General features: G+C 66.4%; 106 protein-coding genes (2 of these 106 only partly in view). 35 read left to right on the top strand and 71 right to left on the bottom strand.

Features of this window, described 5'->3' with window-relative positions; genetic code table 11:
• The 7 genes from ATF69_RS05305 to htpG all read left to right on the top strand — a co-directional run.
• A protein-coding gene (locus ATF69_RS05305) for a DUF4394 domain-containing protein (RefSeq protein ID WP_146870120.1) crosses the window boundary here: on the top strand, window positions 1-31 show its 3' portion. It extends 863 nt beyond the left edge of the window; the window shows 31 of its 894 coding nt (coding positions 864-894); the start codon falls outside the window, past its left edge; its stop codon occupies window positions 29-31.
• A gap of 59 nt (window positions 32-90) precedes the next feature.
• The gene (locus ATF69_RS05300) at window positions 91-699 is read left to right on the top strand and encodes a methylamine utilization protein (RefSeq protein ID WP_056060061.1); all 609 of its coding nucleotides are present in this window, start codon (window positions 91-93) and stop codon (window positions 697-699) included.
• Complete coding sequence (locus ATF69_RS05295; protein ID WP_146870119.1) at window positions 696-3,032, top strand: putative bifunctional diguanylate cyclase/phosphodiesterase; 2,337 nt, start codon at window positions 696-698, stop codon at window positions 3,030-3,032. Before ATF69_RS05300 ends, ATF69_RS05295 begins: the two co-directional genes overlap by 4 nt.
• A gap of 322 nt (window positions 3,033-3,354) precedes the next feature.
• Window positions 3,355-4,215 carry a pseudouridine synthase gene (locus ATF69_RS05290; protein ID WP_233194301.1) on the top strand — a complete coding sequence of 287 codons (861 nt, stop codon included), beginning with the start codon at window positions 3,355-3,357 and terminating at the stop codon, window positions 4,213-4,215.
• Between the two features lie 41 nt (window positions 4,216-4,256).
• Window positions 4,257-5,558 carry an esterase/lipase family protein gene (locus tag ATF69_RS05285; protein WP_244303659.1) on the top strand — a complete coding sequence of 434 codons (1,302 nt, stop codon included), beginning with the start codon at window positions 4,257-4,259 and terminating at the stop codon, window positions 5,556-5,558.
• A gap of 96 nt (window positions 5,559-5,654) precedes the next feature.
• Entirely contained in the window at window positions 5,655-6,590 is a 936-nt protein-coding gene (locus ATF69_RS05280; RefSeq protein ID WP_099731391.1) for an exopolyphosphatase, read from the top strand.
• Window positions 6,591-6,748: 158 nt separating this feature from the next.
• Window positions 6,749-8,722: a molecular chaperone HtpG gene (gene htpG / locus ATF69_RS05275; RefSeq protein WP_146870118.1), complete on the top strand. Its 1,974-nt coding sequence runs from the start codon at window positions 6,749-6,751 to the stop codon at window positions 8,720-8,722.
• A gap of 175 nt (window positions 8,723-8,897) precedes the next feature.
• Here htpG and ATF69_RS05270 read toward each other — a convergent pair whose 3' ends face one another.
• The 11 genes from ATF69_RS05270 to ATF69_RS05220 all read right to left on the bottom strand — a co-directional run bounded on the left by ATF69_RS05270 (window position 8,898) and on the right by ATF69_RS05220 (window position 18,330).
• A complete protein-coding gene (locus ATF69_RS05270; protein ID WP_121941839.1) occupies window positions 8,898-9,206 on the bottom strand; it encodes a hypothetical protein in 309 nt (102 codons plus the stop codon).
• Between the two features lie 61 nt (window positions 9,207-9,267).
• Complete coding sequence (locus tag ATF69_RS05265) at window positions 9,268-10,035, bottom strand: response regulator transcription factor (protein ID WP_146870117.1); 768 nt, start codon at window positions 10,033-10,035, stop codon at window positions 9,268-9,270.
• A 166-nt stretch (window positions 10,036-10,201) separates the two neighbouring features.
• A complete protein-coding gene (locus ATF69_RS05260; protein WP_146870116.1) occupies window positions 10,202-11,260 on the bottom strand; it encodes a serine/threonine protein kinase in 1,059 nt (352 codons plus the stop codon).
• 44 nt (window positions 11,261-11,304) lie between these two features.
• Window positions 11,305-12,399, bottom strand: coding sequence for a DUF2855 family protein (locus ATF69_RS05255; protein ID WP_146870115.1), 1,095 nt, complete (start codon window positions 12,397-12,399; stop codon window positions 11,305-11,307).
• Window positions 12,400-12,496: 97 nt separating this feature from the next.
• Complete coding sequence (locus tag ATF69_RS05250) at window positions 12,497-13,936, bottom strand: serine/threonine protein kinase (protein ID WP_146870114.1); 1,440 nt, start codon at window positions 13,934-13,936, stop codon at window positions 12,497-12,499.
• A gap of 1 nt (window position 13,937) precedes the next feature.
• A complete protein-coding gene (locus tag ATF69_RS05245; RefSeq protein ID WP_146870113.1) occupies window positions 13,938-14,696 on the bottom strand; it encodes a metallophosphoesterase family protein in 759 nt (252 codons plus the stop codon).
• A 134-nt stretch (window positions 14,697-14,830) separates the two neighbouring features.
• Window positions 14,831-15,217 carry a DUF1304 domain-containing protein gene (locus ATF69_RS05240; RefSeq protein ID WP_146870112.1) on the bottom strand — a complete coding sequence of 129 codons (387 nt, stop codon included), beginning with the start codon at window positions 15,215-15,217 and terminating at the stop codon, window positions 14,831-14,833.
• Between the two features lie 4 nt (window positions 15,218-15,221).
• The gene (locus ATF69_RS05235) at window positions 15,222-15,638 is read right to left on the bottom strand and encodes an organic hydroperoxide resistance protein (RefSeq protein ID WP_146870111.1); all 417 of its coding nucleotides are present in this window, start codon (window positions 15,636-15,638) and stop codon (window positions 15,222-15,224) included.
• 72 nt (window positions 15,639-15,710) lie between these two features.
• The gene (locus ATF69_RS05230; RefSeq protein WP_146870110.1) at window positions 15,711-16,175 is read right to left on the bottom strand and encodes a MarR family winged helix-turn-helix transcriptional regulator; all 465 of its coding nucleotides are present in this window, start codon (window positions 16,173-16,175) and stop codon (window positions 15,711-15,713) included.
• Between the two features lie 271 nt (window positions 16,176-16,446).
• Complete coding sequence (locus ATF69_RS05225) at window positions 16,447-17,265, bottom strand: crotonase/enoyl-CoA hydratase family protein (RefSeq protein WP_146870109.1); 819 nt, start codon at window positions 17,263-17,265, stop codon at window positions 16,447-16,449.
• Window positions 17,266-17,481: 216 nt separating this feature from the next.
• Window positions 17,482-18,330: a 3-hydroxybutyryl-CoA dehydrogenase gene (locus ATF69_RS05220; RefSeq protein WP_146870108.1), complete on the bottom strand. Its 849-nt coding sequence runs from the start codon at window positions 18,328-18,330 to the stop codon at window positions 17,482-17,484.
• 128 nt (window positions 18,331-18,458) lie between these two features.
• Here ATF69_RS05220 and ATF69_RS05215 point away from each other — a divergent pair, with 128 nt between their 5' ends.
• Window positions 18,459-20,048: a GMC family oxidoreductase gene (locus tag ATF69_RS05215; protein ID WP_146870107.1), complete on the top strand. Its 1,590-nt coding sequence runs from the start codon at window positions 18,459-18,461 to the stop codon at window positions 20,046-20,048.
• Between the two features lie 188 nt (window positions 20,049-20,236).
• The gene (locus tag ATF69_RS05210; RefSeq protein WP_146870106.1) at window positions 20,237-20,974 is read left to right on the top strand and encodes a hemerythrin domain-containing protein; all 738 of its coding nucleotides are present in this window, start codon (window positions 20,237-20,239) and stop codon (window positions 20,972-20,974) included.
• A gap of 165 nt (window positions 20,975-21,139) precedes the next feature.
• Here ATF69_RS05210 and ATF69_RS05205 read toward each other — a convergent pair whose 3' ends face one another.
• The 3 genes from ATF69_RS05205 to ATF69_RS05195 are packed head-to-tail and all read right to left on the bottom strand — an operon-like array spanning window position 21,140 to window position 23,852.
• Window positions 21,140-22,492, bottom strand: a complete 1,353-nt coding sequence (locus ATF69_RS05205) for a GAF domain-containing protein (protein WP_167514330.1) — start codon at window positions 22,490-22,492, stop codon at window positions 21,140-21,142.
• Window positions 22,489-23,004, bottom strand: coding sequence for a hypothetical protein (locus tag ATF69_RS05200; RefSeq protein ID WP_146870104.1), 516 nt, complete (start codon window positions 23,002-23,004; stop codon window positions 22,489-22,491). The genes ATF69_RS05205 and ATF69_RS05200 overlap by 4 nt, the downstream gene beginning before the upstream one ends.
• Window positions 23,001-23,852: an ABC transporter permease gene (locus ATF69_RS05195; protein ID WP_094289109.1), complete on the bottom strand. Its 852-nt coding sequence runs from the start codon at window positions 23,850-23,852 to the stop codon at window positions 23,001-23,003. Before ATF69_RS05195 ends, ATF69_RS05200 begins: the two co-directional genes overlap by 4 nt.
• 90 nt (window positions 23,853-23,942) lie before the next feature.
• Here ATF69_RS05195 and ATF69_RS05190 point away from each other — a divergent pair, with 90 nt between their 5' ends.
• The 6 genes from ATF69_RS05190 (at window position 23,943) to cynS (ending at window position 29,688) form a co-directional block, all read left to right on the top strand.
• Window positions 23,943-25,151: a sensor histidine kinase gene (locus ATF69_RS05190; RefSeq protein ID WP_146870103.1), complete on the top strand. Its 1,209-nt coding sequence runs from the start codon at window positions 23,943-23,945 to the stop codon at window positions 25,149-25,151.
• Window positions 25,148-25,843, top strand: coding sequence for a response regulator (locus tag ATF69_RS05185; RefSeq protein WP_121507696.1), 696 nt, complete (start codon window positions 25,148-25,150; stop codon window positions 25,841-25,843). Before ATF69_RS05190 ends, ATF69_RS05185 begins: the two co-directional genes overlap by 4 nt.
• Before the next feature lie 146 nt (window positions 25,844-25,989).
• Window positions 25,990-27,396, top strand: a complete 1,407-nt coding sequence (locus tag ATF69_RS05180) for a CmpA/NrtA family ABC transporter substrate-binding protein (RefSeq protein WP_146870102.1) — start codon at window positions 25,990-25,992, stop codon at window positions 27,394-27,396.
• A gap of 1 nt (window position 27,397) precedes the next feature.
• Window positions 27,398-28,267 (top strand): nitrate ABC transporter permease, encoded by an 870-nt coding sequence (ntrB, locus tag ATF69_RS05175; RefSeq protein ID WP_099731375.1) that lies wholly within the window; start codon window positions 27,398-27,400, stop codon window positions 28,265-28,267.
• Entirely contained in the window at window positions 28,257-29,132 is an 876-nt protein-coding gene (locus tag ATF69_RS05170; protein ID WP_146870101.1) for an ABC transporter ATP-binding protein, read from the top strand. Before ntrB ends, ATF69_RS05170 begins: the two co-directional genes overlap by 11 nt.
• A 112-nt stretch (window positions 29,133-29,244) precedes the next feature.
• Window positions 29,245-29,688: a cyanase gene (cynS, locus tag ATF69_RS05165; protein ID WP_008905293.1), complete on the top strand. Its 444-nt coding sequence runs from the start codon at window positions 29,245-29,247 to the stop codon at window positions 29,686-29,688.
• A gap of 171 nt (window positions 29,689-29,859) precedes the next feature.
• On the opposite strand, the gene ATF69_RS05160 is transcribed toward cynS, so the two are convergent.
• The 8 genes from ATF69_RS05160 to ATF69_RS05125 all read right to left on the bottom strand — a co-directional run bounded on the left by ATF69_RS05160 (window position 29,860) and on the right by ATF69_RS05125 (window position 37,990).
• Window positions 29,860-30,630 (bottom strand): anti-sigma factor, encoded by a 771-nt coding sequence (locus ATF69_RS05160; RefSeq protein WP_146870100.1) that lies wholly within the window; start codon window positions 30,628-30,630, stop codon window positions 29,860-29,862.
• The gene (locus ATF69_RS05155) at window positions 30,627-31,193 is read right to left on the bottom strand and encodes a sigma-70 family RNA polymerase sigma factor (protein ID WP_146870099.1); all 567 of its coding nucleotides are present in this window, start codon (window positions 31,191-31,193) and stop codon (window positions 30,627-30,629) included. Before ATF69_RS05155 ends, ATF69_RS05160 begins: the two co-directional genes overlap by 4 nt.
• 107 nt (window positions 31,194-31,300) lie before the next feature.
• Entirely contained in the window at window positions 31,301-31,879 is a 579-nt protein-coding gene (locus ATF69_RS05150) for a DUF3455 domain-containing protein (protein WP_108498300.1), read from the bottom strand.
• Window positions 31,880-32,032: 153 nt separating this feature from the next.
• The gene (locus ATF69_RS05145) at window positions 32,033-33,358 is read right to left on the bottom strand and encodes an FAD-dependent oxidoreductase (protein ID WP_146870098.1); all 1,326 of its coding nucleotides are present in this window, start codon (window positions 33,356-33,358) and stop codon (window positions 32,033-32,035) included.
• Complete coding sequence (locus ATF69_RS05140; protein ID WP_244303658.1) at window positions 33,355-34,440, bottom strand: acyl-CoA dehydrogenase family protein; 1,086 nt, start codon at window positions 34,438-34,440, stop codon at window positions 33,355-33,357. Before ATF69_RS05140 ends, ATF69_RS05145 begins: the two co-directional genes overlap by 4 nt.
• A gap of 116 nt (window positions 34,441-34,556) precedes the next feature.
• The gene (locus tag ATF69_RS05135; protein ID WP_008905298.1) at window positions 34,557-35,126 is read right to left on the bottom strand and encodes an OsmC family protein; all 570 of its coding nucleotides are present in this window, start codon (window positions 35,124-35,126) and stop codon (window positions 34,557-34,559) included.
• A gap of 86 nt (window positions 35,127-35,212) precedes the next feature.
• The gene (locus ATF69_RS05130; RefSeq protein WP_146870096.1) at window positions 35,213-36,124 is read right to left on the bottom strand and encodes a sulfurtransferase; all 912 of its coding nucleotides are present in this window, start codon (window positions 36,122-36,124) and stop codon (window positions 35,213-35,215) included.
• A 234-nt stretch (window positions 36,125-36,358) separates the two neighbouring features.
• Window positions 36,359-37,990: a sigma-54 interaction domain-containing protein gene (locus ATF69_RS05125; RefSeq protein ID WP_244303657.1), complete on the bottom strand. Its 1,632-nt coding sequence runs from the start codon at window positions 37,988-37,990 to the stop codon at window positions 36,359-36,361.
• Window positions 37,991-38,098: 108 nt separating this feature from the next.
• Between ATF69_RS05125 and purT the strand changes: the two genes are divergently transcribed.
• Together purT and ATF69_RS05115 are read left to right on the top strand one after the other, a co-directional pair.
• A complete protein-coding gene (gene purT, locus ATF69_RS05120; RefSeq protein ID WP_146870094.1) occupies window positions 38,099-39,301 on the top strand; it encodes a formate-dependent phosphoribosylglycinamide formyltransferase in 1,203 nt (400 codons plus the stop codon).
• 64 nt (window positions 39,302-39,365) lie between these two features.
• Complete coding sequence (locus tag ATF69_RS05115; RefSeq protein WP_146870093.1) at window positions 39,366-41,777, top strand: putative bifunctional diguanylate cyclase/phosphodiesterase; 2,412 nt, start codon at window positions 39,366-39,368, stop codon at window positions 41,775-41,777.
• On the opposite strand, the gene ATF69_RS05110 is transcribed toward ATF69_RS05115, so the two are convergent.
• From ATF69_RS05110 to ATF69_RS05095, 4 genes are all read right to left on the bottom strand, one after another.
• Window positions 41,752-42,687 (bottom strand): ATP-binding cassette domain-containing protein, encoded by a 936-nt coding sequence (locus tag ATF69_RS05110; RefSeq protein WP_146870092.1) that lies wholly within the window; start codon window positions 42,685-42,687, stop codon window positions 41,752-41,754. The two genes, ATF69_RS05115 and ATF69_RS05110, sit on opposite strands and share 26 nt — an antisense overlap.
• Before the next feature lie 116 nt (window positions 42,688-42,803).
• Entirely contained in the window at window positions 42,804-43,940 is a 1,137-nt protein-coding gene (locus tag ATF69_RS05105) for a GGDEF domain-containing protein (RefSeq protein WP_146870091.1), read from the bottom strand.
• 24 nt (window positions 43,941-43,964) lie between these two features.
• Window positions 43,965-45,446 carry an AMP nucleosidase gene (locus tag ATF69_RS05100; RefSeq protein ID WP_056745571.1) on the bottom strand — a complete coding sequence of 494 codons (1,482 nt, stop codon included), beginning with the start codon at window positions 45,444-45,446 and terminating at the stop codon, window positions 43,965-43,967.
• Between the two features lie 45 nt (window positions 45,447-45,491).
• On the bottom strand, window positions 45,492-47,567 hold the full coding sequence (locus tag ATF69_RS05095) for a putative bifunctional diguanylate cyclase/phosphodiesterase (protein WP_146870090.1): 2,076 nt from the start codon (window positions 47,565-47,567) through the stop codon (window positions 45,492-45,494).
• Between the two features lie 93 nt (window positions 47,568-47,660).
• Here ATF69_RS05095 and dbpA point away from each other — a divergent pair, with 93 nt between their 5' ends.
• Window positions 47,661-49,079: an ATP-dependent RNA helicase DbpA gene (gene dbpA / locus ATF69_RS05090; protein WP_099731364.1), complete on the top strand. Its 1,419-nt coding sequence runs from the start codon at window positions 47,661-47,663 to the stop codon at window positions 49,077-49,079.
• A gap of 78 nt (window positions 49,080-49,157) precedes the next feature.
• Here dbpA and ATF69_RS05085 read toward each other — a convergent pair whose 3' ends face one another.
• The 4 genes from ATF69_RS05085 to ATF69_RS05070 all read right to left on the bottom strand — a co-directional run bounded on the left by ATF69_RS05085 (window position 49,158) and on the right by ATF69_RS05070 (window position 52,694).
• Window positions 49,158-49,850: an ankyrin repeat domain-containing protein gene (locus ATF69_RS05085; RefSeq protein WP_146870089.1), complete on the bottom strand. Its 693-nt coding sequence runs from the start codon at window positions 49,848-49,850 to the stop codon at window positions 49,158-49,160.
• 43 nt (window positions 49,851-49,893) lie between these two features.
• Complete coding sequence (locus tag ATF69_RS05080) at window positions 49,894-50,388, bottom strand: GlcG/HbpS family heme-binding protein (protein WP_056745563.1); 495 nt, start codon at window positions 50,386-50,388, stop codon at window positions 49,894-49,896.
• A gap of 139 nt (window positions 50,389-50,527) precedes the next feature.
• Entirely contained in the window at window positions 50,528-51,160 is a 633-nt protein-coding gene (locus ATF69_RS05075; protein ID WP_056059589.1) for a response regulator transcription factor, read from the bottom strand.
• Window positions 51,150-52,694 (bottom strand): sensor histidine kinase, encoded by a 1,545-nt coding sequence (locus ATF69_RS05070; protein WP_146870088.1) that lies wholly within the window; start codon window positions 52,692-52,694, stop codon window positions 51,150-51,152. The genes ATF69_RS05075 and ATF69_RS05070 overlap by 11 nt, the downstream gene beginning before the upstream one ends.
• Window positions 52,695-53,105: 411 nt before the next feature.
• Here ATF69_RS05070 and ATF69_RS05065 point away from each other — a divergent pair, with 411 nt between their 5' ends.
• The 3 genes from ATF69_RS05065 (at window position 53,106) to ATF69_RS05055 (ending at window position 55,954) form a co-directional block, all read left to right on the top strand.
• The gene (locus ATF69_RS05065) at window positions 53,106-54,056 is read left to right on the top strand and encodes a cation diffusion facilitator family transporter (protein WP_146870087.1); all 951 of its coding nucleotides are present in this window, start codon (window positions 53,106-53,108) and stop codon (window positions 54,054-54,056) included.
• Window positions 54,053-54,520 (top strand): D-aminoacyl-tRNA deacylase, encoded by a 468-nt coding sequence (gene dtd / locus ATF69_RS05060; protein ID WP_146870086.1) that lies wholly within the window; start codon window positions 54,053-54,055, stop codon window positions 54,518-54,520. Before ATF69_RS05065 ends, dtd begins: the two co-directional genes overlap by 4 nt.
• A 174-nt stretch (window positions 54,521-54,694) precedes the next feature.
• Window positions 54,695-55,954, top strand: coding sequence for an MFS transporter (locus ATF69_RS05055; protein WP_146870085.1), 1,260 nt, complete (start codon window positions 54,695-54,697; stop codon window positions 55,952-55,954).
• Window positions 55,955-55,965: 11 nt separating this feature from the next.
• On the opposite strand, the gene ATF69_RS05050 is transcribed toward ATF69_RS05055, so the two are convergent.
• From ATF69_RS05050 to ATF69_RS05030, 5 genes are all read right to left on the bottom strand, one after another.
• Window positions 55,966-57,735, bottom strand: a complete 1,770-nt coding sequence (locus tag ATF69_RS05050; RefSeq protein WP_146870084.1) for an FG-GAP repeat protein — start codon at window positions 57,733-57,735, stop codon at window positions 55,966-55,968.
• Window positions 57,736-57,880: 145 nt separating this feature from the next.
• A complete protein-coding gene (locus ATF69_RS05045; RefSeq protein ID WP_146870083.1) occupies window positions 57,881-58,621 on the bottom strand; it encodes a sulfite exporter TauE/SafE family protein in 741 nt (246 codons plus the stop codon).
• Between the two features lie 123 nt (window positions 58,622-58,744).
• Entirely contained in the window at window positions 58,745-60,556 is a 1,812-nt protein-coding gene (locus ATF69_RS05040) for a hypothetical protein (RefSeq protein WP_146870082.1), read from the bottom strand.
• A gap of 188 nt (window positions 60,557-60,744) precedes the next feature.
• Entirely contained in the window at window positions 60,745-61,206 is a 462-nt protein-coding gene (ybeY, locus tag ATF69_RS05035; protein ID WP_146870081.1) for an rRNA maturation RNase YbeY, read from the bottom strand.
• A 62-nt stretch (window positions 61,207-61,268) separates the two neighbouring features.
• Complete coding sequence (locus ATF69_RS05030; protein ID WP_146870080.1) at window positions 61,269-62,225, bottom strand: PhoH family protein; 957 nt, start codon at window positions 62,223-62,225, stop codon at window positions 61,269-61,271.
• Between the two features lie 80 nt (window positions 62,226-62,305).
• Between ATF69_RS05030 and ruvA the strand changes: the two genes are divergently transcribed.
• The 3 genes from ruvA (at window position 62,306) to ruvB (ending at window position 65,944) form a co-directional block, all read left to right on the top strand.
• Complete coding sequence (gene ruvA / locus ATF69_RS05025) at window positions 62,306-62,881, top strand: Holliday junction branch migration protein RuvA (RefSeq protein ID WP_146870079.1); 576 nt, start codon at window positions 62,306-62,308, stop codon at window positions 62,879-62,881.
• 80 nt (window positions 62,882-62,961) lie between these two features.
• Entirely contained in the window at window positions 62,962-64,869 is a 1,908-nt protein-coding gene (locus ATF69_RS05020; protein WP_244303656.1) for a trypsin-like peptidase domain-containing protein, read from the top strand.
• A gap of 13 nt (window positions 64,870-64,882) precedes the next feature.
• The gene (gene ruvB, locus ATF69_RS05015; RefSeq protein WP_056059575.1) at window positions 64,883-65,944 is read left to right on the top strand and encodes a Holliday junction branch migration DNA helicase RuvB; all 1,062 of its coding nucleotides are present in this window, start codon (window positions 64,883-64,885) and stop codon (window positions 65,942-65,944) included.
• Here the strand turns inward: ruvB and ATF69_RS05010 are convergent.
• The 7 genes from ATF69_RS05010 to ATF69_RS04980 all read right to left on the bottom strand — a co-directional run bounded on the left by ATF69_RS05010 (window position 65,901) and on the right by ATF69_RS04980 (window position 72,424).
• Window positions 65,901-67,703, bottom strand: coding sequence for a lysoplasmalogenase family protein (locus ATF69_RS05010; protein WP_146870077.1), 1,803 nt, complete (start codon window positions 67,701-67,703; stop codon window positions 65,901-65,903). The two genes, ruvB and ATF69_RS05010, sit on opposite strands and share 44 nt — an antisense overlap.
• A 79-nt stretch (window positions 67,704-67,782) precedes the next feature.
• Entirely contained in the window at window positions 67,783-68,949 is a 1,167-nt protein-coding gene (locus ATF69_RS05005) for a DSD1 family PLP-dependent enzyme (protein ID WP_146870076.1), read from the bottom strand.
• Window positions 68,933-69,574 (bottom strand): histidine phosphatase family protein, encoded by a 642-nt coding sequence (locus ATF69_RS05000; protein ID WP_056059569.1) that lies wholly within the window; start codon window positions 69,572-69,574, stop codon window positions 68,933-68,935. Before ATF69_RS05000 ends, ATF69_RS05005 begins: the two co-directional genes overlap by 17 nt.
• A 23-nt stretch (window positions 69,575-69,597) precedes the next feature.
• On the bottom strand, window positions 69,598-70,200 hold the full coding sequence (locus ATF69_RS04995; protein ID WP_146870075.1) for a DUF4136 domain-containing protein: 603 nt from the start codon (window positions 70,198-70,200) through the stop codon (window positions 69,598-69,600).
• A gap of 55 nt (window positions 70,201-70,255) precedes the next feature.
• Window positions 70,256-71,236, bottom strand: a complete 981-nt coding sequence (ttcA, locus tag ATF69_RS04990) for a tRNA 2-thiocytidine(32) synthetase TtcA (RefSeq protein ID WP_208758692.1) — start codon at window positions 71,234-71,236, stop codon at window positions 70,256-70,258.
• Window positions 71,237-71,240: 4 nt separating this feature from the next.
• On the bottom strand, window positions 71,241-71,612 hold the full coding sequence (locus ATF69_RS04985; protein ID WP_055396414.1) for a dihydroneopterin aldolase: 372 nt from the start codon (window positions 71,610-71,612) through the stop codon (window positions 71,241-71,243).
• A 26-nt stretch (window positions 71,613-71,638) separates the two neighbouring features.
• Window positions 71,639-72,424, bottom strand: coding sequence for an SDR family oxidoreductase (locus ATF69_RS04980; RefSeq protein ID WP_146870074.1), 786 nt, complete (start codon window positions 72,422-72,424; stop codon window positions 71,639-71,641).
• Between the two features lie 15 nt (window positions 72,425-72,439).
• On the opposite strand from ATF69_RS04980, the gene ATF69_RS04975 reads away from it, so the two are divergent.
• Window positions 72,440-73,558 carry a class I SAM-dependent methyltransferase gene (locus ATF69_RS04975; protein ID WP_146870719.1) on the top strand — a complete coding sequence of 373 codons (1,119 nt, stop codon included), beginning with the start codon at window positions 72,440-72,442 and terminating at the stop codon, window positions 73,556-73,558.
• A 98-nt stretch (window positions 73,559-73,656) separates the two neighbouring features.
• Here ATF69_RS04975 and eutC read toward each other — a convergent pair whose 3' ends face one another.
• The 6 genes from eutC to ATF69_RS04945 are packed head-to-tail and all read right to left on the bottom strand — an operon-like array spanning window position 73,657 to window position 80,444.
• Complete coding sequence (gene eutC / locus ATF69_RS04970) at window positions 73,657-74,490, bottom strand: ethanolamine ammonia-lyase subunit EutC (protein WP_146870073.1); 834 nt, start codon at window positions 74,488-74,490, stop codon at window positions 73,657-73,659.
• Window positions 74,472-75,881: an ethanolamine ammonia-lyase subunit EutB gene (locus ATF69_RS04965; RefSeq protein ID WP_146870072.1), complete on the bottom strand. Its 1,410-nt coding sequence runs from the start codon at window positions 75,879-75,881 to the stop codon at window positions 74,472-74,474. Before ATF69_RS04965 ends, eutC begins: the two co-directional genes overlap by 19 nt.
• Before the next feature lie 26 nt (window positions 75,882-75,907).
• A complete protein-coding gene (locus ATF69_RS04960; protein WP_146870071.1) occupies window positions 75,908-76,684 on the bottom strand; it encodes a DeoR/GlpR family DNA-binding transcription regulator in 777 nt (258 codons plus the stop codon).
• Window positions 76,685-76,694: 10 nt separating this feature from the next.
• Window positions 76,695-78,362, bottom strand: a complete 1,668-nt coding sequence (locus tag ATF69_RS04955; protein WP_146870070.1) for an ABC transporter permease subunit — start codon at window positions 78,360-78,362, stop codon at window positions 76,695-76,697.
• Complete coding sequence (locus tag ATF69_RS04950; protein ID WP_146870069.1) at window positions 78,359-79,366, bottom strand: ABC transporter ATP-binding protein; 1,008 nt, start codon at window positions 79,364-79,366, stop codon at window positions 78,359-78,361. The genes ATF69_RS04955 and ATF69_RS04950 overlap by 4 nt, the downstream gene beginning before the upstream one ends.
• A 52-nt stretch (window positions 79,367-79,418) precedes the next feature.
• Complete coding sequence (locus ATF69_RS04945) at window positions 79,419-80,444, bottom strand: ABC transporter substrate-binding protein (RefSeq protein WP_146870068.1); 1,026 nt, start codon at window positions 80,442-80,444, stop codon at window positions 79,419-79,421.
• Window positions 80,445-80,661: 217 nt separating this feature from the next.
• Between ATF69_RS04945 and hisN the strand changes: the two genes are divergently transcribed.
• Window positions 80,662-81,459 (top strand): histidinol-phosphatase, encoded by a 798-nt coding sequence (hisN, locus tag ATF69_RS04940; RefSeq protein ID WP_146870067.1) that lies wholly within the window; start codon window positions 80,662-80,664, stop codon window positions 81,457-81,459.
• Between the two features lie 32 nt (window positions 81,460-81,491).
• The gene (locus ATF69_RS04935) at window positions 81,492-81,686 is read left to right on the top strand and encodes a DUF2905 domain-containing protein (RefSeq protein ID WP_056745516.1); all 195 of its coding nucleotides are present in this window, start codon (window positions 81,492-81,494) and stop codon (window positions 81,684-81,686) included.
• 35 nt (window positions 81,687-81,721) lie between these two features.
• Here the strand turns inward: ATF69_RS04935 and otsA are convergent, their stop codons facing one another.
• Genes otsA through otsB form a run of 3 tightly spaced genes read right to left on the bottom strand, consistent with a single transcriptional unit; the run spans window position 81,722 to window position 85,686 of the window.
• Entirely contained in the window at window positions 81,722-83,098 is a 1,377-nt protein-coding gene (gene otsA, locus ATF69_RS04930; protein WP_146870066.1) for an alpha,alpha-trehalose-phosphate synthase (UDP-forming), read from the bottom strand.
• A 48-nt stretch (window positions 83,099-83,146) separates the two neighbouring features.
• Window positions 83,147-84,952, bottom strand: coding sequence for a glycoside hydrolase family 15 protein (locus tag ATF69_RS04925; protein ID WP_146870065.1), 1,806 nt, complete (start codon window positions 84,950-84,952; stop codon window positions 83,147-83,149).
• On the bottom strand, window positions 84,949-85,686 hold the full coding sequence (gene otsB, locus ATF69_RS04920; protein WP_146870064.1) for a trehalose-phosphatase: 738 nt from the start codon (window positions 85,684-85,686) through the stop codon (window positions 84,949-84,951). Before otsB ends, ATF69_RS04925 begins: the two co-directional genes overlap by 4 nt.
• Before the next feature lie 144 nt (window positions 85,687-85,830).
• On the opposite strand from otsB, the gene trxC reads away from it, so the two are divergent.
• Entirely contained in the window at window positions 85,831-86,268 is a 438-nt protein-coding gene (gene trxC / locus ATF69_RS04915) for a thioredoxin TrxC (protein ID WP_099731342.1), read from the top strand.
• Window positions 86,269-86,289: 21 nt separating this feature from the next.
• Here trxC and ATF69_RS04910 read toward each other — a convergent pair whose 3' ends face one another.
• Genes ATF69_RS04910 through ATF69_RS04895 form a run of 4 tightly spaced genes read right to left on the bottom strand, consistent with a single transcriptional unit; the run spans window position 86,290 to window position 88,670 of the window.
• Window positions 86,290-86,763: a DoxX family protein gene (locus ATF69_RS04910; RefSeq protein WP_146870063.1), complete on the bottom strand. Its 474-nt coding sequence runs from the start codon at window positions 86,761-86,763 to the stop codon at window positions 86,290-86,292.
• A 10-nt stretch (window positions 86,764-86,773) separates the two neighbouring features.
• On the bottom strand, window positions 86,774-87,535 hold the full coding sequence (locus ATF69_RS04905) for an HvfC/BufC N-terminal domain-containing protein (protein WP_146870062.1): 762 nt from the start codon (window positions 87,533-87,535) through the stop codon (window positions 86,774-86,776).
• Entirely contained in the window at window positions 87,526-88,374 is an 849-nt protein-coding gene (bufB, locus tag ATF69_RS04900; RefSeq protein WP_146870061.1) for an MNIO family bufferin maturase, read from the bottom strand. The genes ATF69_RS04905 and bufB overlap by 10 nt, the downstream gene beginning before the upstream one ends.
• Window positions 88,375-88,376: 2 nt before the next feature.
• Window positions 88,377-88,670: a BufA1 family periplasmic bufferin-type metallophore gene (locus ATF69_RS04895; RefSeq protein ID WP_056059544.1), complete on the bottom strand. Its 294-nt coding sequence runs from the start codon at window positions 88,668-88,670 to the stop codon at window positions 88,377-88,379.
• A 212-nt stretch (window positions 88,671-88,882) separates the two neighbouring features.
• Between ATF69_RS04895 and ATF69_RS04890 the strand changes: the two genes are divergently transcribed.
• Both ATF69_RS04890 and ATF69_RS04885 read left to right on the top strand, forming a co-directional pair.
• Complete coding sequence (locus ATF69_RS04890; protein WP_056059542.1) at window positions 88,883-89,428, top strand: sigma-70 family RNA polymerase sigma factor; 546 nt, start codon at window positions 88,883-88,885, stop codon at window positions 89,426-89,428.
• A complete protein-coding gene (locus ATF69_RS04885) occupies window positions 89,425-90,066 on the top strand; it encodes a DUF1109 domain-containing protein (protein WP_056745502.1) in 642 nt (213 codons plus the stop codon). Before ATF69_RS04890 ends, ATF69_RS04885 begins: the two co-directional genes overlap by 4 nt.
• 21 nt (window positions 90,067-90,087) lie before the next feature.
• Here the strand turns inward: ATF69_RS04885 and ATF69_RS04880 are convergent, their stop codons facing one another.
• Both ATF69_RS04880 and ATF69_RS04875 read right to left on the bottom strand, forming a co-directional pair.
• The gene (locus tag ATF69_RS04880) at window positions 90,088-90,546 is read right to left on the bottom strand and encodes a GNAT family N-acetyltransferase (protein ID WP_146870060.1); all 459 of its coding nucleotides are present in this window, start codon (window positions 90,544-90,546) and stop codon (window positions 90,088-90,090) included.
• 108 nt (window positions 90,547-90,654) lie between these two features.
• On the bottom strand, window positions 90,655-91,914 hold the full coding sequence (locus ATF69_RS04875) for a multifunctional CCA addition/repair protein (RefSeq protein ID WP_146870059.1): 1,260 nt from the start codon (window positions 91,912-91,914) through the stop codon (window positions 90,655-90,657).
• Window positions 91,915-91,953: 39 nt separating this feature from the next.
• Between ATF69_RS04875 and ATF69_RS04870 the strand changes: the two genes are divergently transcribed.
• On the top strand, window positions 91,954-92,409 hold the full coding sequence (locus tag ATF69_RS04870; RefSeq protein ID WP_146870058.1) for a hypothetical protein: 456 nt from the start codon (window positions 91,954-91,956) through the stop codon (window positions 92,407-92,409).
• 8 nt (window positions 92,410-92,417) lie between these two features.
• Window positions 92,418-92,879: a hypothetical protein gene (locus ATF69_RS04865; protein ID WP_146870057.1), complete on the top strand. Its 462-nt coding sequence runs from the start codon at window positions 92,418-92,420 to the stop codon at window positions 92,877-92,879.
• Window positions 92,880-92,921: 42 nt separating this feature from the next.
• Here ATF69_RS04865 and ATF69_RS04860 read toward each other — a convergent pair whose 3' ends face one another.
• From ATF69_RS04860 to ATF69_RS04850, 3 genes are all read right to left on the bottom strand, one after another.
• Complete coding sequence (locus ATF69_RS04860; RefSeq protein WP_108499396.1) at window positions 92,922-93,230, bottom strand: NIPSNAP family protein; 309 nt, start codon at window positions 93,228-93,230, stop codon at window positions 92,922-92,924.
• A gap of 8 nt (window positions 93,231-93,238) precedes the next feature.
• Entirely contained in the window at window positions 93,239-93,931 is a 693-nt protein-coding gene (locus ATF69_RS04855; protein ID WP_146870056.1) for a glutathione S-transferase family protein, read from the bottom strand.
• Window positions 93,932-94,101: 170 nt separating this feature from the next.
• Entirely contained in the window at window positions 94,102-94,674 is a 573-nt protein-coding gene (locus tag ATF69_RS04850) for a 5-formyltetrahydrofolate cyclo-ligase (protein WP_060985741.1), read from the bottom strand.
• A gap of 14 nt (window positions 94,675-94,688) precedes the next feature.
• Here ATF69_RS04850 and ATF69_RS04845 point away from each other — a divergent pair, with 14 nt between their 5' ends.
• A complete protein-coding gene (locus ATF69_RS04845) occupies window positions 94,689-96,674 on the top strand; it encodes a lytic transglycosylase domain-containing protein (RefSeq protein WP_146870055.1) in 1,986 nt (661 codons plus the stop codon).
• Between the two features lie 117 nt (window positions 96,675-96,791).
• Window positions 96,792-97,379: a DUF4124 domain-containing protein gene (locus ATF69_RS04840; RefSeq protein ID WP_146870054.1), complete on the top strand. Its 588-nt coding sequence runs from the start codon at window positions 96,792-96,794 to the stop codon at window positions 97,377-97,379.
• A gap of 96 nt (window positions 97,380-97,475) precedes the next feature.
• On the opposite strand, the gene ATF69_RS04835 is transcribed toward ATF69_RS04840, so the two are convergent.
• The 10 genes from ATF69_RS04835 to ATF69_RS04790 form a co-directional block, all read right to left on the bottom strand.
• Window positions 97,476-98,408 (bottom strand): MBL fold metallo-hydrolase, encoded by a 933-nt coding sequence (locus tag ATF69_RS04835; RefSeq protein ID WP_146870053.1) that lies wholly within the window; start codon window positions 98,406-98,408, stop codon window positions 97,476-97,478.
• A 159-nt stretch (window positions 98,409-98,567) separates the two neighbouring features.
• A complete protein-coding gene (locus ATF69_RS04830; RefSeq protein WP_146870052.1) occupies window positions 98,568-100,733 on the bottom strand; it encodes an NHL repeat-containing protein in 2,166 nt (721 codons plus the stop codon).
• A gap of 221 nt (window positions 100,734-100,954) precedes the next feature.
• On the bottom strand, window positions 100,955-101,344 hold the full coding sequence (gene rbsD / locus ATF69_RS04825; RefSeq protein WP_146870051.1) for a D-ribose pyranase: 390 nt from the start codon (window positions 101,342-101,344) through the stop codon (window positions 100,955-100,957).
• Window positions 101,341-102,285 carry a ribokinase gene (rbsK, locus tag ATF69_RS04820; RefSeq protein WP_146870050.1) on the bottom strand — a complete coding sequence of 315 codons (945 nt, stop codon included), beginning with the start codon at window positions 102,283-102,285 and terminating at the stop codon, window positions 101,341-101,343. Before rbsK ends, rbsD begins: the two co-directional genes overlap by 4 nt.
• A complete protein-coding gene (locus ATF69_RS04815) occupies window positions 102,282-103,304 on the bottom strand; it encodes a LacI family DNA-binding transcriptional regulator (protein ID WP_146870049.1) in 1,023 nt (340 codons plus the stop codon). The genes rbsK and ATF69_RS04815 overlap by 4 nt, the downstream gene beginning before the upstream one ends.
• Before the next feature lie 35 nt (window positions 103,305-103,339).
• Window positions 103,340-104,224, bottom strand: a complete 885-nt coding sequence (locus tag ATF69_RS04810) for an ABC transporter permease (protein ID WP_425291761.1) — start codon at window positions 104,222-104,224, stop codon at window positions 103,340-103,342.
• 103 nt (window positions 104,225-104,327) lie between these two features.
• Complete coding sequence (locus ATF69_RS04805) at window positions 104,328-105,989, bottom strand: sugar ABC transporter ATP-binding protein (protein WP_146870047.1); 1,662 nt, start codon at window positions 105,987-105,989, stop codon at window positions 104,328-104,330.
• Window positions 105,990-106,076: 87 nt separating this feature from the next.
• A complete protein-coding gene (locus ATF69_RS04800) occupies window positions 106,077-107,030 on the bottom strand; it encodes a sugar ABC transporter substrate-binding protein (protein WP_146870046.1) in 954 nt (317 codons plus the stop codon).
• A 469-nt stretch (window positions 107,031-107,499) separates the two neighbouring features.
• A complete protein-coding gene (locus tag ATF69_RS04795) occupies window positions 107,500-109,182 on the bottom strand; it encodes an AMP-binding protein (protein WP_146870045.1) in 1,683 nt (560 codons plus the stop codon).
• A gap of 74 nt (window positions 109,183-109,256) precedes the next feature.
• Window positions 109,257-110,000 (bottom strand): FFLEELY motif protein, encoded by a 744-nt coding sequence (locus ATF69_RS04790; RefSeq protein WP_099731322.1) that lies wholly within the window; start codon window positions 109,998-110,000, stop codon window positions 109,257-109,259.
• Between the two features lie 98 nt (window positions 110,001-110,098).
• On the opposite strand from ATF69_RS04790, the gene ATF69_RS04785 reads away from it, so the two are divergent.
• Window positions 110,099-110,995, top strand: a complete 897-nt coding sequence (locus tag ATF69_RS04785) for an esterase/lipase family protein (RefSeq protein WP_146870044.1) — start codon at window positions 110,099-110,101, stop codon at window positions 110,993-110,995.
• Window positions 110,996-111,885: 890 nt separating this feature from the next.
• Here the strand turns inward: ATF69_RS04785 and phhA are convergent.
• A protein-coding gene (phhA, locus tag ATF69_RS04780) for a phenylalanine 4-monooxygenase (RefSeq protein WP_056059511.1) crosses the window boundary here: on the bottom strand, window positions 111,886-112,598 show its 3' portion. Its footprint extends 127 nt past the window's final position; only the last 713 of its 840 coding nucleotides appear in the window; its start codon lies beyond the right edge, outside the window; it ends in the stop codon at window positions 111,886-111,888.

Genomic DNA, 112,598 nt, shown 5'->3' with positions numbered 1-112,598 from the left:
GCCCCTGGTGGGCCTGGCGATCGAACCATGAGGCCGGACGGCCTGCCGACGCTGCGGCCGCGCGCGGTGCGCCAAGCCTTGCGTCACGCCATGCGTACCTCGTCAGCGGCACTCGCTGCGCTGGCGTTGGTGGCCGGCGGCGCGCAGGCAGGCACCGTGCAGGTGGATGTGTCCGACGCTGCGGGCAAGCCTGTGGCCGATGCGGTGGTGTTCCTGGACTCGGCCGAGGCGCGCAAGCAGGTCAAACCGCTGACCGGTGTGGAGATGGCGCAGGAGAAACGGCAGTTTGTGCCCGGCCTGCTGGTGGTGCCGGTGGGCACCGAGGTGCTGTTCCCCAACCGCGACTCGGTGCGGCACCATGTGTACTCCTTCTCGCCGGCCAAGAAGTTCGAACTCAAGCTCTACAGCGGCACGCCATCCAACCCGGTGCTGTTTGACAAGGCCGGTGTGGTGGCCCTGGGCTGCAACATCCATGACCAGATGGTGGGCTGGGTGCTGGTGGTGGACACGCCGTACTACGCCCGTACCCCCGCCGCCACGGGCAAGGCGCAGCTCGACAATGTGCCGCCCGGCACCTACACGCTGCGCACCTGGCACACCCGCCTGCCGGTGGGTGCCCCAGCCCTGGAGCAGGCGCTGACCGTGCCCGCTACAGGCTCCGCCACGGCGTCTGTGCGCATGACGGGGTTGCAACCTTGAAGCGGCTGCGCCTGGCCCGGCGCAGCCTGATCCTGCGGTTGGTGGGGTTGTCGCTGCTGCTGCTGCTCATCGTGCAGGCGGCAGGGTTTGCCGTGGTGCGGGCCTCCATCGACCGCAATGCCCGCGCCCAGATCGCGCGGGCCCTGGACCTGGACGAAAACATCTGGCGCCGCCTGCTCGACCAGAATGCCGAGCAGCTGCGCCAGGGATCGGCCCTGCTCGCGGCTGACTATGGCTTTCGCTCGGCGGTCAACTCGGGGGACGAGGAAACCATTCAGTCGGTGCTGGAGAACCATGGCAGCCGCATCGGCGCAGCCGTGACTGCGCTGCTCGGAACGGACCTGGAGCTGCGCGCGGTCAGCCTGTCCGACAGCATGGAGCAATTCCCGGCCACGCTGCGGCAGGTGGTGCCGCGCCTGGCGCAGCAGCCCCAGGGCAGCCAGATCGCGGTGATGGATGGCGTGCCCTACCAGTTCGTGATGGTGCCCATGCGTGCGCCGGTGGTCATTGGCTGGGTGTTGATGGGTTTTCGCATTGACCAGTCGCGTGCCGACGAAATGCGGCAGCTCTTATCGGTGCATGTGGCCCTGATGATCAAGTCCCCGGAGGGGGCGATGACCCTGTCGGTCAGCACCTTGCCCGCAGATGCGCGGGCCTTGCTGCTGAGCACCGGTGGCGCGGCAGGCGAGCTGCAGACAGCCGAGGGCACCTTGCTCGCGCGCTCCAGCAAGCTCGACAGCGTGGGGGGGGAGGTGCACTCGCTGCTGCTGCGTTCGGTGGACGAGGTGGTGGCGCCTTATCGCCAGCTGCAGGTGTTGCTGGCCATCATCACCGTGGCGGGTGTGCTGCTGTTTGCGGCAGGCACGGGCCTGGTGGCGCAACGGCTCACCACGCCCCTGCGCTCGCTGCTGGCGGCCACGCAGCGGCTCTCACGCGGTGAATACGATGTTCCGCTGGAGCACACCGACCGCACGGACGAGATCGGCAACCTGGCGCGTTCGTTCGATCACATGCGCGTGGACATCGGCGCGCAGCAAACCGAAATCCGCCGCCTCGCCTACTGGGACCGCCTGACGGGCCTGCCCAACCGGGAGCGCTTTCGTGACGCCGTGGTGCAGGCCATCGCCGCAAGTGCCGATCCTGCGCAGCCGCTGGCCGTGCTCACGCTGGACCTGGACCGCTTCAAGCATGTCAACGACGTGCTGGGCTACGCCTTTGGCGACCGCCTGCTGCAGGCCGTGGCCGAGCGTCTGAGCCAGCAGGTGCGTTCGCCCGATGACATGGTGGCGCGCCTGGGGGGCAATGAGTTCGCCATCCTGCTGCAGCGCGCCGATGCCGCTGCGGCACACGAGATTGCCCAGCGCATCAACCAGTCGTTCGAGCAACCGCTGGCCTTTGAGGACCAGACGGTGGACCTGAGCGCAGGCATTGGTTTTGCCTGCTGGCCGGGCAATGCGGGTGACGCCGACACGCTGCTCAGCCGCTCTGAAATCGCCATGTATGCCGCTAAGCGCAAGCTCAGCGGAGCCCTGCAGTACGACGCAGCCTTTGATTCGTCCAGTGCGCAGACCCTGTCGCTGCTGACCGAGCTGCGCCACGCCGTGGAGCACCATGAGTTGCGCCTGTACCTGCAGCCCAAGGTGCCCTTGCACGGGCAGCCGGGCCTGGCGGCCGAGGCGCTGGTGCGCTGGCAGCACCCGCAGCGCGGGCTGGTGCCGCCCATGCAGTTCATCCCGTTTGCCGAGCAGACCGGGTTTGTGCGCCACCTCACGCTGTGGATGTTTGAAGAAGTCGCGCGCCTGCTGGCCGACCCGCGCACGCAGGGCCTGCCGCTCAGGGTGTCGGTCAACCTCTCCACCCGCGACCTTCTTGACCCCGAGCTGAGCCACCGGCTCGCTGACATCCTGGGGCGCCACGGAGTGGCGGCCAGTGCCTTTTGCCTGGAGATCACCGAAAGCGCGATCATGGACGATCCGCAGCGCGCCGAGGCCATGCTCAACCGCTTGTCGGAGCAGGGTTTCAAGCTGTCCATCGACGATTTCGGCACGGGCTATTCGTCGCTGGCCTACCTCAAGCGCCTGCCGGTCGATGAGCTCAAGATCGACAAGTCGTTTGTGATGGGCATGGAGACGGGCGAAGACGACGCGATGATCGTGCGCTCGACCATCGACCTGGCGCACAACCTCGGGCTCACCGTGGTGGCCGAAGGCGTGGAGACCGCCGCCATCCTGGAGCGCCTGCGCCTCCTGGCCTGCGACGAGGCGCAGGGGTATCACATTGCGCGGCCCCTGCCGGTGGATGATTTCCTGGCCTGGCAGGCCCGCCAGGGGTAGCTGGCGCCAGGCCGTTGCATCTCAGTTTGGGGGCGAAGAACCTGTTCAAAGCAGTTCACAGGCGAAAATACACGCAATGTCTTCCTCCTCCTCTCCCCCGCCTGCGGGCTCCGCTGCTGCCCCAGCCTCTGACGCTGGCGGCTCCACGCCTGCTTCTTCCTCTGCGCCTGCCGCGCGTCCCGTGCTGCGCCGCCCGACCCTGGCGGCCAAGCCTGCGCCTGCACGGCCTGCGCCGCCACCCAGGGCCCCCCGTCCCTCCCGCGCTCCAGCGCAGCCCAGCTACCGCGTCGCGTCAGGCGCCTTTGTGGCGCCCGTGCGCCAGGTGCCTGCGCCGGCCACCAGCACCGTGGGGGGCTTGCCCACCTCGCGCCTGAACAAGCGCATGGCCGAGCTGGGTCTGTGCTCGCGCCGCGAGGCCGACGACTGGGTAGAGCAGGGCTGGGTCAAGGTCAACGGCGTGGTGGCGACCATGGGCCAGCAGGTCACGGCGGCCGACCGCATCGAGGTGGACAAGATTGCCCAGGGTTTCCAGGAGCAGCGCGTCACCATCCTGCTGAACAAGCCCATTGGCTATGTGAGCGGCCAGGCCGAGGACGGTCACACGCCCGCCGTGGCGCTGATCAACCCCCGCACCCACTGGCGCGATGACCCCAGCCGCAACCGCTTCTCCCCGCCGCAGCTGCGGGGCCTGGCACCTTGCGGGCGGCTCGATATCGACTCGGTGGGCCTCTTGGTGCTGACCCAGGACGGCCGCGTGGCCCGGCAGATCATTGGCGAGGACTCCGAGATGGAAAAGGAGTACCTGGTGCGCGTGGTCTACCAGGCCCCCGGTCAGGCGGTGCCACGCCACCCCGGCGAGCGCTCCGCGCCGCTGCAGGAAATCGACGAGCGTGACCCGGTCAGCACCAATGTGCAGGCGGTGTTTCCCCGAGAGTTGCTGGAACGCCTGCGCCATGGCCTGAGCCTGGACGGCGAACCGCTCAAGCCCGCCAAGGTCGATTGGCAAAACCCCGAGCAGCTGCGGTTTGTGCTCACCGAGGGCAAAAAACGCCAGATCCGCCGCATGTGCGAATTGGTGGGGCTCAAGGTGGTGGGTCTCAAGCGCATCCGCATCGGCCGCGTGACCTTGGGCAACCTGCCTGTGGGGCAGTGGCGTTATCTTTCGCCCAACGAGCGGTTCTGAGAGCCCCGGGCTCCCTGACATTTTTTAAACGGAGCCCTTTCATGCCCCCACCGTCCACACCCCGGCTGCGCAAGCCTGCTGCTTCTGCCCCTCCGGTCGACGGCGCCACTGCGGCGAAGGCCAACCCGCTGCGCCAGTTGCGGGCGTCCGACCTGCGCGGTGTCGCGCGCCTGGCCGCGCAGGCTACCACCGGCATCAGCCGGGTGGCCGAGGGGGTGCACCAGTCGGTGCTGGGCACGCTGGGGCTGCCGGGCGGTGACCAGCCGGGTCGTACGCGGGGGCTGACCGGGTTGGTGTACCAAAGCATCCGGGGGGTAACGCAGCTGGTGGAAGCGGGCCTGCAAGCCGGGCTGGCGCGGCTGGAACCGTTTTTTGCTCCGGCCATGTCATCCGACGCAGTGCATTGGGAGCGCGAGGCGGTCATCGCCGCGCTCAATGGCGTGATGGGCGACCGCCTGCAACGCGACGGCAACCCGCTGTGCACGCAGATGGGCTGGTACCAGCACGGTCTGCCCCTGGACTTGCGCGCGCTGGCTGCACCGGGCGCCGCCACAGGCAAGCTCCTGGTGCTGGTGCATGGCCTGTGCATGAACGACCTGCAGTGGCTGCGCCATGGCCACGACCATGGCGCCCATCTGGCCGAGGCCTTGGGCTACACCCCTGTCTACCTGCGCTACAACACCGGCCAGCACACATCCACCAACGGGGCCGAGTTATCGGCCCTGCTTGCATCCCTGGTGGCTTCGTGGCCCGTGCCGGTGACGGAGCTGTCCATCCTGGCCCACAGCATGGGTGGGCTGGTGGCGCGCAGCGCCTGTCACCATGCCGCGCAGGCCCCGGCAGGTTCCGGCGGCTGGCTGCCCCGGCTGCGCCACCTGGTTTTTCTGGGCACCCCGCACCACGGCGCGCCCCTGGAGCGCGCGGGCCACTGGGTGGATGTGCTGCTGGGCAGCACCGCGTACTCACGCCCCTTTGCCCGCCTGGCCCAGTTGCGCAGTGCGGGCATCACCGACCTGCGCTATGGCCATGTGCTCGATACGGACTGGCAGGGGCGCGATCGCTTTCGCAAAAGCCCCGACCAGCGCACCCCGGTGCCGCTGCCTTCCGCCGTGGCGTGCCACGCGGTGGCGGCCACCCTGGCTGCGCGGCGCAGCCCGGTGGGCGAGCGGTTGGTGGGGGACGGGTTGGTGCCCTTGCACAGTGCGCTGGGCATCCACGATGATCCCCAAAGGACGCTGGGCTTTGCCAAGGCCCGGCAGGCGGTGTTCTATCGCCTGGGCCACCTGGACCTGCTGGCAGATGCGGGCGTGGCCCGGCAGCTGCAGGAATGGATGCAGGTATGAGTACCTGGGCGGCCTGCTTTTTGACGCAGGCGGCGCTTGCCAGGGGCCGGGGCGCGGCTACCATGTCGCGGTGCGCTACGTAACAAGGAGAATTTAGTGAGTGATGCGAAATACCGCCTGGTGACCCGCAGTGACTTTGACGGCCTGGTCTGCGCGGTGCTGCTCAATGAGCTGAACCTGATCGACGAGATCACTTTTGTTCACCCCAAGGACATGCAGGACGGCAAGGTGCCTATCACCAGCCGCGATATCACCACCAACCTGCCCTACGTGCCGGGTGCGCACCTGGTGTTCGACCACCACGAGTCCGAAACCATCCGCAACTCGGGTCGCCGCGACGAGAACCACATCATCGAGGCCCACGCCCCCTCGGCAGCGCGCGTGGTCTACAACCACTATGGCGGCAAGGCCGCGTTCCCGCGCATCACCGACGAGATGATGGCCGCCGTGGACCAGGCCGACTCGGCGCAGTATTCACGCGACGACATCCTCAACCCCCAGGGCTGGGTGTTGCTGAACTACCTCATGGACTCGCGCACGGGCCTGGGGCGTTTTCGGGAGTTCCGCATCAGCAACTATGCGCTGATGATGGACCTGATCCAGTATTGCCGCGACCACACCATCGACGAGATCCTGGCGCTGCCCGATGTGCAAGAGCGCGTCAATCTGTACCGCGAGCACGCCCCCAAGGCCCAGGCCCAGCTGCAAAGCTGTGCCATTCGCATCGGCAATCTGGTGGTGCTGGACCTGCGCGACGAGGAAACCATCTGGGCCACCAACCGGTTCATGATCTATGCGTTGTTTCCACAGTGCAACATCTCCATCCACGTGATGTGGGGCCTGCAGAAGCAGAACACGGTGTTTGCCACCGGCAAGTCCATTCTGGACCGCAGCAGCAAGACCCACGTGGGTAACCTGATGCTGGAGTTTGGCGGCGGCGGCCACGCGGCGGCGGGCACCTGCCAGGTGGCCAACGACAAGGCCGACACCATGCTCAAGACGCTGATCGAGCGCATCACCACCGACGGCTGAGCACAGAGGCCCGGCCGGGCGGTCAACGATCGCCATGCCTGGCCCTTGAAAAACGGGCGCACGCCCCTACATCACGCCTGCTGGTTCGGCAGGCGTGATTTTTTGTGCCGATCCTATTCGTATTCGTTCAGACCGATTTCCATAGAGAGAACCCCTCCATGAGCAAGCAAACCCTGTCGTTCCAGGCCGAAGTGGCCCAGCTGCTGCACCTGGTTACCCATTCGCTGTATTCCAACCAGGAAATCTTCCTGCGCGAGTTGATCTCCAACGCGTCGGACGCCTGCGACAAGCTGCGTTTTGAGGCGCTGGACAAGCCCGACCTGTACGAAGACGCGCCCAACCTTGAAGTGCGCGTGACGTTCGACAAGGCCGCCAAGACGCTCACCATCACCGACAACGGCATAGGCATGAGCCAGCAGGAGGCCATCGACCACCTGGGCACCATCGCCAAGAGCGGCACCAAGGACTTCATGGGCAAGCTCAGCGGCGACCAGAAGGCGGACGCCCAGCTCATCGGCCAGTTCGGCGTGGGCTTCTACTCCGGCTTCATCGTGGCCGACAAGATCACGGTGGAATCCCGCCGTGCGGGCCTGAAGGCCGAAGAAGGCGTGCGCTGGATCAGTGGCGGCACGGGCGACTTCGAGGTGGAAACCATCACCCGCGCCCCGCGCGGCACCAGCATCATCCTGCACCTGCGCGACGACGCCGAGGAATACCTCAACGCCTGGAAGCTCAAGCAGGTCATCGCCAAATACTCCGACCATATCAGCCTGCCCATCCTGATGGAAAAGGAAGAGTGGAAAGACGGCGAGCTGATCAACCCCAATGACGAAAACGGCGGCCGCCAGCCCGGCGGCATGGTCAAAACCGGCGAGTGGGAAACCATCAACAAGGCCAGCGCCCTGTGGACGCGCCCCAAGAAGGACATCACCGAAGAGCAGTACGCCGAATTCTACAAAACCATCAGCCACGACCACGAGGCCCCGCTGACCTGGGCGCACAACCGCGTCGAGGGCAATACCGAGTACACGCAGCTGCTGTACATCCCTGCCAAGGCGCCGTTTGACCTGTGGAACCGCGACAAGAAGGCGGGCGTGAAGCTGTACGTGAAGCGTGTGTTCATCATGGACGACGCCGAGGCGTTGATGCCCACCTACCTGCGCTTCGTCAAGGGCGTGATCGACTCGGCCGACTTGCCGCTGAATGTGAGTCGTGAACTGCTGCAGGAAAGCCGTGATGTGCGTGCCATCCGCGAAGGCTCGACCAAGCGCGTGCTCTCGATGCTGGAAGACCTGGCCAAGCACGACAAGCACGACACCGCAGCGGGCGCCGACGGCGTGACCGACGTGGTGGATGCCGACGACAAGGCCAAGGAAGGCAAGTACACGCAGTTCTACAGCGAGTTTGGCGCCGTGCTGAAAGAAGGCCTGGGCGAAGATTTTGGCAACCGCGAGCGCTTGGCCAAGCTGCTGCGTTTTGCATCCACCACCAGCGACGCCGTGACGGTCGGTTTTGCCGATTACAAGGCCCGCATGAAGGAAGGCCAGGAGGCGATCTACTACATCACTGCCGACACCCTGGCTGCTGCCAAGAACAGTCCACAGCTCGAAGTTTTCAAGAAAAAGGGCATCGAGGTCCTGCTGATGACCGACCGCGTGGACGAGTGGGCACTGAACTACCTGCACGAGTTTGACGGCACCCCGCTGCAAAGCGTGGCCAAGGGCGCTGTGGACCTGGGCAAGTTGCAGGACGAGGCCGAGAAGAAGGCCGCTGAAGAGGCTGCCGAGGCGTTCAAGCCCGTGCTCGCCAAGCTCAAGGAAGCCCTGAAGGACAAGGCCGAAGACGTGCGCGTGACCACCCGCCTCGTCGACTCGCCCGCCTGCCTGGTGGTGCAGGACGACGGCATGAGCACCCAGCTGGCGCGCATGCTCAAGCAGGCCGGCCAGCAGGCGCCCGAGACCAAGCCTGTGCTGGAGGTGAATGCCGAGCACGCGCTGGTCAAGAAGCTCGACGGCAGCGTGCACTTTCATGACCTGGCGCACATCCTGTTCGATCAGGCCCTGCTGGCCGAAGGCGGCTTGCCAGAAGACCCAGCGGCCTATGTGAAGCGTGTGAACGCCTTGCTGGTCTGACCCTGGACGTTTTGCCGGTAAAGCGGCAGCGGGCGCTAGTTCCATATGCGCTGGCTGCTATCAAATTTGAATCCCGGTGGTGCCAGGCATCACCGGGATTTTTTCTTACCGACGGACGGTGGCAGACGCTGCGGCTGGGCTTTTTGCCCCTGGTGGCGAGGGTGCGTATGGCTCGTCAGTCCTGGGACTCGGCCAGTTCCAGGATGCGTGCATGCGCCTGGTTGCGCTCCGCCGGGTCGGCGTCGATCAGCATCTTGAGTGCACCGTCGGGCAGCAGCAGGCCTTTGCGGCGATCGGCCTTGACCGGCATGTTGCGCCAGCCCGATAGCACCAGCCAGTCCCACAACTCAGTGGACACAGGGTGGGTGACCAGCATCTTCACCGTTCCCCGCACGATGAACACCCCCACAACAGGCAGCGAGCCCACAGGCGCTGGCCGACGCGGTTGGCGGATCGATAGGGCGTTGCGGATCCAGTCTTTCATGGGGGCACTGCGTACGGGGTGGGATGCCTGGCAGCATAGCCCAGCGTCGCCCGCAATGCCATCAGCTTGTTGCCAGTTGCGGCTGGAGGTCGCTGCGCTCTGGCAATGGCTCGGTAGCGGGTGCTGTAGTTTCACTTTTCTGCGGTAGCGACACCGCATCCAGCCGGTACCCCACCCCATACACCGCCGTGATCGTGTAGCCGTTGGCCTCCGTCAACTGCAGCTTGCTGCGCAGCCGCGACATGTGGGTGTCCAGGGAGCGCGAAGGGGTGTCGGTGGCGTCGCTCCATACCGCTTCGCGCAGGTGTGAGCGCGACAGCAGGCGGCCCGCGTTGCGGAACAGGAACAGCGCGAGTTCGTATTCGCGGTGTTTGAGCCCGATGGCTTGGCCCTGGATGTGCAGGGTGCGTTGTTCCGCGTCAAAGCGGTACACGCCAAACTCCAGCCGGGCGCCCATGGACTGGGGAAAGGCGCGGCGCAGCAGGGCGGTGGCGCGGGCCACCAGTTCCCCCATGCGCAGGGGCTTGCTCATGAAGTCGTCGGCACCCCGCGACAGGGCCTCGACCACGTCGCGTTCATCGCTGCGGCGGGTGATGAACAGGATGGGCGGCTGCATGCCGTGGGTGTTGCGCACGGTCTGTACCACGTCGGTGCCCTCCATGTCGGGCAGGTGCCAGTCCACGATCAGCAGGTCGAAGGTGTCGTTGCGCAGCGCCTGCAGCAGGCTGGTGCCGTCGGCAAAGGTGTGGCACACGTGCTGGTGGCATTCCAGGGTGCCCTTGATCTGCTCCAGCAGGAGCGGGTCGTCGTCAAGGACTGCGATGCGCATGGGGATGGGCTCTGGGGGTTGGCACCCCGTTGGAATCAACAAAACACCCCCAATTGGGGAGCGCTTTGATGTTGCCCCACATCTGCCCGCCGTGCGCGCGGGTTGACAATCGTTTGCAATGGCCGAGCCTGCGCTGGTGGGGCCTGTCCCCGCCCGATCCGCCTTGTCAGGCCACCAGCGGTTCTTCCTCCATCGCCTCGATCTGCTCGATCAGCATGTCCACCTGCCCGCGCCAGTAGTCGCTGGTGCCAAACCAGGGAAAGTTCACCGGGAAGATCGGGTCTTGCCAGCGACGCGCGAGCCAGGCGCTGTAGTGGATCAGGCGCAAGGTGCGCAGCGGCTCGATGAGTGCCAGCTCGCGGCGGTCGAAGCTGCGGAACTGCTCGTAGCCGTCGATCAGGGCGCCGAGCTGGTGGGTGCGCTGGCGCCGGTCTCCCGACAGCAGCATCCACAGATCCTGCACGGCCGGACCCATGCGCGCGTCGTCCAGGTCCACAAAGTGCGGACCGCCGCGGCCCCATTCATCCAGCGGGGTCCAGAGGATGTTGCCGGGGTGGCAGTCGCCGTGCAGGCGGATCATGGTGGCATTGTTCAAGCCAAATTGGCCTGTAGCGCCAGTGGAATATGCGCTGGCAGCTATCAAATCAAGAGCTTTGTCGCACTGGGCCTTCCAGGCGGCTTGCATGTCGAGCGGGATGATCTCGTTCATCAGCAGCCAGTCGCGCGATGCCGTGCCGAAGGTGGCCAGGTCCAGCGTGGGCCGGTGTGCAAAGGGCTGGGCGGCGCCCACGGTGTGGATGCGGGCCAGAAAGCGGCCGATCCATTCCAGCACTTCAAAGTCGTCCAGCTCGGGCTGGCGCCCGCCGCGCCAGGGGCTGACGGAGAACGCAAAGCCATCGTGCTGGTGCAGGGTGGCGCCGTTCAGCACCAGCGGGCCCACGGCGGGCACCTCGGCGGCCATCAGCTCGGCGGCAAAGGCGTGTTCTTCGAGGATCTGCGCTCCGCTCCAGCGGCCTGGGCGGTAGAACTTGGCCACCACGCGCTCGCCGTCTTCCAGCGTGACCTGGTACACCCGGTTCTCGTACGACGACAGGGCCATGAGGCGGCCATCGCCGTACAGGCCCACGCCAGCCAGTGCGTCCAGCACCTGGTCGGGGGTGAGGCGGGCGTAGGGGTGCTGGTCGTTGGCGGGGTTGGTAGCGGTATCGGGGGGCAATGGGGTCATGCCCCATTGTCGCCGCCATGCCCTTGGCCGCCGGGTTGAGTGCTTTAAGCGGGCAGCATCGTCGCGATATGCCCCGCGCGCGGGTCGCCGCTGCCCGCCAGGACGCTCGCAAACAGGGTTTGCGTGGCCTGGGGGCCCGCATGGCGCTGCACCACCAGCCAGGGCTGCGGCCCCGACGACACGGCGGCGCTGAACTGGTTCCAGGCCGCTACCAGGCGGTCGTTCAGGCCCTGGGCGCCCCAGTCGGCGTGGCGCTTCTTGACCTGGGCGGGCGCAAAGAACATCACCGGGCGCGGGCCGGGCAGCTGGCCGGCTCCGCCCAGGTCCTGCACGTGGCTGGCGCCCACCGAGCAGCTGTAGGCCAGGCCCGTGAAGTGGGCGTGGATGCGCTGGCGCAGGCCCACGCTGCCCGCAAAGTCGATGTAGACACTGGGCGTCGCGCCGTCGATCTGGTCCAGTGTGTCGTAGGTGACCACGCGGCTGTAGCAGCCCAGGCTTTCGCAAAACGCCACATTGCCCGGCGAGGTGAGGCCAATGACCTCGATGCCCTCCCGCTGTGCAAGCTGGAAGGCGGTGCCGTAGGCCGTTTTGCTCGACGCGCTGGACAGCAGCATGCGCTTGGCGCCAAAGAACTGCTGGTCGGCCAGAAAATCGTCGATGAGCCACGAGGTGATGAACAGCGGCCGCAGCAGTGCCTGCACGTCCTCGTTGTCGGCGCGGTACAGCCCGTCGGTGCTGGTGCGCAGGTAGTGGTTGTAGACCGCATGCAGGCCCGCGCGGTGCGGGGCGCCGTCGCTGAAGCCCGTGGGGTTGACACGCTGGGGCGACAGCACGGCCTGGCTGGCCGTGGGCCAGTAGCCATACAGCCGCTCGCCCACCGCCACGGCCGGGTGCAGCGACTGCACCACGGTGCCGAAGCCCCACACGGGCACGATGCCCCAGCCGGCCTCGCCGGTGGGGAAGAACTGCCAGTAGTTCAGCATGTCGCCCAGCGCGGCATAGGTGATGTTGTTGGCCGTGAGGGCAAAGGACTCGACCCGCACGCGGACCTGGCCCTCGGCCAGCGGGGTGTCGTCGGTGGTCAACAGGCGGGTGGTGGCCAGCTGGTCCTGGCGCACGAGAAGGGTGGTGGTGCTCATGCCGCGACGCTAAACCAAAGCGTGCCCGCGCTCAAGCGGCGCGCGCCGCCTGGGCGACAGGTGTGCGGCGTGGCGGTGCGCCGGAATGCTGACGGGCTCAGTCCGCCGTGGGCTGGGCCAGTTGCTCGAAAGGCAGCGCCTGCTTGACCAGGATGACGGTGCAGGGCGCATCGCGCGCCACGCGCATGGGCACCGTGGCAAAAAAGCGCTGGGTTTGCAGCCCGTGGGTGGCGGCGCCCAGGATCATCATGCTCACGTGGTTGCTGGCCGCATAGCGCACCAGCGCCTGGGCCACGTCGCCCGCTTCGAGCACGTGGTAGCTCACGGCATGCCCGGTCAGGTCCAGACCCTGGGCCCACTGGCGCAGGCGTGCCATGTGCTGGCGGTGCAGCGTGGTTTCGCTGCGGTTGCTGTCGCTGGTGCTGCTGGCGCCGGGCGAGATCACCGTCACGCAGGCCAGCCGCGCGCCGGGGCGGATGCCCAGCGAGCGGGCCACGGCCTGGCGCAGCGAGTACAGCGTGGCATCGCTCACATCGGCATGGGGCACGGCGACCATCAGGATGGGCGTGTCCTCGATCTGCTGCGAGGGCAGGGGGCTGGGCGTGTAGTGCATGCCCGCAGCACGCAACCAGCGCCGCACGTGCGTGCGCAGTGGAGTGCGCTCGGTGCGTTCGCCGCGTTCGGTAACCAGCACCTGTTCGGGGTTCGACAGGTCGAAGGCCAGGTGCGCGGCCGACGGGTAGCGGCTCCCTGCCTCAGGCTCCAGGCAGCGCAGGATGACCTCCTGCAGCCAGGGCGGGATGTCGGCGCGGTGTTTGCGCGGCGGGGCAGGCGTCATCCACAGGCGCTGTCGCATGCCGCCGTTGGTGGTGGGCGCGCCAAAGGGCAGCTCGCCCGTGGCCAGCTCGTACAGCATCACGCCGATGGCAAAGATGTCGCTGCGCGGGTCGCCACGCACACCCACCACCTGCTCGGGGGCGATCCACGCGGGCGAGCCCACGGCCTGGCGCATTTCCTCGGCCAGCAGGTCGGGGTAGTGCGCGTGGCACGACAGGCCAAAGTCCAGCAGCACGGCCGTGCCATCTTCCTTGATGAGCACGTTGGCAGGTTTGAGGTCGAGGTGGCACACGTTCTGCTGGTGCAGGCTGTGCGCCGCGCGCGCGGTGGCCGCGCCCAGGCGTGCGATGGTTGCTGTGTCGCAGCGGCCAGGCCCTTCGTCCAGCCAGTGCTGCAGCGTCTGGCCGGGGATGTATTCCATGACCAGGTAGGGCAGACGCACCAGGTCGCCCGCCGCCACAAAACGCGGCACATGCGGGCCGCTGAGCACGGGCAGGATCTGCAGCTCGACCTCGAAGCTCACGATGTTCTCGGCCCCGTCGCCCGCCGTCATGCGCGGGATCTTCATCGCCATGGCAAAGCCGGGGCTGCGGTCGGCCTGCGCGTATTCCACGGCGTAGATGTGGGCCATGCCGCCCGCGTGGATGCAGTCCACCACGCGGAAGCCGTCGATCTCGGTGCCGGGTTCCAGCAGTTTCATGTCACTGGCCTTTTTCGAGCCGATCGGCGTAGAAGCCGGGCAGGCCCGCCGCGCGGATGGCGGCGGCGGCGGCCAGGTGGTCGTAGGGCACGCGGTAGAACGTGATCTGCTTGGCGATGTCGTCGAACAGCGCGTACATGGCGCGTGCATCGCCGTCGCGCGGCTGGCCCACCGAGCCCACAATGCCCAGCCACTGGCGGTGTGTCGGCACGGGCACGGGCACGCCGGGCTCGGGCGCAAAGCGCATCAGCTTGGCGGTGGGCGTGAGGAAGTACAGCACCTGCTCGTGCACATGGCCGCTGAACACGTAGCGGATGGCGGGGTCGAGGGCCTGGGCCGCAGTCATGCTGCGCTCGGCGGCGTTGGAGTCCTCCACATACCGCCACTGCGCGGGCATGTCGGCACTGGCGTGCACCAGCAAGGCGCTGCTGCCCAGCCGCGCCGTGAGCGGCAGCGACTGCAAAAAGGCGATGTGGCTGTTGCCGAGCTGGTCGTGCGTCCATTGCGCTCCCAGCTCGCTGCGGTTGCGTGGGTTGGCAGGCGGGGCCAGGGCCATGGCGTCATGGTTGCCCAGCACACACAGGGCACCTTGCTGGGCCAGGTCGCGCACCTGCTCCACCACGGCCACGGGCTCGCCGCCGTACCCCACCAGGTCGCCCAGCAGCGCAAATTGTTCGGCGCCCTGTGCGCGGGCGTGTTGCAGGCAGGCGTCCAGGGCCTGGCGGTTGGCGTGGATGTCGGACAGCAGGGCGATTTTCATGTTGTTGTCTCCAACCCCATCATCGCGCGCATGGCTGAATGGCAGCTTGCAGGCGGCAGCACCTGCGTGGATTCAAAGAAAAAATAGCTGCCAGCGCTTGTTGATCAAGCGCTGGCAGCTATGGTTTTGGTAGCTCAGAGGCTGCGCTGGGCGGTGGGTTTTTTGTCCAGCGCCAGCACCAGGCCCAGCGCAATGATCGCGGGCAGCGCCTGGCTGAAGAAGATCTTGGGCGCTGCGGTGGCGGCGCCAAATACCCCGGCCACGATCACGCAGGCCAGGAAGAAGATCTTGAACACCCGGTTGCCGGTGAACAGCCCCCAGAACAGGCCTGCCGCCAGAAAACCGTTGTACAGCCCCTGGTTGGCCGCCAGCGTGGTGGTGGCGTCGGCCAGCTCCTGGGTCAGGCTGAAGGTTTTCATGCCCAGGGGCTTGTTCCAGAAGAACATTTCGAGCACGAGGATGTACACATGCTCGATGGCCACCAGGGCCACCGCGATGCGGGCAATCAGCAGGCGGCCCATGGTCTTAGACGATCGTGATGGTCACGTCGATGTTGCCGCGCGTGGCGTTGGAGTAGGGGCAGACCTGGTGGGCTGCGTCCACCAGCTTCTGGGCGGTTTCCTTTTCCAGGCCGGGCAGGCTGATGGTCAGGCGGGCGGCGATGCCGTAGGCGTTCGGGATGGGGCCCAGGTCCACTTCGGCGTCGATGGACACGTCCTGGGGCACAGGAATGCCGATCTTGCCGCCGACGGCCTTCATCGCGCCGATGAAGCAGGCTGCGTAGCCGGAGGCAAACAGCTGCTCGGGGTTGGTGCCGGTGCCGGACGTGCCGGGCGAGGACAGCTTGACTTCCAGGCGGCCGTCATCGGTCTTGGCGGCGCCATCGCGGCCACCGGTCACGTGCGACTTGGCGGTGTACAGGACTTTTTCGAGCTTGGTCATGGTGTCTTCCTTGCGGTTGTTGCCCACTGGCGGGCGGTGGAGGGAATCGGTTCTTGCGTTGTCTGCAGGCCGTCAGCGTTGCTCGCTGAGCCGGTCTCGCAGCTGCTTGAGTTCGGTGGTCAAGGTGGTCAGCTCGGCAATCGAGCACTGGCTGCTTTGCAGCACACAGGGCGGGATGGCCTCGGCCTGGTCGCGCAGTGCGCGGCCTTGCGACGTGAGGGTGATGCGCACGCGGCGCTCGTCCTGCACATCGCGCAACCGGGCAATGTGGCCCTGCGCCTCCAGGCGCTTGAGCAACGGCGTGAGCGTGCCGGAGTCGAGGAACAGGCGCTCGCCCAGCTCGGAGACGGTCACGCCATCCTGCTCCCACAGCACCAGCATCACGAGGTACTGGGGGTAGGTCAGGCCGATCTGGTCGAGCAGCGGTTTGTACAGCTTGGTCATCGCCAGCGAGGCGGAATACAGCGCAAAGCAGACCTGGTTGTCCAGCCGCAGGATGGCGGGGCTGGGAGTGTGGGGTGTGCTGTGGCTGGGCATGGAGTGAATTGTGGGTGCAAATTCAATTGTGTGCAATTGAATTGTGAAAAACTTTGTTAATGGATGGGATTGTGTGGGTGGGGGAGCGGCGCCGCGCCATCGGTGCTACTCGCGCGTACCGCTTGCGCAGGTGGGGGAGCTGTGCCCCCTTCACCCTCGGGAAATTGCTATCAATAGCAGAGCTGCTAGCGCATGATTCATATGCGCTAGCAGTCGATTGGGCTTGCAATTTGGCATGTAGTGGCTCGGACGACGACGAACCACCAGGCCCTCAGCGCCCGCTGAACTGCCCGGGCCGGCGCTCGACAAAAGCGCGCACGCCTTCGGCCGCATCCTCGCTGTTGGCCAGTTCCTTCTGCACCGGGATGAAGTCCGCCACCGCAGCCGCCTGGCCTTGCTCGATGGCTTTGAGCACATTCAGGCGAGTGGCGACCACCGCGCGCGGCGCCTGTGCGGCAATGCGCTGGGCAATCGCCAAGGCTTCGTCCAGCTCCTGGCCAGCCGGCACCACTTTCTGCACAAAGTTCAGGCGGTACGCCTCGGCGCTGCCAAACTCGTCGGCCGTCAGCAGGTGCAGCAGCGCATTGCCCGTGCCCGCGCGCTCGGCCATGCGCAGCGTGGCGCCGCCTGTGGCCATGATGCCGCGCTGCACCTCCATCTGCGAGAAGCGGCAGTTGTCGGCCGCCACCACGATGTCGGCGCCCAGCATCAGCTCGATGCCCACTGTGAAGCAGATGCCCTTGACCGCCACCACCATGGGCTTGGTGCGGCGCCGGTAGCCGGGCAGGCCGTAGTCATGGGGCTCCACCAGGCCTTCGGGGATGGCTTTTTCGCCGCGCTGCATGTAGGCGCTCACGGCGGGCAGGTCCAGTCCGGCCGTGAAGTGGTCGCCCATGGCATGCAGCACACCGACGCGCAACTCGGGGTCATCGTCGAGGCGGGTGTAAGCCTCGGCCAGCTGGCGGAACATGGGCGGCGTCCAGCCGTTGCGCTTGGCCGGGCGGTTGATGCCGATCAGCAGCACGTGGCCGAGCACCAGGGTGTCGATGTTGCCCTCGGGCGGGGGCGTGGTGGGGGGGATGTTTGTCATGGGCGCGGGTCTCCTGGCCCATGATTGAAAACGCTTCAAGCGTTGTGCGCCGTCTCAATCGAGACAGCGCAGCCGATTAACGCAAGCGGCCTCCAAACCGGCGCGGTGCCTTACCAGTGCACCCGCGCAAGGGCCGCCACGACATGTGAATGTCGTCTTCACTCCGTGCGCCGGGTGCGTCCCCCTCAGGGTGAAGGCGCGAAGCGCCTCAGGGGGTTAATAGGAATACACGCCCTGGCCCGTCTTGCGGCCCAGGCGGCCCGCCGCCACCATTTCCTTGAGCAGCGGGCAGGGGCGGTACTTGCTGTCGCCGAACTCGGTGAGGTACACGTCCATCACGGCCAGGCACACATCCAGGCCGATCATGTCCGCCAGCGCCAGCGGGCCGATGGGCTGGTTGCAGCCCAGTTTCATGCCCGCGTCGATGTCCTCGGGTGTGGCCAGGCCTTCCGCCAGCACGAAGAAGGCCTCGTTGATCATGGGCACCAGGATGCGGTTGACCACAAAACCGGGCGCGTTCTTCACGGTGATAGGGCTCTTGCCCAGGGCTTCGGCCAGCGCCTTCACGGCGTCGTGCGTGGCGTCGCTGGTCTGCAGGCCACGGATGATCTCCACCAGCGCCATCATGGGTACGGGGTTGAAGAAGTGCATGCCAATGAAGCGGTCGGCGCGGCTGGTGGCGGCGGCCAGCTTGGTGATGGAGATCGAGGACGTGTTCGATGCAATCAGCACCTCGGGGCCCACCAGTGCATCGACCTGCTTCAAGATCTTGAGCTTGAGCTCGTAGTTCTCGGTGGCGGCTTCGATCACCAGCTGCGCGGCCTTGAGGTCGTCGTAGCTGGTGGAGGTCTTGATGCGCGCCAAGGCTGCGTCCTTGTCGGCGGCGCTGATCTTCTCCTTCTTGATCAAGCGGTCCAGGCTGCCAGCCACGGTGGCCAGGCCTTTTTGCACTGCAGCATCCGAGATATCGACCATCACCACGTTGATGCCCGACACCGCACAGGCCTGTGCAATGCCGTTGCCCATGGTGCCTGCGCCGATGATGCCTACGGTCTGAATCGTCATATAGAGAGCCCTCTTCAAAGTGAAACGGATGGACGGAATGGTAAGGCGAATCGCACGACCGTTCGGTTATCGTGCGTCAAACCTGAACCAACAAGCCGCTGCGCAGCATGGCGGAGGAGACACAAAACATGTTTGACTACATCGTGATCGGTGGCGGATCGGCGGGCTCCGTGCTGGCCGGCCGTCTGACTGAGAACCCCTCCGTACGCGTCTGCCTGCTGGAGGCAGGGCCTGCCGACAAAAGCGTGCTCATCCACTGCCCGGCTGGGCTGGCCGTGATGGCCAAGTTCGAACTGAACGGCTGGGGCTTCAACACCACGCCGCAGGCCGCGCTGAATAACCGGCGCGGCTACCAGCCACGCGGCAAGGTGCTGGGGGGCTCCAGCTCCATCAACGCCATGGTCTACATCCGGGGCCAGCACGCCGACTATGACCACTGGGCCGCGCAGGGCAACCCGGGCTGGGGCTGGGAGGATGTGAAGCCTTACTTCGTGCGTGCCGAGAACAACGAACGCGGCGCCAACGCTTGGCATGGCCGGGGCGGCCCCTTCAACGTGGCAGACCTGCGTGCACCCAACCGGTTCAGCCAATATTTCACCGACGCAGGTGTGCAGGCCGGGCACCCGCACAACACCGACTTCAACGGCGCCACGCAGGAAGGTGTGGGCCTGTACCAGGTCACGCACAAGAACGGCGAGCGCCACAGCGCAGCCAAGGGCTACCTCACGCCGCACCTGGCGCGACTCAACCTGCAGGTCATCACCGGGGCGCATGCCACGCGCATCCTGTTCGACGGCACGCGCGCGGTGGGTGTCGAATACCGCCAGGGCGGCGCGATCAAGCAGGTGCGAGCGGGCCGCGAGGTGCTGCTGAGTGCGGGCGCGCTGCTGTCGCCGCAGTTGCTGATGCTGTCGGGCGTGGGGCCTGCCGCGCATTTGCAGCAACACGGCATCCCGGTGCTGCACGACCTGCCGGGCGTGGGCCAGCATCTGCACGACCACCCCGACGTGGTGCAGGTGCTGGACGCACCCGAGCTCAAGGACCTGTTCGGCCTGTCACTGTCGGGCATGGCGCAGACGCTGCGCGGCATAGCCGAATGGCGCAAGCACCGCACGGGCATGTTGACCACGAACTTTGCCGAGGCGGGGGGCTTCATCAAAAGCGACCCGTCCGAGCCCGCGCCCGACCTGCAGCTGCACTTTGTGATCGGCAAGCTGGTGGACCACGGGCGCAAGACCGTGTTCGGCCATGGTTACTCGGCCCACGTGTGCCTGCTGCAGCCCAAAAGCCGGGGCGCGGTCACGCTGGCCAGCCGCGACCCCATGGCCTTGCCTTTGGTGGACCCGAACTTCCTGGCCGATCCCGATGACATGGCGCGCATGGTGCGTGGCTTCAAACGCACGCGGGAGATCCTCATGCAACCGGCGCTCGCGAAGTTCGGCGCCAAGGAGCTGGCGGCCTCGGCCAGTGCGCGCAGCGATGCGGAGATCGAGCAGTTCATCCGCCAGTACGCCGACACCATCTACCACCCCGTGGGCACCTGCCGCATGGGGCCCGGGCCGCTGGATGTGGTGGATGCCGAACTGCGTGTGCATGGCCTCGCGGGCCTGCGTGTGGTGGACGCGTCCATCATGCCGCGCATAGTGAGCGGCAACACCAATGCGCCCACGGTGATGATTGCTGAAAAAGCGGTGGACCTGCTGCGCGCCGCGCCGTGAACGATTTCACGTTTGGCGCCCGGAACGCGATTTTTAAGGTTTTCAAAGGGTCTGTTTAAGGAGTTTTTAACAGGCAAAAGCGCGGCGAATTTCTAGACTTCTTTGCATGGAAACGGGTGCATGGTGCACCCGGCCCGGCGCCAAAAAAAAGGCGCTGAAAGAGCCCACCGGGGCCATGAAAGAACGTGATGAAGATTGATGCCCGCGAAATTGCCGCACTGACACAAGCCCAGCCCGCCGCCCCCCGCATGGATATGTACGCCAGCATCCACAAGGCGCTGCGCGCCTTCATGGCCGACACGCTGCTGGGCCTGGGCCGCATGGATGTCGAGGACGACCTGGAGTTTGCCCACACCTGCGACCGCGTGATGCAGTTGCTGGACCTGTGCCGCGCCCACCTGCACCACGAGAACCAGTTCGTGCACGCCGCCATGGAGGCGCGCCAGCCCGGATCCAGCCAGAGCATTGCCGGTGAACATGTGGAGCACGAAGAGGCCATCACGGCCCTGGCAGACGGGGTGAACCACCTGATGGCCTGTGCCAAGCCCGCACGCCCCGCAGCCACCCAGGCCCTGTACCGCCAGCTGGCGCTGTTTGTGGCGCACAACTTCGAGCACATGCACGAGGAAGAGACTGCGCACAACCGCGTGCTCTGGCAGTGCTACACCGATGCAGAACTGGCAGGCGTGCACGATGCGCTGGTGGCCTCGATCCCGCCGCAGGAAATGATGGTGGTGGCCCGCTGGATGGTGCCCTACATGTCACCGGCCGAGCGCACGGCCATGCTGTCGGACATGAAACAACATGCGCCTGCCCCTGTGCTGGCAGCGGTGCTGGCGCAAGTGCAGCCGCACCTCACGCAGCCTGAGTGGACCAAGCTGATGCGCGGCCTGGGCCTGCCGGTGGTGCCGGGTCTGGTGCACTGAGAAGGTGTAAACGAACCCGCCATGCCCGCTCATCCCGCCAAAACACACCCGTTCGTCGTTACAAATGCTCGCCATAGCCCGAGCTATGGCTGCGCTTTGTGTCTCGATCGGGCTCGTTTTGGCGGCCTGCTCGGGCTCGCCGGACTCATTCACACCTTCTGAGGCTCAAGCGTCTTCCAGCACCACCGGGCGCAGCACGCACAGCCGAAAGCGCCCGCGCCCCGTCTTTTCGATGTGTATGTGCGGGCAGTTCTCCTGCAGGCGGCGCTGCAGCAATAGCAGGCGGGCCTCCAGGTTGTCGGCCACATCGGGCAGGCGCAGGGCGGGGTCCAGTCGCAGTTCGCGGTTGGTGAGGTCCACACGCCCGGTGTGCTGGTGGTCGCGCAGCAGCTTCCAGACAATGGCGCCCGCCACGCCCTTGATCAAATAGTCGTCGTTGATGAACACACTGTCGTTGGCCGCAAAGTGGCGCACCCGCAGCGCGCTGCCGCTCACCGGCGGTGCCGCTGTCGGAGTAGGCAGCGGCTCGGGCGCATCGGGCGCGGCCTGCAGCAGGTCGATGGCGGCGGCCAGCTGGCCCGCAATGGCCACCAGCAGGTCCTCATCCTCGAAACCAAAGCGCATGTCCTCGGGGCTCTCGGCAAACAGCACACCCAGCAGGCGCCCGGCCGACAGCAGTGGCACCGCCACCTGGCTGTGCGGCTCTGGCAGGCCGGGGTAGGGGATGTCCAGGCCGCGCAACGGGGGCGCATCGGGTGTGGCATGCGCGTCCATGCTTTCGCGGATGGCATGGCTGTACAGGGCAGCGTGCGTCATGTGGCTGATGCGCACCGGCGTGCGCTCGCGCGCGGCCATGCCGATCACTCCCTGGCCCAGCCGGATTTCTGAACCCACACCCGATGTGGCATAGCCGCAGCTGGCCACCGTGTAAAGCTGCTGGGCGCTGGCATCCAGCATCAGCACCATGGCGTGCTGGATGCCCAGCTTGTCCTGCAGGCCCTGCAGCGCGCCTTGCAGCAATTCATCCAGCCCCGAGCAGCGCGCGATGCTTTCGCTGCACAGGCGCAGCGTGTGCAGCAAGCCAGAACGTGGCGCCGGTGCCGGCAGGCCTTCGCCCGCCACCGATTCGATGCGCTCCACAGCATAGATGTCGGCCCCCTTGAGTTCAAACACCTCGGCCATGCCCGCATGCGACGCAATGCCCGCCAGCTGCGCGCGCATGCTCTCGAACACCGGGCCACTGTCCTCGGTGCGTTCGTACAGCAGGTGCAGGCGGTAGAAATGGGCGGTGAGCGGGTCCAGCACCAGCACGGACGCACGCGGGTTGCGCAGGATGTTCTGGCGGGTCTTGTTGAAGAACTGGAACGACAGCGCCACATGCGCCGCATCCACATAGACCACCTGCGAGATGTAGGCCACGTTGGGTGTGCCGTCAGGGTCGCAGGTCGCCATGATGGCGGGAATCGCCCCCTCCAGGCAGGGGCGGATGCTGTGCAGGGACGGCGCTGCGGAGCTCATGGCTGCAGTACGGGTGGTGTGGGTGGTGCGGGCGGCGCACACAACTCCGCGCCCGCGCGCGGGCCTGGGGTCTGGTCGAACGCGCTGGTGGGGGTGAAGGTCACTGCGACCACATCCTGCAGCGGTGCTGCCAGCATGGCGCCCACATACTGCGGCCCATAACCCACCCGGCCCACCTCCTGCACCATGGACTGCAGGTAGGCCTGCAACACCGGCAGGTCGCCATCAGTGGCCGGGCGCTGCGTGGCCCGGCGGGCTTTGAGCTGCAGCGTCTGGTGGGTGGACGGCACGCTGAACACCACGGCAATCTCGCCGGTGTGCGCGATGTCCTGCAGCAATTGTTCGGACTGGCTGCGCCGCAGGTACACCGTGACCTCCTGCCCATCGCCGCTGATGTGGCTGCCCACGGCGCGCATGATGCTAGGGCGCAGGGCCGCGTCGCGTGACGCCACGATGGCCGACACGCCTTTGGCCACCATGGCGATATGGCTGGGGCCGAGTAGCGCGGTCATGCCTTGAAGCGTTTGCGGGTCAGGGCCAGAGCCACCCAGAAGGCCACCACGGTGGTCACCACCAGCACCAGGCCATGGCGCAGGGGGTGGGCGGGCCACTGGTCCATGAACAGCGGGCGTACCAGCTCGACCGCGTTGGTCAGCGGCAGCCAGTCGGAGATGGTGCGCACGATGGGAGGCAGCTGCTCGCGCGGGAAGAACACGCCCGAGAGAAACATCATGGGCGTGAGCACCAGCGTGAAGTAGTAGGTAAAAAAGTCATACCCCTTGGCCAGCGCATTGAAGATGAGCGCGATGCTGGAGAACATCACCCCCACGAACAGCAGCACCGGCCAGGCCACCAACAGCTTGGGGCTGTGGCTGATGGAGAGGGCCAGCATGACGCCCAGGATGGCGGTGACGGTGAATAGCGCCTTGAACGCCGCCCACAGCATTTCGGCCAGCACCACGTCGTCCAGGCTGACCGGCGCGTTCATGATGCCGTCCCAGGTCTTTTGCACATGCATGCGCGAGAAGGCCGAGTACAGCGCCTCGAAGCTGGCCGCGTTCATGGCGCTCATGCAGATGGAGCCGCTGGCCAGGAACAGGATGTAGGGCACCTTGGTGTCGCCCGCCGCGCCGCCCACGTTCACCTGCCCCACCAGGGCCCCCATGCCGTAGCCAAAGGCCACCAGCCACATCAGCGGTTCGGCAATGTTGCCCACCAGGCTGGGGATGGCCAGCTTGCGCCAGACCAGCAGGTTGCGCATGAACACGGGCCACCAGCGCACGGACAGGCTGGGCGGGCGCCATACCGACGGCGGGGGCGGGGCCACAGTGGCCACAGAGGGCGGGTGAGCGGTTTGCATCCGCTTATTGTGCGATGTTGGCGGGCGGGCGCACAGTCCCCGATGTGTTCATCTTCGCCACCTGGGCACGGCCATTGCTTGGGTACCCCTATGTCCACCCACGTCCTGAACCTGCCCGCCGGTGCCAGTGCCCTCTGGCAGAACCGCCTGGGGCTGCTGCTGGAGTCCACGGGCGAGGGGGTGTTTGGCATTGATCTGGCGGGCAACTGCGTGTTCATCAACCGGGTGGGCGCGCAGATGCTGGGCTTTGCGGCCGATGAGGTGATAGGGCGCAACATGCACGCGCTCACCCACCACAGCCACCCCGACGGCAGCCCGTATGCGGACGGCGACTGCCCCATCTTCAATGCGTTCCGCCAGGGTCTGCCCTGTCGTGTGGACACCGAGGTGTTCTGGCGCCGCGATGGCTCGGCGTTTGCCGTGGAGTATTCCAGTCACCCCATTTTGGAAGGCGATCAGGTGCAGGGAGCTGTGATCGCTTTTGTGGACATCACCAGCCGCAAACGCGCCGCCGACGAGCTGCAGCGCGCGCACGATGAGCTGGCCCGCGCCAATGACGAGTTGGAGCGCCGAGTGGCCGCGCGCACACAAGAGCTGTCGCAGGCGCTGGCGCAGTTGCGCGAGCTGTCGGCCTACTCGGAGCAGGTGCGCGAAGACGAACGCACCCGCATCGCCCGCGAAGTGCACGACGAGCTGGGCAGCCTGCTGGTGGCGCTGAAGATGGATGTGAACTGGCTGCACAAGCGCCTGGGCGAGCAGGGCGAGCGCACGCCCGAGGCCGCGGGCGACATGCGCACCCAGATGCGCTGCAAGTGCCAGAACATGAGCCGCCTGATCGAAAACGCCGTGGACAACGTGGGCCGCATCATCACCGACCTGCGCCCCAGCATCCTGGACCACCAGGGGCTATGGGCGGCGCTGGAGTGGCAGGCACAGGAGTTCGTGCAGTCGGCCGAACTGGAGCTGGCGTGGCAGATGGAGGTGCCTGCCACCTTGCACTTGCCCGAGCCTGCAGCCATCGCTGTGTTCCGCATCTTCCAGGAGATTCTGAGCAATGTGGGCCGCCACGCGCAGGCCAGCGCCATCGACATTGCCATCGACGTGCAGGACGAGATGCTGCAACTGCGCGTGCGCGACAACGGCGTGGGCGCTACCCGCCAGGCCTTGGAGGCGCCCACCGCCTATGGCGTGATGGGCATGCGCGAGCGGGCACGGCAGCTTGGGGGCCGGTTGAGCATCACCAGCGAGCCGGGGCAGGGCTCGTGCCTGCAATTGCTGATTCCTCTGGAGCTGTCATGAATTCCGTGGTTCGAGTGTTGATCGGTGATGACCACCGCATCGTGCGGGAGGGGCTCAAGCAGGTGCTGGGCGACCCGGCCAATGGCGTGCCCGAGATCACTGTGGTCGCCGAGGCCACCCAGGGCAGCGAGGTGCTGGAGCTGGTCGCCGCCCTGCAAGGGCCCACGGGAACACCGGGGCTGGACCTGGTGCTGCTGGACATCGCGATGCCGGGCATGGACGGCCTCGAAGTGCTGCAGGCGCTGCGCAAGGCCTGGCCTGCATTGCCGGTGCTGATGCTCAGCACCTACCCCGAGCGGCAATACGCGGTGCGCTGCATCCAGATGGGCGCGGCGGGCTACCTGCACAAAAGCGCCGATCCCGACGACATGGTGGCCGCCGTGCGCAAGGTGGCCGCTGGCGGGCGCTACCTGACGGAGGCGACCGCGCAAGCCCTGGCAGGTGCACTAGAACGCACCGGGGTGGTGCGTACCGCACAGCAGGGCACGCCCGCCGGGGTGGACGCGCTCTCCTATCGGGAGCACCAAGTGTTCCGCCTGCTCACTGCCGGGCAGAGCGTGAGCGAAATTGGTGCGCAGCTCAAGCTCGCGCCCAACACGGTGAGCACCTACCGCGCCCGCATCCTCGAAAAGACCGGCGCGCGCAACGATGTGGAGCTTGCGCTGCTGGCGCGTGGCGCACCGGCAGAGTGAATTCGGTGCGTTGCACGACCGATTTGTAGTGCTGGCCCTACACGCTGTAGACACCACACCCACGAATTCATGACAGCGGGCCGACACCGGCAAAAACTGGCCCGCGCTTTGCGTAACGCCTGGCACCAACTTCTTCGAGGTGTGCCATGTCCGAATTCTTCTCGCCCTACGATGCCGACCGCCCGTTGATGCTGAAATGCAGCTGTGGCCGCGACCACACGGTGGCCGACCACCACACCGAGGTGTCGGCCGATGCCGCCGCAGCCACCCTGCGCCAGCGCAGCGAGACCCGTGAGTTCGAGCTCTACAGCAACGAGTTCATCGAAGCCACGCTGGTCAAGGCGCTGTTTCCGCAAGACGCAGTGCGCCGCCGCTTCATCAAGGCGGTGGGCAAGGGCACGGCCATGGCGGCCATCGCGAGCGTGTTGCCAGTGGCCAGCATGCAGGCCATGGCGCAAGAGAAGCAGGGCGCGCTGGAGAAGACCAACCTCAAGATCGGCTTCATCCCGATCACCTGCGCCACCCCGCTGATCATGGCCCACCCGCTGGGCTTCTACAGCAAGCAGGGCCTGAGCGTCGAAGTCACCAAGACGGCCGGCTGGGCACTGATCCGCGACAAGATGATCAACAAGGAGTACGACGCCACGCACTTCCTGAGCCCCATGCCGCTCGCAATCTCCATGGGCCTGGGCTCCAACGCCACGCCGATGAACGTGGCCACCATCCAGAACGTGAACGGCCAGGCCATCACGCTCAGCCTCAAGCACAAGGACAACCGCGACCCCAAAAACTGGAAGGGCTTCAAGTTCGCGATCCCCTTCGAGTACAGCATGCACAACTTCCTGTTGCGCTACTACCTGGCCGAGGCGGGTTTGAACCCCGACACCGACGTGCAGCTGCGCGTGGTGCCACCCGCTGAGATGGTTGCCAATCTGCGTGCGGGCAATATCGACGGCTTCCTCGGCCCCGATCCTTTCAACCAGCGTGCCGTGTTCGAGGAAGTCGGCTTCATCCACCTGCTCACCAAGGACCTGTGGAACGGCCACCCCTGTTGCGCCTTCGGCACCAGCACCGAGTTCATCCAGAAGAACCCCAACACCTTTGCCGCGCTGTACCGCGCGGTGCTCACCTCGGCCGCGATGGCGCGCGACCCGGCCAACCGCGAGCTCATCGCCAAGGTGATTGCGCCCCAGGCCTACCTGAACCAGCCCGAGGCCGTGCTCAACCAGGTGCTCACCGGAAAGTTCGCCGACGGCCTGGGCAAGATCCAGAACGTGCCGGACCGCGCGGACTTCGACCCCATGCCGTGGCAGAGCATGGCCGTGTGGATGCTCACGCAGATGCAGCGCTGGGGCTACATCAAGGGCGATGTGGACTACAAGCAGATCGCCGAAAAGGTGTTCCTCATCACCGATGCGAAAAAGCAGATGAAGGCGCTGGACCAGAAGGTGCCCGAAGGCGCGTACCCCAAGTTCAAGATCATGGGGCGCGAATTCGATGCCGCCAAGGCGAGCGAGTACGCAAAGAGCTTCCCCATCCGCAAGGCGGCATGACATGACTCCCGCCAAGAACCTCAACCTGCGCGCGGGCCTGTTGTCCGTGCTCATCTTCCTGGCCCTGCTGGGAATCTGGTACATCGCCACCGCTTCTTCGGGCGCGGGCAACAGCACGGCCGGCATGACCGCCGAGCAGATCGAGTACGCCAAGATGATGGGCAAGGACCCAGGCGCCAGCGCCAAGGGCAGCGGCTTCCCCTCACTGGCAGAGATGGGCCGTACCGTGTGGGGGCACGTGTCCAACCCGTTCTATGACAACGGCCCCAACGACAAGGGCATCGCCATCCAGCTCGCGCATTCGCTGGGCCGGGTCGCGCTAGGGTTCGGCCTGGCCTGCTTGGTGGCGATACCGCTCGGTTTCGTCATCGGCATGTCGCCGCTGCTGCGCCGTGCGTTCGACCCGTTCATTCAGGTGCTCAAGCCCATCAGCCCGCTGGCGTGGATGCCGCTTGCGCTCTACACCATCAAGGACTCATCGATCTCGGGCATTTTCGTGATCTTCATCTGCTCGGTGTGGCCCATGCTGGTGAACACGGCGTTTGGCGTGGCATCGGTCAAGCGCGAGTGGCTCAACGTGTCGGCCACGCTGCAGGTCAACCCGCTGCGCAAGGCCTTCCTGGTGATCTTGCCCGCCGCAGCGCCCACCATCCTCACGGGCATGCGCATCAGCATGGGCATCGCCTGGCTGGTGATCGTGGCGGCCGAGATGCTGGTGGGCGGCACGGGGATTGGCTACTTCGTGTGGAACGAGTGGAACAACCTGTCGCTCACCAACGTGATCTTTGCCATCCTGGTGATTGGCGTGGTGGGCATGTTGCTCGACCTGGCCTTCGGCCAGCTGCAGAAGGTGGTGACCTATGTGGAGTGATGTCGCCCAGCGCCCGGCTGTTCCAGCCCCTCTTGCCACTGACGCCCCGCAACGAAAGGCCTCTGCCGTGACCCAAGGCTTCCTCCAGATCGACCGGCTGAGCAAAGCCTTTGTGCCCGCCAAGCCCGTGTTTGCCGATGTGTCGTTCACGCTCGACAAGGGCGAATTCGTCTGCATCATCGGCCACTCGGGCTGCGGCAAGACCACCATCCTGAACGTGCTGGCGGGGCTGGACACCGCCACCTCGGGCACCGTCATCATGGACGGGCGAGAAGTGGCCGGCCCCAGTCTGGATCGGGGCGTGGTGTTCCAGAGCCACGCGCTCATGCCCTGGCTCACGGTGCGCCAGAACATCGCGTTCGCTGTGAAGTCGCGCTGGCCCGACTGGAAGAAGAGCCAGGTCGATGCGCATGTGGAGAAGTTCGTGGCGCTGGTGGGCCTGAGCCCTGCCATCGACAAGAAGCCTTCGCAGCTCTCGGGCGGCATGAAGCAGCGCGTGGGCATTGCGCGCGCGTTCTCCATCCAGCCCAAGATGCTGCTGCTGGATGAGCCCTTTGGCGCGCTCGATGCGCTCACACGCGGCACCATCCAGGACGAGCTGATGACCATCGTGCGCCAGACGCAGCAGACGGTGTTCATGATCACGCACGATGTGGACGAGGCCATTTTGTTGGCCGACCGCATCCTGCTGATGAGCAACGGCAACGAGACGCCCGAGGGCTACCGCCCCGGAGGCATCGCCGAGGTGGTGGTCAACCCGCTGCCACGCGAACGCACGCGTACCAGCCTGCACCACCTGGACGGCCACTACGCGCTGCGCAACCACATCGTGGACTTTCTCGTCACCCGAGCCAAAGCCCACTGATTTCCTGAATAACCCAGCACTGTCGTGTTGCCCCTTGGGGTGGCAGGGAGTGCTGCACCCTGAAGTTCCTGTTCCCTGTTCCAAAACCCATCCAACCGAAGGAGCCATCACCATGAACCGCAACGACGTTACCGAAAAGATCATCAGCACCAAGGTCGCCAAGGGCCTGCAATGGGAGGCCATTGCCAAGAAGGTCGGCCAGTCCAAGGAATGGACCACGGCCCTGTGCCTGGGCCAGATGACGGCCACACCCGAGCAGGCCAAGATCGTCGGCAAGATCTTCGGCCTCACCGCCGAAGAGCAGAAGTGGCTGCAGGTGGTGCCCTACAAGGGCTCGCTGCCCACGCCCGTGCCCACCGATCCGCTGATCTACCGCTGGTACGAGGTGGTGAGTGTGTACGGCACCACCATCAAGGAGCTGATCCACGAGGAGTTTGGCGACGGCATCATGAGCGCCATCGACTTCAGCATGGACATCCAGCGCGAAGCCAATCCCAATGGCGACCGCGTGAATGTGGTCCTGTCGGGCAAGTTCCTGCCGTATAAACAGTACTAACCCCCTGAGTCGCTTCGCGCCTTCCCCCTTTCTCTCGAATTGCTGCGCAATTCGGGAAGGGGACACCGCCAGCGCGGCGGGGCGGCCCTTGCGCGGCGGTCGCAGGTATAGGCCGTGCTCGTTATGCCGGCGTGGGTCTAGACATTGCACCGAGTGGGGTAACCAAGACGGTCAGAGCACCTTGACGGCGCGACCGATGAACTGGATGGGCCCCGTGGGTTTGCCAATCGGCGAGCCTGTCGGCGGCTCCAGCGTCAACTCGAACAGCTGGTTGGGCTGCAGCGGCGGCAGCTTGTCCAGCGGGATCTGCAGCGGCTGACCGGGCTGCACCAGGCCCAGCGACACGGGGCCGCTCCAGCCGTCGGCCTTGGTCCAGAACTCCAGGGCCTTGTCGGCCGGTACTTCGGCCACACCCAGCGGAATCAGGCTGATCTGCCGGGGCGAGCTGGCTTGCACCACCCAGCCCGGGGCCTTGTCCTGCGGCGCGACCAGCACCACCATGAACTGTGGCGGCGCGGCCACTGGGGCGGTGCGGGTGACCAGCACTGCCGCGAGTACCGCTGCCATGGCAAAGCCCGAGCCGGCGAGGGCACGCCACAGGCCCAGGTGGTCCCACCAGCGCACGGATGGCTTGCGCTCGGTTTTTGCGCGGGGTTGGGAGGTAACGGACGTCGCAGCCGGCTGTGCGCTGGTGGCCTGCAGCGACTGGTCGATGCGCGCCCACAAGGCAGCGGGCGGCGCGATGGGCTCCGCCAGCTGGGTCAGCGGCAGCAGGCGGGCTTCCCATTCGGCCACCGCCTGTTGCAATGCCTTGTCACCTGGCAGGCGTTGCTGCACGCCCTGGCGTTCGGCGGCGGGCAGGGTGCCCAGCACGTACTCACCAGCCAGCACGCTCAGGTCTTCCGGCAAGGGCGTAGGCGGTGTGTTGCGCTGGTCGGTCATGCCATGCACTCCCGCAGCGATACCAGGCTGCGCCGAATCCACGCCTTGACGGTGCCCAGCGGCGCGCCGAGGCGCTCCGCAATTTCGCCGTGCGAGCAGCCGTCCACGTAGGCGTGCAACACGCAGTTGCGGCGCGCGGGGTCCAGGGCCTCCAGGCAATGCTGCAGGCGGCCCAGGCTGGCGTTCAGCGCAAAGGTTTCCTCGACCTCGTGGTGGGCCTGCACAAACATGTCGGCCTCCAGGGCTTGGGTGGTGGTGTCGTCCACATCAACGTGGCGGCCCGCGTCGCGCACGGCGTTCAGGGCCAGGTTGCGCACCACGCTGTAGATCCAGCCGCGTGCGCTGCCCCGGCGCGCGTCGTAGCTGGTGGCGCGCGTCCAGATGTTCACGCACGCATCGTGCACGATGTCCTCGGCCAGCGCGCGCTGGCGCACGATGCGCAGCGCCACACCCAGCAGCCGCGCGCCCTCCTGTTCATATAGGCGGTGCATGGCCTGCCGGTCGCCGGCTGCGCAGGCGGCCAGAGCGGCTTCGTAGTCAAAATCGCCAGGGGTGTCGGGCACGGTGTGCAGGCAGCGGGGCCGCGGCTAAAGGGTGGGCGCATCGTAGCCGCAAACCCGCCACCGCCTGGCGGTAGCCCCCGCTGGGCAGGGGATTGCGTGTGCGTGGTTTACGCGGCCTTCCAGAAGATGTAGTCGGCCTGGTACTTCACGATCTGGCGCTCGCCCTTGTTGGCGGTGGTACAGGCAGCAGCGGGTGCCACGCCGCCCTTGAGGGCCACGCGCTGGATGAACGTCACGCCGGTCATGGCGCCCGAACCCATGGCGGGGTTGGCCTTGACGAGCTGGTAGGGCAGGTTGCCCGTACCCGAGGGTGCCACGGCCAGCTGGGTAGCCGTCAGCTTGGACCCATCGCTCGACTCCCAGGTGGCCGGTGGGCCGTAGTAGGTGCCCACTTGTTTGCCGCTGCGGTCATTCAGCACGGCCTTGGGGCCCACGAACACCCATTCGGTCTGGCCGGGCATGTTGGCCTTGTCGCGGCATTCGTAGGTGATCTCGCCCACGCCCACGGTTTCCATTGCCACCTTGTTGCCAGTCGGTACCTTGATGCTGTCGGGCAGGCTGTCCTGCGAATACATGGATTTGGAAGGCGACGACATCATCGAACCGCAGGCGCTCAGCAGCACGGCGGCGGCAATGGCACCCGTCAGGGGCAGCAGGCGGGAGATGGGGGACGTGTGAACGGTCATGGCGTTTCTCTCTGGTCTATGGGTTGATAGGACAGCAGCAAGTTGCGCTGCTGTAGGTACTACCCACGAAAACGCCGTTTGGATGCAGTGGATGCCAAAAATTTTTTGCCGGTGCCGGCCCGGGCAAGATTGCCGCCCGGGCCCGAGGCTGCCTCAATGCAGGGTCAGCGGCTGGGTGGTGGTCTTGACCCGCACCACGGCCGCCCGGTGCTCATAGGGGGTCACCGGTTGGCCCAGGATGGCGGCCGCCAGCGTGCGCGCCTGCCGGGCAATCGGTTCGATGTAGCGGCTGCACTGCCCGTCGATGCTGATGCAATCGCCCAGTGCATGGATGCGGGATACGCTGGTTTGCAGCGTGCCTGCGTCCACCGCAATGCCATGGGTCCAGTCAAGCCCTGCACTCTGCGCCAGGCGGTGGGGGGGCAGCAGGCCTGCAGCCACCACCACTTCGTCCGCCGCAAAACGCCGCCCGCTGGTGGTGGAGACGCGGTAGCGCGAGCCCACGCGTTCCACCTGCTCCACCTGCAGACCGCCTTCAAAGCGGATGGACAGGTCTTTCCAGGCGTCCAGCAGCTGCGGGCCCGCCTGCTGGTCGTGCCAGCGCGCCAGTGGTTCGGTGGCCGTGTCCAGCAGCGTGATGTGGTGGCCGCCCAGTGCCAGGTCGTTGGCCAGCTCACTGCCGACCAGGCCCGCGCCGATGATGAGCACGTCCTTGGGCTGGTCGCCCAGGTGCTGGCGCAGGCGCTGGTAGGCGTCCAGGTGGTTGATGCGCCAGCACAGGCTGGCGGGCAAGCCCTGAGGCAAGGCGGCCTGCGCACCGTGGGCCAGCACCAGGTGGCCGTAGCGTAGCACGCCCCGCGTGGTGCGCAATTGGCGGGTGTCGGCGCAGATGCGCACGGCATGGGTGTGGGCCAGCAGGGTGACGCCCAGGCGGTGCGCCGCATCGCGACCGGTTTCGGACACCAGGGCCAGCGGGTCCAGCTGGCGCGCCATGGCCACCGACAGCAAAGGCTTGTCGTACCGGTCGCCCGCACAGGCCGTCACCAGGGTGATGGGCAGCGTGGCGCTGTGTTGGCGCAGGGTTTCGGCCAGTTGCCAGCCTGCACGGCCCGCGCCGACGATGACCACTCCCGGCTCGCCACGCACGCGGAGGGAGGCGGCTGGCGCTGCGCTGGCCTGCGCCCGCAGCGCCTCCAGCGTGGGGGCTTCGTACGGAGAAAAATCGGCCTTGGTCACGCCGCACAGCGGGCAGGCCCAGTCGTCGGGTATGTCCGCCAGCCGCGTGCCCGGCGGCAGGCCGCCATCGGGGTCGCCGTCGGCCTCGTGGTAGACGTAGCCGCAGGCGTTGCAGATGTAGCTTTGCCAGGGCGCCTGGGCGGCCGCGTCGGCAAACGCATCGCACAGCGCCTGCGATGCCGCGCTCAACACGAACTCGGAGGTAACCGATGGCGTGGTGGCGGTGGGGAGGGCGCGCGTCATGCAGGCATCTCCTCGGTGCTGAGCCGGGCGATCTCCTTGCGCAGGTGCTTGATGGCGGGCGTGACGATGGCCACAAAGTGCGACTCGCGCACGCGCCGCTGCACGTCCGAGCTCATCAGGTAGCCGCGCGCACCCTGGTGCATCAGGGCCGACTGGGCGGCGCGCAGGCACAGCTCCGCGCCATGGGCACGGGCGTCCAGCACATCGATGAAGAAGTCGGTGCTTGTGTCGAACGGCGTCTGGGCCAGTTGCATTACGCGTGCGGTCAGTGCATCCAGTTCGGCCTGCAGGGCGTCGGGCCGGTCTTCCAGGAACTGGTTGACGTGGCCCAGTTGGGCCTCCACCGCCCACATCGAGTCGATGGCGCCCTGGGTGATGCCCACCGCCATGCCACATTGCAGCATCACGAACGCAGCGCGGATGCGGGCAATAAAGGGGCGGGTGGGGTCGGCCATGATGTCGGCCGTGCCGATGAAATGGTCCTTGAGCCGCAGCGCATAGGTGCCCGTGCCCTCCATGGCGGAGAAGCTGGGGCATTCGCGCATCTCCACGCCCGGTGCGTCGCAGCGCAGCAGGAACATTACCTCGCGCTGGCTGGCCGTGCCGTCGGCCTCCACCACCGCCGCAATCGCGCCGCAGTAGTGGTCGGGCCCCAGGTTGCTCACCCAGGGCAGGGTGCCGTTGATGAGGTAGCCCCCCTCCACTGGCGTGGCCTTGAGCAGCAGGCTTTCGATCTGCGCGTAGCTCTTCATGGGGTTGGACAGCGCCGTGCCGCCCATGCCTGCGCCGCTGGCGTGGCGCTGCAACACATCGCCCATCAGCGCGGGGTTGCCCGACTGCTGCAGGTACAGCCCGCACACCGCCTGGCACCACATCATGAAGCCCGTGGCGCCGCACACGCGCGAGGCCTCGGCCATGGCGCGGATGGCCAGGCCGTAGTCGGCCGGGCCGGCCGTGCTGTCCAGGTGCGCGCTCATCGCGCCCACGGCGGCCAGCTGCTGCAGCTCCGCGCAGGGGTAGTAGCCGGTGCGGTCAATTGCCTCCACCTGCGCGGCCAGCGGGCCCTGCGCGATCTGACGCACGGCGGCCAGCAGCGCATCGCCCCGCAGGGCGCCGTCCAGGTGGAGTTGGGGGGGGGAGGTCGGCGGGGTTCATGGGGCTCCTTGGGTGCGCAGGGCGGGCTCGGTTGCGGGGCTGTTTAGTCCGCGAGGCTGATCTCGAAGGGGATGGGGTTGCGCATGCTGTTGGCCACGGGCGAGTAGAAGTTGGCGTGCTGCACGATCTCGTCCAGCACCTCGCGCGGTGCATCGCCTTCCACCAGCACCTTCACGCGGATCGCCTGAAAGCCCATCTCCGGCGGCGTCTTCTGCAATGCGCCACCCGCACCCCAGGCGGCGGGGTTGCCGATGTCGCCTTCCATGAACACCTCGATCTTGCTGAGCTTGACCTGCTTCCAGGTGGCCACGGCCGTGATGCCCACGGCCAGGCAGCCGCCCAGGCCCGACAGCACGATCTCGCCGGGCGCAGGCGCCGTGTCCTGCCCGAACAGGTGCAGGGGCTCGTCCACCACCACCGGCGCATGGTTGCCCACATAGCTCAGCGAGCGGTACTGCCCCTCCATCACCGTGTGGACCTTGTTGGTGCCCCGGCTGGCAGGATTGTTACGGCCCTTGTCGGCAAAGGCCATCAGCCCGTCGCGGTCGATGGGGCGCAGGTGTGTGTGCACGGTGGTGACAGGGGCAGAGGGTTCCAGCAGATCGGTGGACATGGTGTTCCTTGGAGAAAGAGAAGGGAATGCAAAAAAGAAGGACAGGGTTCGCCGCGGGCCATGCCCGCTGCAACAACGCACGGGGCTCAGGCCGCCAGCGCCAGCGCAGGCTTTTTGGGGAACTTGACCAGCGGCAGCCCGCTTTCGATCGGCAACTTGTCGTCGCGCGACCATTCGTTCCACGAGCCGAAGTACATGCGCACATCGGCAAAGCCCGCCTGCTTGAGCGCCAGGAAGGTGTTGGACGCGCGTGCGCCCTTGAAGCAATACAGGTACACCGTGTCCGCCGGGCTGATGCCCGCCGTGGCGCATTCGGCGCGCACTTCGTCGGGCGACTTGAACACCGGACCCTGGGGCGAGGGCTTCATGAAGCGGTACCACTCCAGCCACTTGGCGCCCGGCAGGCGGCCTTTGCGCGGCGCAAAGTCCTTGCCATAGGGGCTGGAGCTGTCGCCAATCCACTCGTCCACATCGCGCACGTCCAGCAGCACGGTGTCGGTGCCCAGGGCCTCGATCACATCCTCCTTGGTCAGCATCACATCGGTGGTGGCCAGCTGGGTGGGGAAGATGGCGGGCGTGGGCACCACCGCCTCGGTGGAGACGGGCAGCTCTGCCGCCTTCCAGGCCGAGTAGCCGCCATTCAATACCTTGACCTTGGGGTAGCCCAGCCAGGTCAGCAGGTAGTAGCCCCGGCACGACTGGCCGTAGCCGCTGTTGAGCGCATCTTCATAGAACACGGCCGTCTCGGCGCCCGACAGGCCGATGGCGCCCAGGTGCGCGGCAAAGGTGTCTTTCAGCTCCTGCAGGCCTTGGGGCGTGGAGGTGGCCAGGTACGTGAAGGTTTCGCGCAGGTTCACCGCGCCGGGGATGTGCCCCAGGGCGTAGGTGTCGGCGTCGCGGGTGTCGATCAGCACCACAGGCTCTGCGGCTTGCAGGGCCTGCAACTGGGTGGGCGAGATGAGGACGGCGTCGGAGGCGGTGGCGGTCACGGTGCTCATGGAAAACCTTTCGGTGCGGTGGTGGGCGGGATGCCTGCCTTCCTTATCGCAACAGGTGTGCCAGAGCGGGTGGAGATATGGAAATTTGAATAGAAATGGCTGGAAGCGCAAGTGAAATATGCGCTGGCAGCTATTGATTTGATAGTGAATGGGGTGTGGCCATGTGTCGGTAGCCAAGGTGGAGCAGACCGCGCCAGACACTGTGTCTACAAATTGTCGACACAGTGTCCGTCGTCACTTCAGACCCGCCTTGCGCAGCCGGTAGCTGAACTGCCGCAGCGTCAGCCCCAGGCTCTGCGCTGCACGCGACTGGTTGCCGTGGTGCTCGGCCAGTGCTGTCTGCAGCACCAACACGCTGTGCGATTGGGCCGGTGCGTAGTCACGCACCAGCGGCGCCGGGGCAATGGCCGGGCGTTCTGCTGCCGTGGTGGCTGCAGGAGGCCGTGGTGCGGGAGGCGAAGGCAAAGGCACGGACGCAGCCGGCAGAAACCGGTCCAGCTCCGCCCGCGCCACCAGCGTGTCATTGGTCAGCAGCACCAGGCGTTCGATCACATTGCCCAGCTCGCGGATGTTGCCGGGCCAGGGGTGTTCTTCCAGCCGCGCCAGCGCGTCGGGCGAGAGGTTCACGTTGCGCTGGTGCGCCTGGTTGGCGCGGCTCACAAAGTGCAGCGCCAGCGCGCGGATGTCCTCGCGCCGCTCGGCCAGCGAGGGCAGATGGATCGGAATCACATGCAGGCGGTAATACAAGTCCTGCCGAAAGCGCCCGGCCTCCACATCGGCCGCCAGGTCGCGGTGGGTGGCCGCCACCAGGCGCACGTTGACCTTGACCTCGCGCTGCCCGCCCAGGCGCACCAGTGTGCCCTCCTGCAGCGTGCGCAGCAGCTTCGATTGCAGGGCCAACGGCAGCTCGCCAATCTCGTCCAGAAAGATGGTGCCGCTGTCGGCCTGCTCAAACCAGCCCGCGCGGGCTGTGCTGGCGCCGGTGAACGCGCCTTTCTCGTAGCCAAACAGTTCGGATTCGAACAGCGCGTCCGGAATGGCCGAGCAGTTGACCTTGATGAAGGGCCGGTCGCGCCGCCCGCTGGCCAGGTGCACGGCGCGTGCGAACAGCTCCTTGCCCGTGCCCGACTGGCCCAGCAGCAGCACGGTGGCCTGGGTTTGCGACACACGCTCCAGCTCGCTCAAGGCCTGCAGCAGCGGCGGCGAGCTGCCAATGAGCCCGTAGCGCGCGCTTTTGGTGTTGAGGGCGTTGGCCAGCACGGCATTGCGCGCCTCCAGCTGCCGCGTCTGCTCGGCCACCAGGGCTTCGAGCTGCAGCAGCTGCCCGACCAGCGTGGCCAGCACGCGCAGCACCGCCAGGTCGTCGTTCAGGTGGCGCTGGCGGCTGCGGATGCGGTGGCAGGCCAGCACGCCGATGGGCGCGTTGTTGACCTCGATGGGCAGGGCGATGAAGGCCACCGTCTCGGGCGGCAGCTGGTTGCGCTCTACCGCGCGTGCCAGAAACAACGGTTCGGCATCAATGTCCTGCACGATGGCGGGCTGCCCGGTGGCCAGCACGCGGCCTGTGATGCCCTCGCCCCAGGCGTACCGCCCGCGCTGCACCTCGGCCTGGGTGAGGCCGTAGGCATGCTGGATGGAGGCGGTGCGCGGCGCGCCGGCCGGGGAGGAGGGAGCGTCGTCCACCAGCACGATGCGCCCCCGGTTCAGGCCCAGCAGTTCGCTCATCAGGTGCAGCATCTCGCGCAGCACCAGGCCGGGCGCCAGGCTGCGGCCGATGAGGCGCATCACCTCACGCATCAGCAGCAGCTCCTGGGCGTGCCAGTCGGTGGGGCTGTGCGAGCGGGCCGTGCTGGAAGGGGAGGGCATGGGCGGTGGGGGCATGTCAGGGCGATTGCAAGTTCTGCGCCCGGGTGCATTAAAGTCGCCTGCGTCCAGCCATTTCCCGACTTTTCAACCCTCTCGAAAGCCCCCACCATGACCACCCTCGGAACCCCTCTGTCCCCCCATGCCACCAAAGTCATGCTGCTGGGCTCGGGCGAGCTGGGCAAGGAGGTGCTGATCGCGCTGCAGCGCCTGGGGGTGGAAACCATTGCCGTGGACCGCTACGACAACGCCCCCGGCCAGCAGGTGGCCCACCACGCGCGCACCATCACCATGAGCGACCCGGCCCAGCTCAAGGCGCTGATCGAAGCCGAACGGCCCCACCTGGTGGTGCCCGAGATCGAAGCCATCGCCACCCCCATGCTCGAAGAGCTGGAAGCCGCGGGCACCGTGCGCGTGATCCCCACGGCCCGCGCTGCGCGCCTGACCATGGACCGTGAAGGCATCCGCGTGCTGGCCGCCGAGACGCTGGGCCTGCCCACCAGCCCGTACAAGTTCTGCAATTCGCTGGAAGAACTGCAGGCTGCGATTGACGCAGGTATCGGCTACCCCTGCATCGTCAAGCCGGTGATGAGCAGCTCGGGCAAGGGCCAGAGCAAGATCGACGGCCCAGACGACGTGAAGAAGGCCTGGGACTACGCCATGGCCGGTGGCCGGGTGAGCCACGGCCGTGTGATCGTCGAGGGCTTCATCGACTTTGACTACGAGATCACCCAGCTCACTGTGCGGTCGGTGGGCACCGACGGCCAAATCACCACCAGCTTCTGCGACCCCATCGGCCATGTGCAGGTGAGTGGCGACTATGTGGAAAGCTGGCAGCCCCACCCCATGCACCCGGCCGCACTCGAAAAGTCGCGCCAGATCGCCAAGGCGGTCACCGACAACCTGGGCGGCCAGGGATTGTTTGGCGTGGAGCTGTTCGTCAAGGGCCAGGAGGTCTGGTTCAGCGAAGTCAGCCCCCGCCCGCACGACACGGGCCTGGTCACGCTGTGCACCCAGCACCAGAGCGAGTTTGAGCTGCACGCCCGCGCCATCCTGGGCCTGCCCGTGGACACCAGCCTGCGCAACCCCGGCGCCAGTGCCGTCATCTACGGCGGCGTGGAAGCCCAAGGCATCGTGTTCGATGGTGTGGAAGAAGCCCTGCGTGTGCCGGGCACCGATCTGCGCCTGTTCGGCAAGCCCGAGAGTTTTGTGAAGCGCCGCATGGGCGTGGCGCTGGCGCGGGCTGAGAATGTGGACACGGCGCGCGCGAACGCCAAGCTGGCGGCGAGCAAGGTCAGGCCCCGCGTGGCCTGATAGCCTGCGGCCGCAGTTGCGGCGGGCCGGTGCGACGACGGCGCTTCTGTGAAGGAGAACCCCTGTGAGCCTGAGTGCGCGGATCCTGTGGCTGGTGCTGGCAGCCTCTTTGTTGCCTGTGCCGGCCCTGGTGTGGCTGCTTTTGGAGTTCCGGGTGGCCACCACCGGACAGGCGCGCGACCGACTGGTGGCCAGGGCAGGCATCATTGCCAGCGACCTGGACGACAAGATCGCTGGTACCGGGCAACTCCTGTTTGGCCTTGGGCGCGTACCCCTGCTGGCGGCGGGCGACAAGGCCGCCTGCTCTGATTTCCTGGCAGATGTCCTCAAGGAACATCCTCAGTACACCGGCATCCTCACCATCCAGCCCGATGGCTCCCTGTTCTGTGATTCGCTGCGCAGTGGCCGTACCCTGGACCTCCGGGACCGCAGTTACTTTCAGCGTGCGCTGACGGCCTCCGGGCCGGTGCTGGAAGCGGTCATAGGCCGCCTGACGGGCAAAGGGGTGCTGCAGGTGGCCTACCCGGTGCGCGATGCGGGAGGCGCGTTGCGCTTCATCCTTCTGGCCTCGCTCGACATGCAGGACTACGGGCAGGCCACGGTGCATGCACAGCGCTATGAGCGCATGCATCTGCAGGTATGGAATGCCGACGGTTCGGTGGTCATGGACTTCCGGCGGCCGGAGGTGGCGCCGCTGACCCTGGGGGACGCCGAACGCACTTTCATGTTGCAAGCAGTCGAAGGGCATGCCGTGATGGAGGGGGCCGATGGCGTGCGTCGCGTCTGGGTGCGCGCCCAGTTGCCGCGCGCACAGGGCTCGGATCTGCGTCTGGCCCTGGCCGTGCCCGAGGACGACCTGCGTGGCCCGGTGGAGCGCCAGTTCCGGCGCGCACTGCTGGGGGTGCTGGCGCTGGCGGTTATCGTGTTCGTTGCTGCTTTTCTGTTGGTGGAATTTGCGGTGCGCCGCCATGCCATGCGCGCCATACGTGCCATTGGCCGCATGGATGCTGGCAACTACGCCGAACCCATTGGTACACCCTATCCACCGGGAGAGCTGGGGCAGGTGGCCCGGGCACTGGACCGGATGGCGGAGTCCCTGCTGCGCCAGCAGCAGTCCATCGCGCTGCACACGGAGACGCTGGAGCGCCAGGCGCGGCGAGACCCCCTGACCGACTTGGCCAACCGCTACAGCCTCACGGAGCGGCTGGATGCGGCGTTGGACCGGGCGCGGGAGCAGGGCCACTGCGTGGCCGTTCTGGCCATGGACCTGGACCGGTTCAAAGGGGTGAATGACAGCCTGGGACATGCCCGGGGCGATGCCTTGCTCAAGGAGGTGGCGGTCCGGTTGCAGGGTTGTGTACGCCCTGGCGACGTAGTGGCCCGCCCGGGAGGGGATGAGTTTGTGGTGGTGCTGCCTGACCTGCCGGACCCGGCCGTGGTGGAGCCCATGGCGCGGCGCATTGTGCGGGCGCTGACCCTGCCTGTGGAGACCGGCACATCCAGCTGGTTGCTGGGCACCAGCCTGGGCATTGCGGTCTTTCCACAGGATGGGGACTCTGGCGACCTGTTGTTGCGCAATGCAGACGTGGCCATGTACGACGCCAAGGACCTGGGTGGGAACCGGCTGGCTTTCTTCAGCCCGCACATGACGGAGGTGTTGACGGAGCGCCTGCGGGTGGAGGCGGGCCTGCGCCATGCCATCGAGCACGACGGGCTGCGCCTGCACTATCAGCCCATCATGGATGCGCGGACGGGTCGGGTGTCGTCGGTGGAGGCGCTGGTGCGGTGGGCGGACCCGGAGCGTGGGCTGGTGTCTCCGCTGCAGTTCATCGGCATTGCGGAAGAAACGGGGCTGATCGTGCCACTGGGCGAATGGGTGCTGAACGAGGCCTGCGCGCAGGCACGGCGGTGGTTGGATGCTGGGTGGGGGGAGATCCCGGTGGCGGTGAACCTCTCGGCCCGTCAGTTCCAGGAGCCCGAGCTGGACCAGGTGGTGGCCCGCGCCTTGCAAAGCACCGGATGCCCACCCCGGTTGCTGCAATTGGAGATCACTGAAAGTTCGATCATGGAGCCCGTGGAGGAGGCCCTGCAGACCATGCAGCGCCTCACCGCTCTGGGCGTGCAGCTGGCCATCGACGACTTCGGCACCGGCTATTCGTCACTCAGCCAGCTCAAGCGGTTTCCGGTGCGCAAGCTCAAAATCGACCGCTCTTTCGTCAACGACCTGGGGAGCAACGACCGGGGCGAAATGCTGGTGGACGCCATCGTGGCCCTGGCGCAAAAGCTGGGCCTGCGCACGGTGGCCGAGGGCGTGGAAACCGACCACCAAGCCCAGTGGCTAGCCCGGCTGGGCTGCGACGAACTGCAGGGTTACCTCTTCTCCCAGCCTTGCGCGCCACAAGACCTTGAAAACTGGTGGCAGGGCCGGATGGCGGGCCCTCCCGCCGGCCTCACTCCCGGATCTGCCGCCCCGTGAGCTTGAGGAACAGGTCTTCCAGATTGGCCGGCCGGTGCAGCGTGCGCAGGTGGCCGTGTGCGGCCAAGGCCTGCAGCAGTGGCTGGGCGTTCTGGGTGTAGAAAAACACGGTCTCGCCGCTGATTTCCACGCGGGTGGCCAGGGTGCGGAGCGCGGCGTCTTCGGCCATCTGGACGGCCCCCACGCCGAACACCTCCACCACATCCGGCTCCAGGTGCTGGGCGATTAGCTCGCGCGGGCGGCCTTCCGCAATCTTGCGGCCGTGGTCCAGCACCAGCAGGCGCGAGCACAGGCGCTCGGCCTCGTCCATGAAGTGGGTGGTCAGCAGGATCGACTTGCCTTGCTGCAGCAGCAGTTGCAGGCGCTCCCACATCAGGTGGCGGGCTTGCGGGTCCAGGCCGGTGGTGGGCTCGTCCAGCAGCAGCAGGCGCGGGTTGTTGACCAGGGCGCGCGCTAGCGACAGGCGCCGCTTCATGCCGCCCGACAGCTCGCCCGGCTTGGCGTCGGCCTTGTGGGTGAGGGCGGCAAACTCCAGCAACTGGGGCACACGCTCGTCCATTACCGGGCCCTTCAGGCCGAAGTAGCGGCCGAACACGCGCAGGTTTTCGGCGCAGGTGAAGTCCGGGTCGAGGGTGTCGAACTGCGTGACCACACCCAGCTGCGCCTTGATGGCCAGTGCATCGCGGGGCATCAGCAGCGGGGCCGTGCCGGGCTGGGGCGTGAAGTGCACTTCGCCCCCGTCTGGCGACGCCAGGCCCAGGCATATGCGGATGGTGGTGGTCTTGCCCGCGCCGTTGGGGCCGATGACCCCCAGGCATTCGCCGGGAGCAATGGCGAAGGACACGTCGTCCACCACCGTGGTCTCGCCATAACGTTTGCGCAGGTGCAGGGCTTCAAAAAGTGCGGTCATGGAGGGATTGTGTGCGACGAGTGCGTCCGTGGTGCTTTGGGGCGAATTTTTGCCAGAATCTGCCGCAGGCGCTAGTGGGTATTGCGCCTGATGCTATCAAAACAGGACTGCTTGCCTCAGTCCGCCGCGACCAGCCGCCCCCGGCCCGCCGTCTTGGCTGCATAGAGGGCACCGTCGGCACGGGCCATCAGTTCGGCCAAGCCAGCTTCGCCCGGCTGCAGCACGGCCATCCCGGCGCTGTAGTCCAGCGCAAAGCCCAGCTCTGCCACGCTGGCGGCATGCAGACGCCTGCGCAGTCGCCGGTCCAGGGCCAGCCCAGCGGGTGCGCTGTTGTGCAACAGCAGCACGCCAAACTCCTCGCCACCCAGGCGCCCGACCAGGTCGCCGCTGCGGCAGGTGTCACCCAGCAGGCGGGCAAACAGTTGCAGGGCGCGGTCTCCGGCCTCGTGGCCGTGGGTGTCGTTGACCTGCTTGAAGTGGTCCAGGTCCAGCATCATTGCCGTCATGGGCAACTGGTGGCGTGCGGCGTGTGCCAGCAGGCTGCTGCCTTGGGTGGTGAAGCCTCGCCGGTTGAGCACGCCGGTGAGGCCATCGGTCATCGCCAGCGTGCGCAGCTTGTGTTCGGCCTCCGACCGCCACGCCACCAGCAGGGCGACGGTGCCCAGCACCAGGCTCACATTGGTGGCCACAGCAGCTGCCAGGTTGACGGGATGGGGCGTGCGAAAGCTCGGATACTGGTCGGTGAAGGCGCCCAGCATGCCCCGCGCCAGCGTGAAAGCGGCCGACGTCAGCAGGCAGCCCATCAGCAGGCTGCGCCAGCGCAGGTTGGCCTCCACCACGGGCGCCAGGGTGGCGCGCGCAACGATGCACAAAATAGTGGCCATCAAAAAGTTGGCCCAGCCCACGCGCCAGGCGTAGTGCCCAAAACCCAGGGTGTAGCCCAGCGGGGCGGCAATCACCAACACCAGCAGCACGCGGCGCAAGGGGCGGGGGCCCAGCCACTCCTCCAGCGCCCGGTACAGCGTCCACTGCGCGGCCGCGTTGCAGGCAATCGACAGGGTGGAGAGGGCCTGGTCCCACAGGGTGGATGAGGCAATGATGGCCGCCCAGGCCACGGCCTGCAGCAGCATGCTGGCCTGCACATGGCGTGCCGCGCGGCTCACGTCCCGGCCCATGATCAGCGGCAGCGCGGCCGAGATCATGAACAGGTTGGCCGCCATGACCGTCATCAGCGTGAGGAAATCCAGTGGCATACGCAGCGGCCCCGGGGCCCTCGTTTACTGAAAAGCGACCTCGGCAAAGCTGCGCAGCTTGCGGCTGTGCAGGCGGTCCACGCCGCCGTTGCGCAGGATCTCGATGGCGCGCATGCCGATGCGCAGGTGCTGGTCCACCCGCTCGCGGTAGAAGTGGTTGGCCATGCCGGGCAGCTTGATTTCGCCGTGCAGGGGCTTGTCGCTCACGCACAGCAGGGTGCCGTAGGGCACGCGAAAGCGAAAACCATTGGCGGCGATGGTGGCGCTTTCCATGTCCAGCGCCACGGCGCGGCTCTGGCTGAAGCGGCGCTGCGGCGTGTTGTCGGGCAGCAGCTCCCAGTTGCGGTTGTCGGTGCTGGCCACGGTGCCGGTGCGCATCACACGTTTCAGGTCCGCGCCGCTGATCTGCGTGACATCGGCCACCGCCTGCTGCAGCGCCAGCTGGATTTCGGCCAGCGCCGGGATGGGCACCCACAGCGGCAGGTCTTCGTCCAGCACATGGTCCTCGCGCACATAGGCGTGGGCCAGCACGTAGTCGCCCAGCTGCTGGCTGTTGCGCAGGCCTGCGCAGTGGCCCAGCATCATCCAGGCATGGGGGCGCAGCACGGCGATGTGGTCGGTGATGGTCTTGGCGTTGGCCGGGCCCACGCCGATGTTGACCATGGTGATGCCGCTCGCGTCCTTGCGCACCAGGTGGTAGGCGGGCATCTGCGGCAGGCGGGGTGGAGCGGCGCCCAGGTCGTCGCCTGCCTCGGCGCTCAGGCCCACGCGGCGCGTGACCACGTTGCCGGGTTCGATGAAGGCAATGTATTCGCTGTCGGGTTTGGCCATCTCGGCGTGGCCCAGGCGTACGAACTCGTCGATGTAGAACTGGTAATTGGTGAACAGCACGAAGTTCTGGAACCACTCGGGCGCAGTGCCTGTGTAGTGGCGCAGGCGGTGCAGCGAGTAGTCCACGCGCGGCGCGGTGAACAGCGACAGCGGCTGCGCCTCCCCGGGGGCGGCCTGCCAGGTGCCGTTGGCGATGCCATCGTCCATGGCGGCCAGGTCGGGCAGGTCGAACACGTCGCGCATCAGCATGCGGCGGGCCTGGGTCAGCGTGCCCTCGATGTGGTCGTGCTCTGCAAACGAGAAATGGATGGGAATCGGGTGGGTGCTGGTTCCCACTTCCAGCTCCACGTTGTGGCTGGCGCGCAGCAGGCGGAACTGCTCGGCGTAGTAGTTGGCAAACAGGTCGGGCCGGGTCAGCGTCGTCTCATAGCGCCCCGGGCCCTCCACAAAACCGTAGGCCAGCTTGGTGTCGGCCCGCGCCACGGTGGTGGTGTGTACCCGCACAAACGGGTAGAACGCGCGCACCGGGCCCTCGGGCGTCTCGCCCGCCACAAAACGCTGCATGGCGTCGCGCAGGTGGCCAATTTGTTGCTGGTATATGCGCTGCACCTGGGCCAGGGCGTCGGCCGGGTCGGTGTGGCGGGTGGGGGCGATGAAGTCGGGGATGAGGGGCATGCCGCTATTGTCCACAAGCCAGGGGGGCCAGCGGACAACTTGCCGCTATTGCGGTGGCTGGCGTTCCAGCCAGCTGCCGGTGGCCAGGGCATCCATGGGTACCGACACCACAAACCCCTGGATCACATCGCACCCCAGTTCCTTGAGCAATGCGATCTGCCCTTGCGTCTCCACCCCTTCCGCCACCGTCTTGAGCTGCAGGCTGCGGGCCATCTGGATGATGGCGGTGACGATGGCGACGTCGTCGGCACTGCCGGGGGTGTCGGTGACAAATGACCGGTCGATCTTGAGCTTGTCGATGGGGTAGCGCTTCAGATATGCCAGGGAGGAGTACCCGGTGCCGAAGTCATCGATGGAGATGCCGACGCCCAACGCCTTGACGGCGTGCAGGGTGTTCAGGGTCTGGCCAGTCTGGTGCATTAGCACGGACTCGGTCAGTTCGATCTCCAGGTATTGCGGTGCCAGCCCTGTTTCCTGGAGGACGGCCGCGATTTCAGCGGCCACATCGCGCTGGCGGAATTCGAGGGCCGAGAGGTTGACTGCCACGGGCACCTTGGCCAGGCCCTGGTCCTGCCAGGCTTTGAGCTGGCGGCAGGCTTCGCGCATCACCCAGCGGCCGATGGGCGTGATGAGGCCCCGTGACTCCGAGAACGTGATGAACTCGTCGGGCCCCACCAGCCCACGCTCGGGGTGGCGCCATCGCACCAGCGCTTCCAGGCCTTGCAGCGAGCCGTCGGCCAGGCAAATTTGCGGCTGGTAATGCAGCACGAAGTCGTTGCGTGCAATGGCGTCGCGCAGCAGGCGCTCCTGGTGCAGCACATCGAGGGCACTGGCCTCCATGCTGGTGGCGTAGAACTGGCGGTTGCCGCGCCCGCTGTCCTTGGCATGCTGCATGGCCGCATCGGCGCAGCGCAGCAGCATGTCGGCGCTGCCGCCGTGGTCCGGGTACAGGCTGATGCCGATGGACGGGGAGATGGTGAGCGGCAGCTGATCGACCGTGAAAACGCCGTGCATGGACTCCAGCAGCTTGTCGGCCACCATGGCCGCGTCATCGGGCGTCTGCACGTCGGTCAGCACCACCACAAACTCGTCGCCGCCGATGCGCGCGACCACGTCGGCATCGCGCACACCCTGGCGCAGTCGCTCGGCGACGTTGCACAGCAGCTGGTCGCCCGCATGGTGGCCGAGCGAGTCGTTCACTGTCTTGAAATGGTCCAGGTTCATGAACAGCACCGCCACACGGCCATGCCGCCGGCGGGCCAGCGACAGCACCTGCGACAGCTGCTCCATCAGGAAGTGCCGGTTGGGCAATTGTGTGAGGGGGTCGTGCAGTGCGATGAAGGCTTCGCGCTCCTGCGCCTGTTTGCGGGCTGTGATGTCGCGCACCACCACGATGCGGTAGTCGGCATGGTGCAGGGGCATGGTCTTGCCGACGACCTCGACGGGGATGGCATGCCCATCCTTGTGGCGGATGGTGACTTCGTACGGATCCTCCCGTCCGCTGCGGGTGTATTCCAGCGCGGTGGCGCGCCACTCGGGGCTGATGAAGTTGAAGATCGACAGGCCCAGCACTTCGTGCAGCGCAAATCCCGTCAAGCGGTACAGTGCCTCGTTGCCGTCGGTGATGATGCCGTCGCGATGGAACACGATGGCCTCGTCCGTGGCCTCGGTGAACTTGCGCATGCGTTCTTCGCTCTGGCGCACCTCGCGCTCGGCGCGCCAACGCTCGGTGATGTCGGTGATCAGCACAAAGGAGCCGAGCTGCAGCCCCGCGTTGCCAAAATGCGGGATCAGGTTGACCTCGATCATCCGCACCTCGCCGTTGGGCAGGGTTTGCTCGCGCGTGTATTTCACGCGCTCACCGTGCGAGCAGCGCTCCACGTACGGCTGGATGGCCTGCCAGGCCTTGTCGCCAATCGCCTCCTGCACGGTCAGGCCCAGGATGGATTCTGTGCTGTGGCCGTTGTAGGCGGCGTAGCCCTGGTTGGCGAACTGGCAGCGCAGTCCCGGCAGGTCGTAGTAAGCCATCAGGGCCGGGACCGAGTCGGCGATCAGGCGCAGCAGCGAGTCGCTGGAACCCCCTTGACCTGGCGTGTTGGCTGCGTTGGATGAGTCTGGCATGGACCGCTCGGTACGTATCTGTTTGTTATAGCCGATACACCTGACGGGGGCGTAAGGTAGTTGCCCGGATACCCCGCACCGGATAATCGGCCCATGACCTCCAAAGAAAACCAAGCCCGCGCTGATTTCAGCGCGCTGGCCCTGAGCCCCGCCATGCTGGCCAACCTGCAGCAGCTGGGCTACACCACGATGACGCCCATTCAGGCGGCCAGCCTGCCGCCCGCCCTGCTGGGCAAGGACCTGATCGCCCAGGCCAGCACCGGCAGCGGCAAGACCGCCGCGTTTGCGCTGGCGCTGCTGGCCAACCTCAACCCCCGCCGCTTTGCGGTACAGGCCCTGGTGCTGTGCCCCACGCGCGAGCTGGCCGACCAGGTGACCACTGAAATCCGCCGCCTGGCGCGCGCCGAAGAAAACATCAAGGTCGTGACCTTGTGCGGCGGCGTGCCGCTGCGCGGCCAGATGCTGAGCCTGGAGCATGGCGCGCACATCGTGGTGGGCACACCCGGCCGGGTGATGGACCACCTGGAGCGCCAGCACCTGACGCTGGAGGCGCTCAACACCCTGGTGCTCGACGAGGCCGACCGTATGCTCGACATGGGCTTCTTCGACGACATCGTCGTGGTGGCCAAGCAGTGTCCCAAAGAGCGCCAGACCCTGCTGTTCTCGGCCACTTACCCCGAGGGCATCGCCAAGCTGAGCGCCCAGTTCATGAAGTCGCCCGAGCAGATCACCGTGCAGGCGCAGCATGCCGAGGGCAAGATCGAGCAGCGCTGGTACGAGGTGAAGAACAGCGAGCGCCTGCATGCCGTGTCGCTGCTGCTCAACCACTTCCGGCCCGATTCGTCCATCGCGTTCTGCAACACCAAGCAGCAGTGCCGCGACCTGGTGGCCGTGCTGCAGGCCCAGGGCTTCAGCGCGCTGGCGCTGTTTGGCGAGCTGGAGCAGCGCGAGCGCGACCAGGTGCTGGTGCAGTTTGCCAACAAGAGTTGCTCGGTGCTGGTGGCCACCGACGTGGCCGCGCGCGGGCTGGACATTGCCAACCTGGCCGCCGTGATCAACGTGGACGTGACGCCCGACCCCGAGGTGCACATCCACCGCATCGGCCGCACGGGCCGGGGCGATGCCGAAGGGCTGGCGCTGAACCTGGCCAGCCTGGACGAGATGGGCAGCGTGGGCAAGATCGAACAACTGCAGGGCCGAGAGTCGCGCTGGTTCCCTGTGGCCGACCTGACACCGACCGGCAACGGCCCGCTGGTGCCGCCCATGGTCACCATCCAGATCATCGGTGGCCGCAAGGAGAAGATCCGTGCGGGCGACGTGCTGGGCGCGCTGACCGGCGAGATGGGCTACACCCGAGAGCAGATCGGCAAGATCAACGTGAACGACTTCTCCACCTATGTGGCGGTGGACCGTGCCATCGGCGCCCAAGCTGCCCAGCGCCTGAACCAGGGCCGGGTGAAGGGCAAGACCGTGAAGGCCCGCCTGGTGACGGGAACCCAGGACTTTGAGTAAAAAGCGCCGGATGCGCTAGTCAATCATGCGCCAAAAGCTATCAATTTGATAGTAAGTGCGCGTCCTGCACTGGCGGCATCAGCGCCGTGCTGCGGCAGCCTCCAGCATCCGCACCATCTCTCCAAAGCCCCGCTGGCGCGCCAGCTGCAGGGGCGTGTTGCCCTGCCGGTCGGTCAGTGCCTGGCTGGCCCCCGCCTGTAGCAAGGCTTGCAGTGTGGCCTGGTGGCGCGGGCCGCCGTTGCCCAGCACGATGGACTCGATGAGCGCCGTCCAGTGCAGGTTGTTCACATGGTCCAGCGGCGCCCCGGCGGCGATCAACTGACGCACCACGCCGTCATGCCCCAGGTGGGCGGCGGCGATCAGGGCCGTGCCGTCATAGCGGCTGGTCACCTGTTTGGCGCTGGCGCCCAGCTGTAGCAGCACGCGCAGCGTGGCCTCGTCGTCGGCCACGGCGGCGATGGTCACGGCGTCGTAGCGGTCGTTCTCCAGCGCATTCAGGTCGGCCCCAGCCTGGGCAAGGGCGCGGATGGCATCGGCCTGCCGCGCATAGGTGGCCACATGCAGTGGCGTGCGGCCGTAGCCATCGCGGGCATTCACGTTGGCCCGCGCTGCGATCAGCTGGGTGAGCCTGGGCACATCGCCCCGCGCCGCAGCGGCATGCAGGCCCTGGTAGGCCGCTGTTTCGGCCGCCGTGGGTGGCACCTGGGCCTGGGCCGGGGTGGCACAGGCCAGTGCGGCGGCCAGGGCGAAAACAAGATTCCACGGCTTCATGGGGGCCTCTGTTGAATGCTCAGTTGCCTGTGGTGGGGCTGGCTTATTTCAGCAAATCCTGCACCTTGGCGATGCCCGCCACCGCGCACTGCTCGTCCAGGTGGCCGCCGGGTGCACCGCCCACGCCCACAGCGCCGATCACCTCGTTGCCCACCTTCACCGGCACGCCGCCGCCCAGCAGCAGGTAGCCGGGGATGTTCACCAGGTTGGCCGCAGCGGGGTTCTTCTGTGCGCCTTCCATCATGGCCAGCGTGGTGTTCTTGGCCGATGCCGAGGTGTAGGCCTTGAGGCGGCTGGCCTCCAGCGTGTGGGGGCCAGCGTTGTCGGCGCGCTGCACCGCGCGCACGGTGCCTGCGCGGTCCACCACGGTGGCCGTGACGGCGTAGCCGTTGGCGGTGCAGGTGGCCACGGTTTGCGCGGCGATCTGCGTGGCCAGGTCCAGCGACATGTTCTTTTCTGTGCGCACGCCTTCGGCGCTGGCGGCGGTGGCGATCAGGGACAGGGTGAGGGCGGCGACAGTGGCGAGGCGGTTTTGCATGGTGTTCTCCGGTGTTTCTGGGTCGGTGCCACCCGTTGTGGCGCCGTGGGAGAACTGTAGAAATGGCCGCCGTTTTCGGCCATTCGGGCGGCTACGCGCGGGCCTCCGTAGAACTACGGAAAGCCGGCCAAGGGGCAGCTCACGCGGCCGCGTCCACCAGCGCCGCGTAGCGCCGGATCAGCTGCGCCAGCGACTCGGCCCCCAGCTTGGCAAACAGGTTGGCGCGGTGTGTTTCCACCGTGCGGGGCGAGAGTTCGAGCGCGCGGCCGATTTCCTTGTTGGTCAGACCCTCCACGATCAGTCCCAGCACCTCGCGCTCGCGGGCCGAGAGCTGCGCAAAACGCTCGCGCGCCTGCTGGTCGGCCTGGTGGCGTTCGCGCGAGCGCACATGCTGGCGCACGGCGTTTTGCAGGGCTTCGATCAGCACTTCGTCGTCCACCGGCTTTTCCAGAAACTCGGCCGCGCCGGTCTTGAACGCGCGGCGGCACATCTCCACCGTGCCGTGGCCGGTGAGCAGGATCACGGGCTGGTCCACGCCCTGGGCCAGCAGTTGCTCCAGCACCGTGAGGCCGCTGATGCCCGGCATGCGCACATCCAGCACGATGGCGCCGATGCTGGCGCGGTCAAACCCGGCCATGAAGGACTGCGGGTCGGCCCATGTCTGCACGCGCAGGCCCACGGTGCTGATGAGCAGGGAGAGGCCCTCGCGCACGGCAGCATCGTCGTCCACCAGGTGGATCAGGGGCGAGAGGGAGGGGGCGCTATCGGTCATCGGTGGGTGGTGCGACGTTGAGGGTCAGCACAAACTCTGCCCCCCGTTGGGCGGCGGATGAGGGCGTGGCCTCGGGCGCCAGGCTCAGCTGCGCGCCCATGGCCTGCGCCAGGCTCTCGCACAGCGTGAGGCCCAGGCCCAGGCCGCCGTTGCGTGTGGTGTAGAAGGGCTCGAACAGGTGCTGGCGTGCTTCGGGCGGGATGCCGGGGCCGTGGTCGCGCACCGAAAGCGCCACCTGTCCGGCACCAGCCTGCGCCATGGCAAGGTGCAGCCGGCGTTCAGCGGGGGGCACTTGCTCCAGCGCCTGCAGCGCGTTCATCAGCAGGTTGTGGATGATCTGTTGCAGGGCCACGGGTTCGGCCAGCACCGGGGGCAGGTCTGCGGCGGCCAACACCTCGGGCACCACGCCGCGCTGTGCCAGCTCGGGCTCCAGCAGGTGCAGCACGTCCTGCACGGCGGTGGGCAGTGCCAGGGGCTGGGCCTGACCGGCCAGGTCGGGCCGCTCCACCAGGCGGCGCAGGCGGCCCACCACGGTGGATGCGCGGCGCGCCTGCTCCACGGCGCGGGCCATGGCGGTCTGTGCGGTGTCGAGGTCGGGTGGGTCGTCGGCCAGCAGGCGCTGGGCGGCCTGGGTGCTGGACAGCAGGGCGGTCAGCGGCTGGTTCAGCTCGTGGGCCATGCCAGCGGCCAATTCGCCCAATGTGTTCAGCCGCGCCACCTGGCCCAGGCGCAGCAGCTCTTCGGCCCGCTGGCGCGCCACGCGCTGGCGCCACAGTGCGCGGCCTGCGGCCCACAGCGCTGCGGTCAGCAGGCACCAGCCCAACATGCGCCACCAGGGCAGTTCGTGCAGGCCCACGGTGCGGCGGGCCACCACGTCCAGCGGCTGGCTGGCGGCGGCCAGCAGTTTGTGAAAGTCGTAGGTGCGGATGCCGCTGCCCTGGTCGGCCTGGCCGGGCTGCACCACAAAGGCCGTGCCGCCATGCTCCAGCGTCACGCGCACCGGGCTGGCGGCCATGTCCATGGGCCACTCGTCAGTGGGGATGGTGGTGCGCAGGTCGATGTGCAGCGCATAACTGGCTGGCGTGCCCGCCAGCACCAGGTAGTAACGGCCTGCGGGCAGGTTCAGGCCTGCCGTAGCGGCGTGGCCGGTGCGCCGTGAGGTGGCCTCGGCGGCTGTCAGCTCGGCCTGCAGTGCGGGCGGCCAGTCGCTGTGGGCCGAGCGCTGCAGCACCGCCAGGATCTGCGGATACACCGACGTGAGGCGGGGCAGGGGCGATGCCGCGTTGTGCAGGTCATCCACCGCAGCGGCTGGCTGCAGCAGCGCCAGCGTGGCCATGATGGCGTCGTGCTGCACCACGCGCTGGCTCAGCAGCCGGTGCACGATCCGCGCGTCGGTCTCAAACGCCGCGTGCAGCTGCTGCAGGCGGTCCACCACCAGCCAGCCGCAACCGATGCAGGCCACTGCCACCCACAACAGCAGGCTGGGCAGGTGCAGGGCGTGTCGGGGCAAAAGGCGGCGCCAGGCGGGGAGCATGCGCGGATTCTGGCATGGGGGCCTTAGAGCCTGTTCAACGTCTTTTTGGAGATCGCATTGGAGTGCAATCGGGAGGAGTGGATGCTTCGGATGCGCCGCATGGGCTCGTGCCCATGCAAGCAGCCGGGGCGCCAAAACTCCGAGTTCATCGGCCCGATTTCACTCCAACCCTTCGGGCAAGTGCCTTGCCGGACGGTCTGCGGCGTTGCGGCGCTTGTGGATAGCGGGGCTATCCATTGCGCCCCGCGCCTTGCATCCCATCCCGGCAAGGGCGTTGTGCGACTCCAAAAAGACGTTGAACAGGCTCTTAGCTGGGGCCTGCTGTTGAAGCGCTCAGATTCTGAACAGGTTCTTAAGGTGGCTCTGGTGTAATTTCAGACTTGCCTGTTTCCGCTCCTTCGCCTACCCACCATGTCTGCACCTTCTCCCGCATCCCACCCCTGGCTTTCACCCCGCAACCTACTGTGGGCCTCGGTGGCCGTGGCGGTGGTCACCATTGCGCTCAAGACGCTGGCCTGGGTGGTCACGGGCTCGGTGGGTCTGTTGTCTGACGCGATGGAGTCGTTTGTGAATCTGGCCAGCGCCATGTTTGCGCTGGCCATGGTGACGGTGGCGGCACGGCCAGCCGATGACGACCACCCCTACGGCCACCACAAGGCCGAATACTTTTCCTCGGGCTTTGAGGGCATCCTCATCGTGGGCGTGTCGGCGGGCATTCTGTGGGCGGCCGGGCACCGCTTGTTTGACCCACAGCCCATCGAGCAGGTGGGCTGGGGCCTGGGACTGTCGGTGCTCAGCTCGGCCCTGAACGGGCTGCTGGCCTGGGTGATGTTCCGCTCGGCGCGCGAGCACCGCTCCATCGCGCTGGAGGCCGATGCACGCCACCTGGTCACCGACGTGTGGACCTCGGCCGGTGTGCTGGTGGGCATTGCGGGCGCTGCCCTGACCGGGTGGTTGTGGCTGGATGCGGTGGCGGCCATTGCTGTGGCGCTGAACATCCTGAAAGAGGGCGTGGAGCTGGTGTGGCGGTCGTCCCAGGGACTCATGGATTCGGCGGTGGAGCCCGAGGTTCAGTCCACCATCGACACCACGCTGCAGCAGTTTGTGGCCGCCCAGGCGCCGGGCGCTGTGCGGTTCGACCATGTCTCCACCCGCCGCGCGGGCCAGCGCCAGTTTGTAGACATGCACCTGCACATGCCCGCCGACTGGACCCTGCGCCACGCCGCCGAGCTGCGCGGCCAGGTCGAGCGCGCGCTGATGACCGCCGTGCCCGGCCTGCGTGCCACCATCGAGCTGCTGCCTAGCGACGTGGAGGCGCATTTCGACGACCCCCGTGACGATGTGAAGGATGCCGTGAAGTGATCAGCGTATTGCAACGTGTGCGTGAAGCGCGTGTGGATGTGGACGGGCAGACCGTGGGCGCCATCCGCGCGGGACTGCTGGTGCTGGTGTGTGCGGAGCGTGGAGACACCGAGGCTGAAGCCGACAGGCTGCTGGCCAAAATCCTCAAGCTGCGCATCTTTTCGGACGCCGCAGGCAAGATGAACCAGAGCGTGCAGGACATCGGTGGCGGCCTGCTGCTGGTCAGCCAGTTCACGCTGGCGGCAGACACCACCGGCGGCAACCGCCCCAGCTTCACCCAGGCTGCGGCACCCGATGAAGGGCAGCGGCTGTACGACTATGTGGTTGCCCAGGCGCGCAAGGTGCACCCCAAGGTGGCCACGGGCCAGTTTGCCGCCGATATGCAGGTGCACCTCATCAATGACGGCCCGGTGACCATCCCGCTGCGGATGGCGCCTTCGCTGGCGACAGCGGCGGCTGGCTGAACGCGTGCGCTGGCCTCGGCCCGCAGCTGGCCGTGGGGTTGTCCGCACGGCGACGACGCGCGGGTGGCAAATTCTGTAGGCTCGGGCACGTGCGTTCCGTTCTTCTGTTCTTGTGATGCGGTGCGCACTCCGCCGTATACCCGCCGCGCGCCCACTGCCAGCCCTGTTTCACCCGTGACCCAAGCCGCCCCCGCTGTCCTGCCTGATCCGCCCTCGCCACGCCGCGCCCTTTGGGTGATGTACCTGTGCCTGTTGTCGGCCTTTGCGCTCAGCCAGGCTTACCGCACCGTGACGAGCATCATCGCCGCAGGGCTGCAGGCGGACTTTGGCATTTCGCCGGACTCGCTGGGCGCGTTTGCCGGCCTGTTTGGCCTGTCGTTTGGCGTGACCCAGCTCCTCATGGGCATCGGCATGGACCTGTACGGCCTGCGCCGCACGGTGCTGGTGGCTTTCCCGTTGGCGGGGCTGGGGGCCGCGGTATCAGCCCTCGCGCCCGGCTATGGCTGGCTGATGGTGGGCCAGCTGCTGATCGGTGTGGGCTGCTCTCCCGCCTTCCTGGCTTGTACCGTCTTCGTTTCGCGCCACTTTCCTGCGCAGCGCTTCGCCTTTTTCTCGGGCGTGGGCATGGGGGTGGGCGGGCTGGGGCTGTTGTTCACCGGCACACCGCTGGCCTGGATGGTGCAGCACGGGGGCTGGCGCGCGGGGTTCGCGGTGCTGGCGGTGTTTTCGCTTCTGTCGTGGCTGCTGATCTTTCTGCGTGTGCACGAGCCGGCATTGGCGCAAGCACCCCAGGGTCCGCGCGAGTCGTGGGCGCAAGCGGCGGGCCGGTTTGGCAGCTTGCTCAAGGTGCCGCACACCTGGGGCATCCTGATCCTGGGCATGACCTGCTACGCCGCCTTCCTGACTCTGCGCGGCTTGTGGCTGGGGCCCCTGCTGATGGGGCGGTATGGGTTTTCGCTCATCGACAGCGGCAACGTGGCCCTGGTGCTGTCGATGCTTGCGCTGTTCGTGCCCGCCGCGTTTGGCCGCATTGACCCGGGGCCCACACGGCGGCGGCGCTGGATCACCCACTTTTCCCTGCTTATGGGCAGCCTGTTCCTGCTGCTGGCCTTCTGGCACCACGCCACCGCCAACGTGGCGCTGATCTTCCTCATGGGGCTGCTGTCCGGCTACGGCGTGCTGCAGTACGCGGACGTGCGTTCGTCCTACCCCGCTGAGATGACGGGCCGCGCGTTGTCGCTGTACACCATGTCCATGTTCCTGGGCGTGGCGCTGATGCAATCGCTCACGGGGCTGTTGGCCGCGTGGGCGCAGCGCCATGGCCACGAGCCCTACCAGGCGGTCATGGTCAGCATCGCGTGCATGCTGGCGGCGGCCTCGACTGCGTTTCGCTTCTTGCCGCGGTCGCCGTTGCTGGGGCGTGGTGCCGCCTGACTCCGTGGTGCCTACTGGCTCCAGGTGCCGGCGGTGCGGCTGAAGAAGTAAAGCGTAAATGCGGAGGCTTCGCTCCCCACATCCTGCGCCGCAGTGACCACGCTGTTTCCGTCCGCCGACACACCCACCGCCTCTCCGAATCGAATGACGTTGGGTCCGGCCGGGAACATGTGGGCCTGGGCTTGCCATGTGTTCTGGGTTCGTGCATAAACGAAAGCCATGCCCCGCACAGAGCCCACCGCCAGGGTTTCGCCATGGGCGGACAGGGCTGTGCGTCCGCCGAAGTAGCTCATTGGCTCGGTGCCGCCGACGACCGTGTTCACGGGGGCCTTCACATAAGCCTGCTGGCTCCAGCTGCCGCGGTCCTGGCTGAAGACATAGACGGCTCCAAAGGGCGATTGCGCGTTGTCTGATTGATTGCCACCGACGCCGGTGGCGCTGCTGCGCTCGAAGATGGCGCCGACGGCCAGGGTCGAGCCATCGGCCGAAAGGGACACCGACGTACCGAACCCGTCGCCAGCATCCGTGTTGCTGGCCTTGAGGTAAGCCTGCGGCGCCCAGGTGGAGCCGGTGCGGGCATAGGTGTGAACGGCGCCCGCAAAGACCGCCGAGGTGTCGTTCGCATCGCCGTTGACGCCGGTGGACTTGCTGTCGTCACCGATGGCGCCCACGGCCAGCAGATTGCCGTCGGCGGACAGGGCCACGCTGGCGCCGAAGTTCTGCCCGTCGCAGGGCTGTGTGGCCCAATAAGAAAGGTTGCACCAGGTGTTGTTGCGTGCCGGCGTGTTGCTGGCCTTGACATAGGCCTGCTGGCTCCAGCTGCCGCCAGTGCGGGCGAAGACATACACCGCGCCCGCGGCCATGCTGTCGGTGTTGGCCTGATCGCCGTTGACGCCCCGGGCGTTGGCGGTCTCTCCGGTAGCGCTGACTGCCAGCGTGTTCCCATCGGCGGACAGCGCCAGCTGGGCGCCGAAGGAGGACGAGTGGCAGTAATCCTGGGCCACGTTGTTGCAGGCCGGCGCACGCCGATTGCTCGCCTGCAGTCGGGCCTGCGGCTGCCAGGCCACGCCCACGGCGCTGCGCACGAACACGTGGACGGCGCTGTCGTCAACGGCGGGCGTTGGCCGGGGCAAGGTGGTGGTGCTCACCGGGTCGGGCGCTCCGATCACCAGCGTCTTGAGGTCCGCCGCGACGAGCACCGGGGTGCCAGCGGTGGGGTTGAACGGTGCCAGCACGCTGCTGCCCTGGCGGTCAAAGAGGAAGTGCGCGCGCAGCGCGTCCGGCGCGAGCGTGGTGGCCCGGAAGGAGCAGCTGGTGCCATTGCACTCGCGCAGCCGGTAGGTGGCGTTTACCCGTTGGTGCAGCTGCTTGATTTCAAAGGTGTGCCGTGTGCCGGTGATCGCAGAGCCGGCCTGCGCCTCGGGCAGCGGACCCGGGCCGTCCGGGTCCTCCCAGAGCTCGTAGTGCGTGGCTGGGGCCGAGGGGCTCCAGACGAAGTCGTAGCGCTCCACCCCGTAGCGCAGGCTGAATTCCGCTGTGCCGATGGTGTCGAATGCTCCGTTGGGCGTCCCGGGAACCGGCACGGAGGTAGGTGTAGGGGCAGGCGGCGGTGGTTCGCTGGCGTTGTCTCCACTGCCGCCGCCACAGGCGGAAAGAAGCAGCGACAACATCAGGCTGGTGCTGATGCCTGCCGCGCGCCAGCGTGGCGTGGCAAGGCCACCGAGGCTGCGCAGGGCCGCGTTGGCGGTGACGGAACTGAGCAAAGGTGTGACGTTAGACATGAGATCTCCTCAGTGGGCGGATAACTGCCTGGGCGGATGGATGCATCGTTGAAGGGGCGGTGCGGCGCAAGCCCGTGTTGACGAGCCCCCGCTCGCGCCTCGGTAGAGGCAGCAGCAACCACGTTGCCGCGCGGACGTCCGACTTTTACTGCCGCGCAAAAAAAACCAGCGACATCGCCAGGCCGGTGGCTACGACTCCCAAGCGTAACACCGCCGGGGGCAGCTTGCGGGCCAAGCGTGCCCCGCCGTAGCCCCCTGCTGTGGCGGCCACCATCATCATCAGCGCCTGCGGCCACAGCACCACGCCGCCAGCGGCGTAGATGGCCACGGCAATGGCGGTAAGCAGGGCCGACACCCAGTTCTTGAGGCCGTTCATAGCGTTCAGGTTCGTCTGCCCCAGCAGGCCGAACAGCGCCAGCAGAAGGATGCCCAGCCCGCCGTTGAAATAGCCGCCATAGGCAGCCACCGCCAGCACGCCCACCGTGGCCTTGGCGGTGGAGGGTTTGCCGCCCGCCAGCATCCGGCGCAGCTGCGGCCCGAATGCAAACAGCGCCGTGGCCGCCAGCAGCAGCCAGGGAACCGCGCGGCGGAAGGTGGCGTCGGGCGTGACCAGCAGCAGCGCGGCCCCGGCCGCGCCCCCGATGAGTGAGAGCACCACCAACAGGCGCATCGACAGCCCCGGCGGCGGGGCCGTGTCTTCGCGGAAACCCCATGCGCCGGCCATGTACCCCGGCAGCAGGGCTACCGTGCCCGTGGCATTGGCCACCACAGGCGGCACGCCAGTGAAGACGAGGGCGGGCAGGGTCAGAAAACTGCCGCCCCCGGCAACGGCATTGAGGGCGCCGGCGACGAAGGCGGCGGTGAGCAGCAAAGAGGTGTCAAACATTCATCAATGGTAGGCGGTGGCGTGGACGCCGTTGGCAACAGCCTAGGTGCAACACCTTTGCCTGCAATGAACCTCGTCAGGGGTTCGCCCCCCTCGCCAGCGAGGCTCCCACCACCGATGCCATCAGTACAAATAAGCGGTGTCGGCTTTGATGGGGGCCACGCCGTACGTGGCACGGCCGGTACCTACGGCCAGGGTGCGGGCATCACTGGACAAGGCGACGCTGGCACCGAAGCGCGCAAGTGTTTCCGATTGGGGAGCCTTGAGGTAGGCGCGATGGCCCCACGTGGTGCCGTCGCGGCGGTAGACATTGACGGATCCAGCTAAAGGTAAGGCTTCGTTGTTGGGGTTGCCATTGATGCCAGAGGCGTTGCTCGCTTCGTTGAAGTCGCCCAAGGCGAGCGTGCGGCCGTCCGCAGAAAGCGACAGCATCACATTGTTGGAAAAGCCCTGGTCGGCCATTTTGACCGGCAGTGCGGGCTGCTGCGTCCAGACGTCCCCCGTGCGTGTGAATGTTCGCAGCTGAATGTCAGGACCTGCAGAGCGGTCCAAGACCGCCAGTGTGCTTCCGTCCCTGGACATTGCAAAGGGGTTGTGCGAACCTTGCCCCCAACTGGTGACAGGTACGCGCCACACCTGTGCAGGTGCACTCCAGGTATCGCCGAGCTGTGTCAGGACCGAGACGTTCTTGTCGGTGTTCGCCGCAAGCACGGTGCCGTCGCTGGACAGGGCTACAACCGCCCCAAAGCGGACCAAGCTGGCATCGGCTCCGCTCCCTGGTAGATGCGCCTGTTCGACCCAGGCTCCGTCTTTATTGCGGGTAAAAGTATGAACAGCGCCTGCGCCACCACCAAATATGGTTTCACCCATGTAAGAGAGCGCTCCACTGTTGACGCCCCCCCATGGGTTTGTGGTGAAGTTGGCCCCTTCCTCTGGGGCCCCCACAGCCAACAGGTTCCCGTCGGCTGACAGCGCCACGCTGAAGCCAAAGTGTTGGGGGGTGCATGGAAATACAGCTGTGCCCGTGATGTCCCCTCGGCTGCAGGTCTCGACTTTCGCTGCCGTGTTGCGGGCTTTGATATAGGCCCGTTGGATCCAGGTGCTGCCGTTGTCGGTGAAGATATACGCGGCCCCCGCGCCATACGCGTCGCGGTTGGTCGCATCGCCGTTGATGCCGCGTGCATTGCTTCTTTCTTCGGGCGCACCCACTGCCAGCGTGTGACCGTTGGCCGACAGCGCCAGGCTGGCGCCAAAGGCCATCTTTGCGGCGGGACTACTGCCTTCCAGCCGTGCCCGCAGACCCCAGGCAGGGGCTGGCATGCCAATACCTGACTGGCTGCGGCTGAAGACGTACACCGCGCCCGCCCCTGCCAGGTCACCTGAACTGCCCTCGCGGGGCGAACCGACGGCCAGCGTTAAACCGTCGGCCGAAAGGGCAATGGTGTTCTCGTAGGCTCCAAATCGCTTGGTCAGATCGCCGCCAGCAAGGTCGAACCGTCCTATGGCCTGGGTGATGTCGGGTGTTACCGCGGCAGTGAACGGGCCGCAGCCGCTCGCGTCGCAGGCGCGCAGCCGGTAGCTGGCGTTCACCCGCTCGTGCAGTGGCACCTGAATCCGCACAGTGTCGCTGGTGACGTTATTGGCGGCGCCGGTGCTTTCGAGCGCCTCAGGCTGGGGGCCTGCTGCGCCATCAGGGTCCTCGAACAGTTCGTAGCGCGTTGCGCCCGGGGTGACGGCCCAGCCGAAGTTGTAGGTCTTGGGGCCGTAGCTCGCCACGCTGAAGCCGGAAGGGGCCGGGAGTCCGGCGGGCGTTGATTCGCCACTGCTGCCCCCGCAGGCCGCCAGAACGAGTGGCGCCGCCAGCAGTAAAGCGCGATACAAGTAGGGCAGGCCCGAATTCGCCGCGGGCGCAGGGGGTCGCTGGAAATGCATCACAGAGAAGACTCCTCAAAGAAAAGGGGGGGACAGGCGCTGCGCGCGGCGGGAGTGCCGGCAGGTCTGCGAGACGCCCGCTGGAGGAGTCAATCGTCGCTTATCAAGGTACCGCCTGGCCCCGGCAGATGCGAGCATTTTGTACCAAATGGTAAAAATTTCGCCACTGCCCTCGGCAGTCGGAATGGCGTTCAGGAGGTCGCGTAAGGATCAGCAAAGCCCAGCTCGCGCAGGATGTCGGTCTCGTACGCCTCCATCTCCTCGGCGTCGGCCTCGCTCGTCTCGTGGTCCCAGCCCTGGGCGTGCAGCGTGCCGTGCACGAGCATGTGGGCGTAGTATTCTTCCAGGCTCTTGTTTTGCTCCTTCGCCTCGCGCTCGATCACGGGGGCGCACAGCACCAGGTCGGCGGTCACCACGGGTTCCTGGGTGTAGTCGAAGGTAAGCACGTTGGTGGCGTAGTCCTTCTTGCGGTACTCGCGGTTGAGCTGCTGGCCTTCTTCGGTGCCCACGATGCGCACGGTGATCTCGGCATCGGTGGCCAGCGCGTGGCGAATCCAGCGGGTGACCTTGTGGCGTGGCAGTACGGCGCGGTGGGCGGCGGCTCCGTCGAACGGGCCGAACTGCAGCGACAAGGAGAGTTGGTTTAAAGACATTTGAGGTGTTTTAGGCTACCGGCGCCCAATTTATAAGCGTAAGTAGCTATCAAATTAGGAGTTCAGTCGCGGGTACGGGTCGCTGCGGAACGGCGGGGGGCGTCGTAGGCGTCCACGATGCGGGCCACCAGCGGATGGCGCACCACGTCGGCGCTGGTGAAGTGGGTGATCGAGATGCCCTTGACGCGCTTCAATACGCGCTCGGCGTCGATCAGGCCGCTCAGCGTCCCCTTGGGCAGGTCGATCTGGCTGACGTCACCGGTCACCACGGCCTTGGCGCCAAAGCCGATACGGGTGAGGAACATCTTCATCTGCTCGGGCGTGGTGTTCTGTGCCTCGTCGAGGATGACGAACGCGTTGTTCAGCGTGCGACCGCGCATGAAGGCCAGCGGCGCAATCTCGATGGCGTTGCGCTCAAACGCCTTTTGCACCTTGTCGTGTCCCATCAGCTCGTACAGCGCGTCGTACAGCGGGCGCAGATAAGGGTCCACCTTCTGCGCCAGATCGCCGGGCAAAAAGCCCAGGCGCTCTCCAGCCTCCACCGCCGGGCGGGTCAGCACGATCCGCTGCACGCTGCTGCGCTCCAATGCATCCACCGCACTGGCTACGGCGAGATACGTCTTGCCGGTGCCGGCAGGGCCGATGCCGAAGGTGATGTCGTGCGTGGCGATGTTCTGCAGGTACAGGTTCTGCGTGGGGGTGCGCCCGCGCAGGTCCGCACGGCGGGTGTTGAGGATGATGGCGTCGTCCGGGGCCTCCAGCAGTTCGCTGTCGCCCGCCAGCATCAGCTGGATATAGTCCTCGCCAATGGGGCGCTCGGCCATTTCATACAGGGCCTGCAGCAGCTCCATCGCCTGCGTGGCCTTGGCCTTGGGGCCGTCGACCTTGAACTGCTCGTGCCGGTGCGCAATGCTCACCTGCAAGGCCACCTCGATGGTGCGCAGGTGCGCATCGGCCGGGCCACACAGGTGGGTGAGCCGGGTGTTGTTGTGGGGGGTGAAGGTGTGGCGCAGGATCACGCGGATAATTCCAGTCAGGCAACGGAAAACAGCAAGAACGGCGGCGCGGCATGTCATGCCCGCGTCGTCAAAGGACATCAATGATAGGCAAATTGACCGGCACCCTGCTGGAGAAGAATCCCCCTGAGGTGCTGCTGGACTGCCACGGCGTGGGCTACGAGGTGAATGTGCCCATGAGCACCTTCTACAACCTGCCCGCCGTGGGCGAGCGTGTGAGCCTGCTGACACAGTTCATCGTGCGTGAGGATGCGCAGCTGCTGTACGGCTTTGCAACCGCCTCTGAGCGCCAGGCGTTTCGTGAGCTGATCAAGATTTCGGGTGTGGGGCCGCGCACGGCCTTGTCCATCCTGAGCGGCATGGGCGTCAGTGACCTGGCGCAGGCGATTTCTCTGCAGGAGGCGGGGCGGCTGGTGAAGGTGCCAGGCATCGGCAAAAAGACGGCCGAACGTTTGTTGCTGGAGCTCAAGGGCAAGCTGGGTGCAGACATGGGCGCCGTGCACGGCGCGGCCACCAGCGATGCGCAAGCCGACATTCTGCAGGCGCTGTTGGCTTTGGGCTACAGCGACAAGGAGGCGGCTGCGGCGCTCAAGGCGCTGCCAGCGGAGGTGGGGGTGAGTGAGGGGATCAAGCTGGCGCTGAAGGCGCTGGCAAAGTAGTCACGGTTGGCTTTCGTCGCGGCGCATTTCAGTGTTCAATGATGATTTGTTTGGGGCCAGGGGAAAAAATGAAATCTAATATGTTCGCTCGGTTGGGGTGGGGGTTTGCGGCAGCGGCTGCGCTGCTGGCGGGGTGTGGCGGCGGGGGCCAGGAAGGCCTTGCACAGACTTCCTCTGCCGTGCTGCAAGTAGATGGGTGGGTGCAGCCTGTCAGTGCCGACCAGGGGGTGTCCAACGTCAAGTCGCGCAGTATGCTGGCGTCCCCGCCTGTACCCTCATTGGTGAGCCTGGGCGCTTTGGCCGAGGCCAAGGCAACTCCCGCAGGCGGTGGCATCGGTCCGCGCCAAGTGGGCGTTGCGCGTGACGTAGCAGCTACCCGAGCCGCACCGCAAACATTGCAGCAGTTCCGTTGGACCCCCACTTCCAGCGGCGGTCAGGTGGCCGCCATCAGCTTCTCCGCCGAGGGGGCCTATGGCCTGCGCCTGGGGGTGGTCGCCCGAAAGCTGCCTCCAGGCGCTGTACTGCGTGTGTACAGCCAAGCAGATGCAGCCTCAGTTTTTCAGATTGCCGGGCATGAAGTGATGCAGCGCATTGAACGTAATGCGCAGGCGGGCGACACCTCGATCGACGGCCAGACCTGGTGGTCCCCGGACCTGGGTTCGCACGAGGTGACCCTGGAGTTGGAGTTGCCCGCTGGCGTAGCCCCGGACGCCGTGGATATCTCGGTGCCACGCGTCTCCCACATCTTCGAAAATCTGTCGATTCCCACAGAAGGTGAACTGACTGCCAAGATCAACGAATCGGCTTCGTGCCAGTTGGACGCCAGTTGCTATGAGGCCTATGCCAACCAGCGCAACGCCGTTGCCCGCATGATCTTTACGTCCGGTGGTGGGACCTATGTATGTACCGGTACGCTGCTCAATGACGCGCAGTCTTCTGGCACACCGTACTTTCTGACGGCCAACCATTGCATATCCACCCAGACAGAGGCGTCTTCGCTGCAGACCGACTGGTTTTACCGTGCTCCGACATGCAACAGCCGCACCCTTTCCAGCGCAACCACCAAGCGCCTGAATGGTGCGGTGTTGCTCTACGCGACGGACGTTACCGACACGGCGTTGCTCAAGCTCAACGACACGCCGCCAGCGGGGGCCTTCTTTGCCGGGTGGGATGCCAGCACGCAGGCCACGGGCGCGTCGGTGGTGGGCCTGCATCATCCCCGGGGTGATTTGCTCAAGGTGAGTATTGGCGCATTGAACAGCTTGACTTCCTGCACGGCCACCAGTGGAACCCAATTCCAGTGCGTGGGTTCGTCGGGCAATTTCTATCGTGTCAACTGGAGCCAAGGTACCACCGAAGGCGGTAGCAGCGGTTCAGCTCTGTTCAAAGGCGGCACCCAGGTCATTGGGACACTGTACGGTGGCAGCGCAAGCTGCACCTCCATCTCGTCTCCCGAGTTCTATGGCCGCTTTGATGTCGCATATAACACTGCGCTGAAAAACTGGCTGTCGTCTGGCCAGCCGCAGACACCGTCGTCCGGAGTGCGTGTGCCCGTCTACCGTTTTTTTAACGGCACCACGGGGGCCCACTTCTTCACCACCAGCGCAGCAGAGCGCGACAACACCATCGTGAATTTTCCGGTGTTCAATTACGAAGGCATTGCGTTCTATGCCCAAGCGGCGCTGCAGTCGGGTAACAGTGCGGTGTACCGCTTTTATGGCCTCACCGGCGGGGCACATTTTTACACCATCAATCCTGCAGAGCGGGATAGCGTGCAACGCAGCAACCCGGATTTCCAGCTGGAGGGCATCGCTTGGTACGCAATGCCCAGTGCAGCAGGAGGTGGGATTCCTGTCTATCGGTTCTACCGTCTCTCGAAAGGCGTGCATTTCTATACGACCAGCCCCTCAGAGCGGGATTTCATCCAGGCCAGCATGCCTGACTACCGCTACGAAGGAGTCGCTTACTACGCCTGGGCGAACCAGTAAGTAAGCTACGGCAATGACCATCCAGACCGACGATTTCACCCCCGCCCCCGCCAAACGCGTCATCTCCGCAGTTCCCGTTTCCCCCCAAGAGGAGGCCATCGAACGTGCCCTGCGCCCCAAACTCTTGCAGGAGTATGTGGGCCAGGCTAAGGCCAGGGAGCAGTTGGAAATCTTCATCGGCGCGGCGAGGAAGCGGGGTGAGGCGCTGGACCATGTGCTGCTGTTCGGCCCGCCCGGCTTGGGCAAGACCACGCTGTCGCACATCATCGCGGCGGAGTTGGGCGTGAACCTGCGCCAGACCAGCGGCCCGGTGCTGGAAAAGCCCAAGGACCTGGCGGCGCTGCTGACCAACCTGGAAAAGAACGACGTTCTCTTCATCGACGAGATCCACCGCTTGTCACCCGTGGTGGAGGAAATCCTCTACCCCGCGCTGGAGGACTACCAGATCGACATCATGATCGGCGAGGGGCCGGCGGCGCGCAGCATCAAGCTGGACCTTCAGCCCTTCACCCTGGTGGGTGCCACCACGCGTGCGGGCATGCTGACCAACCCGTTGCGCGACCGCTTCGGCATCGTGGCGCGGCTGGAGTTCTACACGGCCGAGGAGCTGGCGCGCATTGTCCAGCGCAGTGCCGGGTTGCTCCATGCACCGATGGATGAGGAAGGTGGCTTCGAGATCGCCCGCCGCTCGCGCGGCACACCGCGCATTGCCAACCGGCTGCTGCGCCGGGTGCGCGACTATGCAGAGGTCAAGGGCGATGGGCGCATTACCAAACCCATTGCCGACAAGGCGCTGGCCATGCTCGATGTGGACCCGCAAGGCTTTGACGTGATGGACCGCAAGCTGCTCGAAGCCGTGATCCACCGCTTCGATGGCGGCCCCGTGGGGCTGGACAACATCGCGGCCAGCATTGGCGAAGAGGCCGGCACCATCGAGGACGTGATCGAGCCCTATCTGATCCAGCAGGGCTTCCTGCAGCGCACGCCGCGTGGACGCATTGCCACGCTGGCGGCGTTCCGCCACCTGGGGGTCACGCCGCCGAAGGCGAGCGGGCAAGATCTGTTTGGGGTGTGAGGGGCGTGGCAGAGCTGGGCTCTGCGCGGGCTGTGCCCCGCAGCATGCCTGCCACGATCAGCGCCTGCGCAGCGTAATACGTCGCCAGCACCCAGACCTGCGCCATGGGCAGGGGCGTCACAAACCGGTTGGTGGCCAGCAGCGAGTCGCTGAGCATGAAAAACCCGGCGCCGATGGCGACACACAGCGAAGCGGCGTCGCGCAACACGGTGGCGCGGCCAATGGCCTGGGCCGCCATCAGCGCAATCACCAGCACATAGGCCGCGACGGGGGCGCGCAATGCAGGCGGCAGGCCGCCCGCCCACAGAAAGGCGTACATGGCCACGCCGATGCCCAGCGTGGCCACCAGCGCACCCCGGTGCGGAAACCATGCCTGTCCACTTTTGAACAGCGCCACATAAAACAGATGCGCTACCAGAAAGCTCACCAGGCCGGGGATGAAGAAGCCCTGGAACATGAGGAACACATCCCCCGCCAATGACCCGCCCAGGGCCGCGATCAGCAAGGCCCAGGGAGTTTTTGCACCTGGTGCACCTCTTGCGCTAGTCGAATATGCACTGGCAGCTACCAAAATAATAGCAATCGCCATGGTCAGCGGTTTGAACAGCCAATGCCATTGTGTGAACCCCAGCGCACTGGTGGCCGTGGCCAGTGCCGCGCTTTGCAGCATCAGCGCCATCAGCATGCGAAGGCGCCCCTGCATCACAGCGCCCAGCGACCATTGCACTGTCAGCAGCACGGCGAACCAGACGGCGTTGCGCGCCAGCGGCGCCGTATCGGCCTGCCACAAAAAGGCCGCCACGCCCCCGAGCAGCAGCACAAACTGCACCAGTGCAAACCATTGCACGGCGCGCGACATCGGTGGGTGGTAGAGCGCCATCTGCGCCATGCTGAAGGCCGGCTTGGGAAAGCGCTCCGCCACGTCCGCAGGCCGCCAGCCCGGCGGCTTGATCCAGACCTTGAGCTTGTCGAGCCAGCTGCATGCGTGCCAGCTGTCGTGCGCCAGCCCGGCGTACACCTGGGCGTTGGCCCACAGCGGGTCCCAGCTGTTGAGCAGGCCGCGCGTGCCGTAAACACATTTCTCCTGCGCGTCTTCATCCTTGAAGGTGCCGAACATCCGGTCCCATACGATCAGGATGCCGCCGTAGTTCTTGTCCAGATAGGCATCGTTGACGGCATGGTGCACGCGGTGGTTGCTGGGGCTGCAAAACCAGCGGTCGAACCAGCCCAGGCGTCCCACCTGCTCGGTGTGCACCCAGAACTGGTAGAGCAGGTCAATCAGCGCCACCACGCCGAACACCAGCGGCGGAACGCCCGCCAGTGCCATGGGCACATAAAAGATCCAGCCCAGCAGCGCGCCCGAGCTGGTCTGGCGCAGGGCGGTGCTGAGGTTGTAGTCCTGGCTCTGGTGGTGTACCGCGTGCGCGGCCCACAGCACCGCCGATTCATGCCCCATGCGGTGGAGCCAGTAGTAGCAGAAGTCGTAGAACACCAGCGCCAGCAGCCAGCCGGGCAGGCTGGTCCAGAACGCATCGTTGCGCCACAGCGCCACGTGCTCGAACAGGGCCGTGTAGATGCCGATGCGCAGCAGCCGCGTGAACACTGCGCTGGTCTGGCTCAGCATGCCCAGGCTGATGCTGCTGACGGCATCGGCCAGACGGTAGGTGTTGCGCTGGCGCTTGAAGCCAATGGCCAGCTCAATGGCGATCAGCAGGAAGAAGACGGGTGTGGCAAGGACGATGATCTGGCTGGGGCTCATGTTGCCGGATTGTGGTCCAGCAGCCAGCTCACACCGGGGCAGGTGAACCCCTATAGCGCCGGTGTTTAGAGGGCTGCGCCTATGTCAGCGCTCCCCGTGCATCCACCCGGATGATGCGCTCCACCGTGCCGGCCGCCAAACCGCCGCGCACGCCGATCAAAAAGTCATGCAGATTGACCGTGGGGTCGCAATGGCCAGGGATGAGCCAGAGCATGTGTCCCAGGCTGGGCAGGCGGGCATCGGGAGCGTCCGCGTAGAGCAAGCCATGCTCGTCGCCCCCGTTGGCATAGCGCAGGGTGCGGTCGGCGGGCAGCAGGGCCACCGTGGGCAGGCCGGAGTCAATGGCGTGGCTCTTGTGACCGGCGTCGCATACGGCGTGGGTGTCGCGCACCGACACCACCTGGGTCTTGACGTACAGCGCATGTTCAAACGCGGGCTGCGCAGGATCGCGTTCGTTGCGCGCGTAATCTGTGTCCATGAACAGAAACGAGCCCGCCTGCAACTCGCCAAACACGCCGCTGGCGGCCTCATGAACCAGGGTACCTGTGCCTGATCCGGTGATCAGCGGAACGGGCAGCCCTGCGGCTTCGATGAGCTGGCGCGTGTGATCCGCCGCGCGAACGACAGCGGCGATGGTCTCGCGCCGACCCACGCTGCTGGCCAAGTGCTGGGCGCGCCCATGGTAGGCCTGCAGCCCCGCAAACCGCAGGCGGGGGCTGCGCGACACAGCCAGTGCGAGAGGCACGGCGGCCTCGCCCGGCGGCACGCCGCAGCGGCCCTGGCCCACGTCGATCTCGACCAGCACATCAATGCCCGCGTCGCTGCCGTACTGCGCCATGGCTTCGGCCAGGCGTTCGATGCCGTCGATGTGGTCCACGGCCACGCCCAGGCGACCGCCGCGTGCCGCAAGCAGCGCCGCCAGCCGCGCCACGCGGTGCAGCTTGGGCATGGCAATGACCTGGTTGGTGATGGTGATGTCATCCACCCCGCCAGCGGCCAGCGCCTCGGCCTCAGCGACCTTCTGCACGCACACGCCCTGGGCGCCAGCGCGTTGCTGCAGCAGCGCGAGTTCGGCGCTCTTGTGCAGCTTGGCATGGGGGCGCCAGCGCACGTGGTGCTTTCGCGCGAAGTCGGCCATGCGCTGGATGTTGCGGTCCATGGCATCCAGGTCCACCACCAGGGCGGGGGTGTCGATAGCGTCCACCCGCTGGCCGATGGTGGATTGCAATTCAGGCGTGGTTTTCATCGCGCAGGACAATCTGGTCAAGGTGTTGGGTGTCCGCCCAGCCGACGAGGGTGAGGCCGTCAGGCGTCCACAGCAGGCGGTTGATGGCGGCGTTGGAGAGTTGCCAGGTGCGCGGCGCCTGGATGTCCTGGCGCGTGGCCAGGCGGTACAGCACGTCGAGCACGCCGCCGTGCGCCACCATCACCACCTGCTCGCCCACATGCTGCTGCGCCAGCGCGGTCACGGTGCGTTCGATGCGGTCACGCAAGGTGACAAGGGACTCGCCGCCCTCGGGCGTGTAGTGCGGGTCGCGCTTGCGCCAGCGCAAGGCGTCCTCGGGCAGTTCTGCCTCGATCTCGGCAAACGTGCGGCCCTGAAAGTGCCCGAAGCTGCGTTCGCGCAATCCCGGCTCAGTCTTCAACGGGGCGCCTGTGGTGTGGGCCACGGCCTGGGCGGTGGCGTGCGCGCGTTGCAGGTCGCTGGAGTAGATGGCTGCAATCGGCTCGCCCACGAGGGCCTGCGCGACCTGGGCGGCCTGCCACAGGCCGGTGTCGTTGAGCGGGATGTCCAGGTGGCCCTGGATGCGGGTGTCCACGTTCCAGGCGGTTTCGCCGTGGCGGATGGCAACGATGCGGGTGGCGTGCATGCAATAGACAGGCGTATAGGGAATCAGTGTGAGGGCGGAACCAATGGCAGGCGTACTTGCCGTGGCCCCTCGGGCGGCTTCGGAAAGCCGTTGAGTGCGGCGTCGAACAGCACGCCATAGACGGCCGGATCGCTCACCCACACATCTTCGTGCACGGCGGAGGTTTCGTACACGACGGCCTGGGTGCTGGCGTCGCGCATCACGATGCTGACCGCGCGGCGGTGCAGGGGCGTGGGCTCGCCAAAACGCCACATGCCATGCACTCCCCAGCCCCGTCCATACCGGCCGCCCATGCCCCAGGGGCCGGGGCCGTAAGGGCGGAACGGGTCATAGCGCGGCACGGCGTCGGCCTGCACGCCCAGCTGCACCAGCAGGCGGGGCGCAGCATCGTCGCGCTGCAGGCCCGCGCGCGCCAGGGCCTGTTCGGCCAGTGTGGTGATGGTGTCGAACGAAGGGGCCTGCTGCGAAGGCAGGCGCTCAATGCGGTACGTGGCAGGTGCGGGCACGGCCGCCAGCGTTGAGAAGCTCTGCACCTGGCCCTCCACCACGCGGGTGGTGCTGCAGCCTGCGAGCAGGGTGACGGTGAGGCCCAGGAGCAGGGCGGGAATCCATCGGCGCTGTGTCATGGTCAGAGTGTCCTGAAACAAGGATCTCCGTGAGAGTGCCGCTGGCCCCGGCAGTTCACGACAGTTGCACCACCTGCACGCCGGGCAGCGATGGCGATGGCGCCGCAAACTCTTCCTTGTCAAAGGCCTTGTCGCCGTCTTCGCTGGCGATGCCGGTGGCCTTGGCGTTCTTGAAGTCGTACAGGCTGCCGTCCAGCAGGTGCGAGGGCACCACGTTCTGCAGGGCGTTGAACATGTTCTCCACGCGGCCGGGGAAGCGCTTTTCCCATTCGCGCAGCATCTCGCCCACCTGCTTGCGCTGAAGGTTCTCCTGGCTGCCGCACAGGTTGCACGGGATGATGGGGAAGTTGCGGTGCGCCGCCCAGCGGGTGGTGTCCTTCTCGGCCACGTAGGCCAGCGGGCGGATCACCACATGCCTGCCGTCGTCGCTGACCAGCTTGGGGGGCATGCTCTTCATCTTGCCGCCAAAGAACATGTTGAGCAGCAACGTCTGCAGGATGTCGTCCCGGTGGTGCCCCAGCGCGATCTTGGTGCAGCCCAGTTCGTCGGCCACGCGGTACAGAATGCCCCGGCGCAGGCGGCTGCAGAGGCTGCAGGTGGTCTTGCCCTCGGGGATCAGCTTCTTGACGATGCTGTAGGTGTCCTCGTTCTCGATGTGGAACGGCACGCCGGTGCTGGCCAGGTATTCGGGCAGCACATGCTCGGGGAAGCCCGGCTGCTTCTGGTCCAGGTTCACCGCCACCAGGTCAAAGTGGATGGGCGCGCGGGCCTTGAGCTTGAGCAGGATGTCCAGCAGCGCATAGCTGTCCTTGCCACCCGACATGCACACCATCACCTTGTCGCCTTCTTCAATCATGTTGAAGTCGACGATGGCCTTGCCGACTTCGCGGCACAGGCGCTTTTCCAGCTTGTGGGTTTCACGCTCGATCTTCATGCGAGCGGCGCCGCTGGCGGCTTCGGTGCTTTCCTCCGTCCAGCCAGTGGATTGGGCGGAGCCGGGGTTGGATGTGGGGGCTTCGTTCAATACTGCGCTCATGGGGTCACCACTGTCCTGTCTCGACGCGAATGGCCACTTCGCAGTCGTCAAAAATTTCGAGTTTGGCAATCTTCACCCGCACGCCCAGCACGCCGGGCAGTTGCATCAGGCGGTTGGCCAGCTTGCCGATCAGGCTCTCCAGCAGGTTCACATGCTCGGCCGTGCACTCGTCGATGATGATCTGGCGCACACGCCGGTAGTCCAGCACATGGCCGATGTCGTCGTCGCGCGGGGCCAGCGGCTGCACGCCCAGGCTCAGTTCGGCATCGACCTGGATGGGCTGGGGGTCGGTCTTTTCGTGGTCGAGGATGCCCAGGTTGGCGTCAAAGCGCAAACCGGTGAGCGTGAGGATCTGGGTGCCTGCAGCGGTGGTCATGAATAGGTCCTGGAGTGAGCGGGCGCTCACATCAAAGAGAAATCGCGGTCAAACTTCATCAGATGCTGGCCACCGTCGACCAGCAGTGTGGTGCCGGTCATCGACCGGTTCTCCAGCGCAAACTTCACCGCACTCGCCACGTCCTCGGCGGTGGATGAGCGGCCCAGCGGGGAGAGGGCATGCAACTGGGCAAACTTTTCGTCGCTGAGCATGTGGCTGGTCAGCGTGAGGCCCGGTGCCACGCCCACCACACGCACGCGCGGCGCCAGGGCGATGGACAGCATGGTGCCCGCAGCTTCGAGTGCAGCCTTGGAGAGCGTGTAGCTTACAAAATCGGGGTTCTGGTTCCAGAGCTTTTGGTCGAGCAGGTTTACCACGGCGCCCTGTGCATCGGCCTCGCCCTGGGCCGCGCGGTCGGCCACATGCTGGTGCAGCGCCTGGGCCAGCAGCACGGGGGCAGCGGTGTTGCTGCGCAGGTGCTTTTCGAGCGCGGCAAAACCAAAGGTGGCGGCGTTGTCATGCTCGAACAACGAGGCGCTGTTGACCACCGCATCCACACGGCCAAAGTGCGCCACCACGCGGGGCAACAAGCCGCGCACGGCGGCCTCATCCTCAAAATCAGCATCAAAATGGGCGCTAGCGCTTGTCAGTCGTGCGCAAGCAGCTACGGTATCGATAGCATCCTGCTGCGATGAGCGATAGTGCACCGCCACCTGCCAGCCACCCGCCGCCAGGGCCAGCGCAATGTTGCGGCCCAGGCGCTTGGCGGCGCCTGTGACCAGAACGGTGCGTGGGTGGGAGGGAGTAAGCATGTGGGCTGGGAGACAATGCGGGCCGTGACCCAAAGACCCGACAGTTTAACGACCGCCCTGCACCAGCACATCACCCAGGCCATTGCCGCCGAGGGCGGATGGCTGGGTTTTGACCGCTTCATGGCCTTGGCCTTGTACACGCCCGGCCTGGGCTACTACGCCAACGATTCCACCAAGTTCGGCGCCATGCCCGAGTCCGGCAGCGACTTTGTGACCGCGCCCGAGATGACCCCACTGTTCGGCCAGACGCTGGCCGTGCAGGTGGGTGAAGCCCTGGCGCACACCGCCACCGACGAGGTGTGGGAGTTTGGCGCGGGCTCCGGCGCGCTGGCGCTGCAACTGTTGGAAACGCTGGGCGATCAGGTGCAGCGCTACACCATCGTCGACCTGTCGGGCAGCCTGCGCGCGCGCCAGCAGGCCAAGCTGGTGGCGCACGCCCACAAGCTGCGCTGGGTGGATGCCTTGCCTGAGAAATTCAGCGGCGTGGTGGTGGGCAACGAGGTGCTCGATGCCATGCCCGTGCAGCTGCTCGCCCGCCACGGCGGCCAGCAGGGCGGTGTGTGGCACGAACGCGGCGTGGTGGTGGCCGAAGACGGCCACTTTGCCTGGGCCGACCGCCCCACCGACCTGCGCCCGCCCATCGACATCGAAGGCCCGCAGGATTACCTGACCGAGATCCACGCCCAGGGCGAAGGCTTCATGCGCATGCTGGCCGACCGGCTCACGCGCGGTGCAGCCTTCTTGCTGGACTATGGATTTGGCGAAGACGAGTACTACCACCCCCAGCGCCACATGGGCACCGTGATGTGCCACCAGGGCCACCTGGCCGATGGCGACCCGCTGGTGGCGGTGGGGCTCAAGGACATCACCGCCCACGTCAACTTCACCGCCATGGCGCTGGCCGCGCAGGAGGCGGGCCTGAACGTGCTGGGCTACACCACGCAGGCGCATTTCCTCATCAACTGTGGGTTGCTCCCCAAAATGGAGCAACAACCGCAAGTCCAGCGGGCGACAGCGGCCAAATTGATCATGGAACACGAGATGGGCGAGCTGTTCAAGGTGCTGGCCGTGGGGGCAGGCGAGCCCTGGGAACCCGTGGGGTTTGCGCACGGGGACCGGTCGCACCGGTTGTGATCCAGGTATTCGTGTGCTTCGAGAAAGATAGCTGCAGGCGCTTGGTGGGCAAGCGCTAGAGCCGAATTTGGCTTGAAGTTTCCTTGGCTTTGACCGGTTCAGCCTGAACGGTCGGAGATCTTGTGGGAGCTCCCCGCCACCAGCGTTATCCCATCGCTGCGGTCCTTGAGTCCCACCCCCGTCAGCCCCAGTTGCCGCGCCTCCTGGCACAGCCACCACAGGCGCGCAGCGGCGGCGGCGGGGGGCAGACCCTCGGGCCGCACGTTGGAGATGCAGTTGCGCTGCGCATCGTTGCGCCCCACCTGCGGGTGACAGGTGAGGTAGATGCCCAGGCTGTCGGGCGAGCTGAGGCCTGGCCGCTCGCCGATCAGCACCGCCACCAGGCGCACGCCCAACAGCGCGCCCACCTCGTCACCCAGTGCCACGCGGGCCTGTTGGGCAATCACCACGGGGCCCAGCTGCCAGCCGGCGGGCGCCTGTTGGCAAATCGCGTCGATGAGCGGTGGCGCCTGCCGCGCCACGGCCAGGGACGAGAGGCCGTCGGCCACCACCAGCAGCAGGTCCACGGGGCGGCCGCCGCTGTGCTGATCGCCCAGGACGCGCAGCGCCTGCGCATCGGCGTCGCACAGGCGGCGGCCCAGGTCGGGGCGCAGCAGGTAGGTGGCGCGGTCGGGGGCGGCGCTGTGCACGGGGAGCGTCGCACAGCCCTGGGCCTGCAGTTGGGCGGCCAGCGCTTCTGCGGCCAGCGGGATGTGCACGGCATCGCGCGCCTGCGCGTGGGCCAGGCCAAAACGCAGCAGCTCGGCCGTGGGCAGGGCTGCGCCCGCACGCCCCAGGGCCAGGCGCGCCTGGGTGTGGGCGCGCAGGTCGTCCCAAGGGTCGGGAGGGATGCCGTGTGGCGCTGGTTCGTGTGTCACGCGCCCAGCCTCCATTGCCGCATTTGTGCCAGCGCCGGATGTTGGTCGTGGGCAGGCAGCAGGCGTCCGCCTGCATCGGTGATGTGCATGCGCTGCAGCCAGGCGCCAAACTCGGGTGCGCACTGCAGGCCCAGCACCTCGCGCAGATACAGCGCGTCGTGGAACGAAGTACTCTGGTAGTTGAGCATGATGTCGTCCGCCCCCGGCACGCCCATGATGAAAGTCAGGCCCGCCGTGCCCAGCAGCGTCATCAGCGTGTCCATGTCGTCCGAGTCGGCCTCGGCGTGGTTGGTGTAGCACACGTCGCAGCCCAGCGGCACGCCCAGCAGCTTGCCGCAGAAGTGGTCTTCCAGGCCCGCGCGGATGATCTGCTTGCCGTCGTACAGGTACTCGGGGCCGATGAAGCCGACCACCGTGTTGGTGAGCAGCGGCGCAAACGCGCGGGCCACGCCATAGGCCCGCGCCTCGCAGGTCTGTTGGTCCACGCCGTGGTGCGCGTTGGCCGACAGGGCACTGCCCTGGCCGGTTTCAAAGTACATCACGTTGTCGCCCACTCCATCGCCAAAGTTTTTTCCGCGCCGCAGGGACAGTGCCGCCTCGCGCGCTTCTTGGAGCAGCGCCAGCGAAATGCCAAAGCTCGCGTTGGCCGCTTCGGTGCCCGCAATCGACTGGAAGACCAGGTCCACTGGCGCGCCTTGCTCCACCATCTGGATGGTGTTGGTCACATGCGTGAGCACACACGACTGGGTGGGGATCTGCAGCCGCTCGATCACATCGCCCAGCATGTGCACCAGCCCGGTCAGGGCGGCGATGCTGTCGGTGGCGGGGTTCACGCCAATCACCGCGTCGCCCGCGCCATACAGCAGGCCGTCGATCATCGACGCCGCAATGCCGCGCAGGTCGTCCGTAGGGTGGTTGGGCTGCAGCCGCACGGCCAGGTGGCCCGGCAGGCCGATGGTGTTGCGAAACCGCGTGACCACGCGGCACTTGCGCGCCACGGCGATCAAGTCCTGGTTGCGCATGAGCTTGCTCACGGCCGCCGCCATCTCGGGCGTGATGCCGGGTGCCACGGCGGCGAGCATGGCGCTGTCGGTGCCGTGGGCCAGCAGCCAGTTGCGGAAGTCCCCCACGGTGAGGTGGGCGAGGGGCGCGAACGCGTCGGCGTTGTGGGTGTCGAGGATGAGGCGCGTGACCTCGTCGCTTTCGTAGGGGATGAGCGCCTCGCTCAGAAAGCGCGTCAGGGGGATGTCGGCCAGGCACAGGCGCGCGGCCATGCGCTCCACAGCCGATGTGGCTGCCACGCCTGCCAGGGCGTCGCCCGAGCGCAGCGGCGTGGCCTTGGCCATCACCTCGCGCAGGTCGCTGAACTGCCAGCGCTCGCCGCCAATGGTGTGCTGGTAGGCCATGGTGTGCTCTGCCCCCTGTGAATGCCTCAGGCCACTACGATGTGACAGCCCGCTGCCTGCAGTGCCGAGAAGGCGGGCAGGGCGCGGGCGCCTGCGTCGGTGACCAGCGAGCCCACGTCGGCCAGGCTGGCATAGGTCACGCGGCTGGCTTGCCCCACCTTGCTGTGGTCGGCCAGCAGGATCAGCTCTTTGGCCTGCGCGGCCATGGCGCGGGCCACGGCGGCCTCGTGGTGTTCAAAGCTGGTGGCGCCGCTGTGCACGCTGATGCCCACGGGCGAGAGCAGGGCCACATCGGCGCGGTAGCGGTGGATTTCGGCCACGGTGGTGTCGCCGTGCGTGGCCTGCACGGCAGGGTCGGTGCGGCCACCGAGCAGGATCACGTCGTTGCGCGTGTTGCGCCCTGCGTCGGCCGCAGCGAGCTTGAGCGCCACGTTCAGCCCGTTGGTGATGATGGTCAGGCCCGACAGGCTGGACAGTGCTTCGGCCAGCAGGGTGGTGGTGCTGCCCGCATCAATGAACAGCGTTTGCCCCGGCTGCAGCAGCTGTAGGGCGGCGCGGGCGATGGCGCGCTTTTCACGCGCGCGCACGGCCTGGCGCACGGCCAGTGGGGGTTCTGGCTCTGGCCCCTGGGCCACCACGCCCCCGTGCACGCGCCGCAAAATGCCCTGCGACTCCAGCGCGAGGATGTCGCGACGCACGGTTTCGCGGGACACGTCCAGGTCTTGCGCAATGCGCTCCGTGCTCACGCGCGAGAGCGTGGACAGCAGGGTGCGGATGCGGAGGAAACGTTCTTCTTGCAGCATGGTGGCGATGTTAGGCGGCCTTGGAACCTGGTTTTCGGCGCTGCGCTCCAAAGTGCAGCAGCAGCGCCAGCGACCCCACCACCGCCATGATGCAGGTAGAGAACGCTGCCGCCTGCGAGGTCAGCCCTGCTTCGTCCAGCCGCATCACCGTCACCGCCCCCATGGGCAGCGAGGGCGTGATGAGGAAGATCACCGCCGACAGCGTGACCATGGAGCGCATGAACAAGAACACCAGCACCGCCAGCAGCGTAGGCAGCAGCGCGGGCAGGTACACATCGCGCAGCACGCGGGCGGTGCTACCGCCCAGCACGGTGGTGGCGTCTTCCAGCGTGGTGGGCACGTTGCGCATGCCGGTCATCATGGTCATGAAGCCCTGCGTGTGGTAGTGGTAGTAGTTGCACAGCGCCAGCAAGATGGCCGTGCCATACAGCATGCCCCAGGGCCAGGTGGCGGTGTTGAAGGTGAACACATAGGCCAGCCCCAGCACCAGCCCGGGCACGCCCACCGGCAAGGCCGACAGCGCCGTGGCCACCTGCGCCAGCCGCCCCGGCAGGCGGCGGATGCCAAAACACAGCACAAACAGCATCACCGTGCCCACGCTGGCGGCCAGCGCCGACACCCACACCGAGGTCCACAGCGGCGCATAGCCCCCCGCAATGGTGATGTCGTAGTGCTTGAGTGTGAGGTCCAGCCGGTAGGGCCACAGCCGAATGAAGCTGGCCACCACCACCGTGAGCACCAGGGCCACGATGCTGCCCGCAATGCCCATGCAGGCGATGAAGAATGCGGTATCGCGCCCCGGGCGGTGCGTGGGCGTGGGCGGCAGGGCTGATTCGGCCCCCGCCCCGGCGCGCTGTGCGGCCATGCGTTCGATGAACACCGACAACGCGGCGGGCGCCAGCAGCAGCATGCCCACCACCGCGCCCATGCCAAACTTCATCTGCCCGCTGACCTGGTTGTAGATCTCGGTGGCCAGCACGGCAAAGTTGCCGCCAATGACCACGGCATTGCCAAAGTCGGTGATGGTGATGGTGAACACTACAAACCCTGCGCTCAGCAGGCCGTAGCGGGCCTGCGGCAGCGTGATGTCGCAAAACTGCCGCCAGGGCGTGGCGCCGAGCACCTCGGCGGCGTCGTACTGCCGGGCATCGCCCTGGCGCAGCGCGGTGCGCATGATGAGCACGGCCTGCGGCAGCGCATAGAGCACGTCCGCAATCAACAGGCCCCAAAAACCATAGATTTCGGGTCGTACGCCCAGCATCTTGCCTACGATGCCGTTGCGCCCCAGCAGGAAGATCAAGCCCAGCCCCAGCACCAGCGAGGGTGCCAGCATGGGCAGCGCCAGCGCCCCGGTCACAAAACGGCGACCCGGCATGCCGGTGCGCTCCAGTCCAAACGCCACCACGAAGGCCAGCACCAGCGTGACGGCCGTGGTCACCGCGCCCAGCAGCAGGCTGTTGGCCAGGGCCCGCCACACGCCGGGGGTGTCGAGCAGCGCGGCGTAGTTGCCCCAGCCGATGCCGCCCGTGTCCTGCACCAGGCTGCGCCAGGCAATGGCCAGCATGGGCACGCCAAAGAACAGCACCAGCGCGGCCAGCGGCAGCAGCAGGCAGGCACGCAGCAGCCAGCGCTCGCTGGCATGCATGGGCGGCAGGTGGAGGGCTGCGGTGGTGTTCATGCGTGCACCCAGGCGCAGTCCTTCGCGCTCACCGAGATGTCCACGTTCTGGCCAGCCTCCCAGGTGCTGGCGCTGCTGGATTCGGCCAGCAGGTCCATGTCGTTCCAGCGCAGCTGCACCCGCTGGATGCTGCCCAGGAAGGTGGTGCCGGTGACGCGGCCCGCGCCCTGCGCGCTGGCTTGCAGCTGCAGGCGTTCGGGGCGGATGCACAGCAGGGCCGATTCGGGCGCCATGCCTTCGGGGGCCCCGCCCAGCGCGGGCTGCAGCAGCCGTGCCTGGGCGGGCGGCAGCAGGTTGCTGTGCCCCATGAAGTTGGCCACAAAGCGGGTGCGCGGCGCCAGGTACAGCTCGCGCGGCGAGCCCGCCTGTGCAATGCGCCCGCCCTGCATGCAGACGATGCGGTCGGCCATGGCCAGGGCCTCTTCCTGGTCGTGCGTGACCATGATGGTGGGAATGCCCAGGCGGCGCTGCACCTCGCGCAGCTCATGGCGCAGGTCAGCGCGCACGCGTGCATCCAGCGCCGACAGGGGCTCGTCGAGCAGCAGCAGCGAAGGGTTCACCGCCAGTGCCCGCGCGATGGCCACGCGCTGTTGCTGGCCGCCCGACAGCTGCGCCGGGTAGCGCCCGCCATAGTCGGCCAGCTTCACCATGTCCAGCAGCTCGGCCGTGCGCGCCTGCACCACGTCGGGCGGTGTGCGGTGGATGGCCAGGCCGTAGCCCACGTTCTGCGCCACCGTCATGTGCGGGAACAGCGAGTACGACTGGAACACGATGCCAAAGCCCCGGTCGCGCGCCGGCAGCGTGGCCAGGTCACGGCCGCCCAGCGTGATGCGGCCGCCATCGGAAGGCAGCAGCCCCGCGATGATGCGCAGCAGCGCGGTCTTGCCGCATCCGCTGGGGCCGAGCAGGCATACAAACTCCGAGGCGCCCACGGCGAGGTGGATGCGTTCGAGCGCGACCTGGCCGTCAAAGCTCTTGTGCAGGTCGGTGATCTGCAGGGACATGGTGTGTGGTCCTCGGGGAGTGCGGTTCAGTGCAGCGATTCGGTACAGCGGTTCAGCGGCCGATGGTCTTTTGCCAGGCGCCCAGGATCGCGTCGCGTTCCTTGGCGGACTTGGCAAAGTCCATGGGGTAGAGCACCTTGGAGAGGTCGGCGGGCAGGCCTGCCGCCGCAGCGGCCTTGGATTGCGGCACGCCGGGCACGGTCACGATTTCCTTGTACTTGGTGTAGAGCTGCGCTGCGCCGGGAGACAGCGTCCAGTCCAGAAAACGCTTGGCGTCGGCCTTGTTCTTGGAGCTGGCCATCAGGCCCGAGGCTTCCAGCTCATAGCCCGCGCCGTCGGTGGGGATCACCATCTTGACCGGGTAGCCCTCGTCCACCGACTGCATGGCCGCAAACGCCAGCGAGGTGCCAATCGCAAACTCACCCGCCCGCGCCGCCTTGCAGGGGCGCGAGCCCGACTTGATGTATTGCGCCACGTTGCCGTCCATGGCCTTGATGAGCTTCCAGCCCTCGTCATTGCCGCGCGACTGGATCAGCGCGGCAATCTGCAGGTAGCCTGTGCCCGAGGACACCGGGTTGGGCATGACGACCTCGCCCTTGTAGACGGGGTTGGTGAGGTCCTTCCACGACGTGGGCATGGGCAGCTTCTTTGCCTTGAGCACCTCGGTGTTCACACAGAACGCGGCCATGTAGCCGGTGGTGGTGAACCATTTGCCATCGGCGGCCTTGTCCTTGGCAGCCAGCTTGTCGCTACCCTTGGGGCTATAGGGCTCCAGCAGGGCGGTGATGCGCGGGTCCAGCGTGTTGGTCAGCGCCCAGCCCCAGATCACGTCGTGCTGCGGGTTGGCAGCTTCGGCCAGGATGCGCGCGCCCAGGTCGCCGGTGGACAGGCGCAGCACTTTGACATCCACATCGGGCAAGTCCTTTTTGGCGGCGGCCAGGTATTCCTTGATCTCGTCTTCTTCGAGCGCGGTGTAGGCCGTGACGGTGCCCGCCCGGGCGGCGGTCAGCCCGCAGGCCAAGGCGCCCAACACGGGCAGCAGGCGCAGGGCGGCAAAGAGGGAGGAGCGAGTGCGCATGAATTTCTCCAGAACGGTGTGTTGCCAAAAAACAGTGCGGGGTCGCCGCAGGCCAGGGAATTTGTTCACCAAATGTGTGCGTTTTATTGCACTTGTGCAAATTATTGTTTTTGCACGAAAATACACAAGCACTAAATATGCCAACCCGTTCATGCCGAGCGGTAGGCCCTTCCCCATTGCCCAACCACTGCCCGCACCTCTTTCCTTGCACATTCCCATGAACACTTTGCCAACCCCCGTTTCCCCCTTCCTGGACCTGGCGCACGCCCTGGCCGATGCGGCCCGCGTCCACTCGCTGCGGTACTTCCGCACCCCGCTGGATGTGCTGACCAAAGCGGACGAGAGCCCGGTCACCATTGCCGACCGCGAGGCCGAGGCTGCGATGCGCGCGGTTCTGAGGGCGCAGGCACCCACGCACGGCATCCTGGGCGAGGAGCATGGCCGCGAGCGGCTGGACGCCGAGTACGTGTGGGTGATCGATCCCATCGACGGCACCAAGAGCTTCATCACCGGATCGCCGCTGTGGGGCACGCTCGTTGCACTGCTGCACCAGGGGCGGCCCGTGCTGGGGCTCATGGATTTGCCGGTGCTGGGTGAGCGCTGGACGGGGCTGGCAGGCCAGCTGACGCAGTGCAATGGCCAGCCCGTGCGGGCCAGCCGGTGCGAGCAACTGGCGCAGGCCCGCATCTACACCACCTCTCCGGACGCCTTTGGTGCGGCCGACTGGCAGCGTTTTGACGCGCTGAGCCGCCAGTGCGCGCTGCGCCGGTTTGGCGGCGACTGCTATGCCTATGCCCAGCTGGCGGGGGGGCACGTGGACCTGGTGGTGGAGGCAGGGCTGCAGCCGTACGATTACCTCTCGCTGGTCTGCCTGGTCGAGGGCGCGGGCGGGCGCATTACCGACTGGCAGGGCCGCGCGCTCACGGCGGCATCAGATGGGCGGGTGGTAGCCGCTGCCACGCCACATTTGCATGCCCAGGCGCTGGCCCAACTGGCCGAAACCGCCATCGCCTAGTCGAATGCGGTGGCGCCTACACTGGGCGCACCATGTTCCGCTGGCTCCTCGTCATTCTCCTGGCCCTGATGTTCATCAGCTGGCTGTCGCCGCTGCTGCGCCGCATGGGCTTTGGGCGGTTGCCCGGGGACTTCCGGTTTCGGTGGCTGGGGCGGGACTGGGATGTGCCGCTGGCATCCACGCTGCTGCTGAGCTTTGTGGTCAGTCTGATCACCAAGCTGTTGTAGTGCAGCGGCCGCCGCTGCGGCCCTGCTATCTCAAATTAGCCCGCCGTCTGCAGCGCATCCAGAAACGCCTTGCGCCACCAGTGCACGTCGTGTTCCTTGATGCGCGCCATGAGCCTCTGGTGGCGCGTCTGCCGTTCGGCCAGTGGCATCTGCAGCGCCTGCTGGATGCTGTCGGCCATGCCCTGGGGGTCGTAGGGGTTCACCAGCAGCGCCTCTTTCAGCTGCTCTGCCGCACCGGCAAAGCGTGACAGCACCAGCACGCCGGGGTTTTCCGGGTCTTGCGCCACCACGTATTCCTTGGCCACCAGGTTCATGCCGTCGCGCAGCGGTGTGACCAGCCCTACGGCGGCGGCGCGGCACAGGCCGGGCACACGTTTGCGCGCCACCATGCGGTGGATATAGCGCACGGGCATCCAGTCCAGCTCGCCATAGTCGCCGTTGACCGAGCCGCACAGGCCCTCCAACTCTTGGCGCAAGTCTGCATAGGCATGCACGTCGTCACGGCTGGGCGAGGCAATCATGATCATGGTCGCGCTGCCCCGGTTTTCCGGGTAGCGGTCCAGTAGCTCGCGGAAGGCCCGTACGCGGTGCGGGATGCCCTTGGAGTAGTCGAGCCGGTCAATGCCCAGCAGCAGGCGTCTGCGCGAATACTCGTCGCGCATGTTCTCGTAGGTCTCCACCGCGTCGGGGGCGTGCGTGAGGCGCGTGAACTCGTCCACATCGATACCGATGGGAAACGACTGCACCACCACCGTCGCGCCGAAGGCGCGCACGCGCCTTTCGTCCACCGCTTCGGCGCTGCCTTCGTTGCGCACATAGCGCGTGAAATGCGCCACATCGGCCTCGCTCTGCAGGCCCACCAGGTCGTAGGCAAACAGTGAACGCATCAGCCACTCGTGCTGCGGGATGGCCGCCATGATGAGCGGCGGCGGCATGGGGATGTGCAGAAAGAACCCGATGCGCTGCTTGCAGCCCATGGCGCGCAGCTCGGCGGCCAGCGGGATCAGGTGGTAGTCGTGCACCCAGATCACATCGTCGTCGCGCAGCAGCGGCAGCAGCTTGCGCGCAAACATCTGGTTCACGCGCCGGTAGCCTGCGATGTAGCTGGCGTTGAAGTCGGCCAGGTCCAGCCGGTAATGAAACACCGGCCACAGCACGCTGTTGCTGTAGCCGTGGTAGTAGCTGTCGTGGTCTTCGCGGCACAGGTCCACGGTGGCCAGGGTGACGGCGCCTGCCTGGCGGGTGTGCATTTCGCCCTCGCCGGGTGTGCCACCTTCGACCACGGTGCCGCTCCAGCCAAACCAGAGTCCCCCGGTCCGGTTCAGTGCTTCGCCCAGGGCCACAGCTAGGCCCCCGGCGGCGGGCTTGCGAGGATCAGCAAGGCGGTTGGAAACAACAACAAGTCTGCTCATCCGTCGATCTTCCTTGTAACAGGGGGTGGTGATCTGTCGGACAGCGCCTCAAATCACGCTGTCCCAGGGCGCGGACAGGCGCACAGCGGCGTTGATCACGCCCACCATCGAATAGGTCTGCGGGAAGTTGCCCCACATCTCGCGGGTGTCGGGATGCGTGTCTTCCGACAGCAGGCCCAGCGGGTTGCGGGCGGCCAGCATGGTCTCGAAGATGGCCCGCGCCTCGGCCTTGCGGCCAATGCGCGCCAGCGCGTCGATGCGCCAGAAGGTGCAGATGTTGAAGGCCGTTTCGGGCTTGCCAAAGTCGTCGGCCGCCTCGTAGCGGCGCATGTAGGGGCCATCGCAAAGGCTCTTTTCCATGGCCTCCACGGTGCTCACAAAACGCGGGTCTTTCGGGTCGATGAGTCCCACCTCGGCCATCAGCAGCACGCTGGCGTCCAGCTCATGCCCGCCAAAACTCTCGGCAAACGCCTGGCGTTCTTCGCACCATGACTTGTCGAGGATCTCTGTGCGCATGCGGTCGGCATGCTGTTGCCAGTGGCTGGCACGGTCGGCCAGCTGCAGGGTGGCGGCGATCTTGGCCAGCCGGTCGCAGGCGGCCCAGCTCATCAGGGCCGACGAGGTGTGCACCCGGGCGCGCGTGCGCAGCTCCCACATGCCCGCGTCGGGCTGGCCGTACACGCGTACGGCGTTGTCGCCCACCTGTTCCAGCCGCTTGAATTCGGCCAGGCCCGCGCGGTGCAGCAGGCGGTGGTCGTGAAAGGCCTGGGCCGCGCCCAGCACGATGTTGCCGTACACGTCGTGCTGAAAATGCTCCGCCGCCTGGTTGCCCACGCGCACCGGGCCCATGCCCCGGTAGCCCGACAGCTGGGGTACGAAACTTTCGGGCAGGTCTTTCTCCAGCCCAATGCCATACAGCGGCTGGATATGGCCGTCGCCGCCTTCGACCACCACGTTGCTCAGCCAGCGCAGGTAGTCCTCCATGGTGCCCACCTCGGAGATGCTGTTGAGTGCGCGCACCACAAAAAACGCGTCACGCAGCCAGCAGTAGCGGTAGTCCCAGTTGCGGCCGCTGTGGGCGGATTCGGGGATGCTGGTGGTCATGGCGGCCACGATGGCGCCGGTTTCTTCGTACAGCGACAGCTTGAGCGTGATGGCTGCGCGGATCACTGCGTCCTGCCACTCCAGCGGAATGGCCAGCGCGCGGCTCCAGCTGCGCCAGTAGGCCGTGGTCTCCTGCTCGAAGTGGCGGGCGGTGTCGGCAATGCCGTCCACTAGCGTCTCGTCGGCTCCCAGCAAAAAGTTGTGTTCGCGCGTGAGCACAAACGCCTGGCCCGAGAGCACATGCGACACCGGCGCATCGGTGGACAGGCGCAGCGTCATGCTCTCGCCCACGTAGCGGATGTGGTTGCTGCCGCGCGTGATCTCGGGGGTGGTCTGGCCCCAGTCATAGCGCACCTTGAGCGCCACCCGGATGCGCGGCGACCCCTGGATGGGCCGCACCCGGCGCACCAGCGTCATGGGCCGGAAGTAGCGCGAGCGGCTGTAAAAGCGCGGCGCAAAGTCGGTGATCTCGATGCCGTGGCCCGCCTTGTCGAACAACTGCGTGCGCAGGATGGCGGTGTTCGGTTCGTACCACTGGTGGGCCGATGCCAGGTCTTCCAGCTCGATCGCAAAGTGGCTGCCCTCATCCCCGGGCTGCAGCAGGGCGTTGAACACCGGGTCGCCATCAAAGCGCGGCAGGCAGCACCACACCATACGGGCGTGGTCGTCTATGAGCGCGCTGATGGCGCAGTTGCCGATCATCCCGAGGTTGAGCGAGCCCGTCTGGGGGTGTGTGGCGGCTGTGTTCATCGTTCGCGCTCCAGCGTTGTGCGTGCAGACGACAACCAGCCCCGCAGTGCGGCCGATGTCATGCAGCGGTGTTGTGCCATGGTGGGCCCTTCGCCCACCTTGATGCCCCAGCCGCCGAGCGTCTGCACAGCGGCAAAGCCGGCCTCGTCGGTGACGTCATCGCCCACAAAGACCGGCGTGCGGCCCACAAAGGGTGGCTGTGTCATGAAGTCGACGATGGCCTGGCCTTTGTGAACGCCACGGGGTTTCACTTCAAAGACGCATTTGCCACGCAGCAGTTCCACACCTTCCACCTCGCGCATGGCCCGCACCAGCGTGTCGTGGCACAGGGATTCGAGGTGGGGGGCCAGGCGGTAGTGCAGGGCCACGCTCACACGCTTGGTCTCCACCAGCAGGCCGGGGTGCCGTGCTGCAAGGTCTTGGGCGGCCTGTAACACGGGCTCGAGGGCGGGTGGCTCAGTGGCGGGAACGGAAGTCTCGCCCAGACGGTATTGGGCCCCATGTTCGCTCGCCAGTGGCAGGCGCAGTGGCGCCAGAAATCCGTCGATGTCGGCCTCGGGCCTGCCAGTCACGATGGCCAGCGCGCCGCCCAGCTGGGTATGCAGCGATGACAGCGTGGGAATCAGCCCCGACGCGATGCGCACCGCCTCGGGGCGCGGTGCCAGCTCGGTGAGCGTGCCATCGAAGTCGAGAAAAAGCGCATGGGCAGTTGTCAGTGTGGGGAGCAGCTGCATGCACGAAACCATAGCAGACGCTGCAATGCAGATATGGCGACCAGGGGGATTCTGGGCTGGTAAACGCGCGCAAGGTTTGCGACCTCTTGAAACGGAGAGCCAGTGCCGCAATGTGTTCAGAGACCCCGATGCCCCCGCCACGCCATGACCGAAGCCCTGCACATCGTCTGCCCCCATTGCCACACCACCAACCGCGTGCAGAGCGCCGACTTGGGCAGCGCGCCCGACTGTGGCCAATGCCATCAGCCCCTGTTTGCTGGGGCGCCGCTGGAGCTGGATGCCACCAGCTTTGACAAGCATGTGGTGCGCAGCCACATCCCGGTGCTGGTGGATTTTTGGGCCCCGTGGTGCGGTCCCTGCCGCCAGATGGCGCCTGCTTTTGCGCAGGCTGCCCGTGAGCTGGAACCCCGCGTGCGCCTGGCCAAGCTCAACACCGAAGACCAGCAGGCCATTGCGGCGCGCTACGCCATCCGCAGCATTCCGACCATGATCCTGTTCCAGCAAGGGCGTGAGGTGGCGCGCATTTCGGGCGCGCTGGGGGCGGCAGACATCGTGCGGTGGGTGCGTACGGCCGGTGGTTGAAGAGACTATCGCTTCAACGGATCAACGGACTCCGAACGCGCGGTCCAGCGACACGTTGCCTGCACCGCGCCCCACCAGGTACAGCATCAGCCCCGCCCATGACAGGTGGGTGGGCCAGGCGTCCGGGTAGACAAACAGCTGAATTGTCAGCGTCATGCCCAGCAGCGCCAGGGCCGACAGACGTGTGAACAGGCCCAGCACCAGCAGCACCGGAAACAGGTGCTCTGCCGCGGTGGCCATCTGCGCTGCCAGCTCGGGCGGCAGCACGGGCAGCTTGTACTCGTCGCGGAACAGCGCATACGCGCTGTCGGAGATGGTGAACCAGCCCTCGACCTTGGTGCGTGCCGACATCCAGAAGATGCCCGCAATGGCCACCCGGTTGACCAGTGCCAGCAAGCTGTGCGGGGTGAGCCAGGTGGCGGTGTCGGCCAGGCGCGCCAAGAGCAAGCGTGGGCCTTTGGCAGGGGCCGAAGGGAAGTGTGTGCTGGTGGTCATGAAGGGCTCCTCAGCCTGTGCGTGATTCGGTGAGTATCAATGCGCCTGCGTCCAGCAATGTGCTGATTAGGGCGGCGAAGTCGGCGGTGGGTTCGGCATTCAGGGCCGATGTGGCGGCGGCTTCCAGCGTGCGGCCATCAGCGCAGGCGTCCAAAAAAGCCGTGCCTGCCCGCGACAAGGGGTGCCACACCACTTCGGCATGGGGCCGGGTCAGCAAGGCGCCATCGCCCGTCCACTCCAGCGCCTCATTGGGATGCAGACCTTCACGGTGGCTCTGCCACAGGGCATAAGCCGGATGCTCGTCACACCAAGCCCAGCGTGCGGCGGGGTGAGGCCGCAGATGCACCAGGGGCAAAGTGTCAGGGGCCTGCTGTGCCAGCCAGTGGCGGTCCACGGCGGTGGCGTCTGCCGCCAGATGGCATGCGGTCCAGCAGCGGTCCAGGTGCGCCACGGCGCTCAGGTAGGGCAGCTCGGTGGCCGGTGCAAAACCGGCCAGAAAGTTGTCAAACCCCGCGCCATAGTCCACCAGCAGGCCGTCACGCGGCGGCTGCGCGCGGGCAAACACAGCCGCAGCGGCGCGGAACCAGTCTTCGCCCACCAGCCGGCACACCGTGGGGTAATTGGCCTGCAGCGCATCGATACAGCCCTTGAGCACGGTGTTGCGGTACACGGCAAAACCGGGCTGAGCTTCCAATGCGGACAGCCACGGTGCATCTGTAGCATCGCCGAGCAGCGCGGCAGAGAAGCCATCCTGAAAGGTGCTCAGCTGCATGCAACCTCCCGGGGCTGTGCATGGGCGAGCGCGCGGTGGGCCTGCTCCCGCTCGGCCAGCAGTTCATTGAAGGTAGGCAACTGGTCGTCGCGTTCGATCAGGGTGGGCACGGGGCCGGTGCGCGCCATCACCTGCTCGTACAGCGCCCACACCGCTGGCGCGATGGGCGCATCGTGGCTATCGATCAGCAGAGCATTGCCATGCACCGGGTCGGCATGGTGGCCTGCCAGGTGGATCTCTGCCACAGCGTGCAGGGGGAAAGCTTCGAGGTAGGCTTGCGCGCTAAATCCCAGGTTGTTGGCGCTGATGTACACGTTGTTCACGTCCAGCAGCAGGGTGCAACCAGTGCGCCGCACCAGCTCGGCCAGAAAATCGGTTTCCGCCCAGTCGTGGCCGTCGATGTGCAGGTAATGCGTGGGGTTCTCGATGGCGATGGGGCGCTGCAGCACGTCCTGCGTGCGGGCGATGTTGCCGGCGATGCGGTTCAGTGCCGCGTGCGTGCGCGGAAACGGCAACAGGTCGGGCAGGTATTGCCCGCGCCAGGTGGACCAGGCCAGGTGCTCCGAAATGATGGCGGGCTCCACGCGCCTTGCGAGGGTGGTCAGCCGTGCCAGGTGGGTGGCATCGGGCGGTGCATCGGCCGCAAGCGACAGTGACACTCCATGCAGTGCCACCGGATGGCGCGAGCGGATGGCTTCGAGCCAGGCCAGGCGCGGGCCGCCGTCGGCCAGGTAGTTCTCGGGGTGCACCTCCCACCACAGGCCGGGGGCAGTGCACCGCAGCGCCTCGTCGTAGTGCTGGGGCTTGAGACCCAGGCCGGCGGTGAGAGGGGATGCCATGGTCAGCTCTTCATGGGCGTCAGCATGCCCATGCCCTTGGGCGTCTTGATGGTGGTGCAGGTGCCTGCGGGCACAAACTTCCAGGCGTTGCCCTGGTAGTCCATCTTGGACGTGCCCGCGCAGGTGGTGCCGGGACCTGCAGCGCAGTCGTTCTTGCCAGCCATCGAGACGCCGTAGCACTTCTCCATGGCAGGCTTGGCGCCGTCCATGGGGGCGGCGTTGGTTTGGGCCATGGCGGCGCCAGAGGTCAGGGCAACAAGTGCGAGGGCGCCGAGGCTGAGGGTGCGAGTGGTCATGGTACGGTTCTCCGAGGGTTGGATAAAGGTTGAATCCGACCGGGTGGCGGCACAGAGGTCGCATTGAGTAGCCCGATCTGCGTTGTAATTCGGGCTGTGCAGCAGGCGGGTTACAGCACTGCTCAAAAAATCGTGGCGGCGTTGCGCAAATATTTTTTGTGTTGCCTGTAACCCATTGGCCCCGGCATACGAATTCCTTGCAGGGAGACACCATGGAGATAGTGGAAGAGCGCTTGCGCGGCTTGCTGATGCAGGGGCTGGATGCCGATGCAGCCGCTTACCAGCGTTTTTTGAAGGAGCTGAGCGCCCACCTGCGCGCCTTCCTTCGCCGCCGCCTTGCGCAGCGGCCCGATGAGGTGGAAGACCTGGTGCAGGAGACGCTGCTGGCCGTGCACAACCAGCGCCACACCTACCGGCCCGAGATGCCGGTGACGGCCTGGGCGCACGCGATTGCGCGCTACAAGCTCATCGACTGGCTGCGCTCGCATGCCGTGAAGGAGGGCCGCAACGACCCGCTGGACGATGCCGACGAGTTGTTTGCCACCAGCGACAGCGAGGCCGCCGAAGCTCGGCGGGACCTGGGGCAGCTTTTGCGCACGCTGCCAGACAAGCAGCGGCTGCCCATTGAGTATGTGAAGCTGGAAGGGTTGTCGGTGGTCGAGACGGCGCGCCTCACGGGGTTGTCGGAGTCGGCCGTCAAAGTCGGCGTGCACCGGGGGCTCAAGGCCCTGGCCGCCAAGATCAGGGGAATGGCATGAAAACCGATGAATTGATCCACCTGCTGGCCACCGATGACCGGCCGGTGCAGCCCGCCGCTATTGAGCGACGGTTTGCTGTCGCCAGCGCCGTGGGCATTGCCGGTGCCGGGGTGCTGATGCTGGCCCTGTTCGGTCTGCGCCCTGACCTGCTGGCGACCATGGCGTTGCCCATGTTCTGGGGCAAGCTGGTGTTTGCGGCCGCCCTGGCAGCCGCTGGCCTGGCGCTGCTGCGCCGCATGGCCCGCCCGGGCATGCCGCTGGGCCTCGCAGCCCTGTGGCTGGCGGTGCCGCCGCTGGTGCTGTGGGCCATGGCCCTGGGGGCTCTGTGGCAGGTGCCTGCGGCGGAGCGTGTGCCGCTGATTCTGGGCAGCACCTGGCGGACTTGTCCCTTCAATATCGCCTTGCTGTCGGTCCCGGCGTTCGTTGGAGGCTTCTGGGCGCTCAAGGGCGCTGCGCCCACGCGGCTGGCGTGGGCAGGAGCGGGCGCTGGCTTGCTGGCGGGCGCGCTGGGGGCGCTGGTGTATGCCCTGCATTGCCCCGAGATGGCCACCCCGTTTTTGGCGGTGTGGTATCTGGCGGGCATGGCCATACCGACTGCTTTGGGGGCTGTGCTGGGGCCGCGTCTGCTGCGCTGGTAGCGCTGGTGGGGGAATGGAGCGTCAGGCGCTGACACGCTTGTTGTACGCGCGGAACACTGTGTCCAGCGTCCAGCCCAGCGATTCGTAGAGCTTTTGCGCCGTGGTGTTGGTGTGTGCCGTGGTCAGGTCCATGCGCACCTTGCCATGGGCGCGGGCCGTCGCTTCTGCCGCCAGCAGCAAGCTGCGCCCGGCCCCTGTCTTGCGCGCTGCGGGCGCCACGAACAGGTCGTAGAGCGTGTAGATGGGCGCTGCCTCCACCGAGCAGAACGTGGGGTAGAGCTGGCAAAAGCCCACCGCTGCCTGTGCCCCATCCATCGCAAGCAAGATCACGGACTCCTCGCGCTCCAACCGCTCTGCAATGAAGGCCCGCGCTCCGGACAGGTCTGGTGCCTGTTCGTAGAACTGCCGGTAGGCATCCAACAGCGGCGCGATGGTGTCGGCGTCTGCCGGGGTGGCGGGGCGGATGTGCACAGAGGTCATGGATGCGTCGTGATCGCAAAAAAGCCAAAAGACGCACCCTTTTCAGGGTGCGAGCGGACGCGGATTGTAGGGAGGGTTGGACCGATCTTGGCGACGTAGCGCACGCGGTCAGGTGGTGGTACCGTGCGCCTGGGTGTGCAGCCACTGCGCCACGGCTTCGACCCGTGCCTGGTGGATCAGCGCACCCACCTGCGGGCCGCTTTGTCCCTTGGCGGCGGCCTGTGCCGCAATCTCGCGTGTGACGACCGATTGGACGGCGGCCAGCACGGCCAGCAGGCGAGGGCGCTGCGGATACGCGGACTCTTCAAACCCCAGCCGCCCGCGCGCATCGCACTCGCAGGCCAACAGCACCTCGGCAAACCGCTCGGGCTTGCGGATGGCGTCGCAGCGCTCCAGCAGGCGCACCAGGGCAGCGGCAGACAGGTCGGCGCTGCGGTGGATGTGCCCGTGTTCGCGCGCTACCACTTCGGCAGTCTCGCGGCAGTCCACGGGCACGCGCAGGCGCTCGGCCACGTTTTTCAGCAGCTCGGCACTGCGCTCCTCATGCCCGATGTGGCGCGGTAGCACATCGGCGGCCGTGGTGCCCTTGCCCAGGTCGTGCGCCAGGCAGGCAAAGCGCACGGTGAGTGGCGCCTGCAGCCGCGCGGCCATGTCCAGCACCATCATCAGGTGCACGCCGGTGTCCACCTCGGGGTGGTACTCGGCCCGCTGGGGCACGCCCCACAGGCGCGCCACCTCGGGCAGCAGTACGGCCAGCGCGCCACACTCGCGCAGCACCTCGAACATGCGCGAGGGTTGCGCTTCCATCAGCCCGCGCGCCAGCTCTTGCCACACGCGCTCTGCCACCAGGTGGTCCACCTCGCCATGCGCGACCATCTCGCGCATCAGCTGCATCGTTTCGGGCGCCACCGTGAAGTCGGTGAAGCGCGCAGCAAACCGCGCCACGCGCAGGATGCGTACCGGGTCTTCGCGGAAGGCATCGGTCACATGGCGCAGCACGCGCGCACGGAGGTCTTTTTCGCCGCGGTAGGGGTCAAAAAGGCGGGTGGCGCCTGATTCATCTGTGCTGGATGCTATTGAATTGATAGTGAGGTCGCGGCGCGAGAGGTCTTCCTCCAGCGTCACATCGGGCGAGCTCTGCACCACAAAGCCCCGGTAGCCGCGCCCGCTCTTGCGCTCGGTGCGGGCCAGCGCGTATTCCTCGCGAGTTTCGGGGTGCAAAAAGACGGGGAAGTCGCGCCCCACGGGCAGGTAGCCTTGCGCCAGCATCTGCTCAGGCGTCGCGCCCACCACCACCCAGTCGTGGTCATTCACCGGTCGACCCAGCAGCTTGTCGCGGACGGCGCCGCCCACCATATAGATTTGCATCGGCGTAGTTTAGGACGAGGGTCGTATAGTCCCGCCACCATGTCCCTATCGTCCGACCTCACCATTGCCAAGCTCAACCCCGACGGCAGCGTGCCCGTGCCCCAGGCGCCAGACGCCGCTGCCAATGCGGCCGCCGAGGCACTGCAGCGCGAGGCGCAGTTCGAGGCCCTGAAGGCCCAGGTGGAGGCCCTGCAGGAGATCCTGGCCAAGCCGCTCAACGACATCCTGGCTGAACACGACAAGTTCAAGGAGGTGGCGGCCGCATGGGATTCGTTCGGCGCGATGTGGATGCTGTCGCAGCGCGCCATGCGCCGCGTGGCGATGGACCTTGCATCCACCCAGGGCGTGAGCGAGGAAGAGGTGGTGGCCCGCGCCATGGCCTACGCGAACCAGGTGCTCAACACCGAGGACGAAGACCTGGGCGGCACCATCGCCCCCGCCCAGTTGGCCCACATCGCGCGGCACAAGGCGTTCTTACGCAAGCAGTTTAGGTAGAGCGGGCGATGAAAAAACGTGTGACGGTGTCTACTTTTGCCTTGGCGGCTTTGCTGACGGGAATGGCTCTATGGCCGTACGCTACCCCGCTTGAAACACTGACGGTGGAGAGTGCCACTGTCGAAGTAAAGCACCCGGGGCCGGTGGCGCGCGAGGCCGTCTTTCGGACAGCGTCGGGCGCGCAGGTGTCCTGCTCGCGTGGACACAAATCGGGGGGATGCCCTATAGAACACTTGGTTCGAATGGAGGCGCGTCAAGCGCAGCTCACCGTGTGGCACGATGGCGCGCGCGTTCTCCAAATCGCTGACAAGGAAAGAGTCATTCACCCCTACGATGACATTTACAGCGGCCGGGCATTTGTGTTGGTGATGGCGGCCATTGTTGCGCTGGTGGGGTTGGGCCAGATAGCGATACACATTGGCTGGGCTAACGAGTACGACAAAGAGGGGAAGCTGATCCAGCGCGAATAGCCGGGGCGCGCGCTGGGCTCCCGATCGATTGGCCCTGAACTCTCACTTGAACACGGGGCGGAAAAAACTCCGCTCATAACTCACGATGCACCCCGTCTCTTCGGCATAGCGGAAAGCCGCTTGGCAGTCCGCATCCTGCATCGACGCCTCGCGGTAGCGCTCGTAGGCTGCGAGGCTCTCGAACGTGAACAGCGCCAGCGCAATGTTGTTGGCGCCCTCGCTGGGCATAAAGTAGCCGTGGTGCTGGCCGCCGAACTTCTCGACCAGCGGAATCCACAGTTTTCCGTAGTGCTCAAACTCTTTCAGCTTGCTGGTGTTGAGCACATAGCGCAGGTAGATGGTGACGGCCATGGTAGTGCTCAGCTTTCGGTATGGCGCAGGCGGTAGGGCTCTTCGAAGTCCAGGAAGTCCTTCTCGGCCAGTGCCTCGTCGATCCAGGCCTGCACGCCGGGCAGGGTGCGCACGCGATCCACATAGGCCTGGATGGTCGCAGGCACGGGCAGGGCGTAGGTATGCAGGCGCATGCAGACGGGGGAAAAGTAGGCGTCGGCCACGGTGAATTCACCAAACAGCAGGGGGCCGCCATGCTCTTGCAGCAGCGCACCCCACATCTCCACCAGGCGCTGCACGTCGGCGCGCACGCCGGCCTGGTCGCGCCAGATCAGGGCGCCGGTGTCGGCAAGGTTCGCTTCGATGTTCATGGGGCAGTGGCTGCGCAGGGCGGTGAAACCGCTGTGCATCTCGGCGCAGACGCTGCGGGCGCGTGCGCGGGCCTTGGTGTCTGTGGGCCAGAGCTTTTTGTCGGGATAGGTTTCGGCCACGTATTCGGCAATCGCCAGCGTGTCCCACACCACCAGGTCGCCGTCGACCAGCACGGGCACCTTGGCAGTCGGGCTCACGGCGCCGATGGTGCGCTTGAACTCCGATTGCGCGTCAAAGCTGTCAAAGCGCACGCGCACTTCTTCAAAGACGATGCCCGCCTGCTTGAGCAGCACCCAGGGGCGCATGGACCAGGACGAGTAGTTCTTGTTGCCGATATAGAGCTTGAGCATGGTGGGCACCTGAAGTGAAGAGGTCAGCCCGCCATGCTAGCCGCTGCAGCGCGTACGAGCGATGCGAAAAACCGGTCCGAATGATGCGCGGCAGGCATCACAGGCCTTCGTGCCGACCGGCAAGTGCCCGGGGGCGACCTGCTGCGCGGTCGCCCACAGGCTCCGAAGGGTCAGACCGGCCAGACCACGCCGTTGTCGTTCAGGATGGCATCGAGTGGCAGGTCGAACTCTTCGGGCTCGAACTCGTCCAGGTAGCCGTTGGTAAAGCCCAGGCCCACCGTGAAGGGCTTGGGCTGCAGCGTTGCCAGCGTGCGGTCGTAAAAGCCGCCGCCGTAGCCCAGCCGGTAGCCTCCGGCGGCGTAGCCCACACAGGGCACAAACAGCAGCGTGGGTACGATGACCTCGGTGTCCTTGGGCTTGGGGATGCCGTAGGCGTCTTCTTCCATGGGGCAGCCGGGGTACCACGCGTGGAAGGTGAGGGTCTTGTGCTGCTTGTTGACCACCGGCAGGCCGATGCGGCGGCGCAGGGGTTCGTCCAGCAGCTCGCCGTCTTCCTTCCAGCGGTGCAGGGCGGGCAGGGGGTCGAACTCGCCCTTGATGGGCCAGTAGGCGCCGATCACCGTGTCCGGCCGGTTCACCAGCCAGATGCGCATCACCTGCTGTAACAGGTCGGCCCGCTGTAGGCGGTCGGGCAGGTTGAGGCGTTCTTCTATCAATGTGCGCCGAAGGGCTGCTTTGTCCATCAGATAATTCCCCCATGCAATTTCTCAGAGCGATTCTGACACCCCTTGTGGCCGCCACCCTGCTGGCCGCCACCGCGCCCCTTGTCATGGCGCAAAACCGTGGTGACGATACCCTGCTGGAGATGCAGCAGGCGTTCCGCAAGGGCGACCGCAACAAGCTCGCGCAGCTGCTGCCTGCGGCACGCGGCCATGCGCTGGAGCCTTGGGCCGCCTACTGGGAGTTGCGCGTGCGTCTGGGCGAGGCCTCGCCACAGGAGATTCAGTCGTTCATGCAGCGCTACGCCGGCACCTACCAGGAAGACCGCCTGCGCAACGACTGGCTGCTGCTGCTGGGCCAGCGGCGCGACTGGGGCCAGTTTGCCGAGCAGCACCCCAGCTACCGTATGTCGGACGACCGCGAGGTGCGCTGCTACGCGCTGCTGATCGACCAGATCAAGGGCACGGCACTGGCCACCGTGGCCGAGGACGTGCGCAGCAACTGGTATGCGATCCGCGACGCCGACGATGGCTGCACCCACGCCGCGCGCGAGCTGTATGGTTACAAGAAGCTCTCGGCCCTGGACGTGTGGCGCAAGGCCCGCCTGGGCGTGGAGGCCAACCGCCCCCGCGTGGTGCGCTCGGCGGTCGAGATCGTTTCGCCCGAATCGCTACCGCAGCTCAAGGATGTGCTCGATGCGCCCAGCAAATACCTGCTCTCGCGCGCCACGGCGGCCGGCAAGGCCCGGCAAGAGTTGGTGCTGCTCGCCCTGTTGAAGCTGGCCACCAGCGACCCGGACGGCGCGGCCTATCAGCTGGAGAACAAATGGGGCGTGCACCTCTCGGCCGAAGAGCGCAACTGGGCCTGGGGCGTGATCGGCAAGACCGCTGCGCAGAAGCTGGCCAGCAACGCCCACGGCTACTTCGCCAATGTGACCAAGGACAGCGACCTCAACGACGACCTGCTGGGCTGGAAGGTGCGTGCCGCCTTGCGCGCCGGCCAGTGGAAGGCCGTGGGCAAGGCGGTGGATGCCATGGGCCCTGAAGGCCGCCAGGACAGCACCTGGGTGTACTGGAAGGCGCGCTCGCTGCTGGCGGGCCGCGTGAGCGATGCCGAACGCGCCGAAGCCCGGCAACTGCTCGAAGGCATTGCCGGAACGCGCGGCTTCTATGAGCAGCTGGCGCTCGAAGAGCTGGGCCAGCGCATCACCACACCCCCCGCTCCCGCGCCCCTCACCGCCGAAGAAAAGGCTGCCGCCCGCGCCAACCCGGGGCTCAACCGCGCCCTGTACGCCATCCTGCTGGGCCTGCGCAGCGAAGGCGTGCGCGAGTGGAACTACACCACCAACCTGCACCAGAGCGGCGGCATGCCCGACCGCGAACTGCTGGCCGCCGCCGACTTCGCCTGCCAGCGCGAGGTGTGGGACCGCTGCATCAACACCAGCGAACGCACCAAGGGCGTGGTGGACGTCACGCAGCGCTTTCCCATGCCGTTTCGCAGCACCGTGGTGGAGCGTGCCCAAGGCATCGGCATCGACCCGGCCTATGTGTACGGCCTGATCCGCCAGGAAAGCCGTTTTGTGATGGATGCCCGCTCGCATGTCGGTGCCTCGGGCCTCATGCAGGTGATGCCCGCCACGGCCCGCTGGACGGCCAAGAAGATTGGCCTCACCAACTTCACGCCCGACCAGATCACCGACCGCGACACCAACATCACCATCGGCACGGCCTACCTCAAGCTGGCACTGGACGACTTTGCGGGCTCCATGCCCATGGCTGCGGCCGCCTACAACGCGGGCCCCGGCCGCCCGCGCAGCTGGCGCAACGGCCCGGTGCTGGACGCCGCCATCTGGGCCGAGAACGTGCCCTTTGCCGAGACGCGCGACTACGTGAAGAAGGTGCTCTCCAACACCACCAATTACGCAGCCATCCTCACCGGCCTGCCCCAGTCGCTCAAGAGCCGCCTGGGCACCATTGGCCCCCGCGACGCGAACCTGCCCGAGGTGAACAAGGACTTGCCCTGAGGCCCTGTTGCTCGCCAGGCGGGGGCGAGAGGTATCTGGATTGCTATCAATAGAGGAGCTGAAGGCGCATATTCAACTGGCGCTTCAGTGGGTTTTAATTAAAAGAGAGAGGGTGTGATGGGCAAACTGGCATGGATGGCCTGTGTGGTCGCAGTGTGGGCGTGGGGCGCGGGTGCTCAGGCGCAACCCGTGTACAAGTGGGTGGATGCCGATGGCAAGACCCACTATGGCTCGCAGCCCCCGCCCGCCAAACAGGACGCCGAGCCGCTGAAGCTGCAAAGCAACAACGGCACCAGTGGCGGCAGCACCTCATCCGGCAACAAGGGCGCCAGCGCCAAGGCGGGCCAGCAGTACAACCCCGATGGCACCAAAAAGGTCTCCAAGGACGTGGAGGAGTTTGGCGAAGGGCTCAAGAAATCGCTGGGCACCGTGGACAGCCAGCAGGTGCCCCTGAACTGCGCCGTGGCCGTTGACAACATCCACTACCAAGCTGACCTGATGCTGGAGGTGGGCCAGAAGAACGTGCGCGATGGCTACATGACGCAGGCAGCGTTTGATTCCGCCGCCCCCAAAATCCGCGAGGCCAAGGGCAAGTACAGCGTGTCGGACTGTCAGGGCGCCTCGGGCAACAAGAAGTCGTTTTACCAGTGCATGTCCAGCAGCAAGAACCACGTGACGGGCTGCGACAAGCAATACAAACACTGAGGGCGTTGTGCTGATCCGCCCAGGCGCTTTGCGCCAGTGGTGGGGTCCCTCCGTCAGGGCACGCACTGGCACCCAGCCATGCCGAGGCGCCAGGCCTCACACGTTGTGCAGCACCTCGCCCTGGCGCGCAGCGGCGCCTGACCGCACCAGTTCATCTGCCAGGCTCTGCAGCCATTCGGCCTCGGTCTGCGTGGCAAAGTGCCGTGCACGCAGCATGCCGAAATACGGCGTGGTCTGCGCCCAGGCCGTGAGGTCGGCAATCCCGATCTGCTGCCATTCGAGCAGCTTGTACTTGAGCAGCACCTTGGCCGCATAAAGCGCGTGCTTGCCCGGGTTGCGCACAAAACCGTCCAGGCGGCGACGGGCGCCGTCGATGGCGCGGGGCGCATCGGCAAACACCGGCCCGTGGCCCGGGATCACGACCTGGGGCGACAGCGTTTCAATCAGGTCCAGCGTGGCCCCCACCTGGGCGAAGGCATCGTCGCCCTCCAGCTCCGGGAACACCACGCCAAAGCCGTTCTCCCACAGCGCATCGGCCGAGATCAGCACTCGGCCCTGGGGTTCGAACAACACCACCGAGTGCGGGTCGTGCCCCGGCGCGGCATGCACCTGCCACGGCTTGTCGCCCAGCAGCACGCACGAGTCCGGCACCAGCAGCGTGTCGGCCCGAAAGGGTGGGCACTCCTGCCCGGTGGGGGTGTAGCTGAGCGCATAGGCATCCCACTGGCGCACATGGTCGGCCTGGCCGGGTGGAATGGCCGTGAGCACGCCGGGCCAGGCCCTTTGCAGCGCGGCATTGCCGCCGCAGTGGTCGCTGTGCAGGTGGGTGTTGAGCAGGCGATCCAGCCTGCGGCCCGCGAGAGCATCGCGCACCAGCTCCACGGTTTGCTCGGCATGGCTGCAATAGCCGGTGTCCACGATGGCTGTGTCGTGCTGGCCGATGAAGAGGATGTTGTTGGCCGACAGCCAGCCGCGTTCGAGAACGGTGATTTCAGGGGGCAGGAGATCGTGGGGCGCTGTGGTGGGCATGGGTGCAGGAATTCGGGGCTTCGGTGGCGGGCTTCAACGCCGCGCCGTGGGCTGCTGCCCAGCGTACCGCAGGTCGCACCTGCCCGAAGTCCTCCAAAACCCGCAGCCTGCGCCAGCGACGGTGGCTGAGACCGGGCGGTCGCAGCCGGCTGCACGCAGCTACTGCGGCAGGCTCACCTGTGCCACGGCATTCCGTGTGGTGAAGTACAGCTTTGAGTCGCGCACCGCGATGCCCACAGGTGTGTGGACCACCCCTGGGAGATCTCCGCCCACGAACCCTCTTTGTCCTGCTTGACCCACCAAGGTCGTCACCTGGCCCTCTGCAGAGATCTTGCGGATCACACTGTTGACGGGGTCGGTAAGGTATAGGTGGCCCCTGGCATCCACGGTAAGACTGGCCGTTGCGCCATTCTCACCATGGCTGGAGCCGAAGTCCTGGCCCAGGTAGACCCCGCCCGCCGTGTAGCTGCCGTAACTGGCGACAGCAAATCGTGCGTTGGTGGCGGGGCCATCCTCCAGGCCCGCAGGCAGGTCTGCCCGACCAGCGACGGTGCTCACCATGCCTGCGGGTGTGATCTTCCGGATAGTGGGGCCAATGCCAGTGAACGCGTCGTTGAGTCCATCTACCACGTACAGGTTTCCTCCCCGATCCAGGGCCATGTTCCCCAGGATGGCAAAGCGTGCGTTGCCGCCCGGACCATCTACATGGCCCAAAGTGCCGGGGCTGCCGGCCAGCACACTGACCGAGCCCGCCGCAGTGATCTTGAGGACGACGCCATTAACGCCAGTTGCGTACACGTTGCCAGCATCGTCGGCAGCAATCCCATTGATGCCTGCAAAGTAACTATAGGTCCGACCGCCCGATACAAAGGGGGCGATCCATGTGGACACATCTGCCAATACAGCGCCCTGGCCTGCGGGATTGAACCGATAAATGAGATGGGGTGACTCTCGTTTGCTGGTCGTCGACGCAACGTAGATGTTGTCTTGTCCGTCCACCGCCATGGCTCGCCAGGAGGGGTCTTCTGGGTGTGCGGGCCATTGAAGCGCGCGGGTCTTTGTGACGCCATCAGGATTGACGATGCGTATTCTCGATACGTCGTAGCCGCCGCTCACATACAAGGAGCCGGACTTCGCCAATGCCAGGGCCAGAGGCGCCCTGAACCGTGCATCCACGCCTGGTCCATCGGGCGGGGGGCCTTCGATATCTGGTGGTGTTGGCTTACCGGCAAGGATGGTGCGGGCGCCGTCGCGCTGATACTTCTGGATCCACGTGGATAGACCGTTGGAGAGGCTGGCGATGAAGTCGCCGTTGCGATCAATCACCAGGCTCGTGCCGCCCAGCGCCCCAGGAGCCGTGGTGGCTACGGTGGACGCTGTCCCGTTCTTGGCAATGTGGCGAATGGTGGCGGAGCCGAGCCCATCCAGCGCGTAGAGCTCGTTGGCAGCATCGATTGCCAGGTCCTTGAGGATGCCGAACCGGGCCGTTGTTGCATCGCCATCGGTTGTTCCTTGGATGTCTGTGTCGCCGGAGACGTGTGTCAGTTCACCAGTCGGTGCGTATTTCTTGATGGAACTGCCATCCGTGACGTAGATGGTGCCTGAGGTATCCACGGCGAAGCTGGAACGCTCCGGTATGGGCAATGCCGCACCCAGCGTACTCATCAGGCCTGCGGGCGTTATTCTGCGAATTTTCGGATAGGTGTAGGAACCCTGGCCGACATAGAGATTTCCGGCGATGTCTAGCTTCAGAACCTGAGGGGCGCAGACTGTCGAGTTCTGTGGCGTACCGTCTGTATTGCCGCACACTCCCGGCTTGCCCGCGAAGGTGGAGACTGCGCCTGTGTTGTCGATCTTGCGCACCAAGTGGTTGGCGGTATCTGCTATGTAGGTGTTGCCTGCTGCGTCCGAGACGATCGCCGATGGATAGTAAAAGCGGGCTGCAGTACCCGGTCCATCTGCGTATTGTCCTTGTATGGAAGGGGATGGTTCGGGGCTCTTGTCGCCCGCCACCGTGCTGACTATGCCGGAGGCTGTCAACTTGCGGATGGCGTGGTTGCCTGTGTCTGCCATCAGCAAGTCGCCCGCAGGGGAGAGCGCCAGCGCAGGAGGACCGGCGAACAGGGCATCCGCAGCGAGGCCATCTAAATAGCCAGAACCGCTGGTGGTCCCAGCGAGCAGGCTGAGCGAAGCCTGGGCTGCGGGTGGAGGCGCCGCCGTCTCAGGATCGCTTCCGCTGCCGCACGATGTGGCCAGAACAGATGCGCCCAAAAGAAAGGTCAGCCACGCACGACTCGGCGGGCGCTGCTGCAGCAAGGGTGTCATGGACGGAATCTCCCTATGTGGTGTAAGCAATTTGCACCAATATGGTGCTTCATATGAGAAATGATTATGCGTAAGCACCCAAAGACACACGGCCGGCGTTTCAATCCGTTGCAAGTCGGATCTGGCGCTTTGTGGTTCTAAGAAGGTTGTGGGCAGCGACAAAGTGCTGCGCGGATCTGCTGGGTTGATCGCTTGTCACAGCCTGGGGTCGATAGAGGGCATCAGAAAGTCACGCCCGCCACCAGGATCACGTTGGCGTACGGCGTGCACTCGCCTGTGCGCACCATCACGCGGGCCTGCTGGGTCAGGCGCTTGAACTCCTCGTGCGATACGGTGCCAGGGACCACCGGAAGCTGGCACCACGTGGGCAACTGGCCACTGTTGCGCTCCATGGCTTCGGTGGCGATCACCGCTTTCTCGACCTGCATTTCTTCCAGCACCACCCGCAGCACATCGGCCACGGCTGGGATGCCGGGCGTGAGGGCCAGGTCGATGCGGCGCGGGCCGTTGGGGATGGGCAAGCCTACGTCGCCGATCACCAGCATGTCGCCGTGGCCCAGGGTGGCGATGGCGTGGGAGAGTTCGGCGTGCAGCAGGGCGGTGCGTTTCACAGGGGGCTCCAGGCGGGCGGTTGGGGGCTGTGCGCCACGGCGGCGCGGGTGGGGATGGAGGGCTGGGCGCCCGGCTGGGTGACGCACAGCGCCGATGCGCGGATGCCTTCGCGCACGGCGGCGTCCAGCGGCTCGCCGCGTGCCAGCGCCACGGCCAGTGCCCCCAGGAAAGTGTCACCAGCGGCCGTGGTGTCCACGGCTTTCACGACCAGGCCGGGGTGGTAGCGGTTGCCTGCCGCATCGGCGGCCACGGCGCCTGCAGCGCCCAGGGTCACCACCACCTGGGCGGGGCCCTTGGCGCGCAGCGCCTGTGCGGCCTGCGCGGCATCAGTGGGCGTGGCCACGCTCTGGCCCGCCAGCGCGGCGGCTTCCACCTCGTTCACCACCAGCGTGTGCACCAGCGGCCACATCGCATCGGGCAGGGGCTGGATAGGTGAGGGGTTCAGCACCACCGGACAGCCCGCCGCATGGGCCATCTCGGCGGCGGCCAGTACCTGGGGCAGGGGGGTTTCGAACTGCAGCACCAGGCTGCCTGCGCCTTGCAGCGCAGCGCCCAGCGCGGCGGCATCCAGCACGAAGCGGCCATTGGCGCCGGGCACGACCACGATGCGGTTCTGCCCTGTCGCTTCCACCGTGATGGCGGCCACGCCGGTGGTGGTTTCGGTGTCGGTCTGTACGCCGCTGTGGTCGATGGCGTCGGCGTCGAGCCCGGCGCGCAGCGTGTGGCCGTAGCCATCGTCGCCCACGCGGCCAAACAAAGCCACCTGGGCGCCCTGGCGCGCGCAGGCCACGGCCTGGTTGCCGCCCTTGCCGCCGGGCACCAGATGCAGGGCGTCGGCCAACACGGTCTCGCCAGGGCCCGGTGCGTGTTGCACCTGCAGCACCAGGTCCATGTTCAGGCTGCCGACGACGGCGATGCGGGGCGTGTGGGTCGGGCTCATGCCGCACCTCCGGGCGCATGGGCCGTGGAGGCGCGCACGCGCAGCTCGGGCTGCAGCATCACCTTGCGCGCGTCCTGGCGCTTGCCGTCGATGCGCTCCAGCAGCATGTCCACCGCCAGCGCGCCGATGCGCTGCTTGGGCTGCGCCACGGTGGTGAGCGGTGGGCTGGTGAAGGCCGTGAGTTCGATGTCGTCAAAGCCGACGATGGACAGTGCCTCGGGCACGCGCAGGTCGCGCTCGTGCGCGGCGCACAGCGCGCCCATGGCCATGAGGTCGTTACACACGAAGACGGCAGTGGGCGGCTCGGGCGCGCGCAGCACCGCGTGCATGGCTTCGTAGCCGCCCTGGCTGGTGAAGTTGCCGTGCCACAGCAGGCCGTCACCCGTGCCGCAGCCCGCATCGGCCAGCGCTGTGCGCCAGCCGGCAATGCGCTGCTCGCTGGGGGTAATGCCTTCGGGGCCGCCTATGCAGGCAATGCGGCAGTGGCCCAGCGACAGCAGGTGGCGCGTGGCCAGCAGGCCGCCCTGCATGTGGGCGGTTTCCACCAGGTCACAGGGCTGCTGCTCGGCGATGTCGATTTCGCGGTCCACCAGCACGGTGGGGATGGACAGGCCCGCGAGCTGCGTGGCCAGCGTGGCGTCATGCCCGGTAGAGACCACGATGAGCCCGTCGATGAGCCGCTCGGCCAGCACCTGCAGGTAAGTGCCCTGGCGGTGTGCCTCGTCGTTGGTGTTGCACAGGATGACGTTGTAGCCCGCGCCAAAGCAGCGGTCTTCCACGCTGTGCACGATCTCGGCAAAGTAGGGGTTGGAGCTGTTGGGGATCAGCATGCCCAGCGTGCGCGTGTTGTTGCTCTTGAGGCTGCGCGCAATGGCGCTGGGCACATAGCCCAGGGCGCGGATGGCGGCCTCGACCCGCTCGCGCCCCTCGGGGCTCACGCGGCGTGTGCCGTTGACCACGTGCGACACCGTGGTGACCGACACCTCGGCGTGGCGCGCAACGTCCTTGATAGTAGCCATGCAGGAAGAAGAAAAATCGGTGTGTTGAAACAGGTTCAGCGGGCGGCGCGGCGCTGGCGCAGCGTGTCCACAATGACGGCCGCCACGATCACAAAACCCGTAATGATGCGCTTGCTGGGCTCGCTGGCGCCCACCTGGGCCAGGCCCGCCTCCAGCACCGCGATGATGAGCACGCCAAACGCGGTGTTGATCACCGAGCCGCGCCCGCCCATGAGGCTGGTGCCGCCAATCACCACGGCCGCAATCACCTGCAGCTCCATGCCGGTTCCGGCGTTGGGGTCGGCCGCTTCCAGCCGGGCCGACTGCATCAGGCCCGCCAGGCCCGCCAGCAGGCCGGTCATGGCAAACACGATGACGCGGATGGGGCGCGGGTCCACACCGGCCAGGCGCATGGCTTCTTCATTGGTGCCAATGCCCACCACGCAGCGGCCAAACACGGTGCGCGACAGCACCAGTTGTGCCACCACCACCAGCACCACGGCCAGCAAGAACGCGAACGAGATGCCGCCAAAGAAGGGTGCCGACAGCCACGAGATCGCATCGCCCACGTACTGCGTGCGCGAGTCGGTCACCACATACGCGCTGCCACGCACGGCTTCGAGCATGCCCAGCGACACGATGAACGAGGGCAGCCGCCATGCGACGGAAATCATGCCGGTGATGGTGCCGCACACAAGGCCCGTGGCCAGTGCCAGCACGGCGGCGGCGGGCACCGTCCAGCCCCATTGCAGGATGGCGGCGGCCGAGGTCGCAGCGGCCAGCGCCATCACCGAGCCCACCGACAGATCGATGCCCGCAATGATGAGCACAAAGGTCATGCCCACCGCCATCACGGCCAGGGCCGAGATTTCGTTGGCGATGGTGATAAAGGTCTCGGCGCTCCAGAAATATTCGGACAACGACGAGAACAACGCCACCATGCCCGCCAAAACGGCCAGCAGGCCCAGGTAGGTGCCCAGCTGGCTGCGCCAGACCGAAGCGGAGGAAGGCGCCGCAGCGGGCGCGGCAGATGTGGTGGGGCGTTCATGCTGTGACAGGAGAAGGGGTTGAAGGGGTGGTGCTGGGGCGTCCGCCGGGCTCGGAAAACGCGGCCGCCAGCAGGGATTGCTCGGACCACTCGCCGCGCTCGAACACGGCCACCAGGCGGCCTGCGCTCATCACGCCGATGCGGTCGGCCATGGCCATCAGCTCGCGCAGGTCGGACGACACCATGAGCAGCGCGCGGCCCTCGGCGGCCATGCGGTCCAGCTCGCCATACAGCTCGGCGCGTGCGCCCACGTCCACGCCGCGCGTGGGTTCGTCGAGCAGCAGCACGCGGCCTTCGCGGTGCAGCCAGCGGGCAAACACCACCTTTTGCTGGTTGCCGCCCGAGAGTTGCCCCACGGGCTGTTCCGGGCCGTGGCAGCGCACGCGCAGGGTGCGGATGAATCCCTGCACCAGGCGGCTTTCGAGCCCGCGCTGCAGCCAGCCGCCGCGCGACACGGCCGACAGGTCGGACAGTGTGGCGTTGATGCGGATAGGCTGCGACAGCAGCAGGCCCTGGGATTTGCGGTCTTCGGTGACCAGGCCCACGCCGGCGGCGATGGCCTGCAGCGGCGATGCGAAACCCCGCTGCCAGGTGCGGGGGGCGGTGGGTGCTGTAGTGGATGGTTTTGCTATGTTTTGTGTAGCTGCTGGCGCATGATCTACTAGCGCTTGCGGCTGTTTTTGCTCTGAATTCGGGTGCAGTGTCACGCTGCCACGGTCTGCCCGGTCGGCGCCAAACAGCAGGCGGACCAGTTCGGTGCGGCCCGATCCAACCAGACCGGCAATGCCGAAGATCTCGCCCGCGCGCAGCTCCAGGCTCACGTCCTGCACGGCGGTGCCCCGGCCCAGGTTTTCAGCGCTCATCACCACGGGGCCGACGGGGCGGCGCGGGCGGTGGTCCAGGTCGCTCACCACGCGGCCCACCATGCGCTGCACCAGGTCGTCTTCGCTCATGCCCGCCATGGGGCGCACGTCTACCAGGCGGCCATCGCGCAGCACGGCCACGCGGTCGGCAATGCGGCGCAGTTCTTCGAGCCGGTGCGACACATAGATGATGGCCACGCCGCGCGCGGTGAGGTGCGCGATCTGCTCAAACAGGTAATTGGTCTCGCGCGGCGTGAGCATGGCCGTGGGCTCGTCGAGCACCAGGATGCGTGTATCGTCCTGCAGGTTGCGCGCAATCTCCACCATCTGCTGCTGGCCGATGCCCAGCTGCGAGACCGGGGTGGCGGGGTCGATGTTGTCGAGCCCGATCTTGGCCAGCTGCGCACGGGCGGCGGCGTGCAGCACATCGCGCTGCAGCCAGCCCAGCCGGTGCGGCAGGCGGCCCATCAACAAATTCTCGGCCACGGTGAGCGTGGGCACCAGGCCCAGCTCCTGCATCACCATGCGCACGCCCTGGCGCTCGGCATCGCGGCGCGACGTGGGGGCGTAGGCCTGCCCCGCCAGCTGCATGCCGCCGCGCGTGGGCTGTTCCAGCCCGCAGAGGATCTTGGACAGCGTGCTCTTGCCCGCGCCGTTTTCCCCGGTCAGCGCCAGCACCTCGCCCGCAAACAGCTCCACGTTCACGCCATCGAGCACGGTGGCGGTGTAGTCCTTGCCCACGGCCTGGATGGCGAGCAGGGGCGTGGCTTGTCGGGCGGCGGAAGGGCTGAGCATGGTGGTGTGATGGGGGCGACTGCAGAGCGGGCTTTATGTTTTGAGCGGTGAACAACGCCAGAAGAGCTTTGTTCTCCGCTCCGAGGCTTACTTGCTGTCTTTCGTCACCAGCACCACATCCGTCTTCACCGTGGCGGGCAGCTGGTTCTGCGGCGTCTTGGCGGCCAGGGCCTTCTGTGTCAGTTCGATACCAAACACGGCCTGCTTGGCGGCGTACTGGTCGGCGGTGGCCAGCACGCGGCCGTCGGCCAGCATGGGCTTGATGGCGCCGATGTTGTCGTAGCCCACCACCTGCACCTTGCCGGTCTTGCCGGCTGCCTTCACGGCGGCCACGGCGCCCAGGGCCATGCTGTCGTTGCCGGCCAGCAGGGCCACCAGGTCAGGGTGCTCGCGCATCATGCCGGCGGCCACGGTGTTGCCCTTTTCGATCTCCCAGTTGCCGGACTGCACGCCCACCACGGTGATGTTGGCGGCTTTCATGGCGTCCTGGTAGCCCAGGGTGCGCTGCTGCGCATTGAAGGTGGTGGACACGCCTTCGATGATGCCGACCTTGTCGCCGGCCTTCAGCGTCTTGGCCAGGTGGTCGCCCACCAGCTTGGCGCCTGCACGGTTGTCAGGGCCCACAAACGGCACGGTGATGTTCTTTTCCTTCAGCGCGTCGGCATCTAGCTGGTTGTCGATGTTGACCACGAGGATGCCCTTGTCGATGGCCGTCTTGACCACGGGCACCAGCGCCTTGGAGTCGGCGGGGGCCAGCACGATGGCGCTGACCTTTTGGGCCACGGCCTGCTCGATCATCTTGATCTGGGCTGCCGTGTCGGTCTCGTTCTTGATGCCATTGGCCACCAGCGTGTATTCCTTGGCATGGGCCTTCTGGTGCGCCTTGGCACCGTCTTCCATGGTGCGGAAGAACTCGTTGGCCAGCGACTTCATGATGAGCGCGATCTTCGGCTTGTCCTGCGCAAACGCAGGGCTGGCCAGCAGGCTGCCCACAACGGCGAGGGCGGCGGCGGTCTGAACGGAACGGCGGGTGAACTGCATGGGTGTTGTCTCCAGGTTGGAATGTGGACTGAGGCAACGCTGAACAAGCCTCTCGCGCCCGGCGCATCCCTGGCTCAGGACGGTCTGCAGCGTTGCAAATCCTCGCGATAACTACGGCTATCACTCTGGTTTGCGCCTTGCAGTCCATCCCGATCCAGGGCTCGCCGCATCGCGGAGGCTTATTCAGCGTCGCCCTAAGGCGACCGACAGCGTGGAGGGAAATCCCCGGCAGCGCCCCCAAAAAGGAGCGGCTACGGATGCCCGGTGCCTTGTCGCGATCGGGATGATAACGAAAGCAAACGTTTGCGCAAACGTTTGCTAATCAGTAAAAACCCGAAGATGCAGACATTGGACTACCGGCGCAGTGGGGCGATCTGCAGGGTTTACGCCCAAGAAAAAGGGCGCCGAAGCGCCCTGGGGGAGGTGATGGAGGGCAGCGTTTGTCGCTCTGCCCTTCGGAACAACGGCCTCAGGCCTTGCGCAGCTCTCGGCGCAGGATCTTGCCCACGTTGCTCTTGGGCAGCTCGTCGCGGAACTCGATGTACTTGGGGCGCTTGTAGCCGGTGAGGTTCTGGTGGCAGTAGTTGGCCACCTCGTCCTCGGTCAGGGCCGGGTCGTTCTTGATGATGAACACCTTGATGGCCTCGCCCTGCTTCTCATCGGGAACGCCAATGGCTGCGCATTCGACCACGCCGGGGCACAGGCTGATGACCTGCTCCAGCTCGTTGGGGAACACGTTGAAGCCGCTCACCAGGATCATGTCCTTCTTGCGGTCGATGATGCGGGTGTAGCCCTGCGGGTCCATGATGCCGATGTCGCCCGTGCGCATGAAGCCGTCGGGCGTGAAGGCCTTGGCGTTTTCTTCGGGCTGGTTGTAGTAGCCCACCATCACGTTGGGGCCGCGGATGCAGATCTCGCCCGACTCGCCCTGGGGCAGGCTGTTGCCTTCGTCGTCCTTGATGGCGATGTCGATGCCCGGCAAGGGCAGGCCGATGTTGCCGCTGAAGGTGGTGCTGATCACCGGGTTGTTGGTGCCGATGGCGCAGGTCTCGCTCATGCCCCAGCCTTCGATCATCGTGCTGCCAGTCACCTTCTGCCATTGCTTGGCGGTGCCCTCGCTGGCCGCCATGCCCCCGGCCTGCGACACGCACAGGTGGGAGAAGTCCAGCGTCTTGAACTGCGGGTTTTGCAGCAGCGCGTTGAACAGCGTGTTCACCGCAGGCAGCATGTGGAAGGGGCGCTTCTTGAGTTCGGCCACGAACTTCGGAATGTCGCGCGGGTTGGGGATCAGCGTGAGGCTGGAGCCCTGGCGGATGGCCAGCAGGCACAGCGTGAGCGCGAAGATGTGGTACAGCGGCAGTGCGGCAATGCTGTTGGCTTTGCTCAGGTCGCCCACTTTGGACAGCGCGGGCGTGAACCAGGCCTCGGCCTGCAGCGTGGCGGCCACGATGTTGCGGTGGGTCAGCACCGCGCCTTTCGACAGGCCTGTGGTGCCGCCGGTGTACTGCAGAAAGGCAATCGAATCCAGCGTGGCCTGGCTGGGCGCGAGCGACTTGTGCTCGCCCAGCGACAGTGCCTTCTTGAACGTGACGACCTTGCGGCCATTCGACAGCGGCAGGTCATACGCAGGCACCATCTTGGCCAGGTGGCGCACGGCGAAGGTGATCCATTTGCCAAACCAGAAGCCCAGCAGGTCGCCCATGGAGGCCATCACCACATGCTTGACGGCCGTGTGGTCAATGACCTCAGCCAGCGTGTGGGCAAAGTTCTCCAGGATCACGATGGCCGTGGCGCCAGAGTCCTTGAGCTGGTGCTCCAGCTCACGGGCGGTGTACAGCGGGTTCACGTTCACGCAGGTATAGCCTGCGCGCAGCACGGCGGCCATGGTCACGCCAAACTGGGGGATGTTGGGCAGCATGATGGCCACGCGCGCACCGGGCTCCAGGCCCAGGCTTTGCAGATAGGCACCCAAAGCGGCCGAGCGGCGATCCAGCTCGCCGTAGGTCATCCACTGGTCCATGCAGACCGAAAACGGGCTCGATGCGTGTTTGCGGAACGACTCTTCCAGCAGGTGGGCCACAGAGCGGTATTGCTCGGGCTTCACGTCGTGTGGGACGCCCGGGGGGTAGCTCTTGAGCCAGATCTTTTCCATGCGCTTGTTTCCTTGTGCTCGCCAAATGCCATTGATAGGTGGGCACAGATTGTGGAAGGCGGGCGCGTTGCGGGCTATCGGGCTTGTCCTAGTGTGCTGGCGAGCTGGGTCCCGCAGGTGACAGGATCGGCATCGAACAGTTGCTCCATCAGCGCCCGCTCCCGTTGCTCGATGGTGGCCAGAAACTGCTCCACCCCGCCGCGCTGGCGCGCAAGCTGGCCGAAGGTGTCAAACCCCGCCTCCAGAAACTTCTGCAACGCGCCCATGCCCGCGGCGTTGGCCGGGCCGCGCATCATGCGCAGCATCATCCGCAGGCCGGGGGTGCGCGTGAGGCGCGCCAGGTCATTCCCCATGGCCAGCACGCGCTGCAGCTGCTGCTGGCGCGCATGGCGCTGGCCCACAGTGCGCCAGGCGGCGGTGTAGCGGGCGGCAACGTTGGCCGCATCGGCTTCGTGCAGCAACCACGCGCGGCCCATGTCCTGGTCCAGTCCCTCGGTCTGTGCGTGCAGCACCGCCAGGGCCACGGCGGTGTTCACGACCGGTTGGGGGAACATGGTCTGCAGCGTGCCGGCGATGCGGCCAAACTGCAGATCGCGGTCGGTGTAGTCGGTGTCGCTGTACAGCTCTTCCAAAAAGAACTGTGCTGCGGGCCCGAACGCGGGCGAGCCCATCAGGTCCGCATAGGTGCCGCGAAAGCGCCGGGCCTGCAGGCTTTTGACGCTGCCCACCGCCGCCCCCAGCGCCGGGTCGCCCGTGCGGTGCAGGCGCAGGGCGGTCACGTCGGCGATGCAGTCGCGGATGGTCTGGGCGGCATCCATGGGGCGGGGTCCTTTCTGCGTTCTGCGGGGTGCGGTGTCGGGCGGTGGTCAGACCGCACAATGCGGCTGGTCAATTACAACATCTGCCCATCACCACCATGATCGCGCGCTGGCAACGAACCCTGCTTCTGTTCATCCTGCTGACCATGGCCGCCTGGCTGGTGTGGCAGTGGCCCCATTCACCCTGGCGTGCCGTGCTGGGGGCCTTGGTACCGCTGTGTCTGTACCTGGTGGTGATGGCGCTGGAGTTTGTGCTGATGCACATCACCAACCGCACCGACGCTGCGCCACGTGCCCGCCTGTCGCAGGTGGTGGGTGCCTGGTGGGCCGAGGGGTGGGTGGCGCTGATGGTGTTTTGCTGGCGCCAGCCGTTTCGCCACCAGTCATTGCCCGATTGGCTGCCTGTGCAGCCGACCGGAAAGCGGGGCGTGGTGCTGGTGCATGGATTCATGTGCAACCGGGGGCTCTGGCTGCCGTGGTTTGCGCCTTTGCAGGCGCGGGGGCATGCCTATGTGGCGGTGAATCTGGAGCCGGTGATGGGCTCGATTGACGAGTACGCGGACATCATTGAAGACGCTGTGCGCCAAGTGACGGCGGCCACGGGCCAGGCGCCGGTGCTGTTGTGCCATAGCATGGGTGGCTTGGCGGTGCGGGCGTGGCTGCGGGCGCACCAGGCGGATGGGCGGGTGCACCGGGTGTTGACGCTGGGCACGCCGCATGGGGGCACATGGCTGGGGCGTTTCAGCCGGGCGGTGAATGGGCGGCAGATGAGCTTGGCGGGGGACTGGGTGGTGGCCTTGCAGCGGGCGGAGCCTGCGGGGCGGGCAGCGTTGTTTACCTGCTGGTATTCGAACTGCGACAACATCGTGTTTCCGGCGACCACAGCGGCGTTGGCGGGGGCAGAACACAGGTTGGTGGAAGGGGTTGCGCATGTGCAGATGGCGTTTGACCCCGGGGTGATGAAGGCTTGTCTGGAGGAGGTTGGGCGGGGGTAATGTTTTGGTTTTTGGGCTGGATGCGCTAGTGGGATATGGGTGGGTAGCTATTGATTTTGCAGTGTTGGTTCTTGTGCGCTGATTGGGTGGCGTGCCTTTGTTGAGGGCGGGAGCCGGGAGTCGCCCGGCGTGCGAGTAACTTTCTTTTGCTTCGCCAAAAGAAAGTCACCAAAGAAAAGGCGACCCCCAGTCTGCGACCCCTTCGCTGTGCGAAGGGGCAAACCTGCGGCGGGGCGGTTGTGGGGTGCGCCGTGGAACTCACTGCGCTGCGGTGCAGCTTCGTTCAGACATCCACGGCGAGTCAGAGCACGAGGCATGTGCGCTTCGACGCCCATGCTCACCCCACAACCGCCCCGCCGCAGGCGCAGCCAGCAGGGGTGGGACAGCCGAACATCCCAACGGCCCCACGGGCCATTGCTTCGCTCGGCCCAGGCTGCGCAGCGCGTGGCGCGTGGCGCTTGCGCCCGCGATTCGGGGCCGAGCGCAGCGATGGCCCGTGTGGATGTTCTGCTCCCCGAGCCCCTCTGGATGCGCCGAGGAGCGCAGGGTTTGGCGGATCAGGGCTCGCGTGTGTCTGAGCGACGCGCAGCGGCGCGAGTTGAGCGAGACCCCGCCAAACCCGAGCACCGCAGGTTGCCCCGTAGCGAAGCGCAGGGGACGCAGACAGTGGGGTCGCCCTTTTTTTGGTTCCTTTCTTTCGGCGACGCGAAAGAAAGGGACTCGCATGCCGGGCGACTCCCGGCCTCCGCCCTCAAACCAGGCACAGAGACCGATTCATCCACAAGCTCCAATAACCTCAGTCAGGTATTGCTGAATGCAGAAGAATTGCTATTAAATATGTAGCTGTCAAGGAATGATTCACTAGCGCTAGCAGCCAATACCACCAGAAATCAAGCCGCCACAGCCTCCCGCTCATCCGCTGCAAACTCTGGCAACCCCCGCAGCCGCTCATAAATCGGCGCAAAGTCCGCCGCCGTCATCTCAAACAGCTGCTCAAAACTGTCGATCACAAAATACGTCTGCTGGTACGTATCGATCTTGTAGCGCGTGCGCATGGTGCGCTCCAGTTGCAGCGGAATGCGCTGCGGCTCTGGGCTCTGCACCGAGTACGCCAGTTCGCCCGACGAACTCAGAATGCCAGCGCCGTAGGCCCGCAACTGCCCCGCCTCACGGATCAGCCCGAACTCGATCGTGTACCAGTACAAGCGGCTCAGCATCTCGCACGACCCCAGCCCCTGCGCCTTCAGCCCGCCCTGGCCGTAGCGCTGCACATAGTCGGCAAACACCGGGTTGAACAGCAGCGGCACATGCCCGAACAGGTCATGAAAGATGTCGGGCTCGACGATGTATTCGAACTCTTCGGGCTTGCGGATCCAGTCCGTCACCGGGAATTTGCGGTTGGCCAGCAGGGTGAAGAAGGGCACCTCCGGGATCAGCCCGGGCACGCCCACCAGCTCCCAGCCGGTCGCTTTGTAGAGGCGCTCGTTCACCTCTTCAAAGCGCGGGATGCGGTCGCTCGCGCCCAGAGAGGGCAGGGCGTCGATGAACGCCTGGCTGGCCAGGCCCGGCAGCAGGGCGCGCTGGCGCTCGTACAGACGGCGGT

The organism is Acidovorax delafieldii (assembly GCF_007993815.1).
Lineage (GTDB): Bacteria > Pseudomonadota > Gammaproteobacteria > Burkholderiales > Burkholderiaceae_C > Acidovorax > Acidovorax delafieldii.
The sequence above is the reverse complement of the archived record's forward strand: the minus strand, read 5'-3'. Positions and strand labels throughout refer to the sequence as shown.

Coding starts and splice junctions, on each gene's coding strand:
- ATF69_RS05300 (WP_056060061.1), top strand. CDS start 91: ATGCGTACCTCGTCAGCGGCACTCGCTGCGCTGGCGTTGGTGGCCGGC.
- ATF69_RS05285 (WP_244303659.1), top strand. CDS start 4,257: ATGCCCCCACCGTCCACACCCCGGCTGCGCAAGCCTGCTGCTTCTGCC.
- htpG (WP_146870118.1), top strand. CDS start 6,749: ATGAGCAAGCAAACCCTGTCGTTCCAGGCCGAAGTGGCCCAGCTGCTG.
- ATF69_RS05270 (WP_121941839.1), bottom strand. CDS start 9,206: ATGAAAGACTGGATCCGCAACGCCCTATCGATCCGCCAACCGCGTCGG.
- ATF69_RS05265 (WP_146870117.1), bottom strand. CDS start 10,035: ATGCGCATCGCAGTCCTTGACGACGACCCGCTCCTGCTGGAGCAGATC.
- ATF69_RS05260 (WP_146870116.1), bottom strand. CDS start 11,260: ATGACCCCATTGCCCCCCGATACCGCTACCAACCCCGCCAACGACCAG.
- ATF69_RS05255 (WP_146870115.1), bottom strand. CDS start 12,399: ATGAGCACCACCACCCTTCTCGTGCGCCAGGACCAGCTGGCCACCACC.
- ATF69_RS05250 (WP_146870114.1), bottom strand. CDS start 13,936: ATGAAACTGCTGGAACCCGGCACCGAGATCGACGGCTTCCGCGTGGTG.
- ATF69_RS05245 (WP_146870113.1), bottom strand. CDS start 14,696: ATGAAAATCGCCCTGCTGTCCGACATCCACGCCAACCGCCAGGCCCTG.
- ATF69_RS05240 (WP_146870112.1), bottom strand. CDS start 15,217: ATGGGCCGCCTGCTGATTGCCCGCATCGCGGTGGCCCTGGTGGCCATC.
- ATF69_RS05235 (WP_146870111.1), bottom strand. CDS start 15,638: ATGACCAAGCTCGAAAAAGTCCTGTACACCGCCAAGTCGCACGTGACC.
- ATF69_RS05230 (WP_146870110.1), bottom strand. CDS start 16,175: ATGCCCAGCCACAGCACACCCCACACTCCCAGCCCCGCCATCCTGCGG.
- ATF69_RS05225 (WP_146870109.1), bottom strand. CDS start 17,265: ATGACAAACATCCCCCCCACCACGCCCCCGCCCGAGGGCAACATCGAC.
- ATF69_RS05220 (WP_146870108.1), bottom strand. CDS start 18,330: ATGACGATTCAGACCGTAGGCATCATCGGCGCAGGCACCATGGGCAAC.
- ATF69_RS05215 (WP_146870107.1), top strand. CDS start 18,459: ATGTTTGACTACATCGTGATCGGTGGCGGATCGGCGGGCTCCGTGCTG.
- ATF69_RS05210 (WP_146870106.1), top strand. CDS start 20,237: ATGAAGATTGATGCCCGCGAAATTGCCGCACTGACACAAGCCCAGCCC.
- ATF69_RS05205 (WP_167514330.1), bottom strand. CDS start 22,492: ATGAGCTCCGCAGCGCCGTCCCTGCACAGCATCCGCCCCTGCCTGGAG.
- ATF69_RS05200 (WP_146870104.1), bottom strand. CDS start 23,004: ATGACCGCGCTACTCGGCCCCAGCCATATCGCCATGGTGGCCAAAGGC.
- ATF69_RS05195 (WP_094289109.1), bottom strand. CDS start 23,852: ATGCAAACCGCTCACCCGCCCTCTGTGGCCACTGTGGCCCCGCCCCCG.
- ATF69_RS05190 (WP_146870103.1), top strand. CDS start 23,943: ATGTCCACCCACGTCCTGAACCTGCCCGCCGGTGCCAGTGCCCTCTGG.
- ATF69_RS05185 (WP_121507696.1), top strand. CDS start 25,148: ATGAATTCCGTGGTTCGAGTGTTGATCGGTGATGACCACCGCATCGTG.
- ATF69_RS05180 (WP_146870102.1), top strand. CDS start 25,990: ATGTCCGAATTCTTCTCGCCCTACGATGCCGACCGCCCGTTGATGCTG.
- ntrB (WP_099731375.1), top strand. CDS start 27,398: ATGACTCCCGCCAAGAACCTCAACCTGCGCGCGGGCCTGTTGTCCGTG.
- ATF69_RS05170 (WP_146870101.1), top strand. CDS start 28,257: ATGTGGAGTGATGTCGCCCAGCGCCCGGCTGTTCCAGCCCCTCTTGCC.
- cynS (WP_008905293.1), top strand. CDS start 29,245: ATGAACCGCAACGACGTTACCGAAAAGATCATCAGCACCAAGGTCGCC.
- ATF69_RS05160 (WP_146870100.1), bottom strand. CDS start 30,630: ATGACCGACCAGCGCAACACACCGCCTACGCCCTTGCCGGAAGACCTG.
- ATF69_RS05150 (WP_108498300.1), bottom strand. CDS start 31,879: ATGACCGTTCACACGTCCCCCATCTCCCGCCTGCTGCCCCTGACGGGT.
- ATF69_RS05145 (WP_146870098.1), bottom strand. CDS start 33,358: ATGACGCGCGCCCTCCCCACCGCCACCACGCCATCGGTTACCTCCGAG.
- ATF69_RS05135 (WP_008905298.1), bottom strand. CDS start 35,126: ATGTCCACCGATCTGCTGGAACCCTCTGCCCCTGTCACCACCGTGCAC.
- ATF69_RS05130 (WP_146870096.1), bottom strand. CDS start 36,124: ATGAGCACCGTGACCGCCACCGCCTCCGACGCCGTCCTCATCTCGCCC.
- ATF69_RS05125 (WP_244303657.1), bottom strand. CDS start 37,990: ATGCCCTCCCCTTCCAGCACGGCCCGCTCGCACAGCCCCACCGACTGG.
- purT (WP_146870094.1), top strand. CDS start 38,099: ATGACCACCCTCGGAACCCCTCTGTCCCCCCATGCCACCAAAGTCATG.
- ATF69_RS05110 (WP_146870092.1), bottom strand. CDS start 42,687: ATGACCGCACTTTTTGAAGCCCTGCACCTGCGCAAACGTTATGGCGAG.
- ATF69_RS05105 (WP_146870091.1), bottom strand. CDS start 43,940: ATGCCACTGGATTTCCTCACGCTGATGACGGTCATGGCGGCCAACCTG.
- ATF69_RS05100 (WP_056745571.1), bottom strand. CDS start 45,446: ATGCCCCTCATCCCCGACTTCATCGCCCCCACCCGCCACACCGACCCG.
- ATF69_RS05095 (WP_146870090.1), bottom strand. CDS start 47,567: ATGCCAGACTCATCCAACGCAGCCAACACGCCAGGTCAAGGGGGTTCC.
- dbpA (WP_099731364.1), top strand. CDS start 47,661: ATGACCTCCAAAGAAAACCAAGCCCGCGCTGATTTCAGCGCGCTGGCC.
- ATF69_RS05085 (WP_146870089.1), bottom strand. CDS start 49,850: ATGAAGCCGTGGAATCTTGTTTTCGCCCTGGCCGCCGCACTGGCCTGT.
- ATF69_RS05080 (WP_056745563.1), bottom strand. CDS start 50,388: ATGCAAAACCGCCTCGCCACTGTCGCCGCCCTCACCCTGTCCCTGATC.
- ATF69_RS05075 (WP_056059589.1), bottom strand. CDS start 51,160: ATGACCGATAGCGCCCCCTCCCTCTCGCCCCTGATCCACCTGGTGGAC.
- ATF69_RS05070 (WP_146870088.1), bottom strand. CDS start 52,694: ATGCTCCCCGCCTGGCGCCGCCTTTTGCCCCGACACGCCCTGCACCTG.
- ATF69_RS05065 (WP_146870087.1), top strand. CDS start 53,106: ATGTCTGCACCTTCTCCCGCATCCCACCCCTGGCTTTCACCCCGCAAC.
- ATF69_RS05050 (WP_146870084.1), bottom strand. CDS start 57,735: ATGTCTAACGTCACACCTTTGCTCAGTTCCGTCACCGCCAACGCGGCC.
- ATF69_RS05045 (WP_146870083.1), bottom strand. CDS start 58,621: ATGTTTGACACCTCTTTGCTGCTCACCGCCGCCTTCGTCGCCGGCGCC.
- ybeY (WP_146870081.1), bottom strand. CDS start 61,206: ATGTCTTTAAACCAACTCTCCTTGTCGCTGCAGTTCGGCCCGTTCGAC.
- ruvA (WP_146870079.1), top strand. CDS start 62,306: ATGATAGGCAAATTGACCGGCACCCTGCTGGAGAAGAATCCCCCTGAG.
- ATF69_RS05020 (WP_244303656.1), top strand. CDS start 62,962: ATGTTCGCTCGGTTGGGGTGGGGGTTTGCGGCAGCGGCTGCGCTGCTG.
- ruvB (WP_056059575.1), top strand. CDS start 64,883: ATGACCATCCAGACCGACGATTTCACCCCCGCCCCCGCCAAACGCGTC.
- ATF69_RS05010 (WP_146870077.1), bottom strand. CDS start 67,703: ATGAGCCCCAGCCAGATCATCGTCCTTGCCACACCCGTCTTCTTCCTG.
- ATF69_RS05005 (WP_146870076.1), bottom strand. CDS start 68,949: ATGAAAACCACGCCTGAATTGCAATCCACCATCGGCCAGCGGGTGGAC.
- ATF69_RS05000 (WP_056059569.1), bottom strand. CDS start 69,574: ATGCACGCCACCCGCATCGTTGCCATCCGCCACGGCGAAACCGCCTGG.
- ATF69_RS04995 (WP_146870075.1), bottom strand. CDS start 70,200: ATGACACAGCGCCGATGGATTCCCGCCCTGCTCCTGGGCCTCACCGTC.
- ttcA (WP_208758692.1), bottom strand. CDS start 71,236: ATGAGCGCAGTATTGAACGAAGCCCCCACATCCAACCCCGGCTCCGCC.
- ATF69_RS04985 (WP_055396414.1), bottom strand. CDS start 71,612: ATGACCACCGCTGCAGGCACCCAGATCCTCACGCTCACCGGTTTGCGC.
- ATF69_RS04980 (WP_146870074.1), bottom strand. CDS start 72,424: ATGCTTACTCCCTCCCACCCACGCACCGTTCTGGTCACAGGCGCCGCC.
- ATF69_RS04975 (WP_146870719.1), top strand. CDS start 72,440: ATGCGGGCCGTGACCCAAAGACCCGACAGTTTAACGACCGCCCTGCAC.
- eutC (WP_146870073.1), bottom strand. CDS start 74,490: ATGGAGGCTGGGCGCGTGACACACGAACCAGCGCCACACGGCATCCCT.
- ATF69_RS04965 (WP_146870072.1), bottom strand. CDS start 75,881: ATGGCCTACCAGCACACCATTGGCGGCGAGCGCTGGCAGTTCAGCGAC.
- ATF69_RS04960 (WP_146870071.1), bottom strand. CDS start 76,684: ATGCTGCAAGAAGAACGTTTCCTCCGCATCCGCACCCTGCTGTCCACG.
- ATF69_RS04955 (WP_146870070.1), bottom strand. CDS start 78,362: ATGAACACCACCGCAGCCCTCCACCTGCCGCCCATGCATGCCAGCGAG.
- ATF69_RS04950 (WP_146870069.1), bottom strand. CDS start 79,366: ATGTCCCTGCAGATCACCGACCTGCACAAGAGCTTTGACGGCCAGGTC.
- ATF69_RS04945 (WP_146870068.1), bottom strand. CDS start 80,444: ATGCGCACTCGCTCCTCCCTCTTTGCCGCCCTGCGCCTGCTGCCCGTG.
- hisN (WP_146870067.1), top strand. CDS start 80,662: ATGAACACTTTGCCAACCCCCGTTTCCCCCTTCCTGGACCTGGCGCAC.
- ATF69_RS04935 (WP_056745516.1), top strand. CDS start 81,492: ATGTTCCGCTGGCTCCTCGTCATTCTCCTGGCCCTGATGTTCATCAGC.
- otsA (WP_146870066.1), bottom strand. CDS start 83,098: ATGAGCAGACTTGTTGTTGTTTCCAACCGCCTTGCTGATCCTCGCAAG.
- ATF69_RS04925 (WP_146870065.1), bottom strand. CDS start 84,952: ATGAACACAGCCGCCACACACCCCCAGACGGGCTCGCTCAACCTCGGG.
- otsB (WP_146870064.1), bottom strand. CDS start 85,686: ATGCAGCTGCTCCCCACACTGACAACTGCCCATGCGCTTTTTCTCGAC.
- trxC (WP_099731342.1), top strand. CDS start 85,831: ATGACCGAAGCCCTGCACATCGTCTGCCCCCATTGCCACACCACCAAC.
- ATF69_RS04910 (WP_146870063.1), bottom strand. CDS start 86,763: ATGACCACCAGCACACACTTCCCTTCGGCCCCTGCCAAAGGCCCACGC.
- ATF69_RS04905 (WP_146870062.1), bottom strand. CDS start 87,535: ATGCAGCTGAGCACCTTTCAGGATGGCTTCTCTGCCGCGCTGCTCGGC.
- bufB (WP_146870061.1), bottom strand. CDS start 88,374: ATGGCATCCCCTCTCACCGCCGGCCTGGGTCTCAAGCCCCAGCACTAC.
- ATF69_RS04895 (WP_056059544.1), bottom strand. CDS start 88,670: ATGACCACTCGCACCCTCAGCCTCGGCGCCCTCGCACTTGTTGCCCTG.
- ATF69_RS04890 (WP_056059542.1), top strand. CDS start 88,883: ATGGAGATAGTGGAAGAGCGCTTGCGCGGCTTGCTGATGCAGGGGCTG.
- ATF69_RS04885 (WP_056745502.1), top strand. CDS start 89,425: ATGAAAACCGATGAATTGATCCACCTGCTGGCCACCGATGACCGGCCG.
- ATF69_RS04880 (WP_146870060.1), bottom strand. CDS start 90,546: ATGACCTCTGTGCACATCCGCCCCGCCACCCCGGCAGACGCCGACACC.
- ATF69_RS04875 (WP_146870059.1), bottom strand. CDS start 91,914: ATGCAAATCTATATGGTGGGCGGCGCCGTCCGCGACAAGCTGCTGGGT.
- ATF69_RS04870 (WP_146870058.1), top strand. CDS start 91,954: ATGTCCCTATCGTCCGACCTCACCATTGCCAAGCTCAACCCCGACGGC.
- ATF69_RS04865 (WP_146870057.1), top strand. CDS start 92,418: ATGAAAAAACGTGTGACGGTGTCTACTTTTGCCTTGGCGGCTTTGCTG.
- ATF69_RS04860 (WP_108499396.1), bottom strand. CDS start 93,230: ATGGCCGTCACCATCTACCTGCGCTATGTGCTCAACACCAGCAAGCTG.
- ATF69_RS04855 (WP_146870056.1), bottom strand. CDS start 93,931: ATGCTCAAGCTCTATATCGGCAACAAGAACTACTCGTCCTGGTCCATG.
- ATF69_RS04850 (WP_060985741.1), bottom strand. CDS start 94,674: ATGGACAAAGCAGCCCTTCGGCGCACATTGATAGAAGAACGCCTCAAC.
- ATF69_RS04845 (WP_146870055.1), top strand. CDS start 94,689: ATGCAATTTCTCAGAGCGATTCTGACACCCCTTGTGGCCGCCACCCTG.
- ATF69_RS04840 (WP_146870054.1), top strand. CDS start 96,792: ATGGGCAAACTGGCATGGATGGCCTGTGTGGTCGCAGTGTGGGCGTGG.
- ATF69_RS04835 (WP_146870053.1), bottom strand. CDS start 98,408: ATGCCCACCACAGCGCCCCACGATCTCCTGCCCCCTGAAATCACCGTT.
- ATF69_RS04830 (WP_146870052.1), bottom strand. CDS start 100,733: ATGACACCCTTGCTGCAGCAGCGCCCGCCGAGTCGTGCGTGGCTGACC.
- rbsK (WP_146870050.1), bottom strand. CDS start 102,285: ATGAGCCCGACCCACACGCCCCGCATCGCCGTCGTCGGCAGCCTGAAC.
- ATF69_RS04815 (WP_146870049.1), bottom strand. CDS start 103,304: ATGGCTACTATCAAGGACGTTGCGCGCCACGCCGAGGTGTCGGTCACC.
- ATF69_RS04810 (WP_425291761.1), bottom strand. CDS start 104,224: ATGGTGGCGTTGTTCTCGTCGTTGTCCGAATATTTCTGGAGCGCCGAG.
- ATF69_RS04805 (WP_146870047.1), bottom strand. CDS start 105,989: ATGCTCAGCCCTTCCGCCGCCCGACAAGCCACGCCCCTGCTCGCCATC.
- ATF69_RS04800 (WP_146870046.1), bottom strand. CDS start 107,030: ATGCAGTTCACCCGCCGTTCCGTTCAGACCGCCGCCGCCCTCGCCGTT.
- ATF69_RS04795 (WP_146870045.1), bottom strand. CDS start 109,182: ATGGAAAAGATCTGGCTCAAGAGCTACCCCCCGGGCGTCCCACACGAC.
- ATF69_RS04790 (WP_099731322.1), bottom strand. CDS start 110,000: ATGGATGCCGCCCAGACCATCCGCGACTGCATCGCCGACGTGACCGCC.
- ATF69_RS04785 (WP_146870044.1), top strand. CDS start 110,099: ATGATCGCGCGCTGGCAACGAACCCTGCTTCTGTTCATCCTGCTGACC.